76 protein-coding genes, 5 tRNA genes, 1 other RNA gene and 1 pseudogene are annotated in these 92488 nt (G+C 69.3%); 45 read left to right on the top strand and 38 right to left on the bottom strand.

The window, feature by feature from the left end; genetic code table 11:
* A pseudogene (locus ON26_RS34000) lies at positions 1-679 on the bottom strand (hypothetical protein); the annotation flags it as partial.
* A gap of 244 nt (positions 680-923) precedes the next feature.
* Between ON26_RS34000 and ON26_RS00870 the strand changes: the two are divergent.
* Positions 924-2555: a DUF2207 family protein gene (locus tag ON26_RS00870; RefSeq protein ID WP_040793963.1), complete on the top strand. Its 1632-nt coding sequence runs from the start codon at positions 924-926 to the stop codon at positions 2553-2555.
* 212 nt (positions 2556-2767) lie between these two features.
* On the opposite strand, the gene ON26_RS00865 is transcribed toward ON26_RS00870, so the two are convergent.
* The 3 genes from ON26_RS00865 to ON26_RS00855 form a co-directional block, all read right to left on the bottom strand.
* Positions 2768-4036 carry an ROK family transcriptional regulator gene (locus ON26_RS00865; protein ID WP_040793962.1) on the bottom strand — a complete coding sequence of 423 codons (1269 nt, stop codon included), beginning with the start codon at positions 4034-4036 and terminating at the stop codon, positions 2768-2770.
* A gap of 340 nt (positions 4037-4376) precedes the next feature.
* A complete protein-coding gene (locus ON26_RS00860; protein WP_040793961.1) occupies positions 4377-5078 on the bottom strand; it encodes a DUF8020 domain-containing protein in 702 nt (233 codons plus the stop codon).
* Between the two features lie 102 nt (positions 5079-5180).
* Entirely contained in the window at positions 5181-5768 is a 588-nt protein-coding gene (locus ON26_RS00855; protein WP_040793960.1) for an HhH-GPD-type base excision DNA repair protein, read from the bottom strand.
* A gap of 147 nt (positions 5769-5915) precedes the next feature.
* Here ON26_RS00855 and ON26_RS00850 point away from each other — a divergent pair, with 147 nt between their 5' ends.
* Positions 5916-6368, top strand: a complete 453-nt coding sequence (locus tag ON26_RS00850; protein ID WP_040793959.1) for a VOC family protein — start codon at positions 5916-5918, stop codon at positions 6366-6368.
* 65 nt (positions 6369-6433) lie between these two features.
* Complete coding sequence (locus ON26_RS00845; RefSeq protein ID WP_373280913.1) at positions 6434-7276, top strand: class I SAM-dependent methyltransferase; 843 nt, start codon at positions 6434-6436, stop codon at positions 7274-7276.
* 113 nt (positions 7277-7389) lie between these two features.
* Here the strand turns inward: ON26_RS00845 and ON26_RS00840 are convergent, their stop codons facing one another.
* Positions 7390-8676 carry an aspartate aminotransferase type Ic gene (locus tag ON26_RS00840; protein ID WP_040793957.1) on the bottom strand — a complete coding sequence of 429 codons (1287 nt, stop codon included), beginning with the start codon at positions 8674-8676 and terminating at the stop codon, positions 7390-7392.
* Positions 8677-8930: 254 nt separating this feature from the next.
* Positions 8931-9025: signal recognition particle sRNA small type (ffs, locus tag ON26_RS32005), an RNA gene on the bottom strand.
* 105 nt (positions 9026-9130) lie between these two features.
* On the opposite strand from ffs, the gene ON26_RS00835 reads away from it, so the two are divergent.
* Both ON26_RS00835 and ON26_RS00830 read left to right on the top strand, forming a co-directional pair.
* Positions 9131-9218, top strand: a tRNA-Ser gene (locus tag ON26_RS00835).
* Positions 9219-9396: 178 nt separating this feature from the next.
* A complete protein-coding gene (locus tag ON26_RS00830) occupies positions 9397-10266 on the top strand; it encodes an aldo/keto reductase (RefSeq protein ID WP_040793995.1) in 870 nt (289 codons plus the stop codon).
* A gap of 36 nt (positions 10267-10302) precedes the next feature.
* On the opposite strand, the gene ON26_RS00825 is transcribed toward ON26_RS00830, so the two are convergent.
* Complete coding sequence (locus tag ON26_RS00825) at positions 10303-11274, bottom strand: alpha/beta hydrolase (RefSeq protein WP_040793956.1); 972 nt, start codon at positions 11272-11274, stop codon at positions 10303-10305.
* A gap of 181 nt (positions 11275-11455) precedes the next feature.
* On the opposite strand from ON26_RS00825, the gene ON26_RS00820 reads away from it, so the two are divergent.
* The 3 genes from ON26_RS00820 (at position 11456) to ON26_RS00810 (ending at position 14768) form a co-directional block, all read left to right on the top strand.
* Positions 11456-11947 (top strand): MarR family winged helix-turn-helix transcriptional regulator, encoded by a 492-nt coding sequence (locus ON26_RS00820; protein ID WP_040793955.1) that lies wholly within the window; start codon positions 11456-11458, stop codon positions 11945-11947.
* Between the two features lie 352 nt (positions 11948-12299).
* A complete protein-coding gene (locus tag ON26_RS00815; RefSeq protein WP_040793954.1) occupies positions 12300-13904 on the top strand; it encodes a TROVE domain-containing protein in 1605 nt (534 codons plus the stop codon).
* Between the two features lie 216 nt (positions 13905-14120).
* Positions 14121-14768: a hypothetical protein gene (locus tag ON26_RS00810; RefSeq protein WP_157171738.1), complete on the top strand. Its 648-nt coding sequence runs from the start codon at positions 14121-14123 to the stop codon at positions 14766-14768.
* 54 nt (positions 14769-14822) lie between these two features.
* On the opposite strand, the gene ON26_RS00805 is transcribed toward ON26_RS00810, so the two are convergent.
* Together ON26_RS00805 and ON26_RS00800 are read right to left on the bottom strand one after the other, a co-directional pair.
* Entirely contained in the window at positions 14823-16205 is a 1383-nt protein-coding gene (locus ON26_RS00805) for a condensation domain-containing protein (protein ID WP_157171737.1), read from the bottom strand.
* 143 nt (positions 16206-16348) lie between these two features.
* Positions 16349-16558, bottom strand: coding sequence for a DUF397 domain-containing protein (locus ON26_RS00800; RefSeq protein ID WP_040793951.1), 210 nt, complete (start codon positions 16556-16558; stop codon positions 16349-16351).
* A 423-nt stretch (positions 16559-16981) separates the two neighbouring features.
* Here ON26_RS00800 and ON26_RS00795 point away from each other — a divergent pair, with 423 nt between their 5' ends.
* From ON26_RS00795 to ON26_RS00785, 3 genes are read left to right on the top strand one after another with little or no spacing between them, the layout of a single operon-like run.
* Entirely contained in the window at positions 16982-17488 is a 507-nt protein-coding gene (locus ON26_RS00795) for a DUF309 domain-containing protein (RefSeq protein ID WP_040793950.1), read from the top strand.
* The gene (gene gluQRS, locus ON26_RS00790; RefSeq protein WP_040793949.1) at positions 17485-18420 is read left to right on the top strand and encodes a tRNA glutamyl-Q(34) synthetase GluQRS; all 936 of its coding nucleotides are present in this window, start codon (positions 17485-17487) and stop codon (positions 18418-18420) included. Before ON26_RS00795 ends, gluQRS begins: the two co-directional genes overlap by 4 nt.
* A 52-nt stretch (positions 18421-18472) precedes the next feature.
* Entirely contained in the window at positions 18473-19144 is a 672-nt protein-coding gene (locus tag ON26_RS00785; protein ID WP_040793948.1) for an RDD family protein, read from the top strand.
* Between the two features lie 93 nt (positions 19145-19237).
* On the opposite strand, the gene ON26_RS00780 is transcribed toward ON26_RS00785, so the two are convergent.
* The gene (locus ON26_RS00780; protein WP_040793947.1) at positions 19238-19897 is read right to left on the bottom strand and encodes a DUF4190 domain-containing protein; all 660 of its coding nucleotides are present in this window, start codon (positions 19895-19897) and stop codon (positions 19238-19240) included.
* A 145-nt stretch (positions 19898-20042) separates the two neighbouring features.
* Here ON26_RS00780 and ON26_RS00775 point away from each other — a divergent pair, with 145 nt between their 5' ends.
* Complete coding sequence (locus ON26_RS00775) at positions 20043-20708, top strand: queuosine precursor transporter (RefSeq protein ID WP_373280914.1); 666 nt, start codon at positions 20043-20045, stop codon at positions 20706-20708.
* 18 nt (positions 20709-20726) lie between these two features.
* Here ON26_RS00775 and tgt read toward each other — a convergent pair whose 3' ends face one another.
* From tgt to ON26_RS00750, 5 genes are all read right to left on the bottom strand, one after another.
* Positions 20727-21983: a tRNA guanosine(34) transglycosylase Tgt gene (gene tgt, locus ON26_RS00770; RefSeq protein WP_040793946.1), complete on the bottom strand. Its 1257-nt coding sequence runs from the start codon at positions 21981-21983 to the stop codon at positions 20727-20729.
* 155 nt (positions 21984-22138) lie between these two features.
* Positions 22139-24058: an ABC transporter ATP-binding protein gene (locus tag ON26_RS00765; protein ID WP_040793945.1), complete on the bottom strand. Its 1920-nt coding sequence runs from the start codon at positions 24056-24058 to the stop codon at positions 22139-22141.
* Entirely contained in the window at positions 24055-25791 is a 1737-nt protein-coding gene (locus tag ON26_RS00760; RefSeq protein ID WP_040793944.1) for an ABC transporter ATP-binding protein, read from the bottom strand. Before ON26_RS00760 ends, ON26_RS00765 begins: the two co-directional genes overlap by 4 nt.
* A 66-nt stretch (positions 25792-25857) precedes the next feature.
* A complete protein-coding gene (locus ON26_RS00755) occupies positions 25858-26322 on the bottom strand; it encodes an RrF2 family transcriptional regulator (protein WP_040793943.1) in 465 nt (154 codons plus the stop codon).
* 58 nt (positions 26323-26380) lie between these two features.
* Positions 26381-26974: a TetR/AcrR family transcriptional regulator gene (locus tag ON26_RS00750; protein WP_040793942.1), complete on the bottom strand. Its 594-nt coding sequence runs from the start codon at positions 26972-26974 to the stop codon at positions 26381-26383.
* A gap of 203 nt (positions 26975-27177) precedes the next feature.
* On the opposite strand from ON26_RS00750, the gene ON26_RS00745 reads away from it, so the two are divergent.
* Entirely contained in the window at positions 27178-29469 is a 2292-nt protein-coding gene (locus ON26_RS00745) for an MMPL family transporter (protein ID WP_040793941.1), read from the top strand.
* Positions 29470-29558: 89 nt separating this feature from the next.
* Here ON26_RS00745 and ON26_RS00740 read toward each other — a convergent pair whose 3' ends face one another.
* The 5 genes from ON26_RS00740 to ON26_RS00720 all read right to left on the bottom strand — a co-directional run bounded on the left by ON26_RS00740 (position 29559) and on the right by ON26_RS00720 (position 32497).
* Complete coding sequence (locus tag ON26_RS00740; protein ID WP_040793940.1) at positions 29559-29768, bottom strand: hypothetical protein; 210 nt, start codon at positions 29766-29768, stop codon at positions 29559-29561.
* Between the two features lie 153 nt (positions 29769-29921).
* On the bottom strand, positions 29922-31163 hold the full coding sequence (locus ON26_RS00735; RefSeq protein WP_040793939.1) for an amidohydrolase: 1242 nt from the start codon (positions 31161-31163) through the stop codon (positions 29922-29924).
* Between the two features lie 156 nt (positions 31164-31319).
* Positions 31320-31407 (bottom strand) — tRNA-Ser (locus ON26_RS00730).
* 71 nt (positions 31408-31478) lie between these two features.
* Positions 31479-31955 carry a nucleoside deaminase gene (locus tag ON26_RS00725; protein WP_040793993.1) on the bottom strand — a complete coding sequence of 159 codons (477 nt, stop codon included), beginning with the start codon at positions 31953-31955 and terminating at the stop codon, positions 31479-31481.
* A gap of 2 nt (positions 31956-31957) precedes the next feature.
* A complete protein-coding gene (locus ON26_RS00720) occupies positions 31958-32497 on the bottom strand; it encodes a tRNA adenosine deaminase-associated protein (RefSeq protein ID WP_040793938.1) in 540 nt (179 codons plus the stop codon).
* Positions 32498-32555: 58 nt separating this feature from the next.
* On the opposite strand from ON26_RS00720, the gene ON26_RS00715 reads away from it, so the two are divergent.
* Positions 32556-33533 carry a prephenate dehydrogenase gene (locus ON26_RS00715; protein WP_040793937.1) on the top strand — a complete coding sequence of 326 codons (978 nt, stop codon included), beginning with the start codon at positions 32556-32558 and terminating at the stop codon, positions 33531-33533.
* Between the two features lie 52 nt (positions 33534-33585).
* Here ON26_RS00715 and ON26_RS00710 read toward each other — a convergent pair whose 3' ends face one another.
* Positions 33586-34155 carry a putative glycolipid-binding domain-containing protein gene (locus tag ON26_RS00710; RefSeq protein WP_083883637.1) on the bottom strand — a complete coding sequence of 190 codons (570 nt, stop codon included), beginning with the start codon at positions 34153-34155 and terminating at the stop codon, positions 33586-33588.
* Positions 34156-34356: 201 nt separating this feature from the next.
* Here ON26_RS00710 and ON26_RS00705 point away from each other — a divergent pair, with 201 nt between their 5' ends.
* From ON26_RS00705 to ON26_RS00690, 3 genes are all read left to right on the top strand, one after another.
* A complete protein-coding gene (locus tag ON26_RS00705; RefSeq protein WP_174375350.1) occupies positions 34357-35490 on the top strand; it encodes a DNA cytosine methyltransferase in 1134 nt (377 codons plus the stop codon).
* The gene (locus ON26_RS00700) at positions 35487-35978 is read left to right on the top strand and encodes a very short patch repair endonuclease (protein WP_281032339.1); all 492 of its coding nucleotides are present in this window, start codon (positions 35487-35489) and stop codon (positions 35976-35978) included. Before ON26_RS00705 ends, ON26_RS00700 begins: the two co-directional genes overlap by 4 nt.
* A gap of 309 nt (positions 35979-36287) precedes the next feature.
* The gene (locus tag ON26_RS00690; protein WP_040793934.1) at positions 36288-37016 is read left to right on the top strand and encodes a maleylpyruvate isomerase family mycothiol-dependent enzyme; all 729 of its coding nucleotides are present in this window, start codon (positions 36288-36290) and stop codon (positions 37014-37016) included.
* 69 nt (positions 37017-37085) lie between these two features.
* Here the strand turns inward: ON26_RS00690 and hisC are convergent, their stop codons facing one another.
* Positions 37086-38177, bottom strand: coding sequence for a histidinol-phosphate transaminase (gene hisC, locus ON26_RS00685; protein WP_040793933.1), 1092 nt, complete (start codon positions 38175-38177; stop codon positions 37086-37088).
* A 169-nt stretch (positions 38178-38346) separates the two neighbouring features.
* On the opposite strand from hisC, the gene ON26_RS00680 reads away from it, so the two are divergent.
* From ON26_RS00680 to ON26_RS00665, 4 genes are all read left to right on the top strand, one after another.
* Positions 38347-39066 (top strand): dienelactone hydrolase family protein, encoded by a 720-nt coding sequence (locus ON26_RS00680; RefSeq protein WP_040793932.1) that lies wholly within the window; start codon positions 38347-38349, stop codon positions 39064-39066.
* Between the two features lie 91 nt (positions 39067-39157).
* A tRNA-Ser gene (locus ON26_RS00675) sits at positions 39158-39247 on the top strand.
* Positions 39248-39282: 35 nt separating this feature from the next.
* Positions 39283-39355: transfer RNA gene (locus ON26_RS00670), tRNA-Arg, on the top strand.
* A 151-nt stretch (positions 39356-39506) separates the two neighbouring features.
* Positions 39507-40412 carry an alpha/beta fold hydrolase gene (locus ON26_RS00665; RefSeq protein ID WP_083883636.1) on the top strand — a complete coding sequence of 302 codons (906 nt, stop codon included), beginning with the start codon at positions 39507-39509 and terminating at the stop codon, positions 40410-40412.
* Between the two features lie 81 nt (positions 40413-40493).
* On the opposite strand, the gene ON26_RS00660 is transcribed toward ON26_RS00665, so the two are convergent.
* Positions 40494-42983, bottom strand: a complete 2490-nt coding sequence (locus ON26_RS00660) for an ATP-dependent Clp protease ATP-binding subunit (RefSeq protein WP_040793931.1) — start codon at positions 42981-42983, stop codon at positions 40494-40496.
* Between the two features lie 152 nt (positions 42984-43135).
* Here ON26_RS00660 and ON26_RS32000 point away from each other — a divergent pair, with 152 nt between their 5' ends.
* Positions 43136-43606, top strand: a complete 471-nt coding sequence (locus ON26_RS32000) for a gamma-glutamylcyclotransferase family protein (RefSeq protein ID WP_218000523.1) — start codon at positions 43136-43138, stop codon at positions 43604-43606.
* On the opposite strand, the gene ON26_RS00655 is transcribed toward ON26_RS32000, so the two are convergent.
* The 3 genes from ON26_RS00655 to ON26_RS00645 form a co-directional block, all read right to left on the bottom strand.
* Positions 43585-43672 (bottom strand) — tRNA-Ser (locus ON26_RS00655). The genes ON26_RS32000 and ON26_RS00655 overlap by 22 nt on opposite strands.
* A 20-nt stretch (positions 43673-43692) precedes the next feature.
* A complete protein-coding gene (locus ON26_RS00650) occupies positions 43693-44181 on the bottom strand; it encodes a MarR family winged helix-turn-helix transcriptional regulator (protein WP_040793930.1) in 489 nt (162 codons plus the stop codon).
* A gap of 47 nt (positions 44182-44228) precedes the next feature.
* Positions 44229-45404 carry an alpha-hydroxy-acid oxidizing protein gene (locus ON26_RS00645; RefSeq protein WP_040793929.1) on the bottom strand — a complete coding sequence of 392 codons (1176 nt, stop codon included), beginning with the start codon at positions 45402-45404 and terminating at the stop codon, positions 44229-44231.
* 276 nt (positions 45405-45680) lie between these two features.
* On the opposite strand from ON26_RS00645, the gene ON26_RS00640 reads away from it, so the two are divergent.
* Entirely contained in the window at positions 45681-46673 is a 993-nt protein-coding gene (locus ON26_RS00640; protein WP_040793989.1) for an NAD(P)H-quinone oxidoreductase, read from the top strand.
* A 5-nt stretch (positions 46674-46678) separates the two neighbouring features.
* Here the strand turns inward: ON26_RS00640 and ON26_RS00635 are convergent, their stop codons facing one another.
* Positions 46679-47881 carry a cysteine desulfurase-like protein gene (locus ON26_RS00635; RefSeq protein WP_040793928.1) on the bottom strand — a complete coding sequence of 401 codons (1203 nt, stop codon included), beginning with the start codon at positions 47879-47881 and terminating at the stop codon, positions 46679-46681.
* Positions 47882-47998: 117 nt separating this feature from the next.
* On the opposite strand from ON26_RS00635, the gene ON26_RS00630 reads away from it, so the two are divergent.
* From ON26_RS00630 to ON26_RS00605, 6 genes are all read left to right on the top strand, one after another.
* Positions 47999-48598 (top strand): bacterial proteasome activator family protein, encoded by a 600-nt coding sequence (locus ON26_RS00630; protein WP_040793927.1) that lies wholly within the window; start codon positions 47999-48001, stop codon positions 48596-48598.
* Between the two features lie 272 nt (positions 48599-48870).
* Entirely contained in the window at positions 48871-49704 is an 834-nt protein-coding gene (wzm, locus tag ON26_RS00625) for a galactan export ABC transporter permease subunit Wzm/RfbD (RefSeq protein WP_051026458.1), read from the top strand.
* 9 nt (positions 49705-49713) lie between these two features.
* Positions 49714-50571, top strand: coding sequence for a galactan export ABC transporter ATP-binding subunit Wzt/RfbE (wzt, locus tag ON26_RS00620; protein WP_040793926.1), 858 nt, complete (start codon positions 49714-49716; stop codon positions 50569-50571).
* A gap of 305 nt (positions 50572-50876) precedes the next feature.
* Complete coding sequence (gene glfT1, locus ON26_RS00615) at positions 50877-51788, top strand: galactofuranosyltransferase GlfT1 (protein ID WP_040793987.1); 912 nt, start codon at positions 50877-50879, stop codon at positions 51786-51788.
* A 260-nt stretch (positions 51789-52048) separates the two neighbouring features.
* Positions 52049-53095: a ribosome small subunit-dependent GTPase A gene (gene rsgA, locus ON26_RS00610; RefSeq protein ID WP_040793925.1), complete on the top strand. Its 1047-nt coding sequence runs from the start codon at positions 52049-52051 to the stop codon at positions 53093-53095.
* A 187-nt stretch (positions 53096-53282) separates the two neighbouring features.
* A complete protein-coding gene (locus ON26_RS00605) occupies positions 53283-54128 on the top strand; it encodes an SDR family oxidoreductase (RefSeq protein ID WP_040793986.1) in 846 nt (281 codons plus the stop codon).
* Positions 54129-54324: 196 nt separating this feature from the next.
* Here ON26_RS00605 and ON26_RS00600 read toward each other — a convergent pair whose 3' ends face one another.
* The gene (locus ON26_RS00600) at positions 54325-56229 is read right to left on the bottom strand and encodes a glycosyltransferase (protein WP_040793985.1); all 1905 of its coding nucleotides are present in this window, start codon (positions 56227-56229) and stop codon (positions 54325-54327) included.
* A 102-nt stretch (positions 56230-56331) separates the two neighbouring features.
* Positions 56332-56877, bottom strand: a complete 546-nt coding sequence (locus ON26_RS00595) for a GtrA family protein (protein WP_245545674.1) — start codon at positions 56875-56877, stop codon at positions 56332-56334.
* 55 nt (positions 56878-56932) lie between these two features.
* Between ON26_RS00595 and ON26_RS00590 the strand changes: the two genes are divergently transcribed.
* Both ON26_RS00590 and ON26_RS00585 read left to right on the top strand, forming a co-directional pair.
* Entirely contained in the window at positions 56933-57946 is a 1014-nt protein-coding gene (locus tag ON26_RS00590; protein WP_245545673.1) for a glycosyltransferase family 2 protein, read from the top strand.
* Complete coding sequence (locus ON26_RS00585; protein WP_083883634.1) at positions 57943-59601, top strand: DUF2142 domain-containing protein; 1659 nt, start codon at positions 57943-57945, stop codon at positions 59599-59601. Before ON26_RS00590 ends, ON26_RS00585 begins: the two co-directional genes overlap by 4 nt.
* Positions 59602-59606: 5 nt before the next feature.
* Here ON26_RS00585 and rfbB read toward each other — a convergent pair whose 3' ends face one another.
* A complete protein-coding gene (rfbB, locus tag ON26_RS00580) occupies positions 59607-60623 on the bottom strand; it encodes a dTDP-glucose 4,6-dehydratase (protein WP_040793924.1) in 1017 nt (338 codons plus the stop codon).
* A gap of 206 nt (positions 60624-60829) precedes the next feature.
* Here rfbB and ON26_RS00575 point away from each other — a divergent pair, with 206 nt between their 5' ends.
* Together ON26_RS00575 and ON26_RS00570 are read left to right on the top strand one after the other, a co-directional pair.
* The gene (locus tag ON26_RS00575) at positions 60830-61540 is read left to right on the top strand and encodes a DUF8020 domain-containing protein (RefSeq protein WP_040793923.1); all 711 of its coding nucleotides are present in this window, start codon (positions 60830-60832) and stop codon (positions 61538-61540) included.
* A gap of 374 nt (positions 61541-61914) precedes the next feature.
* Positions 61915-62619: a DUF8020 domain-containing protein gene (locus ON26_RS00570; protein ID WP_040793922.1), complete on the top strand. Its 705-nt coding sequence runs from the start codon at positions 61915-61917 to the stop codon at positions 62617-62619.
* 275 nt (positions 62620-62894) lie between these two features.
* Here the strand turns inward: ON26_RS00570 and ON26_RS00565 are convergent, their stop codons facing one another.
* On the bottom strand, positions 62895-63860 hold the full coding sequence (locus tag ON26_RS00565; RefSeq protein ID WP_040793921.1) for an alpha/beta hydrolase: 966 nt from the start codon (positions 63858-63860) through the stop codon (positions 62895-62897).
* 227 nt (positions 63861-64087) lie between these two features.
* Between ON26_RS00565 and rfbA the strand changes: the two genes are divergently transcribed.
* The gene (gene rfbA / locus ON26_RS00560) at positions 64088-64960 is read left to right on the top strand and encodes a glucose-1-phosphate thymidylyltransferase RfbA (protein ID WP_040793920.1); all 873 of its coding nucleotides are present in this window, start codon (positions 64088-64090) and stop codon (positions 64958-64960) included.
* Position 64961: 1 nt separating this feature from the next.
* On the top strand, positions 64962-65510 hold the full coding sequence (locus tag ON26_RS00555; protein WP_040793919.1) for a dTDP-4-dehydrorhamnose 3,5-epimerase family protein: 549 nt from the start codon (positions 64962-64964) through the stop codon (positions 65508-65510).
* A 25-nt stretch (positions 65511-65535) separates the two neighbouring features.
* Here the strand turns inward: ON26_RS00555 and ON26_RS00550 are convergent, their stop codons facing one another.
* Entirely contained in the window at positions 65536-66378 is an 843-nt protein-coding gene (locus ON26_RS00550; protein WP_281032341.1) for a helix-turn-helix domain-containing protein, read from the bottom strand.
* A gap of 178 nt (positions 66379-66556) precedes the next feature.
* Positions 66557-67138, bottom strand: a complete 582-nt coding sequence (locus ON26_RS00545; protein ID WP_040793918.1) for a DUF4282 domain-containing protein — start codon at positions 67136-67138, stop codon at positions 66557-66559.
* 245 nt (positions 67139-67383) lie between these two features.
* Here ON26_RS00545 and ON26_RS00540 point away from each other — a divergent pair, with 245 nt between their 5' ends.
* The 3 genes from ON26_RS00540 to ON26_RS00530 all read left to right on the top strand — a co-directional run bounded on the left by ON26_RS00540 (position 67384) and on the right by ON26_RS00530 (position 71169).
* Complete coding sequence (locus ON26_RS00540) at positions 67384-67866, top strand: hypothetical protein (protein WP_040793980.1); 483 nt, start codon at positions 67384-67386, stop codon at positions 67864-67866.
* Positions 67867-68077: 211 nt separating this feature from the next.
* On the top strand, positions 68078-70258 hold the full coding sequence (locus ON26_RS00535) for a molybdopterin oxidoreductase family protein (RefSeq protein ID WP_040793917.1): 2181 nt from the start codon (positions 68078-68080) through the stop codon (positions 70256-70258).
* A 290-nt stretch (positions 70259-70548) separates the two neighbouring features.
* Positions 70549-71169, top strand: coding sequence for a pyridoxamine 5'-phosphate oxidase family protein (locus tag ON26_RS00530; RefSeq protein WP_040793916.1), 621 nt, complete (start codon positions 70549-70551; stop codon positions 71167-71169).
* A gap of 18 nt (positions 71170-71187) precedes the next feature.
* Here the strand turns inward: ON26_RS00530 and ON26_RS00525 are convergent, their stop codons facing one another.
* Positions 71188-71667, bottom strand: a complete 480-nt coding sequence (locus ON26_RS00525; protein WP_083883633.1) for a GtrA family protein — start codon at positions 71665-71667, stop codon at positions 71188-71190.
* 119 nt (positions 71668-71786) lie between these two features.
* Between ON26_RS00525 and dprE1 the strand changes: the two genes are divergently transcribed.
* The 5 genes from dprE1 (at position 71787) to ON26_RS33800 (ending at position 80424) form a co-directional block, all read left to right on the top strand.
* On the top strand, positions 71787-73268 hold the full coding sequence (gene dprE1, locus ON26_RS00520; protein WP_040793915.1) for a decaprenylphosphoryl-beta-D-ribose oxidase: 1482 nt from the start codon (positions 71787-71789) through the stop codon (positions 73266-73268).
* Positions 73265-74044 (top strand): decaprenylphospho-beta-D-erythro-pentofuranosid-2-ulose 2-reductase, encoded by a 780-nt coding sequence (dprE2, locus tag ON26_RS00515; protein ID WP_040793914.1) that lies wholly within the window; start codon positions 73265-73267, stop codon positions 74042-74044. The genes dprE1 and dprE2 overlap by 4 nt, the downstream gene beginning before the upstream one ends.
* A 308-nt stretch (positions 74045-74352) precedes the next feature.
* Positions 74353-76638 carry an arabinofuranosyltransferase gene (locus ON26_RS00510; protein ID WP_051026448.1) on the top strand — a complete coding sequence of 762 codons (2286 nt, stop codon included), beginning with the start codon at positions 74353-74355 and terminating at the stop codon, positions 76636-76638.
* A gap of 241 nt (positions 76639-76879) precedes the next feature.
* On the top strand, positions 76880-80116 hold the full coding sequence (locus ON26_RS00505) for an arabinosyltransferase domain-containing protein (protein ID WP_040793913.1): 3237 nt from the start codon (positions 76880-76882) through the stop codon (positions 80114-80116).
* 146 nt (positions 80117-80262) lie between these two features.
* A complete protein-coding gene (locus tag ON26_RS33800) occupies positions 80263-80424 on the top strand; it encodes a hypothetical protein (protein ID WP_169333667.1) in 162 nt (53 codons plus the stop codon).
* A gap of 105 nt (positions 80425-80529) precedes the next feature.
* Here the strand turns inward: ON26_RS33800 and ON26_RS00500 are convergent, their stop codons facing one another.
* Complete coding sequence (locus tag ON26_RS00500) at positions 80530-83859, bottom strand: arabinosyltransferase domain-containing protein (RefSeq protein ID WP_040793912.1); 3330 nt, start codon at positions 83857-83859, stop codon at positions 80530-80532.
* Positions 83860-84018: 159 nt separating this feature from the next.
* Between ON26_RS00500 and ON26_RS00495 the strand changes: the two genes are divergently transcribed.
* Positions 84019-84516, top strand: a complete 498-nt coding sequence (locus ON26_RS00495) for a peptidylprolyl isomerase (protein WP_040793911.1) — start codon at positions 84019-84021, stop codon at positions 84514-84516.
* Between the two features lie 90 nt (positions 84517-84606).
* Here the strand turns inward: ON26_RS00495 and ON26_RS00490 are convergent, their stop codons facing one another.
* Positions 84607-85005 carry a winged helix-turn-helix transcriptional regulator gene (locus ON26_RS00490; RefSeq protein WP_040793910.1) on the bottom strand — a complete coding sequence of 133 codons (399 nt, stop codon included), beginning with the start codon at positions 85003-85005 and terminating at the stop codon, positions 84607-84609.
* Between the two features lie 79 nt (positions 85006-85084).
* Between ON26_RS00490 and ON26_RS00485 the strand changes: the two genes are divergently transcribed.
* Positions 85085-85495 (top strand): Rid family hydrolase, encoded by a 411-nt coding sequence (locus tag ON26_RS00485; RefSeq protein WP_040793909.1) that lies wholly within the window; start codon positions 85085-85087, stop codon positions 85493-85495.
* A 109-nt stretch (positions 85496-85604) separates the two neighbouring features.
* Here the strand turns inward: ON26_RS00485 and ON26_RS00480 are convergent, their stop codons facing one another.
* Together ON26_RS00480 and pks13 are read right to left on the bottom strand one after the other, a co-directional pair.
* Positions 85605-87149, bottom strand: coding sequence for an acyl-CoA carboxylase subunit beta (locus ON26_RS00480; RefSeq protein WP_040793908.1), 1545 nt, complete (start codon positions 87147-87149; stop codon positions 85605-85607).
* Complete coding sequence (gene pks13, locus ON26_RS00475) at positions 87146-92434, bottom strand: polyketide synthase Pks13 (RefSeq protein WP_083883632.1); 5289 nt, start codon at positions 92432-92434, stop codon at positions 87146-87148. Before pks13 ends, ON26_RS00480 begins: the two co-directional genes overlap by 4 nt.
* Between the last annotated feature and the right edge of the window lie 54 nt (positions 92435-92488).

Here is a 92488-nt window from a genome sequence, read left to right as displayed (position 1 = left end):
CGAACGACAGATCCGCCTCGGCGAGTACCGGCTTCCAAGCAGCCTCCAGGCAGCTCGCGGCGCTCTCGAAGAACGCCCGGGCGAGGGCGACCTGGGTGCCCCACGGTGAGTAATCGCAGTTCGCCGGAATGAGAGTGAGGTCGGCATCGGTGAGCAAGGGGTTGCTCGCCGATTCGGAGGCGGCCGTCCCGTTCGGGTCGTAGGTGAAACTCGGCGCGGCACCGGTGGCGCGATGGTCGGTGAGATCGAGCCGGACCGCCGCACGCACCAAACCGCCGACGACCACCACCGCGATCACCAGCAGCACCGCCAGCCACCGGCCACCGCCGCCGCGCCTGCGCGGCGGCCGCTGCGAACCACGACCGGGCGGACCGTAGGGCATCGGCGGCGGCATCGGCGGACGGTAGGCCCGCTGCGGGCCGTAGCCGGGCGGGTAGGCGGGCCGCTGCGGCGCGGAGTACGCACCCGGCTGCGAATAAGCCTGCGGTGGAGCGTATCCGGGCTGCTGTGCGTATCCGGGACGCTGACCGTAGCCGGGCTGCCGCGCGTGACCGGGATGATGCGCGGGCCGGTGTCCCGGCTGCTGACCGTGGCCGGGATACCCGACCCGGCCGGGGTTCGGCGGGACCGGGCGGCCACCGGAGGGATCGGATCCGTAGCCGTGCGGTGGTTGGGTCACTCCCCCTACCCCTCCATACTCGTATCGCCGCCGGCCGTCGCGCGAGAACAGCCACTGACTGAAAAGCGTAGCCGGTGAACCTGGTCGCGCAGGGCCGGGTCAGCGCATCCCGAACCTTTCCCGACCGAGCGCGCGGCGGCGCCGGCGCCGACGAACCGATCAGCTCACCCCCGGCTCTTGCCGCGAACAGCCATCCGTGAACAGCCGCCGGCGGGCGATACCAACCTGACTAAAGTAGGCGACCATGTTGAGTTTTCGGGGGGCCGCTGCGGGCGCGCTGTTACTGGCCGCCGCAGCGACATCGGCCGTCGCGCCCCTTGCGCACGGTCAGCCTGCGCCGGAGCAGGCCGACGGCATCGCCATCATCGCCGACCTGGTGCTCGATCGCGAGGGTGTGCTGCAGGTCGAGGAGAAGGTGACCGTCCCCGAGGGCGACGAGTTCCGTATGTCGCTGCCGCTGCGGCTGCAGGTCGAACCCGATGTCGAGCGCCGCTTCCGGGTCACCGATGTGGAGACGACCGGCGTCGGCTCCACCACGACGGCCGACGATCGCTTCACCGTCATCGCCCCGCCCGGCGAATCCACTTTCCGCTATTCGGTGCACAACACCGTCGGCGACGCCCCGAGCAGCCAGGTGTTCCACTGGCTCGGCGTGGTCGACACCGACATCGCCTCGATCAGCGCGGCCCTGGTGGCGCCGAGCTACGAATTGGCCATCGTGGACTGCAAACTCGGCCCGCCCGGCAACACCCGCCCCTGCGCCGATGTGCGCACCGAGGCCATCGGCGTGCTGCACCTCGAGCAGACCGACCTCCGCAAGGGCGACGCCATCGACCTCACCGTGCAGATTCCGCCCGGCACGGTGCCCGCCAACGCCGACGTGGTCGACCACAACGCGCCGGGCCCGTTCTCCATCAGCACCCCGGTGCTGATCGCGTTCGGCGTCCTGGCGGCCGTGCTCGCCGCCCTGGCCGCGCTGGTCTGGCGGGCCAGGCGCGAGAACGAGACGGCGAACACCGGTTCGGATGTGCTCGACCCACTGGACCGCGCGGACGGACACGTCCGCTTCGTCTCCCCCGAGGGCATCCTGCCCGGCGAGGCCGGACTGCTGCTCGACGAACACGTCGACCCGATCGACATCGCCGCCACCGTGGTCGATCTCGCGGTGCGCCGCTACCTGTGGATCACCCGGATCGCCCAGAGTGACTGGCGCATCACCCGCATCAACGAGCCCGACGACCAGCTGCGCGCCTACGAGCGGGCCGTCTACCGCGCACTGCTGCCCGACGGCGTCGATGCGGTGACCCTGCGCGAGGTGCGCGATTCCGGTCGCGCCCAGCACGATTCGGTTCGCACCGCGATGATCGCCGACTCGGTGGACCGCGGCACCTTCGTCGACCGCAAGCGCCCCGGGCCCTACCTCTGGTTCGGCGGCGCCCTCGCCGTGGTGGGCCTGCTCGCCACCGTCGGGCTCGCGGTGACCTCCGGATACGCCCTGGTCGGCGTCGCCATCCTGCTCGCGGGCGTCGCCGTCGCGCTGCTGCCGAAGCATCTGCCTGCCAGGACCGCGCTCGGCAGCGACATCGCCCGCCGAGTCCGTGCCCTGCAACGCGGCCTCGACACCATCCGCATCGACGACATCCCCGCCGCCGATCAGGAGACGGTCTTCTCCCGCGCCCTGCCCTACACCGTGGCCTCCGGCCGCGTCGACAGCTGGGTCCGCACCTTCCGCGCCATCGACCCCAGCGACGACTCCCAGCCCGGGCTCTACTGGTTCGGCGGCTACGAACGCGACCGCGACCTGCAACGCTTCGCCGGCGACTTCCCGTTCTTCATCACCGCGGTCGAGGGGTTGTTCAACACTCCCAAGGTCTGAGCCCGGAAGTGCGAGAACCCCGAGTCCCGCACGCCCGGCGAGGTTTCGGCCCGCCGGGCCCCGGCCCGGAACCTCCGGAGGATCCGCCCGGAGATGTCGCGCGCCTCGTGTTGCCCGGGTGTACCGACAGCAACGAGGCCCGGTGAGAGTTTCTCACCGGGCCTCGAGCAGGTAGGGAGACCGCAGTCAGCGCACCTCGGCGGCGCGCGGGTTCACTCCGAGGCGGCGAGCCGGCGCACGGCCGCGAGCGGATCCGCGTACAGGCTGCTCAGCGACGCCACGACGGCGGCGAATTCCTGCACCTTGCCACCGAATCCGCTGATCCGGATGTCGGTGGGCGGCAGGGCCGACGCGCTGCGGAAGGCCTTGGCGACGTGCGCGACGCCGGGGCGATAGCCGGTGAAGGCCTGGCCGCCCAGGATGACCCGGTCGGGATTGAGCATGTCGCTCACCAGCGCGACCGCGTTGCCCAGGATCGTGGCCCGCTCGACCAGCAGGTCGTGCGCCGGGCCGGAACCCTGCGCCGCGGCGTTGTAGAGGTCGGTGATGGTCGAGCCCGCGGTGCCGTTGTGCGCCGGGATGATTCCCTTGCCGACCGCCCGCGCCACCAGGGCGCGATCGCCGACAGTGGCCTCCAAGCAGCCACGCCTGCCGCAGGAGCAGGTCACATCCGAGCCGGTGGGCAGATGCGCGATGGAACCGGGGCCGCTGCTCGGGGTGTGCACCCGGCCGTCGAGAGTGACCGCCACACCGGCGGTTTCACGAACGTAGAAGAACAGTCCGGCGCCGCGCTCGGGCGCGCGATCCGCCTGCGGGACCGGCAGCAGCAGCTCGGAGGCGGCCATCGCCTCGACGTGCGGGGCCACCGAGATCGGCAGTTCGAGCACCTCGGCGAGGACCGCGCCCAGATGCGCGCCCTGCCAGCCGAGTGCGGGATGGTCCACGGTGCCGCCGACCGGGTCGACGCGGCCGCCGATGGCCACGCCCGCCCACAGGGCGCGGCGCCGATGCCAGCGGCGCAGGAAGGCCTTCGCGCTGCGGGCGATGGTGGTGGTGGCGAAATCCTGACCCGTCTGCGGGGTCGCGATGGCGAGGCCGCCGATGATGCGTCCGCGCAGGTCGGCGGCCACGATCTTGGTGGAGACGGCGCCGATGTGGATGCCGAGGGTCAGGTAGCTGTCGTGGTCGACCTCGAAGGGCACCCGCGGCCTGCCCACCGCACCGGGGGTGGTGAGGTCGGGACGCTCCCGCAGCAGACCGGCGGTGAGCAGCGCCGAGACCTGGCGGTTGACCGTCGCGATGCTCAAACCCGTTGTCCGCGCGGCGTTGTCACGCGAGACCGGACCGCCGGTGGCGGCACGCAGCACAGCGGCGGCCGGGTTGTCGCTGATGCGGAGTTCGGGGGCGACGACCGGACGCGGGGCGCGAGCGCGTGCGGCGGTGGTCCGGGAATTGGAGCGTTCCAGGATGGGAAGAGACATCTGTTTTTCCTTGCTGAAGCCCGGCCGAGGACGGGATGTGCCTACACGTACGGCGACGGTGGCGCGTGAGCGAGGAAGACAGCTCAGCGCCGACGGCAGGAACAACACAGTTCCCGCGTCGGCGGCAGCCGCAGGCCCAGCGCGGCGGTCACGTAGGTGACCCGCGTGGCGGTCGGGCGGCTGGCAGACATAAAGAAAAGGTAACACCCCTGTCGCATCCGCACCAAGCTTTCCGCCACCTTCGGTGAGGCAATCCACAGCAAACCTTTTCCTCCCCACCCACAACAAAGGCCCCGCCCGGCGCGAGTCGCGCTGGGCGGGGCCGGTATTGCGCCAGTTGCTACTTGGCGGGCGCGTTGAACGGCTGGTTGATCGTGGTGAAGTACTGGATCGCGGCGCCGATCGCGACAGGCGCGGTCACGAAGATCTGACCGGCGAGGGTGCCGATCGCGCCGACGGCCAGGATGCCGCCGATGCAGCCGACCGCGGCCGCGGGCACGAAGGGGCCGAACAGCCCGACGATGGTGGCCGAGGCGACGGTCGCGCCGGCGATACCGCCCAGGACGCAGCCGAGCGCGCCGCCACCGAGGCCACCGACGAGCGTGCCGACGGCGGCGCCCATGCTGATGGTGCTGGTCAGGCGGTTCCAGGCGGCGACCTCACGGTCGTACTCGTTCTTCCACGGGGCCTTGTCCTCGTAGGGCAGGGCGACCGGCTTGTAGACGGCCTTGTCCAGCGAGATCTGCGGAGTCAGGGTCGCGGTCCGCTCGGACACCTCGGCGGCGATCGGGAACTCGAACTCGTCGATACGGAAGTTCAGCGGGGTCCCGGCCAGGGTGTCGCCGTTGGCGGCCTTGATCTTCAGTGCGTTGTCCTCGACGACCAGCGAGCCGGAATCGATCGAGATGATCGACTGCGTGTCGGTGGCGTGGGCGGTGAAGTTCACCGCTTCGTCCGCCGGCGCGGCGTTGGCGGTGCCACCGGCGACGCCGGCCACGATGGACACCAGTGCCGTGAGCACGGCAAGCTTGCTCTTCTTCATCTGCGCTGCAATCTCTCATCCGGTGGAGCTGTTCGGACGCAAGCATCCGGCAACCGGCTCCCTATCGGGAGGAAAAAACGCAGCGAGATTTCAACACTCGAATTACTTGCCCGGGGCCGCTTCGGCCTGGGCTTTCATCTGTTTCTTGAACGCGCGCACCTCGAGCAGCGATTGCCCGTCGGTGATGTCGGCGGCCGAGCGCCGGGAATTCGGCTCGGCGTAGTCACCGGCCGCTTTCTCCCAGCCGTCCGGGCGCACCCCGAGTTGCTTGCCCAGCAGGGCCAGGAAGATCCGCGCCTTCTGCTTGCCGTAGCCGGGCAGATCCTCGAGTCTGCGCAGGACAGTCGCGCCGTCGGGGGCGCCGTCGGTCCAGATGCGCTCGGTCTCGCCGTCGTAGTGTTCGATCACGTACCTGGCCAGATCCTGGGTCCGCCTGGCCATCGAACGGCCGTAGCGGTGAATTGCCGGTGGCGTGGCGCACAGCTCCTCGAATTCCGCCTGATCGGCCTCGGCGATCCGGCGTATATCGAATCCGCCCATCCGCTCGGCGATTTTGCGTGGCCCGCGAAATGCGTGCTCGAGCGGATACTGCTGATCCAGCAGCATGCCGGTGAGCAGGGCGAACGAATTCGTCGACAGCAATTCGTCGGCCGCGGGCTCCTGCGCCAGACACAAAGTAACGCTCACCATCGTTCCCCTCGTTGTCGCCGGCATTTCCTCGGTCGATCATCCCACTTCCGCCGCGCCGGGGGCCACGGCCCCGGCGGGCGGAGGCCGTGGCCCGATCCGGTGCGCGTGCGGCCGCCGGGTGTCGGTGCCGCGGTGTAGTTTCCGCCCATGGCATTGAGTTGGAAGCTCGTCGTCGATACCCGTGACGCGCCCGTGCTGGCCGACTTCTGGGCCGCGGCCCTCGGCTACGAAGTCGAGGACCCCGACCCGCTCATCGAGCGTTTACTGGCGGTGGGCCAGATCCACGAGAACATGGTCACCGAGCACAACGGCCGCCGCATCTTCCGCGGCTACGCCGCCATCCGCCACCCCGAGGATCCGTTCGAACCGGTGAGCGGCGTGGGCCAGGGCCGCCGCATCCTCTTCCAGGACGTCCCCGAGCCCAAGTCGATCAAGAACCGCCTGCACATCGACATCCACGCCGATACCGACGGCCTGGACGCCCTTGTGACACGGCTGGAATCGCTCGGCGCCACCCGGGTGAACGAGGTCGACCGCGGCCCCGCCGGACACTGGTGGGTGATGCTCGATCCGGAGGGCAACGAGTTCTGCGCGGCGTGACCACACGGTGACTCGAGTCACAGCCTGGCGCTGCGACCGGGTGTGCCCCCGCGTACGCTCGGCGCATGACGACGGTGATCCCGACGGACGGAAAAGCGCGCATGGACACTCCCGGTTTGCGCCCGGACCGCTTCGACAGCGCGGGCCAGAATCAGCTGGTCGACGTTCGCGATCTGCAGGCAGCCCTTCCCGGCATCCAACGACTACGCACCTGGGCCCACGACGCCCTGGCCCTGCACCCCGGTGAACGCGCGGTCGACATCGGATCCGGCACCGGCTCGGAGGTGTTCGTCTTCGCCGACGTGGTCGGCCCGACCGGCGAGGCCATCGGCGTGGAACCCGACCCGAACCTGCTGGCGTCGGCGCAGCGCCGCGCCGCCGAGAAGAGTTCCACCGCCAAGTTCCATTCCGGCGACGCCTACGGAATCCCCTTCGGCGCGGACTATTTCGACGCCGTCCTGTCCGAGCGCGTCTTCCAGCACCTGACCGCCCCGGCTCGGGCCGCCAACGAGATCGCCCGCGTGCTGCGCCCCGGCGGTCGCACCGTGGTGATGGACGTCGACTGGGACACCGCCATCGTGCATCCCGGCGACCGCCGGGTGGCGCGCGAGGTGATCGAGACGTTGATCTCGGCCACCACCAATCCGCTGTCCGGCCGCAGGCTGCCCGGCCTGCTCACCCAGGCCGGGCTGGTCATCGACGAGGTCGGCTCGCACGCCCTGGTACAGACCCGCGCCGCCGGGCCCGGCTCGCTGGTCGACCGCATCTCCGCCATGGCGGTGGCCCGCGGCTCCATCACCGAGGCCGAGCGCGACCAGCTGCTCGCCGACCTGGAGCGCGGCGCCCGCACCGGCGACATCCACCTCTCGGTGACCATGTTCGCGGTACTCGCCCACAAGCCGGCCTGATCGATTCGAAAACGAACAACGGCCCCCGGATCTCTCGTGGATCCGGGGGCCGTGTCGTGCAGCGGGCCTGTGCCGAGCGCCTGCTCGGCTGTCCGGCCGAGGCTTTCCCGCGACTACTTGCCGAGCGCCTTCTCGGTGGCCGCGAGCAGCACGCAGGTGGCCAGCCCGTCCATCGCGACCTCCAGCTCGGACAGCTTCGGGAAGCTCGGCGCGATGCGAATGTTCTTGTCCTCCGGATCCTTCCGGTACGGGAAGGCCGATCCGGCGGCGGTCAGCGCGATGCCCGCGTCCTTGGCCAGCGCGATCACCCGGCTCGCGGTGCCCTCCGGCACGTCGAGGCTGATGAAGTAGCCGCCCTTGGGCTCGGTCCAGGAGGCCACCTTCGACGCGCCGAGCCGGTCTTCCAGGATCCGGAGAACCAGCGCGAACTTGGGCTCCAGGATCGCCCGGTGCTTCTGCATGTGCGCCCGCACGCCCTCGGCATCGCCGAAGAACCGCAGGTGGCGCAGCTGATTGATCTTGTCCGGGCCGATGCTCTTCTTGCCCGCGTGTCCCAGATACCAGTCCAGGTTCGCCGTGGACGCGCCAAGGAAGCTCACACCCGAGCCCGCGAAGGTGATCTTCGAGGTCGAGGCGAAGACGATCGGCCGGTTCGGGTTGCCCGCCTCGGCCGCCATCCCCAGCACGTCGAGCACCGGCGCGGCGGTATCGGTCAGCGGATGCACCGCATAGGCGTTGTCCCAGAACAGCCGGAAGTCCGGAGCCGCGGCCGGCAGCGAAACCAGCTCCCGCACAACCTTTTCCGAGAAAACCACACCGGTCGGGTTCGAGTAGTTCGGCACCGCCCACAGACCCTTGACCGCCGGATCGGCGAGCAGTTCGGCGACCTTGGCGGTATCCGGGCCGTCGGCCAGCATCGGCACCGCGATCATCTCGATGCCGAGCGATTCGGTGATGGCGAAGTGCCGGTCGTAGCCGGGCGCCGGGCAGAGGAACTTGACGGTGGGCTCGTCGGCCCAGCGACGCTCGGAGTCGTTGGTGCCGTAGAGCATCGCGTACACGATCGTGTCGTGCATCAGCTCCAGACTGGCGTTGTTGCCCGCGATCAGATTGTCGACCGGGATGCCGAGCAGTTCGCCGAAGATGGCGCGCAGTTCGGGAAGCCCGTGCAGGCCACCGTAGTTGCGGCAGTCGGTACCGGTGCCGTCGCGGAAGTCGCCGTCGCCGGGCAGGGTCAGCAGGTCGTTGGACAGATCCAGCTGCTCGGGCGCGGGCTTGCCGCGGGTCAGATCCAGCGTGAGCTTCTCGGCCTGGAGCTTCGCGTAATTCGCGGACTGGGTCTCGTGTTCGGACACGAGCTCGTCATGGCTCATCAAACCGATCTGCGTTTGCCGGGGCATGCTGGCAGCCTTTCAAGCAGCGAGGGGAAATATGTGACTTCCGCCGCGGCCGTGCGGCCGGCGCCGGAGACGGTGTTCACGTTACCCGCAGCCGCCCCGTCACGGGGGTCGTTGCCCGAGGGCGTCGGAGCCGCCGGCAACCGTCTCGCCATCGTCCTGCGGTTATAGCCGCCGCACTGCGGAAACAGCCGCTGAAGTGTGGAAGCAGGGCTCGATCGATCTCGGGAAAAGCACCGAGCCGGACCGGCCGGGGATTGAGGGGACCCCGCGCACCCGGCAGAGCCCGTTGACCCTTGCTGCCTTCCGGCCCTGGGGGAGTTCACAGGATGCGCGCCGCGCGGGATCCGCCGCCCACTATAGCCGGTCCACGCGCGCCCCGCTGCCACCCCTCCCCGGCTCCCCCGCCGGACCCCGGTTTGGCATCCACCGGCCACCACCCGCTATGCTGCTCCACGGAGGATTCGCCTAGTGGCCTATGGCGCTCGCCTGGAACGCGGGTTGGGTTAACGCCCTCAGGGGTTCAAATCCCCTATCCTCCGCCACAGATGGCCGGGTCGGTCGAGGTTTTCCCTCACCGACCCGGCCATCTGCATTCCGGCGGTAGCCGCGTGCCCCGGCCCGGGATCCCGTTCACCCGCGTCGCGACGCCCGCATCGGGTAGGCCTGGAACGACCCTCGGTTCGAAAGGAGGCCCCCGTGGCCGATACGAACGTCCCGGACATGGTGCTGAACAACGGCGTGACGATCCCCGCCCTCGGTTTCGGCGTCTACCAGACCCCGCCCGACCGGACCATCGAGGCCGTGGAGACGGCCTTGTCGGTCGGCTACCGCCACGTCGACACCGCCGCCGCCTACGGCAACGAACGCGAGGTCGGCGAGGCCATCCGCCGCTCCGGCCTGCCCCGCGACCAGGTGTTCGTCGAGACGAAGGTCTGGATCAGCGACTTCGGCTACGACGCCACCCTGCACGCCTTCTCCAAGAGCGCGGGCAAGCTCGGCCTGGAACAGCTCGACCTGCTGATCCTGCACCAGCCCCTGCCCGACGAGTTCGACCTGACGATCCAGGCCTACAAGGCGCTGGAAACCCTGCTCGCCGACGGCAAGGTCCGCGCCATCGGCGTCTCCAACTTCATGCCCGACCACCTCACCCGCCTGCTGGCGGCCACCTCCGTCGTGCCCGCCGTCAACCAGATCGAGGTGCACCCCTACTTCCGCCAGTCCGAACTGCTCGCCGTCGACACCGCGCACGGCATCCTCGATCAGGCGTGGTCCCCCATCGGCGGCATCACCTTCTACCGCGACGGCAAGCACGGCTCCACCCTCGCCGACCCCGTGATCAACGAGATCGCCACCGCCGTCGGCAAGAGCCCCGCACAGGTCATGCTCCGCTGGCACCTGCAACAGCACCGCCAGGTGATCCCCAAGTCCGTCACCCCCTCCCGCATCGCCGAGAACATCGACGTCTTCGACTTCACCCTCACCGACGATCAGCTCGCCGCCATCGACGCCCTCGACACCGGTGTCCGCGGCGGCCCCGAGCCGGAAGTGCTCACCCGCGAGAAGTTCGGCATGCCGATCCCCGAAGCCTGACCCGATCGGCCGGCGCGCCGACACGGGGGCTCCTCGTCAGTTCGCGTGCAACGCCTTGCGCAGGGTGGTGACGGCCTGGGCGATGGCGGCCTCGGCGGCGTTGGTCCCGCGCAAGGCGTTGAGCATCACGAAGTCGTGGATGATGCCCTGGTAGCGGGTGGCGACCACTGGCACGCCCGCCGCGCGCAGCTTGGCGGCATATGCCTCGCCCTCGTCGCGCAGCACGTCGGCCTCGGCGGTGATCACCAGGGCGGGCGGCAGGCCGGCCAGCTGCTCGGTGGTGGCGCGCAGCGGCGAGGCGGTGATCTGCGCGCGCTCGGCCCGGTCGGTGGTGTACTGATCCCAGAACCACTGCATGCCGTCGCGGCGCAGGAAGTAGCCGGTGGCGAACTGGTGGTAGGAGCCGGTGTCGAAGTTCGCGTCGGTGACGGGGTAGAACAGCACCTGCTGAACCAGCGGCACGTCGCCGCGCTCCTTGGCCATCAGTGTCAGCGCGACAGCCATATTGCCGCCGACCGAGTCGCCCGCCACCGCCAGGCGGGCCGGATCCAGGCCGTTGGCCGCGCCTTCGATGACCACCCAGCGGGCGACGACGTAGTTCTGCTCGATGGCGACGGGATAGCGGGCCTCGGGCGAGAGATCGTATTCGGGGAACACCACCGCGGCGCCCGCCCCGACGGCCAGTTCGCGAACCAGCCGGTCGTGGGTACGGGCGTTGCCGAACACCCAGCCCGCGCCGTGGATGTAGAGGATCACCGGCAGGGTTCCGGTGGCGCCTGCCGGGCGGACGATCCGCACCGGCACCTGCCCGGTCGGGCCGCCCTGCACGGTCACCCACTGCTCATCGACCTCGGGCTTGCGGATCTCCTCGGACTGGACCTCGTCCACCGTCTTGCGGCCCTCGATCGGGCCGAGGTCGAACAGGTACGGCGGGTTGGCGGTCGCCGTGACGAACTCCTGGGCGGCGGGCTCCAGCACGGGGACGACGGGCGCGTTCTCGATGGACATTGTCGTGCTCCTTCTCGGTGAAGTGGTGGGGCCGGGGTCTCAGCGACCGCCTCCCTCTGACACGAGACGCTATTACACGATTACCTCGTGCACAAGTTACTTTTTCGAAAGTAACTTGCGAGGTACGATAACCGGGGAGAACAACGACGCGACGACGCGGAACGAACCAGGAGCAGAGCCCATGACAGCCACCCCCACCCCCGAAGCCCCGGCCCGGGAGGAAGAACCGGAGTTCCTGAGCCTGGACGAGTTCACCTGCTTCGTGCTCTACGCGGCACAACGCGCGATGACCAGCGCCTACCGTCCGCTGATCGACCACCTCGGCCTGACCTACCCGCAGTACCTGGTGCTGGTCGCGCTGTACGAGAGCGGCCCGTGCTCGGTCAAGGGCCTGGGCGCCAAGCTGCACCTCGACTACGGCACATTGACGCCACTGCTCAAGCGCCTGGAGGCGAACGGGCTGGTGACGCGACAGCGCCGCGCCGACGACGAGCGGCAGGTCGACGTCTCGCTCACCGAGGAAGGCGTGGCCCTGCGCCGCAACGCCCGCACCGTCATTCCCTCGCTCAACGCCACCATGGGTTTGACCGACGAGGAGAGCAAGCAGCTCAAGACGCTGCTGCGCAAGCTCACCCACAACCTCACCGCCGCCCAGGACACCGCGAAGGCCTGATCGGCCGGCAGGTCCGCGCGGGAAAACGCGTTGCCCCGGTGACTTCCGAGCGCATACATTTCTCCCTGACGCACTCGGAGTGGACGGGCCGGAGCCGGTCGGTTACCACTTCTCCTGGGGATGTCGCGGGTTCGAGTCCCGCCGGGAGCTTTCGAGCTCCCGTAGCTCAGCCGGCAGAGCACCTTGCCGGGCGGCATACACATGTCCGTCCGCTCCGAGCGTCGCAGGACGGGCCGGAGATCGATCGGTTATCTGGCGATACGGGTTCGATTCCCCTCGAGGGCCTCGGCTCTCGAATCACCCGGTCGGCACCCACACGCCCGTCCTGCCCATTTCTTTCCGGGGGCGAATCATGGACATTCTGGCAAGCATCAACCGTCGCATCACCGCGCAGTCGGCCCGTGCCGACGCGCGGCAGGTGCGAAACAACGCCGGGGGCTTCACTTTTCCGGTGACGCCCGAGGTGCGGCTGCGCCGGTTCCTCACCCTCGGTACCGACGGCGGCACGTATTACGTGAACGCGACGGAGCTGACCAGGGACAACGCCGAGGTGGTCGTGCATTTCGCGCAGGAGCGGTGCGCGGAGCTGGTCGCCGAGATCGTCGCGATCTCGACCGCGGGGCGGGCGCCGAAGCAGAATCCGGCGCTGTTCGCGCTGGCCGCGGCGACCGCGCTCGGTGACGAGGAGGGCAGGCGGCTCGCGCTCGACGCGTTGCCCGCGGTGGCACGTACGGGCACCCATCTGTTCCTGTTCGCCCGCTACGTCGAGCAGTTCCGTGGCTGGGGTCGCGGACTGCGGCGGGCGGTCGCGGGCTGGTACACCGCCAAGTCGGTCGACGACCTGGCGTTCCAGGCGGTCAAGTACCGGCAGCGGGAGGGCTGGACGCATCGTGACCTGCTGCGACTCTCGCACCCGGTGACCGGGGAGGACGACCGCAAGCGGCTGTTCGACTGGATCTGCGGGCGTGCGGCCGACCTCGACGGCTTGCGGCTGATCGAGGGGTTCCAGCGGGCGAGCGCGGCGGCGCCGGAGGACGTCGCGGAGCTCGTGCGCGAGTACGGGCTGTCGTGGGAGATGCTGCCCGATGCCGCGCTGGCCGAGCCCGCGGTGTGGGAAGCGCTGCTGGACAACGGTTTGCCGCAGACGGCGCTGCTGCGGCAACTGCCCAGGCTGACGCGGCTGGGGCTGCTCGCGCCGCTCGGCGAGCGCACGGCCGCGGTCGCGGCTCGGCTGAGCGACCCGGTGCGGTTGCGCAAGGCGCGGGTGCATCCGATCCAGGTGCTCGTCGCGCTGCGCACCTACGCGGGCGGTCACGGGGCGCGCGGGTCGGGCAAGTGGGCGCCGTCGACGCCGATCCTCGACGCGCTCGACGCGGCCTTCTACGCGGCGTTCGAGTCGGTGGAGCCGACGGGTAAGCGGCATCTGCTCGCCCTCGACGTGTCGGGATCGATGACACGGGCGGTTTCCGGGCTGCCGATCTCGGCGCGCGAGGCATCCGCGGCGCTGGCGCTGGTCACCGCCGCCACCGAGCCGGCGCACACGATGCTCGGGTTCACCGGCGGCGGGAACGATCCGTGGAAGCCGGATCACCGGGCGCTGTCGCCGCTGCCGATCGGTCCGCGGATGCGACTCGACGACGCGGTCCGGGCGGTGTCGAACCTGCCCTTCGGCGCCACCGACTGCGCGCTGCCGATGCGGTGGGCGCTCGAGCACGAGGTCGAGATCGACGTGTTCACGGTGTACACCGACAACGAGACCTGGGCCGGGACGATGCACCCGCATCAGGCGCTGCGACGCTACCGGGAGCGGATCAATCCGCACGCGAAGCTCGTCGTGGTCGGCATGACCGCCACGAACTTCTCGATCGCCGATCCGTCCGACGCCGGGATGCTCGATGTCGCCGGATTCGATGCGGCGGTGCCGGCGCTGCTCGCGGATTTCGCCCGGGGCGCATGAGATCACGGCCGCGCGGGAGGATCGCCCTCCTCCCGCGCGACCGGCTCCGGACCCGTTCCGGATAGCGATCGGGTATCGATCGGATATCGAAGACTGTTGTGGCTGTTCCGTTTTCACTGCATACGGCCTCGTCCCATGGCGCCGGCCCGTCGCGGGAGGCCGGCGAATGGGCGGACCGGGGAGACGACCGGCACAGATCGGTGCGATGATGCCCAGGTGACTCAGTGGCTACCCGTGCTCGGTTCGCTGATCGTCGCCGGTGCGGCGCTCGTCGGATTCCTGATGAACAACACGACGAACCGGCGGGCGATCGACGCGGCCGGCGAGCGGCATCAGCAGACGCTCGAGGAAGCCAGGCGCGCAACCGAACTCGCGCTCGACGCGGGCGAGCGGCGCGAGCACGACCGATGGCGGCACGAAGCCGTGGTGGCCGCGGTGTCCTCGGTGCTGGAGACCTCGAATTCGGTGCGCCAGCAGCTGTGGTCGTGCCATCGCTGGGAGGTCGACGACGACTTCGAACTGGAGCGGGCCGGTCACGATATCCACGAGGCGCTGTGGGGCTGCAACGGCACCATCAACCGGCTCCGCCTGCTGTCCACCCCGAAGATCCCCAACCAGTGCGAAGACCTGGTTAGCACGCTCGGGGCGGCGCGCAACATCACGCTGCAATACCTCAAGCTGCAGCTCGACGACGAGGCGACCAGCGAAGAGTTCACCGAGATCAACTCGCTGTGGGAGAAGGCCATCCGCAAAGCGATCGAGCAGGAGCGGGCGCTGGTCAACTCCACCCGCGCCGAACTGGGCATCGAGCCGTTGAAGGACGCGGTGAAGCCCGAGCGCGAGCAGGTACTCGACAACGCCTGAGCGCTGGGAGCACCGCCGCACGGCCGACGGCGCGATTTCCGCACCGCGCAGCGCTCACCGCAGCGACGCGACGACCTCCGCGACCGCCTTCCGTAGTTCTCGCGCGTAGCCGTCGAGGTCGGTGACGACCACCGGGTCGGCGTGCAGGGAGATGGTGACCGTCTCGCCGAGTCCGTGTACACCGTGGGTGAGGCGCATGACCGAGCCGATGGCGGGGAACCCGGCGGTGAAGCGGGCGGGGCCGCCGAACTCCAGGTCGGCGGGGCCGCGATCGACACTGGAGACGACGGTGTTGCCCGCGATGGAATCCGGGACCAGGTCCAGGGGCCAGCCGTCGGCGTCGCGCCGCAGGAACAAGGCAGGGGTGACGGCGGTGACCTGGTCCTGGCCGGACAGCAGCGGGTGGCGGGCGCGTTCGGTTCGGGCGCGCAGCGCAGCGGCGATCTTGTCCGCGCGCGCGGACAGATCGGGTTCGCCGAGGAAAAGGTCGACCGACAGATTGCGATAGTTGTTGCGGGACCGACCTTTTCCGCCGCCCGGTAGCGCCATCGGCACCTGGGCGCCGAGTTCGGGCACCGCCGCGCCGGTCGCGGCGAGGTATTTTGACAGTGCGATCGACACCGCGGCGAGGACGACGACGGTGACCGTGTAGCCCGGCACGCGCAGCTCGGCGCTGTCGAGGACCAGCATGTCGACCGCGTGGCCGGAGACCGGCGGCGCACTGCCGTCGTTCACCGCGGTCGGGGCGAAGCCGGGGCCGGGTGGCGGGATCGCGCCCGAAGCGGTCAGCGCGGCCAGTTCTGCACGTGCGCGGTTGGCTCGGATGCCACGGTGGACGGTGCGCGCGACGGCCACCGGCAGCAACAGCGCGCCGACGGCCGCGGCGATGCGATCCGGCCGGGCAGCCGGACGCGGAGCCGGACACACACGCGACGGACGCCTCGATCCGCCGCCGGAATCGATTGCGCCGCCGAACAACTCCCTGGCCACGGCGGTGGCCCGCCGCCCGTCGACCAGCACATGCGATATCTGCAGGACGGCGATGGTGGTGACCTCATCGGGCGAGCGCCGCATCGGCGCGTCGGCCACCCCACGGAAGACGTGCAGCCGCCACGGCCGATGGGTCGCGTCCACTCCCGTGCCGAGCAGATCCCCCACCGCCGACCGCAACCCCGCCCAATCGGCGACGACGGGATGCTCGACGAACTGCTCGTCGGAGATCTCGCACGGCACCCACGCCGGGTAGGCCAGATCCCCCGGCACCTCGCGTAGCCGCACGCACAGGTCGGGGATCCGGGCGCTACGGGCGAGGACCGCCGCGCGGAGTTCGGCGGTCGGGCAGCCCAGGTCGGCGAAGGCGTAGAGCAGGAACAGGTCGTTGCGGCTGCGCCTGGACAACCAGAACATCGTCGCGTCCTGCGCGGCCATCCGATCCACGTCACGACCTTATCGGCCGCGACCGCCCCGGGCACGGCCCGACCACCCGGATCGAGGGCCTGACCGGCTCGCAGCGGAGACGCACAGGCCCCGAGCCGTATCGATGGCTCGGGGCCGGCTGCCGCAGTTCCGGCGGGCTCCGCTCAGCCGCGCTGGAACTCCCCCGCGGAGACACCGTTCACAAAGGCATCCCATTCGCCCGGTGTGAATGCCAGCACCGGGCCGATTCCGTTGTCCTTGGTGTCGCGAACCGCTACGTTGCCGTCGCCGAGAAATGCCACTTCCACGCAGTTCCCGTCGGGACCACTGTATGAGCTCTTACGCCACACAGCGCCCGTCACATCAACTTCCACGGCACTAGCTCCTTTGCTGCGTCGAAAACGAGACATTGATTCCCGGATCGTGCTGACTAGCACCGGAATGCGGTGACCAACTTCCGATTCCCGCGGTGCGCCTGGTGGTAGCGCGCAACTCTCCCGTGCGTTGTCATCGCCATCGGGCTCGAGGTGAGAACACCTGGCGAGGGCGACCCCCGCGCTCCCGACAGTAGCAGCTTGACCGGGAGTTTGCCCGGCTCTTGCCAATTGGGCTCTACGAGTTTGCCAAGCTTGCGAAGAATGTCGGTTGCCAGATCATTGCCGACGGTGAGCGCCCCCGAGAATGGCGTCGGCGATCCACCCGGGCGACATCGTGATTGTCCCGTGATGGCACTCGTCGGCGTTCCACATGCCCCACCCGGGTGCCATTCCGCGCGCGCACCGTGGATCATGAAGGTTATGGTCGAACGCCCACGCGACGAGGCAGGTCGCGCACGAAATCCACGTCCGCGGGATCGCCTCGGCAGGCCTCTTCCGATCGGAAGCATTGGTGTGCCGCGAATTCCGGACGACCTGGATCTGCCACCCCAGCAAACCCTCACCTTCGCGCAGCAACTTTTAGATGATGGTCTTGCATTCAATGCGCATGAAGTTTTGGAAGCGGCATGGAAGAACGGGCCGTTCGCTGAGAAGATGCTGTGGCAGGGACTCGCGCAATACGCGGTGGGTATCACGCACCTGCAGCGGGGCAATCCGAAGGGCGCGCGGACGCTGCTCACCCGGGCGATCGGCAGGCTCGAGGCCCATCAGCGAGGAGATAGCTCGTCCGCCGGATTGCCTTACCGCATCGACGGACCGGGCATCATCGCGCACGCGCGGCGACTGCTCGACACGCTCGATCGCGGTGTGCCGCTCGCCGACGCCGACCTCGTCACCACGCTGTGCCTGCCGCCCGACCTACCATGACTGTCGTGCCGCCACCCGAATCCGCAGGCGCGGGCCGCTACGCGCCGAGCCCGTCCGGTGATCTGCACCTGGGCAACCTGCGCACCGCGCTGCTCGCCTGGCTGTTCGCACGCTCGACCGGGCGGCGCTTCCTGCTGCGAGTGGAGGATCTGGACCGGGTCCGGCCCGGCGCACGGGAGCGTCAGCTCGCCGACCTCGCGGCGCTCGGGCTGGATTGGGACGGGCCGGTGGTGTGCCAGTCGGAGCGGCTTCCCCTCTACGACGCCGCGATCGAGCGGCTGACCGAGGCGGGCCGCACCTATGAATGCTTCTGCACGCGGCGCGAGATCCAGCAGGCGGCGAGCGCGCCGCACGGGCCGATGGGCGCCTACCCCGGCACCTGCCGCGATCTCACCGACGCCGAGCGGGCGGCCAAGCGCGCCGAGGGCCGCTCCCCCGCGCTCCGGTTGCGTTCGACGGTGCGCGATTTCGCGATCGACGACGAACTGCACGGCCGCTATATCGGCCGGGTGGACGACGTGGTGTTGCGCCGCGTCGACGACGTGCCCGCCTACAACCTGGCCGTGGTGGTCGACGACGCCGAACAGGGCATCGATCAGGTGGTGCGCGGCGACGACCTGCTGCCGTCCACACCCCGCCAGGCGTATCTGGCCTCGCTGCTCGGCCTTCCGGCACCGCGGTACGCCCATGTCCCCTTGGTGCTCAACGAACACGGGCAGCGGCTGGCCAAACGCGACGGCTCGGTCACGCTGGCCGACCAGCGGCGCGCGGGAGTCGGGGCGGAGGAGGTCACCGCGCGACTGATCGCCTCGCTCGGCTTTCCGCCGGGCAGCGCGGCGGATACCCTGCGCCGCTTCGATCCGGCTATTCTTCCCCGCGAGCCCTCGATCTTCGCCGACGATGGGTTGTTACGGCCCTGCCATAGTCCGTAACGTACGAAATGACCGATCTACGGTTCACCCGATCGACGACTAGGACGTAGCGATGACGAGCGGTGGGTACGACCCCAATCAGAATCCCCAGGGCGGACAGCCTTACGGCCAGCAGCCCTACGGTCAGCAGCCCTATGGTCAGGACCCGTACGGTCAGCAGCCCCAGTACGGGCAGCAGCCAGGATATGGACAGCAGCCCCAGTACGGCCAGCAGCAGCCCTACGGCCAGCCCGACTACGGGCAGCAGCAGCAGCAGTACGGCCAGCAGCAGCCCTACGGCCAGCAGTACGGCGGCGTCACTCCGGGTGAACTGCTGCCGCGCCTGGGCGCTCGCATCATCGACTCCCTCATCGTGGGCATCCCGGTATCCCTCGTGCTGTCGTTCATCCTGCCCAACAGCCTGTTCGGTTCGATCCTGCAGAACATCCTCGTCGTCGCCGCGATCACCGGTTACTTCGTGGGCATGGAGGTCACCCAGGGCGGTCAGACGCTCGGCAAGAAGATCCTGGGGCTGCGCGTGATCGCTCCCGGCGGCGCGCCTGCCCTCGATCCGGCCACCTCGCTCAAGCGCAATCTGTTCTACGTGGTCAGCCTGGTGCCCTGCATCGGCGGTCTGATCACCATCGGCCTGTCGATCTACATCGCGATCACCATCGAGCAGGACCCGAACAAGCAGGGCTGGCACGACAAGTTCGCCGGCGGTACCCAGGTCGTCAAGGGCTGATCGGCTTCCGGTCGACAGCAGAAAGGGGCGCTCCCGACCGGGAGCGCCCCTTTCGTCTGCGGACGCAGGTCCGCAGGCGGTGAATCCGCGGGTCTAGTACGAGGTCATGGAGCCTGAAATGGCGCCGGCGAAAACGAGAACCCAGTAGAGCAGGTTCAATACGACGCCCGCCACGCCGATCCAGAGGCCGGCCTGCGCCATGCCCTTGCCGGTCTCGTCGCCCGAGGTCTTGATCTGGTTCAGTGCCACCAGGCCGAGCACCAGGCCGACCGCGGGGAGGATGACGGTGCAGCAGGAGACCAGGCCCAGGATCGAGACGATCATGGAGGCCAGTGCCATGCCGTTGAGCCCGCCCGAGGGCGGCCCGCCGTAGGGCTGGTAACCGCCTGCCGCGGGATAGCCCTGCTGCGGGTAGCCGGGCTGACCGTATCCGGGCTGCTGACCGTATCCCGGCTGCTGCGGATATCCGGGCTGCTGGGGATAGCTCGGCTGCGACTGCTGCGGATATCCCGGCTGCTGGGCGTATCCCGGGTTCGACTGCTGGGCAGAGGCCGGGCCGGAATCACCCGACTTGTACAGCGACGGCCCCGACGGCGGGTACTGCCCCTGCGCCGGCTGGGGGGTGGACTGAGCTCCGTACGCGGGTGGCTGCTGCGGGTACTGCGGCGCAGAACTCTGCCCGCCGGCCTCGGGCGAAACGCCTTCACCGCCGTACTGTTTCCACCATTCGTCGGAATCGCCGGGATTCGTCATGGATACAGCGTATTGCACACCTGCGAGGATGGTCGGCGTGAGTCTTTCAGAGCAGTCCCGACAGCCCGAGGGGTCTGGACACCCCGCGCCCGTTCACGCGGCGTACGCCCAGGTGGCGCGGGGGTACTACCCACAGATCGTCGCGATGTTCACCGCGACGCTGATCATCTCCAATATCTGCGCGACCAAGGGCGTCGAATTCTTCGGCGACCGATCCGTCACGCTCGGCCCGCTCCAGATCCTGCCGATCGTCACCGACGGCGCGTTCTTCCTCTTCCCGCTCGCCTACATCCTCGGCGACGTGCTCAGCGAGGTCTACGGCTTCCGCGCCACCCGCCGCGCCATCTACAGCGGGTTCGCCGCGCTGGTGCTGACCGTGCTGTGTTTCGCCGTCGTGCTGAATCTGCCCGCCGCCGGCTTCTACGAGAACCAGGAAGAGTTGCGCAGCGTCATCGCCCCGGTGCCGCGACTGGTGCTGGCCGGTCTGGCCGGATATCTCGTGGGCCAGCTGCTCAATTCCGTAGTGCTGGTGCTCATCAAGGAGCGCACCAAGGAACGTTACCTGTGGGCGCGGCTGATCGGCTCCACCGTGGTCGGCGAACTCGCCGACACCCTGATCTTCTGTTCGATCGCGGCGGGCGCCATCGGCATCGACACCGCCGGGCAGTTCGTGAACTTCGTGATCGTCGGCTTCCTGTGGAAGACATTGTGCGAGATCGTGGTCATGCCGATCACCTATCGCGTCATCGCGATACTGAAGCAACGTGAGCCGCATTACGCACCGGTCACCGCGGATCCCCTGCACAGCTGAACGAAGTGGCGTGGCGGGTCAGCGCCCGCCACGCCACTTCGCCATCGCCTCGTGCTTGAAGTCGTCGAAGTACCCGCCGTCGATGCTCTCCCGGATCCGGTCGACCAGCCGGATCGTGAAGCGCTCGTTGTGAATCGTGCACAGCGTCGCGGCCAGCATCTCCTTGGCCTTGAACAGGTGATGGAGGTAGGCGCGGGTGTAGTTCGCGCAGGTGTAGCAGTCGCAGTCCTCGTCGATGGGCGTGAAGTCGCGGCGGAAGCGGCTGGTGTTGATGTTGAAGCGGCCGTCCTCGCGGTAGATCGCGGCATTGCGCGCCACCCGGGAGGGATTCACGCAGTCGAAGGTGTCCGCGCCGTTCTCGATAGCGGCGAACAGATCCTCCGGCTCGCTGATGCCGAGCATGTGGCGCGGCTTGTGCTCGGGCAACTCCGCGCAGCACCAGCCGACGATGGCGCCGAGATTGCGCTTCTCCAGGGCGCCGCCGATGCCGTAGCCGTCGAATTCGGTACCCGCCGCGCCGCGAATGGACTCCAGATCGCGGCAGGCCTTGCGGCGCAGGTCCTCGTACTGCGCGCCCTGGATCACCGCGAACAGCGCCTGATAGGGGCGGTGGCTGCGGGCCACGGTGAGCCGCTCGTGCTCGTCGATGCAGCGCTGCGCCCACTCGTGCGTGCGTTGCAGCGACTTCTCCTGGTAGCCACGGGTATTGAGCAGCGTGGTCAGCTCGTCGAAGGCGAACATGATGTCGGCGCCCAGCTGATGCTGGATGCCCATCGACACCTCGGGGGTGAATCGGTGCTTGGAGCCGTCGAGGTGGCTGCGGAAGGTCACCCCGTCGTCGTCGACGGTGGCCAGGCGCTCCTTGCCTTCGGCGATCACGTCGTCGTTCGCGACGCCGACCGCCTCCATCGCCAGAACCTTCTTGAACCCGACGCCCAGCGACATCACCTGGAAGCCGCCACTGTCGGTGAAGGTGGGCCCCGGCCAGTTCATGAACTTCCCCAGCCCGCCCGCCTCGTCGACGATCTCGGACCCGGGCTGCAGATACAGGTGGTAGGCATTGGCCAGCAGCGCCTGCGCGCCGTGCTCGCGCATGGTCTCCGGCAGTACGGCTTTCACCGTCGCCTTGGTGCCGACAGGCACGAAGGCGGGCGTGGCGATCTGCCCGTGCGGGGTGTCGATGACACCGGTGCGCCCGGATCGCTCACCGCCCAGACGGGTCTTGACGGTGAAGGAGAAGGTCTCGCGTGTTCGGCCGGCTTCCACGCCGACCATCCTCTCCCACGCGCCGGGCCCAGGGCGCGCCGGGCAGGTCATCGGGTGCGCAGATCCCGGCGGGCGCGATCCGGGAGCGGTGGCGGCGCCGTGGGCGGCGAGCCACTTCCTCCTCACGAACCTCCGGCGGCGCCCGGTGCGAGCGCCGCCCGGCCTCAGACGTCCGCGGCGGCCGCGGCGAACTGGGCGTTGTAGAGGCGGTAGTAGGCCCCGCGCTCCTCCAGCAGGCGCTGGTGGTCGCCGTGCTCGACGATCCGGCCCGCCTCCATGACGACGATGAGATCGGCGTCACGAATGGTCGAGAGCCGGTGCGCGATCACGAAACTGGTGCGGTCCCGGCGCAGCGCGGCGGTGGCCTGCTGCACCAGCAGTTCGGTGCGGGTGTCGACCGAGCTGGTGGCCTCGTCCAGGATCAGGATCGACGGCTTGGCCAGGAAGGCGCGGGCGATGGTGATCAGCTGCTTCTCACCGGCGCTGACCCCGCCGCCCTCCTCGTCGATCATGGTGTCGTAGCCGTCGGGCAGCGCATGCACGAAGCGGTCCACGTAGGCGGCGCGAGCGGCATCGAGGATCTCTTCCTCGGTGGCCTCGGGGTTGCCGTAGGCGATGTTCTCCCGGATGGTGCCGCGGAACAGCCAGGTGTCCTGCAGCACCATGCCGATGCGCGAGCGCAGGTTGTCGCGGGTCATCTCGGTGATGTCCACGCCGTCGATGGTGATGGTGCCCGCGTCCAACTCGTAGAAGCGCATGAGCAGATTGACCAGGGTGGTCTTGCCCGCGCCGGTCGGTCCGACGATGGCGACCACATGGCCGGGCTCGGCGACCAGCGAGAGCCGCTCGATCACCGGCTTGTCCGGCTCGTAGCCGAAGGACACCGCCTCGAACTCCACCCGGCCGCGATCGACCGGCCGCACGGCCGCCATCTCCGGGTCCGGCGACTGCTCCTCGGCGTCGAGGATCTCGAAGATCCGCTCGGCGGAGGCGACGCCGGACTGCAGCAGGTTGATCATCGAACCGATCTGGGTGAGCGGCTGACTGAACTGACGCGAGTACTGGATGAAGGCCTGCACCTCGCCGAGCGAGAGCTGGCCCGTCGCGACCCGCAGCCCGCCGACCAGCGCGACCAGCACGAAGTTCACGTTCCCCAGGAACATGATCGAGGGCATGATCAGCCCGGAGATGAACTGCGCGCGGAAGCTCGACTCGTAGAGTTTGTCGTTGCGCTTGTCGAACTCGATGCCGACCTCGCGGTTGCGGCCGAACGCGGTGATCACCTCGTGGCCGGTGTAGGCCTCCTCGACCTGGGCGTTGACCAGGCCGGTGTACTTCCACTGGTTCACGAAGTGCGGCTTGGAGCGCTTGGCGATCATGGCGGTGACGATCACCGCGCCCGGCACGGTGAGCAGGGCGATCAGCGCCAGCAGCGGCGAGATCCAGAACATCATGATCAGGATGCCGATCACGGTGAACACCGAGGTCAGCAGCTGGCTCATGGTCTGCTGCAAGCTCTGCGAGACATTGTCGACATCGTTGGTCACCCGGCTGAGCACGTCGCCGCGGGGCTGGGAATCGAAGTAGCGCAACGGAAGCCGGTGGATCTTGGCCTCGATGTCGGCGCGCAGCCGCTTGACCGTGCGGTTGATGACGATATTGAGCAGGTAGGCCTGCCCCCAGCTGAACAGCGCGGCGACCAGGTACAACGTCAGCACGATCAGCAGGATCCCGCCCACCGCGCCGAAGTCCACGCCGACGCCGGGCACCACGTTCATCGCCGAGAGCATGTCGGCGAGGGTGTCGTTGCCCGCGGCGCGCAGTCGCTGGACCGCTTCGTCCTTGGTCAGCCCGCTCATGTCGGCGAGGTTGCGGCCGACCACGCCGTCGAAGACCACATTCGTGGCCTTGCCCAGCAGGTACGGGCCGAGCGTGTTGAGCACCACCGAGACGATCACCATGCCGGTGATGCACCAGACGTAGAAGCGTTCCGGTGCGAGCCTGGCCAGCAGGCGTTTCAGCGAAGGCTTGAACGATTTGGGTTTGGTGTCCGGTGCGCCCGGCTGCGGTCCACCCGGTCTCATCGGGCCTCCTCCTGCGCGCCGAGCTGCGACGCCACGATCTCCTGGTATTCGGGGCAGTCGCGCAACAGCTCTTCGTGGGTGCCGATGCCCGCCATCCGCCCGTCCTCGAGCACCACGATCTGATCGGCCTCGCGGATGGTCGACACCCGCTGGGCGACGATGATCACCGAGGCGTCCCTGGTCACCGGCCGCAGCGCCGCGCGCAACCGGGCGTCGGTGGCGACATCGAGCGCGGAGAACGAATCGTCGAACACGTAGATCCTGGGCCTGCGCACGAGGGCCCGGGCGATGGCGAGGCGCTGGCGCTGACCGCCGGAGACGGTGGTGCCGCCCTGGGCGACCGGGGTGTTCAGCCCCTCGGGCATCGCCCGGACGAAATCGGCGGCCTGGGCGATCTCGAGCGCCTCCCACAGCTGCTCGTCGGTGGCATCGGGGTCGCCGTAGCGCAGATTGCTCGCCACCGTGCCGGAGAACAGATAGGCCTTCTGCGGGACCAGGCCGATCTGCTCGCGCAGGATCTCCAGATCGAGTTCGCGTACGTCGGTGCCGCCGATGCGGACCGCGCCCGCGGTGACGTCGATCAGCCTGGGCACCAAGCCGACCAGAGTGGTCTTGCCCGCGCCGGTGGAACCGACGATCGCCGTGGTGGTGCCCGGCTCGACGTCGAAGCTGATGCCGCTGAGCACCGCCTTCTCCGCGCCCGGGTAGGCGAACTCGGCGCCGGCGAATTCGACGATGCCCGGGTCGCCGTCGAAGGGCTTCGGGAATTCCGGTTCCAGCACCGAGGATTCGGTGTTCAGCACCGCGCCGATGCGGTCGGCCGAGACCGCCGCACGCGGGGCCATGACCGCCATGAAGGAGGCCATCATGACCGCCATCAGGATCTGCATGATGTAGGACAGCATCGCCGTGAGCGAGCCGATCTCCAGCTCACCCTGATCGATCAGGTGCCCGCCGAACCAGATCACGCCGACCGTGGTGAGGTTGCTGATCAGCAGCACCGCCGGGAACATCAGCGCCATCAGCCTGCCGACCCGCAGCGAGGCCTCGGTCAGATCGCTGTTGGCCAGGCTGAAGCGCCAGATCTCCTGGCGTTCGCGCACGAACGCGCGCACCACCCGGATACCGGTGATCTGTTCGCGCAGCACCCGATTGACCACGTCGATGCGTTCCTGCACCTGCCGGAAGCCGGGAACCAGCTTCACCACCACGAATCCCATGGCGAGCGCGAGCGCCGGCACCGCGATCAGCAGCAGCCAGGACAGCTTCATGTCCTCGCGCACGGCCATGAAGATGCCGCCGACGCACATGATCGGAGCCATCACCAGCACCGTCACCGACATCACGACCAGCAGCTGCACCTGCTGCACATCGTTGGTGTTGCGGGTGATCAACGAGGGCGCGCCGAACACGCCGACCTCACGGGCGGAGAAGGTGCCCACCCGGTGCACGAGCGCGGCGCGCAGATCGCGGCCGGCGCGCATGGCCGCCTGCGCGCCCAGGAACACCGACGAGGCCGAGGCCACGATCTGCACCACGGTCACCGCGAGCATCCACAGGCCGGTGTTCCAGATGTAGCCGATATCGCCCTTGGTCACGCCGTTGTCGATGAGATCGGCGTTGAGACTGGGCAGGTAGAGCATGGCGATGACCGAGACCAGCTGGAGCGCGACGACCCCCGCCAGCTGAGCGCGGTACGGGGACAGAAACGTCCTGAGCAGTCTGATCAACATGATGGGAGGCAGGCTACCGCCAAATCGACGCCACCGCCCCCAGGTTTCGCCCAGAGCGTCGCGGGCTCATCGCCGCGACCAGGCCCCTGGATCGGCGGTGAGCGCGTCGACGAATTCGGGCAGCCCGTCGGTGGCGATCTGCTCGATCGAGACATTCTCCAGTACCGCGCGGATATTCACCCGCAGCGCGATCCACACCCGCTGCAGGGGCGCGGCCGAGCCGGCATAGCGCACGTCCTCGGGCCGCTCGCCGCGCACCGAGGCCAGCGGGCCCTCGATCGCGCGGATCACGTCGGCGACGGAGATCTCGGCGGCGGGCCTGGCCAGCCGGTAGCCGCCGTCCGGGCCGCGCCTGCTGGTCACGAGTTCGGCGCGGCGCAGTTCCGCCAGCACCGTCTCGAGCACCTTGGGCGGGATCCGCTGCGCCGAGGCGATCGTCTCGGCCTTCACCTTGGTCAGCGGCCCGGCGGGCACGTGCGCGATCTCGACCAGGGTGCGCACCGCGTAGTCGACCTTCGCGGTGATATGCACGACGAACTCCCTGGCTGATAGCTCATTCGACTACGGACGGCCTTGCGACAGGTCGAATCTACGCGGTCGCGTGAATGTTCAGCACCGAGGTCGCCGCGTCGAGCAGGGTCGTCTCGAGCACGTCGTCGGGAACGCCGGGAACGTATTCGTCCGATGTGAGGGCCGAGCTGATCACCGAAAGGGCGGCGGCCGCGCGTACCCGCGCCTCGTAACCCGCGTCCGGCCCGGCGAGCCAATCGGTGAGCACCTTGCCCGATTCGAGCACGTCCGGATATCGCTCGGACAGCGCGTTGTAGATCGCGACGGCATCGCGCACGCACATGGAACCGGCATCGCGATGCCGGACCATGCCGCGCAGGTAGTCGCGCAGCACCCGACGCACGGTATCGGCGTCGTGGCGCAGTCCGTCGACCTCGGCGACGACCCGGCGGATGTTCTCCACGACCGGATCGATGATCGCCAGCAACAGGTCGAGCTTGGATGGATAGTGATAGTAGAGAGACGCCTTTGTGATCCCTACCGCATCCGCGACCTCACGCAGGCTCGTCTGTTCGAAGCCCTTGCTTCCGAAAAGCCGCACAGCGGCGTCCCGGATCGCCATTTTGGTGCCGCCACCTGCGATGATGCTCTGGGCTGCATACGGTTGAGCCATGGGATGATCCTCTCACCCCGGCTGTTATATGTAGGCCGGGTCACGAAAGCTGAGGTTGTTCCTCCGCTTATTCGCTGGGTAGTCTACCTACCGCACGGTAGGCAGGAGCGATTGTGGAGGCGGGGCGCCCGAACAGCCCCGCGAGTGCTGTCTACGCAAGCCATGAACGAGCACGTCCCTGTCATCGCTAGGAGAAACCACTCGTGTCCGTCTATCTGTACCGATTCGGAAAGTTCGCTTTCCGCCGTAAATGGATAGTGCTGCCCGTCTGGCTCGTCCTGCTCGGAGTTCTGGCCGCGCTGGGCGCGCAGCTGGGCAAGCCGATGAGCAACGACTTCAGCATGCCCGCGCTCCCCTCCGAACGCGCCACCGAAATCCTCGACAAACACTTCCCCGGCGCCTCGTCGGCCTTCCAGCTCGACGCGGTCACCGGCACCTACGTCGTCGCCGCGCCCGAGGGCCAGAAGCTCACCGACCCGGCCAATCGCGCCGCGGTCGACGCCTTCGTCGCCGCGCTCGACCGGCTCGACATCGTCGACCACAGCAAGCCGGTGACCAATCCGATCCTGGCCGCCGAGGCGATGGGCTGCCTGGCCGCGCCCGATCCCGCCACCTGCAGCGGCGCGCCGCTGAACGTGCTCAACACCGAGGCGCCGGACTCGGTGGCCGTGATCGCGGTCCCCTTCACCATCCCCACGTTCGCCGACATCACCGCCGACAACCGCGAGGCCGCCTACGACGTGGCCGACGCCGCCAGGGCGGCCGGGCTGACCGTCGAGATGAGCGGCAGCATCGCGCAGGAGGAAGTGCAGCCGAGCGGTCAGGCCGAGATGATCGGCATGGCCGTGGCACTGGTCGTCATGATCGTCGGCTTCGGCGCGATCGTGGCCGCCTTCGTGCCGATCATCACCGCCATCGCGGGCCTCGGCGCGGCCATCTCGATGGTCACCCTCGGCACCTCGTTCATGGAGATCCCCAGCTTCACCACCTTCCTGGCCTCCATGATCGGCATCGCGCTGTCCATCGACTACGCGCTGTTCATCGTCTCCCGCTACAAACACGAACTGACGGTGCAGGATTCGCCCGAGGAAGCCGCCGGCGTCGCCCTGGGCACCGCGGGCTCGGCGGTCGTGTTCGCCGGACTGACCGTCATCATCGCGCTGGCCGGGCTGAGCATCGTCGGCGTGCAGTTCCTGACCTTCATGGGTCTGGGCGGCGCCATCGCCGCCGCCTTCGCCGTGATCACCGCCATCACCCTGATGCCCGCCCTGCTCGGCGCGTTCGGCCGCTTCCTGTTCACCCCGAAGCTGCCCTTCGTCGCCAAGCACGACCCCGAGGACGACTCGGCGGTCACCAACGGCATGCGTTTCGGGCGGCTGATCGGCAAGGCCCCCTGGGTCGCGGTGGTGCTCAGCGTGATCGTGCTCGGCGCCCTGGCCGCGCCCGCCGTGAACCTGAACCTCGGTCTGCCCGGCGAGGACGCCATGCCGTCGGACTCCACCGTCCGCAAGGCCTACGAGCTGCGCACCGAAGGCTTCGGCGAGGGCAGCAACGGCGTGCTCAATGTCGTCGTCGACCTGGAGAACGTGCCGGGCGACCGGCGTGAGGAAGCCGTGAACGCGCTGCGCGACCGGCTGGCCGGCTATCCGGACATGGACTACGTGACCATGCCGATGATCAGCCAGAACGGCGCGGGCGCCATGCTCGACGCCGTGCCGAAGGCGGGCCCGAACAATCAGGCGACCAAGGATCTGGTCGCCGAAGCCCGCGACGCCGAGAGCGAGCTGAAGGCGCAGTACGGCATGGAGTACGGCATCACCGGCTCCACCGCCATCTACGCCGACATCGACCACGTGCTGCTCAGCAAGATCGTCCCCTACCTGGCCATCGTGGCCGGCGCGGCCTTCGTGCTGCTGATCCTGGTGTTCCGCTCCGTTCTGGTCCCGCTGACCGCCGCGCTCGGCTTCCTGCTGTCGATGGCGGCCACCTTCGGCGCGACGGTGCTGATCTTCCAGGAGGGCGCGTTCGGCCTGGTGTCCGAGCCGCATCCGATCGTCAGCTTCCTGCCGATCATGTTGATCGGCCTGGTGTTCGGCCTCGCGATGGACTACCAGGTGTTCCTGGTGACCCGCATGCGCGAGGAGTACGTGCACGGCAAGTCGCCGACCGAGGCCGTGGTCTCCGGCTACCACCACGGCGCCCGGGTGGTGACCGCTGCGGCGATCATCATGATCTCGGTGTTCGCCTCGTTCATCCTCGAACCCGATGTCACCGTGAAGTCCTTCGGCTTCGCGCTCGCCGCGGGCGTGCTGTTCGACGCCTTCGTGGTGCGCATGGTGCTGATCCCGGCGCTGCTGGTGATCATGGGCAAGTGGTCGTGGTGGATGCCCGCGTGGCTGGACCGCATCCTGCCCGAGATCGACGTGGAGGGTACGAAACTGCGCGAGCGCCAAGAGCTCTCGGCCGCTCCGGCCAAGGAGCCGGTCGGCGTCTGACCGATCCCGACGATTCCACCGCACACGGCAACGGCCCCGCACCACTGGTGCGGGGCCGTTGCCGTCACTGCGTCGTCCCCGGCCGCCCGCTACGGACTCGGCTGCGGCACATCGACATCGCAGTTCGCGATCTTCGGATTCACGCCCATGTAGTTGAGCGGTCCGGCGATCACGGTGACCGCGACGGTCCCGATACCGGCGCAGTCGACGGGGCCGCTGTTGTCGAAGTAGTCACGCTGCACGCAGGCCACCACACCGATCAACAACCAGATCAGAACAATTGCACTTCCAATTCTCATGTCACTCTCGCGCATCGTTCTTGCGGACGGTTCGGCGGCGCACCCGGCACCCGTCCCCTTCCCGCTGCCAACGTCAGCGGAATACCCGCTCACGCCCGATTCACGCGGGAAGTGCGGTTCGCGAGGATTTCGTTTACCGGACGGACGGCGCCGCTATCGGCCGGAGGGCAGCCACTCGCACGCCGCGCTCACCAGAGCGCGCACGCCGATCCCGAGGGTGGGGTCGATGACGGGGGCGTAGTGCGGCGAGTGATTCGACGGGACCTTCAGCAGCGCGGGGTCGCTCATGTCGCCGGTGGTGAACAGGGACGGGTCCGCGCCGCCGAGCAGCCAATACGACAGCGGTGCACCGGAACTGGTGGCGAAGATGCCGACGTCCTCGCTGCCCGCCCCCGCGCCCGGGTCGAGAACGTTGTCCTCGCCGAGCCAGGACGCGATGGCGTCGAGGCTCCTGCGCAGCGCCCGAGAGTCGTTGACGACGACGGGAAAACGCTCGATCTCGGTGATGGTCGGCTCCTGCGGCGCACCCGCCGTCGCCGCTTCGCCGCGCACGATCCGTTCGACGCTGTCGAGAATCCGGCGGCGCACCGCCGCGTCGTAGCTGCGGATGTTGAGCTGGATCTCGGCGGATCCCGGAATCACATTGGCCGCTTCGCCCGCGTGGACGGAGCCGACGGTGAGCACGGCGGTCGCGGTGCTCGGGATCTCGCGGGAAATGACGGTCTGCAACCGCAGCACCGTCGCGGCGACCAGCACGACCGGATCGACGGAGGCCTCCGGCATCGATCCGTGCGCGCCCCGGCCGACCAGCCGCACCCGCAACGAATCCGAACCGGCGTAGGACGGGCCGGGATGTCCGGCGATCCGGCCCGCGGGCAGCGGCGCGACATGCTGGCCGAGCACGACGTCCGGCTTCGGGAACCGGTCGAAGATGCCGTCGTCCACCATGGCCTGCGCGCCCGCGCCGAGTTCCTCCGCGGGCTGGAACACCAGCAGCAGGGTGCCCGACCAGGCCGACCGGTCGGCGGCCATGATCCCGGCCGCGCCGAGCAGACAGGTGGTGTGCAGGTCATGACCGCACGCGTGGGCGACCGGCACGGTGGCGCCGTGCCGGTCGGTGGCCGTGACGGTGCTGGCGTACGGCAATCCGGTGTCCTCCCGGACCGGAAGCGCGTCCATGTCGGCGCGCAGCAGCGCGGTCGGGCCCGCGCCGTTGTGCAGAACGCCGACCACGCCGGTCTTCCCCACACCGGTGGTGACCTCGAACCCCGCCGTGCGCAGCCGCTCGGCCACCAACCCGGCGGTGCGATGCTCCTGGAACCCCAGTTCCGGATGACGGTGGAGATCTTCGTACAGGTCGACGAGCGTCGGATCGATCGTGGCGGGCGCGGTCATCGGTGCCTCCTTCGACAACGTCCGAGCCCCGGGCTTCGACCCGGCGGTCCGGGGCCGAGAAAACCGGCTCGTTCGCCGTCTACCCACGGTGGCGGAAGATCAACGCTTCCCCATGAAAAAGCCCCTCACCTGGCGATTCAGGTGAGGGGCTCTCAGCGGTGGCGGAGGGATTTGAACCCTCGGAGGGGGGTTACCCCTCACACGCTTTCGAGGCGTGCTCCTTAGGCCGCTCGGACACGCCACCGCCGAAAACAATACAGCCACCTCGGCCCTATCACTAAATCCGCTGGTCAGAGCATTGCCAGGCGGGGCAGGTCAGCGGTGTGAGCGAAAGAAGGCGTCGAGCAGCGCGGCGCATTCGGGTTCCAGGACGCCGCCGCGGACTTCGGGGCGGTGGTTGAGGCGGCGGTCGCGGACCACGTCCCACAGCGAGCCGACGGCGCCGGTCTTGGGTTCCCAGGCGCCGAAGACCAGGCGGCCGACGCGGGCCAGGACCAGCGCGCCCGCGCACATCGTGCACGGTTCCAGGGTGACCGCCAGGGTGGCGTTCTCCAGCCGCCAGCCGTCGCCGTTGACCGCGGCGGCGCGGCGCAGGGCCAGCACCTCGGCGTGGGCGGTGGGGTCGCCGAGCGCTTCCCTGGCATTGGCGGCGCGGGCCAGTTCCCGGCCGTCGGCGTCGAAGACGACCGCGCCCACCGGCACGTCGCGTGGGTCGGCGGCCGCGGCGGCCTCGATGGCGACGCGCATCATCGCCGCATCGGCGCGCAACGGGTTCGAGCCGAGCGCGCTCATCGTCACCGGGGCAGCTTGTCCAGCACCGCGGACAGTTCGTCGGCGAAGCCGAGGCGCTGGGCGATCATGCCGAGTTGTTCGTCGGGGTAGAGATCGGTCTCGGCGAGGATGACCGACAGGACCGGTTCGGGCAGGCCGAGATCGGCGAGCACGCCGAGGTCGCCCTCCTCCCACGGCTCGATGTCGTCGAGTTCGTCCGGGTCGATGTCGGGGACTTCGATGTTCAGGGCCTCGAGCACGTCGGCGGCGATGTCGTAGTCGATCGCGGCGGTGGCATCGGAGACGAGCAGGCGGGTGCCGCTCGGTCCGGGACGCAGCACGACGAAGAATTCGTCGTCGACGTCCAGCAACCCGAACACCGCGCCCGAACTGCGCAAAGCCTTCAGTTCGGTCTCCGCGATCGACAGATCGGTCAGTGCCGCACTGCTCAACGGACTACACCGCCACTTGCCTTCCTCGCGGACCACGGCCACTGCGAACCCCTCCACGTCGTCGTAATCTTCCGACGTCGCGCTGTTCGTGCCCGAGCGCTGTGCTGCCATGCGCGCAACGGTAGTCGGCTCGAGGTCAAATGTTGAACTCGTATGCCAATCTGTTCGGGTGACTGGCGACCAGAAAGTACCGGTGTGCGTGCTCGGGACGGGTTTGATCGGCGGTTCTGTGCTGCGCGCCGCCCACAACGCCGGATATGAGGCTTTCGCCTACAACCGGTCGGAGGCAGGCGCGCAGGCCGCGCGGGCCGACGGATTCGACGTGCTCGCAGACCTGCCCGGCGTGCTGCGCCGGGCCGCCGCGACCGGCGCGCTGGTCGTGCTCGCCGTGCCGATGCCCGCGGTCGACCACATCCTGTCCATGGTCGCCACGTACGCGCCGGGCTGCCTGCTGACCGATGTCGTCAGCGTGAAAACGCCGGTCGCCCAAGCCGTCTCGAAACACGGGCTGGCCGAACACTATGTGGGCGGGCATCCGATGGCGGGCACCGCGGAATCAGGCTGGGCCGCAACCGATCCCGAGCTGTTCCGCGGTGCGGTGTGGGCCGTCGGGGTGGACGAGGGCACGAAGGCCGAAGCATGGACGCAGGTGGTGCGGCTGGCACTGGCCTGCGGGTCGGTGGTGGTGCCGGTCGTGGCCGCCGAACACGATCGTGCGGTCGCGCGGATCTCGCATCTGCCGCATGTGCTCGCCGAGGCGCTGGCGGTGTCCGGCGCGGCGGGCGGGCCGCTCGCGCTCGGCCTGGCGGCGGGGTCGTTCCGCGACGGCACCCGGGTCGCGGGCACCGCGCCGGATCTGGTGCGGGCCATCTGCGAACCGAACGCGGACGCGCTGCTCGACGTGCTGGAGGAGACGCTGGCAGTGCTCGGGGCGGCCCGTGACAGCCTGCGCGCCGACGGGACACTGACCGAGCTGGTCGCGGCCGGACACGACGGGCACAGTGCCTACCGCACCGCCGAGCGCTGGGAGATCACCGATGTTCGGCCGGGCGACCACGACTGGCTCGCCCGGCTGCGCGAGGCCGGGGCGCGCGGCGGGGTCATCACCGCGCTGGACCGACGCCCCGATCGCAGCTCACCGGCGTGAGCCACTCGCCGCGCTGTGCGTCCGTCGACCGCATCGCCGATCGCGCTTGCTCTCAGATGCGTTCGGCCAGCCCCGGATAGTCGAGGAGGAACCCGTCGGTGTCGACGGTGACGGTAGCGCTCGAGACCGGCGAGAGCACGCCGATGCCGTCGGCCCCGCTGCTGTAGGTCAGCGACGCTTCCTGTACCAGCAGTTCGGGCAGCCGCACGTAGACGACCGGAACCACCACCTCGTCGACCGCGTGCTGCAAGCCGTACCGGCGGATCGGCAGGGTGTTGAAGAACGGGCTGAGCACCACGTCCACATCGAGCGCGCCGCCGAAGGTCGAGCGCACATGGGTGCCGCCCGCGTCGACGAGCCAGTAGTTCTCCTCGTCACGTGCGATGGAGGCCTGGCGCTCGCCCGAGGCGGTCGTGGAGCGCAGCGACAGCCGCTTGGTGCGGCCGTTCTCGTCGGTGACCAGGTCGTAGGAGGCGCTGAAGGCCGGGTGATCGGCGCACTCGCCGCCGATCATCCGCCCCGCGGCGCGGATGCGGTTGCCGTTCAGCGTCACGCGTACCGACTCGATCCGTCGCGCGTCGTGCGAGCGCCACGTGAGAATCGCCGGCCACCGGGGTGCCACCGGTTCGCTGTCGGGGCCAGAGGCTGAGTTGGTCACTCATCTACCGTAAGCGACGATCGGCCGGGGGCCACGTCTCACATGACGCGAACCGCTACCGTGGTCGGCCCGTGACTCGAGTAACGTTGTCGTGCAGCACCGGGTGCGAACGTGTCGGCGCCCGTCGTGGGAGCGCAGAAAGGGTGACCGGTGACGGGCGGGCGAATGGTGGGATTGTTCGCCGGTATCGGCGGGCTCGAACTCGGCCTGTCGGCGCACGGCTGGACCTCCGAACTGTTGTGTGAGATCGAACCTGGCGCGCTGGCCGTGCTCGCCGCGCGCTTTCCCGGCACCGAACTGCACACCGATGTCACCGCCCTGCGCGCCATCCCGGCGGGCACCGAGCTCGTCGCCGCGGGCTTCCCCTGCCAGGACCTCTCCCAGGCCGGTCGCACCGCGGGCATCACCGGTCAGCGCTCGGGTCTGGTCGACGAGGTGTTCCGGCTGGTCCGCCGCAAACGCGGCCCGCGCTGGCTGTTGATCGAGAACGTGCCGTTCATGCTGCAGCTCGGGCGCGGCGCGGCCATGCGCCATATCACCACCGCCCTCGACGAACTGGGCTACACCTGGGCCTACCGGGTGGTGGACGCGCGCGCGTTCGGCCTGCCGCAGCGGCGCAGGCGGGTGCTCATGCTGGCCTCCCGCACCGAGGACCCGCGTCCGGTGCTGTTCGGCGAGGACGCGGGCGAGGCGGTCGTCGGCGACCCGGAACGCGACCCCTGCGGGTTCTACTGGACCGAGGGGGTGCGCGGCCTGGGCTGGGCGGTCAATGCGGTGCCGACGTTGAAGGGCGGGTCCGCGCTCGGCATCGCCAGCCCGCCCGCCGTTCGCCTGCCTTCGGGCGAGATCGTCACGCCCGGCATCGTGGACGGCGAGCGATTACAGGGCTTCGACCCCGACTGGACGGCGCCCGCGCTCGACGCACCGGGCATCCGGCCCGGCCATCGCTGGAAGCTGGTCGGCAATGCGGTCAGCGTGCGGATGGCCGAGTGGGTGGGGCAGCGGCTGGCCTGCCCGAGCGATCCCGTCGCGCACGCCGAGCCGCTTGGCCCGGGCAAGCCGTGGCCGATCGCGGCGTGGGGGCACGCGGGCCGGGCCTACCGTGTTCCGGTGTCGACCTGGCCGGTGCAGGAGCCGTACGAGGATCTGAAGAACTTCCTCACCGACTCGCGGCTGCTGTCCGCGCGCGCCACCGCGGGCTTCCTGCGCCGGGCGAGCATGGGTAGTCTGCGCTTCCCCGACGGCTTCCTCGACGACGTCTCGGGGCATCTCGACCGGATGGGCGGCTGGGCGGCGTGAGCGGGCCGCGTCCGCTCACCGACGCCGCGACCAGCGCGCGGATGTCGCGGCAGCGGCGTACCGGCACCGGGCCGGAACTGGCCTTGCGCCGCGAACTGCACCGTCGCGGGCTGCGCTATTTCGTCGACCGTGCCCCGATCCGCGGGCAACGCCGACGCGCCGACGTGGTCTTCCCGCGCCGCAAAGTCGCCGTCTACGTGGACGGATGCTTCTGGCATCGCTGCCCGCAGCACGCGACCGACCCGAAGAACAACGCGCGGTGGTGGGCGGAGAAGCTGGCCGGCAATGTGGCCCGCGACCGCGCGACCGACGATTCCCTGCGCGCCGCGGGCTGGCAGGTCGTGCGGATCTGGGAACACGAGGACGCCGCCGCCGCGGCCGACCGCGTGCAGGCCGCGCTGGACGCCCTCAGCGCCGCGCGCGCACCCGCACCAGGGAACGCGGCGCACTCTGCGCGAGTTGACCCGACGCGACCATCGCCGCGATGACCACGGAGCCCGCCAGGGCCGACATCAATCCGAACATCGAGAACATCCTCCTCCATCGGTTCATCGACCAGCCTGGCCGCAGAACCTGACAGGAGGCTGTGCACCGGTTGGCAGGGCACTGGGAACCGGATATCGCCCGGAAGTTCGGGCGCGGCGAGCCGGCGGGTTCGCACACGATCGACATCGGCTCGGCAGCCGACGGCTCGGAAGCGGATGTGTGGGCCACGGCACGCACGAACATCTCGTCGGAGATCGAAGCCGACGCCGTCGTTGGCCGGATGAATCCCGCGCGGCGATAAGCTCTCGGAGGTGACCACCGACGCACCGGACTACACCCCGCACGCCCTGCTCGACCAAGTCGCCACAGGCACCACCCGTCTGCTCGACACCGTGCGCGGCCTCACCGACGAGGATCTGCGCGCGCCCTCCCTGTTGCCCGGGTGGACCAGGGGGCACGTGGTCACCCACCTCGCCCGCAATGCCGACAGCCTGGTCAATCTGCTGATCTGGGCCCGCACCGGCGTCGAGATCGCCCAGTACGCCAGCGCATACCTGCGCGACTTCGATATCGAGGCAGGCGCGCCGCGGCCCGCCGAACAGCAACTTCTCGACCTGTCCGCAGCCGTCACCCGCCTGTCCGCGCTCACCGGGACGGCGCCTGCGCAGAGCTGGTCGGCGACTGTGCGCACCCGCCAGGGCAATCCCGTCCATGCCTCCGGGATCGCCCGGATGCGCCTGCTCGAAGTGGAGATCCACCACGTCGACCTGGCGGCGGGCTACACCATCGACGATTGGCCCGCGCGCTTCGTCACCGACGAACTGCCCCGCGCCGCGGCCGAGATCGCCACCGCCTTGCCCGCGGGCGCCCCGGCATTCGCGCTCGAAGCCACCGACACCGACTTCCGCGCGACCGTCGGCGCCGGCGAGCCCGGGCACACCGTCACCGGCCCGTCGGCGCGGCTGCTCGCCTGGCTGATCGGCCGTTCCTCCGGAAGCGACCTCGCAGGTCCGCTGCCGGAGCTTCCCGCCTGGCGCTGAGCCATACCGACGGCTCCCATGCGGTGGGGCCGGACCTTCTCCGGGGGCACCGGAGGCGCACGCGGCCGGTCAGCTGAAGCGCGCGACCACGCCCGCATCGGTGGCGAAGCCGAGGAACAGCTCGTTCTCGTGCGGATCGCCGATGGTGACGCGCACACCGTCGGTCCCGTAGGGCCGCACCAGCACCCCCGCGTGCGCGGCGGCCTCGCCGAAGTCCAGGCTGCGCTCGCCCAGCGGCAGCCAGACGAAGTTGGTCTCGCTCGGCGGCACCTCGTACCCGGCCGCCAGCAGCGCCGCCCGCATCTTCTCGCGCTCGGCGATCACCCCGTCGGTGCGCTCGAGCAGCTCGTGCCGCGCCTCGAGCGAGGCGACGGCCGCCGCCTGCGCCACCCGGTTCACGCTGAACGGGATGTGCACCTTCAGCAGCGCGGTGATCACCTCCGGATCGCCCACCGCGTAGCCGACGCGCAGGCCCGCCAGCCCGTAGGCCTTCGAGAAAGTGCGCAGCACAACCACATTGGGGCGGTCGCGGCCGATCTCCACGCCGTCGGGATGGGTCTGCGGGGTGAGCCGCATGTACTCGTAGTAGGCCTCGTCCAGCACCACCAGCACGCTCGCGGGCACCGCGTCGAGGAAGCGCTCCAGCTCGGCGCGCCCGACCGCGGTCCCGGTGGGATTGTTGGGGTTGCAGACGAAGATCAGCCGGGTCCGCTCGGTCACCGCCGCCGCCAGGGCGTCGAGATCGTGCACGTAGGCCGCGGGAGCGTCGGGGCCGGTCAGCGGCACCTGCACCGCGGTCGCATTGCCCACCTGCGTGACGATCGGATAGGCCTCGAACGAGCGCCACGCGAACAGCACCTCGTCCTGCGGCGAGGAGCAGGTGATCTGCACCAGCTCCTGGCACAGCGCCACGCTGCCGCAACCGATCGCGACATTCGCCACGTCGACGCCGAGGAACTCGGCCAGCGCTGCCCGGAGTTCGCCCGACTGGTTGTCCGGGTAACGATGGGAGAGTTCCGCCGCCTCCACGATCGCCTTCGCCGCCGAGGGCAGCGGCGGCAGCGTGGTCTCGTTGCTCGCCAGTTTCACCGCGCCCGGGTTGCTGCGACCGGGGGTGTAGGCGGGGATCGAGGAGAGATCGGGACGGATGTGGGCGCTCACGTCCCCCAGCCTAGCCAGCCCCGCGATCGCGGTCTTCGCGCGGTGGAACAGCGCGGGTACACGATGTAAGCAACGACCCGAGGCCGGTCCGATACCGGAAAAGTTACGGTCTGAGCGGGCCAGGGAGCAATTTCTCGCCAATATTCGTCAATCGCCCTACCCTGGTTTCATGTCGGGCATGTTCAGCGACGTCGCCCAGCTTCGTGGCGGCGCGGACTGTGAAGAGCGCTCCGGCGCGAAGACTCGAGTACCTCTGACGGTGGTCGAACCGGAGGGCCATTCGCGAGGCGGGATCGTGCTGCTGCACGAGTCCAGGGAGTTCACCGGTTCGTTGCTGGAGTTCATGCACGCGCTGTCCAACGAGGGCTGGACCGTCGTGGCGCCCGACCTGTTCCACCGCACCGACACCGCCGACCGGGAAGTGTTCGGGCAGGATCTCTTCGACGATTTCGACGCCAGCTTCGACTGGCTCACCACCCGCGGCGTCTTCCCCGACTGCATCGGCGTCCTCGGCTTCGACCACGCGGGCACCGCCGCATTCCTGGTCGCGACCAACCGGCCCGTCGGCGCCGCCGTCACCGTCGCCGCCCCCGGCATCGCCGAACCACTTACCGACGAGGCCGCCGCCCTCATCCAGGCCGCCCCCGACCTGCAGGCGCCCTGGCTCGGCCTCTACGGCGACGACGACCCCGAGACCATGCCCGACGAGGTCGAGAAACTCCGCGACGCCGCCGCCCGCGCCGCCGTCGCCAGTCTCGTGATCACCTACCCCGGCCTCCGCCACCGCGCCGACACCCCGGCCGCTACGTCCGACGGGGCCGACGACGACAACTTCACCACCGATTCCCAAACCAGGATCTTCGACTGGTTCGACAGCAATTTACGCTGACTACCAGGCGTTTTGTTATCCAGCGGGAAGGTACTGTAACCTTCTTGCTCGGCGGCCCGAAAGGGTCGGCGCCCTCGAAGAGGGGCTACCAGGAGGCGTGCCAGAGCGGCCGAATGGGACTCACTGCTAATGAGTTGTCCCTTCACGGGGACCGGAGGTTCAAATCCTCTCGCCTCCGCCAAGCCCGGTTCGCCGGGTGAACAACTGAATACCCATGCGCCCGTAGCTCAACGGATAGAGCATCTGACTACGGATCAGAAGGTTAGGGGTTCGAATCCCTTCGGGCGCACAACGATCTGCCCCTGAACTGCTCGAACAGTTCAGGGGCAGATTTTCGTTCAGCGCCACTCGCCTCGAAGCCGCGCACTGCTTTCATCGTGGTGGGATCGGTGCATCGGTGAACCGGACAGCGGGAGGCCGGAGGAGCGAAGGAGTGCAGCGTGGGATGGACGGGCCGGTCGGGTGTTCGGCAGTCGCGGCGGCCGAGGGCGGAGTTCGTCACGACCGGGTACGGGCCGGTGCATCTGCGGCGCGGCGGCGACCCGGACGCACGATCGCTGCTGCTGGTCCACGGGTTCGCCGGGTCGCTGCACTGGTACGACCGGCTCGCGGAGTTGCTCGCCGACCGCTACCACCTCGTCCGCGTCGACCTGCGCGGTCACGGTCTCACCGGGGGCGACACTCATCTGGACAGCCCGGATCAGGGGCGGATGCTGGCCGAAGTGCTCGACTTCCTGGAACTGACGGAAGTGACCGCTGTCGGGCACTCCTTCGGCGCCGACGTGGTCCTGGCCACGGCGGAGAGCACCGATCGGATCACCGGCCTCGTGCTGATCGACCAGGCTCCCGATCTGGACGGCGCGCACTATCCGATCGGCAACCAACTGCTCGGGCACGACATGCTCGGTCCGATCCTGCATCGGCTCGCGATCGCACCCTTCATCGAACTCGGCATGCGCTACGGCGTGGGGCCCGGCTTCGATATCGAGACGGGGTTTCCCGAACGCGGCCAGGCCGTGCGGGACCATCGGGCGATGAGCCCTGTCATGGCGCGCACGGTACTGGTCGATCGCCGGGCCAGGCTGGCCGCCCGGCCGCTCGATCAGCAGGTCCGCGATCTCGCGCTGCCGACCCTGGTGCTCCACGGCCGCGACGATCGGTTCTACGACTGGGAGCCCACCAGCGCGCGATACCGCCGAGCCGGAGCGCATGTCGAGATCATCGACGGCGCCGGGCATTCGCCCAATATCGAGCAGCCGGCGCGGGTTGCCGAATCCATCCACAGCTTTCAACAGCGTCTCCGAGCCACCGGCAGGGGTGCCGCGGCAGAGATCCATCCGGAATGACGCACTCTTCCCGGTGACCTGGTCAGCGGCACGCGGGCGGTCGCTCAGGGGCCGGCTCCCGTGTGGTTCGCGGCTCGATGATCAGGCGCCCGACGACGCCTTCTCCGACTCGCTGCCCGTGGTCGGCAACGAACCTTCGCCCTTGCCCGGGTGCACCACGCCGAGTTCGAGGTTTCCGTTCGCCGACACCCGGACCGTGTCGTCGGGTTCGAGCTCGCCCGACAGCAGCAGCCCGGCCAGTCGGTTCTCCAGTTCCTTCTGAACGGTGCGGCGCAGCGGGCGCGCGCCGAACTCCGGCTGGTAGCCGCGATCGGCGAGCCAGTCGATCGCGCGGTCGGTGATGTCGAGCTCCACGTGCTGGGCGTGCAGCTGGCGCCGGGTGCCGTCGAGGATGAGTTCGATGATCTGCCGCAACTCGGTCTGGTCGAGGCGGTGGAAGACGATCGTCTCGTCGAGGCGGTTGAGGAACTCGGGCCGGAAGTGCGCGCGCATCCGCTCCATCAGCGTCGGCACCAGATCGTCGACCTGCTCGCTCGTCGCGCCCAGGATCAGGTCCGAGCCGATATTGCTGGTGAGGATGACAATCGTGTTCTTGAAGTCCACGGTGCGCCCCTGCGCGTCGGTGACGCGTCCGTCGTCGAGCAGCTGCAGCAGGACGTTGAAGACGTCCGGGTGCGCCTTCTCCACCTCGTCGAACAGCACCACCGAATACGGCTGCCTGCGCACCTTGTCGGTGAGCTGGCCCGCCTCCTCGTAGCCGACGTATCCGGGCGGGGCGCCGACCAGGCGCGAGACCGTGTGTTTCTCCTGGAACTCGCTCATGTCGAAGCGGATCATCCGGTCTTCGTCGCCGAACACGGCCTCCGCCAACGCCTTCGCGGTCTCGGTCTTCCCGACCCCGGTGGGCCCGAGGAACATGAACGAGCCGATCGGCCGGTTCGGGTCCGACAGCCCCGCCCGGGAACGCCGCACCGCCTCCGCGACCGCGGTGACCGCCTCCCGCTGTCCGATCACCCGCTGATGCAGTACGTCCTCGAGGCGCATGAGCCGTTCGCGCTCCTCGGCGGTGAGATCGGCGACCGGGATGCCGGTCTGCCGCGAGACGACATGCGCGATGTCGAGGACGGTCACCTCGGGCGTGCTCTCCTCGGCGGTCTCGCCGAGCCGTTCCTCGGCCTCGATGATCCGGGCCTTGAGCTCCTTGGCGCGTTCGTAGTCCTCCTGCCCGACGGCGGACTCCTTCTCGCGCTCGAGCCGGGCGATCTCCTCCTCCAACGACCGGGTGTCCACGTCCGGTGTCCGAGTGCGCAGCCGGACCCTGGCGCCTGCCTGATCGACCAGGTCGATCGCCTTGTCCGGCATGAAGCGGTCGGTGATGTACCGGTCGGACAATTCGGCGGCGGCGACGAGGGCCTCGTCGGTGTAGTGGACCTGGTGGTGCGCCTCGTAGTTGTCCACGAGGCCGCGCAGGATCTCGATGGTGTCGTCCACCGACGGTTCGGCCACCAGCACGGGCTGGAAACGGCGTTCGAGAGCGGCGTCCTTCTCGATGTGCTTGCGGTATTCGTCGATCGTGGTGGCGCCGATCGCGTGCAGTTCGCCGCGGGCCAGCGCCGGCTTGAGCATATTGCCCGCGTCCATGGCCCCCTCCCCGCCGGCGCCCGCGCCGACGATGGTGTGCAACTCGTCGATGAACAGCACGAGCTCATCGGAATGAGTCTTGACCTCGTCGAGGATCTTGGTCAGCCGTTCCTCGAACTCGCCGCGGTACTTGGTGCCCGCCACGAGCGAGCCGACGTCCAGCGCCACCACACGCCGATCGGCGAGGGTGGAGGGCACATCGCCGTTGACGATGCGCTGCGCGAGTCCCTCGACGATTGCGGTCTTGCCGACGCCGGGGTCCCCGATGAGGACGGGATTGTTCTTGCGGCGGCGGGACAGGATCTCGATGGTCTGCTCGACCTCCTCGGCCCGGCCGACGACGGGATCGATGTTGCCCGCCCGCGCCTCGGCGGTGAGATCGCGCCCGTACTCGTCGAGGGTGGGGGTCGGGCTGGGCGAGGATGCCGCCTTGTCGCCCTCGATCGTCGCGCCGAGCAAGGCCTTGCCCGCCGGGCTCTCGGAGTTCGCGGCGATGCCGATGAGGATGTGCTCCGGGCCGATGTAACCGCGGCCCGCCTCCCCCGCCTGCTGCTGCGCGGTCCGCATCGCGAGTTTCGCGGACGGGCTGAGGCCGGGGGCGCCCGGCACGACGCCCGCGGCCGCCTGCTTCTCGGCGTGTGCCGCCATCTTGGCCGCGAGCGCGTCCGGATCGAGATTGATGCTGCTCAGAATGCCGCGGGTGGGATCGTTCTGCGCCGCCGCGTACAACAGGTGTTCCGGGGTGATCTCGGTATTGCCCCATTCGCGCGCGGCGTCGCGGGCGATCGCGATCAGGCGTCTGGCGTCGTCGGTGAGCAGTCGTCCGAGATCGACGCGCTGGACCGGGGGCCGGGACGACAACCCTGATCCGAAGAACCTGGCGAAAATGTCGTCGAAGGGATCGCCCATGCCGCTACGGCCCTCGGCCATGTCCTATCCTCCAAATCTCTGAATACAGCAATCTGGCTCGGACTGATCGGTACTTCCGGGTGGACCTCACTCAACCTTGCGACCACGGCGGGGCAATGTAAAGAGCAGCCGGAATCGCCGCCGAAACCGTGATGAGGAAAGGGCCAGCGCGGGTGCACGACAGACGCGACGCACGGACGACACCGCTGTTCGCCTACGGCACGCTGCGAGTGGACGCGGTTCTGCGCACACTGCTGGGCCGCATACCCGATTCGACGCCCGACGTGTTGACCGGCTGGCGCATCGCGCGCCTGCCGGATCGCGTCTACCCCGGCCTGGTTCCAGCCCCGGCCGGATCGGCCACCGGACGGCTTCTCACGGGACTCGCCGCCGCCGAATGGACGCTGCTCGACCGGTACGAGGGCGACGAGTACGACCTCGTACCGGTGACCCTGGCGAGCGGCACGGCGGCGATGGTCTACGTATGGAACGAATCCGCCGAAGGCACGGAGTGGCTGCTCGACGATTTCATCGCCACCGAGCTGAGCCCCTACGTCGAACGGTGCGCGTCCTGGCTGCGGCACGATCGAGCCGGAAGACGACGGGCCGACCAGGGTGTTCGTGGCGGAGACGGAGGGATTTGAACCCCCGGTCGCTCTCGCGACGCTCGCTTTCAAGGCGAGTGCATTCGGCCGCTCTGCCACGTCTCCAGTGCAGCGATCTTAACCGGTCAGGCGGAGGGGGCGGCGGTGGTGCCGTCGACCCGGGTGAACACCTGGTGGATGGTGGCGAGTTCTTCGGGGTGGAGCAGGTCGACGAAGTGGCGGCGGACGGCTGCCACGTGGCCGGGGGCGGCGGTGCGCAGGGTGCGCAGGCCGGTGTCGGTGAGCTGGGCGAGCACGCCGCGGCCGTCGCGTGGGCAGGAGGATCGGCGGACCAGGCCGCGGGATTCCATACCGCGGATCTGGTGGGTGAGGCGGCTGCGGGAGGACAGGACGCCGTCGGCGAGTTCGCTCATTCGCAGGGCGTGACCGGAGGCTTCGGAGAGCAGAACCAGGATGCGGTACTCGGCGAAGCTGAGGTCGCTCTCGCGCAGGAGCTGGCGGTTGAGAGTGGCCATGAGGCGCTGGTGGCCGTCCATGTAGGCCCGCCAGGCCTGCTGTTCGTCCGGGGACAGCCAGCGCGGTTCCGTGGCGGCGGGCGTCGATGGTTCGGGCACCGCGAGATTCTAAAACGGATATGAGTCGCACAGTGCGACCCGCCCGGTCAGTGCGGCGCGGTGAGCACGGAGCGGTCCAGGGCTGCGGCGCTGGACCAGCCCGCCAGGCCGAGGGAGGAATCGAGGTCGGCGAGCAACAGGCGCAGGGCGTGGCGGGCGCCCTCGCGGCCGGCGAGGGCCAGACCGTAGGCATAGGGGCGCCCGTACAGGACCGCCTTGGCGCCGAGGGCGAGGGCGATCAGGACATCGGAGCCGGTGCGGACGCCGGAGTCGAACAGCACGTCGGCGCGGTCGCCGATGGTGGAGGCGATGGCGGGCAGGGCGTCGAGGGCGGCGATGGCACCGTCGAGCTGGCGGCCGCCGTGGTTGCTGACGATCACACCGTCGGCGCCCGCGTCGACCACGAGGCGCGCGTCGTCGGGGTGCAGGATGCCCTTCACCGCGATGGGCAGATCGGTCCATTCCCGCAGACGGGTGATGTCGGCGGGGCGAAGGGCATGGTTGCCGAACAGGCTCACCCAGGTCAGGATGGCGATCCGCATGGCGTCCTCGGACTCCTCCGGCGGCATGGGGAGCTTGGCGCGGAAGACCGGGTCGGACAGGTAGTTCGCGATGCCCTTGCCCGCGAGGAACGGCAGGTGGCCGAGTGCGAGGTCCTGGGGACGCCAGCCGAGCGACGGGGTGTCGACGGTGACGACGACGGCCTTGGCGCCCGCGCGCTCGGCGCGTTCGACGAAGGATCGGGCCAGATCGTCGTCGGCGGGCCAGTAGAGCTGATACCACCAGTCGCCCGCGGCGGCGCCGACGTCCTCGATGGTGCTGGACGCGGCGGTCGAGAGCACCGAACCGATGCCGAATTCCTTGGTGACCTCGGCGACGATCACCTCGCCGCGCTCGTGCACGAGTTCCAGGACGCCGATCGGGGCGGTCAGCACGGGGGCGGCCAGCTGGGTGCCGAGCACTTCCACCGACAGGTCGCGGGCGCCGGGCGCGGTGGTGCCGCGCAGCATCCGGGGCACGATGCGGTGCTTGTCGAAGGCGGCGCGGTTGGCGGCGGCGGTGCGGCCCGAGGAGGCGCTGCCCGCGACATAGGCGTATTCGGCGGCGCCGAGGACTTCGCGGGCCCGCTGCTCGAGACCGTCGGCCGTCATCGGGAGTTCGGGCAGTTCACCGCCCAGTCCGCGCAGGTAGATCTCGTTCTGGAAGTCGATGAAGCTGCTCACGGCTGGAACGCTAGCCCGAGGGCGGCGATCGCGCTGGACGGATCAGGCAAATCGTCGTCATCGCGAAATCCGGCGCGCGGGCTGTCGCCGCTTCTGGGCACCGCGGCCCGCACCGGTGGACCGTTGCCGCACGGAGCGGGTCGCACGTCGGGTTCGGGGTTCGCGGACGGCGTGCCGGGCGAAGCGAGCACATCGGGCCGAAGAGCAGCGCCGGGCCGACAGAACCGGGCCGGGCGAACAGAGCGTCGGGCGGGCGGACAGAGCAGTATGGAGAACATGCGCGCGATCGAACTGAACGGATTCGGCGGACCGGAAGTGCTGGTGTGGGGAAAGGCGCCCGATCCAGCACCCGGGCACGGTGAGGTGCTGATCGACGTGGTCGCCGCCGGGGTGAACCGCGCCGACCTGCTGCAGCGGCAGGGGAAGTACCCGCCGCCCGCAGGCGCCAGCGAGGTGCCGGGCCTGGAGTGCGCGGGCGTGATCGCCGAAGTCGGTGCGGGCGTGCGCGACTGGCGGGTCGGGGACCGGGTGTGCGCGCTGCTGTCCGGCGGCGGGTACGCCGAGCGGGTCGCGGTGCCCGCCACCCAGCTGCTCCCCGTGCCCGACGACATGGACCTCGGCGCGGCGGCCGGGTTGCCCGAGGTCGCGGCGACCGTGTGGTCGAACCTGGTGATGACCGCGGGCCTGCGCGCCGGGCAGACGGTGCTCGTCCACGGCGGCGGGGGCGGGATCGGCACGCATGCCATCCAGGTCGCCAAGCAGCGCGGGGCGCAGGTGGCGGTGACCGCCGGTTCGCCCGAGAAGCTCGAGCGCTGCCGGGAACTCGGCGCGGACGTGCTGATCAATTATCGCGACGAGGATTTCGTCGAGGTGGTGCGCGGGCTGAACGGGCGCGGAGCGAACGTCATCCTCGACAACATGGGCGCGTCCTATCTCTCGCGCAATGTGGCCGCGCTGGCGCCGCACGGGCACCTGGTGATCATCGGCATGCAGGGCGGGGTCAAGGGCGAGCTGAACATCGGTGCGCTGCTGGGCAAGTGGGGCAGCGTGCACGCCACCAATGTGCGCAACCGGCCCGCCACGGGCACCGGCAGCAAAGCCGAGATCATCGCCGCGGTGCGTGCCGAGCTGTGGCCGCTGATCGAGGGCGGATCGGTGGTGCCGGTCATCCACGCCGAAGTCGACATCGCCGAGGCGGGCCGGGCGCACGAACTGCTGGACTCCTCGCAGGTGGTCGGCAAGGTGGTGCTGCGCGTCCGCGAGGAGTGAAGCCGCTACTCCAACGCGCTCAGCGCGCGGCCGAGCTGGTCGATCTCGAACTTCGTGGTGTAGGGCGCGAGCCCGACGGTGACCGCGCCGCCCTCGTCGTTCACGCCCAGCGCGTCGAGCAGCCTGCTGCCGCCGTGCACGCCGCTGAGCGTGCCGATGCGGGCGTCGGCCAGCTTGGCGGCGACCTTCTCCGCCTGCATCCCGGCCACCGTGAAGCTGACGGTCGGGATGCGGGTGGAGGCGCGGCCGATGATGGTCAGATCGTCGATCTTGTCGAGGGTGTCCATCAGGTGCTCGAACAGCGAATCGTGATAGTCCTGCAGCGAGGTGATGGAGATCTCCAGGCGCTCGCGGCGGGTGCCCTTCGCGCGCTCGTCGAGCCCGGCCAGGAAGTCGATCGAGGTGGTCAGCCCGGCCAGCAGGCCGTACTGGTGACCACCCACCTCCAGCCGTTCGGCACCCTTGGCGTAGGGGTTGAGCGACATCGAGGGAATGCGGTCGAGGAAGGCCGGATCGCGGAACACCAGCGCGCCGATCTGCGGACCGCCCCAGGCCGGGGCGCTGAGCGCGACCACGTCGGCATTGAGCTCGTCGATGTCGATCAACGCGTACGGCGCGGCGCCGAACGCGTCGGCGACCAGCAGACCGCCCACCTCGTGCACCCGATCGGCGGCCACCCGCACCGCGGGCGCCGAGCCCACGATCGGCGAGGCCGCGGTGAGCGCGACGAGCCGGGCGGTGGGGCCGATCAGCTCCTCGAACTGCCAGGACGGCATCTCGCAGGTCTCGATCTCCACCTCGGCCCAGCGCACGTGCGCGCCGTAGCGGTTGGCGATGCGCAGCCAGGGCGCGACATTCGCCTCGTCGTCCAAGCGCGACAGCACGATCCCGGTGCCCAGACCCAGGCGCGAACTCAGCGATTCCGCGAGCCAGGCCAACAGCACCGCTCGATCCGGGCCGAGCACGACACCCGCCGGGTCGCCGCCGACCAGATCGGCGACCGCCTCGCGGGCGGCGTCCAGCACAGCCGCGCTTCGCCGCGCCGCCCCATGGCGTCCGACATGGGAGAACGACGTCGTACGGAAACCCGTTGATACGGCACGAGATACCGAATCCGGGACAAGCATGCCGGCTTGCGGATCGAGATGAATCCAGCCGTCGCCCAGGGACGGTATAAGGCCCCGAACCCTCGCGACGTCGTAAGTCATATCGGCCACTCTAATCGGCGTCCACGCGGCTCGGTACGGACCCGGCGAACGCCCGGCGTCCGGCCCCGCACGCCGGAGGTTTAGCGCGTCCGGCGACAAAGCGACATGATAGGGGTCATGACGCATTCGGACGAGACACCCGATTCCATCGTCGTGGTCGGTCCCGACGGGCAGCCCCTGGTGCTCCCGGCCGGCGCGAGCGAGCGCGCCGGCGCGGTGCCGGTCGACGGCGAAGTGACCGCCGAGGACTCCGACGAGCGCGCCGAGCAGGGCGAATCGCTGGCCGACATGGTCGAGCAGCCCGCCAAGGTGATGCGCATCGGCACCATGATCAAGCAGCTGCTCGAGGAGGTGCGGGCCGCTCCGCTCGACGACGCCAGCCGCAGCAGGCTCAAGGAGATCCACCGCTCCTCGGTGCGCGAGCTGGAGCAGGGTCTCGCCCCGGAACTACGCGCCGAACTCGAGCGGCTGACCTTGCCGTTCAGCGAGGACGCGGTGCCATCGGATGCCGAGTTGCGCATCGCCCAGGCCCAGCTCGTCGGCTGGCTCGAGGGCCTGTTCCACGGCATCCAGACCGCGCTGTTCGCCCAGCAGATGGCCGCCCGGGCCCAGCTGGAACAGATGCGCCAGGGTGCGCTGCCGCCCGGTCTCCAGACGGTCGATCCGCGCGCGGGTCGCGCCGATCACGTCACCGGCGGTTCCGGCCAGTACTTGTAAACCCGGCGAGCGCGGGTGGCCCGCCCATCCGGGCTGGACCATCCCGACCGCGGACGCCTGCTCGGAGGGTAGTGTCGAGCACCGTGCCCGCCGCTGCCGCTCGCCCCGACTCCGAAGTGAGTGCGGTGCCTCCTGAACAGAGCTCGGTGACTTCGACCGAGAAGAACCCGGCGACCCCCGACCATTCCGAGGCGAATCCGGAGCACGCCGAGACCGCGCAGGTCCCGGCGGATCGGGCGTCCGGCGAGGATTCCGAGAGCGAGAACGGAGCGGTGGCGTTCGTGTCGGATTCGCAGACCTTCCGCCGCGCGTTCCGGGACATGCGCGACGGCTTCGGGCAACGCGAGCTCTGGCTCTCCCTGGGCTGGCAGGACATCAAGCAGCGCTACCGCCGTTCGGTGCTCGGCCCGTTCTGGATCACCATCGCCACCGGCGTGCAGGCCGCGGCGATGGGCATCCTCTACGCGACGCTGCTGGGGCAGCCGCTGCGCGAGTACCTGCCCTACGTGACGGTCGGCCTGATCGTGTGGAACGTCATCCAAGCCAGCATTCTCGAGGGCTCGGATGTGTTCATCGCCAACGAGGGGCTGATCAAGCAGCTGCCCTCGGCGCTGAGCGTGCACATCTACCGGCTGGTGTGGCGGCAGCTGCTCTTCTTCGCCCACAACCTGGTGATCTACCTGCTGTTGCTGGTCGGCTTCGGGGTGTGGGAGAACCTCGGCTGGACGAGCCTGCTGGCGATTCCGGCCATCGGGTTGATCTTCCTGAACTCGATGTGGGTGTCGATCCTGTTCGGCATCTTCAGCACCCGCTATCGCGATATCGCCCCGATCCTGGGCTCGATGACGCTGATGCTGTTCGTGCTGACGCCGGTCATGTGGACCACCAAGACCCTCGAAGACCAGATCGGCGGCGCGAGCGAGCGGGCGCGGCTGGTCGAGATCATTCCGACCTTCCACTACCTCGAGATCGTGCGCGCTCCCCTGCTGGGCGAACCGCAGGAGCTGCGTCACTGGGTGATCGTGGGCGCGATCACCGTGATCGGCTGGATCGGCGCGGTATTGGCCATGAAGCAGTACCGGGCACGCGTGCCGTACTGGGTGTAGGAGCCGCACATGAGCAGTGTGAGTATCGATACCCACCACGCGTGGGTGGAGTTCCCGATCTTCGACGCGAAGTCGCGGTCGCTGAAGAAGGCGTTCCTCGGCAAGGCGGGCGGCGCGATCGGGCGCAACCAGTCCGATGTGGTCGTGGTCGAGGCGCTGCGCGACATCAATCTGAAGCTGCGCGAAGGCGACCGGGTGGGCCTGGTCGGGCACAACGGCGCGGGCAAGTCCACGCTGCTGCGGCTGCTGTCGGGCATCTACGAACCCTCGCGCGGCAGCGCCCGCATCCGCGGCCGGGTGGCGCCGGTGTTCGATCTCGGCGTCGGCATGGACCCGGAGATCTCCGGCTACGAGAACATCATCATCCGTGGCCTGTTCCTCGGTCAGACCCGCAAACAGATGCTGGCGAAGATCGACGAGATCGCCGATTTCACCGAACTCGGCGAATACCTGCACATGCCGCTGCGCACCTACTCCACCGGTATGCGGGTGCGCCTGGCGATGGGTGTGGTGACCTCCATCGACCCGGAGATCCTGCTGCTCGACGAGGGCATCGGCGCGGTCGACGCGGAGTTCATGAAGAAGGCCCGCCTGCGGCTGCAGGAATTGGTGGCGCGGTCTGGCATCCTGGTGTTCGCGAGCCATTCCAACGAATTCCTCGCCCAGCTCTGCGATTCCGCGCTGTGGATCGACCACGGCCAGATCCGCGAGCGCGGCGGTATCGAGCACGTGGTGCGCGCTTACGAAGGCCCCGACGCCGGAAACCACGTGGCGACCGTGCTGCGGGAGATGGAGGCCGAACGGGCCGGCCGCGCGAAGAGCTCCGCGGACGACAGCACGAAAGAACTGGAGCAGAAACCAGCATGAGCGGTCAGCGCCCGGAAGCTCTCCCCAACCCGGAGCCCGGCTCCGGTGCCGCGTCGGAGGTGAGAGCGACGAGCGAAACCGCTGCTGCGGAGAACGTTTCGCAGGAGCCGACGGCCGTCCCCGGCAGCGCTGATCCTTCCGAGGGCTCCTCGGGCAACGAGCCGGCGAGCGACCCCCGCGACAGCGGCACACCCGAAGCGCCCGCAGCCCGCGACTCGCGCGGCGGCGAGCGCGACGGCAGCGAGCGGGAGTCGGCGTTCGACGGGTTCGCGGTTGCGCCGGTCAGCGGCGAGGCATCGTCCTTCCTGCCCGAAGCGGGCACCGGACCCGATGCGCGGATCGTGGCGATCGTGGTCACCCACAAGCGCCGTGAGCTGCTGGCCGAGTCACTGAAGGTGCTCACCTCGCAGACCCGTCCGGTGGACCACCTGATCGTGGTGGACAACGCCAACGAGGCCGAGGTCGCCGAGCTGGTCGAGCAGCAGCCGATCGAGACCACCTACCTGGGTTCGGCCCACAATCTGGGCGGTGCGGGCGGGTTCGCGCTGGGCATGCTGCACGCGCTGACCCTCGGCGCGGACTGGGTGTGGCTGGCCGACGACGACGGGCGCCCGGACGGGCCGGAAGTGCTCGCGACCCTGCTGGACTGCGCCGGACGGCACGGTCTGGTCGAGGTCTCGCCGGTGGTCTGCGATATCGACGAGCCCGATCGGCTGGCCTTCCCGCTGCGCCGGGGCGTGGTGTGGCGGCGGTTGCGCTCCGAGCTCGGCGACGACGATTTCCTGCCGGGCATCGCCTCGCTGTTCAACGGCGCGCTCATCTCCGCCAAGGCCGTCGACGTGATCGGCGTGCCGGACCTGCGGCTGTTCGTGCGCGGCGACGAGGTGGAGGTGCACCGGCGGCTGGTCCGCTCCGGGCTGCCCTTCGGCACCTGCCTGCAGACCGCCTACCTGCATCCCAACGGCGCGGCCGAGTTCAAGCCGATCCTGGGCGGGCGCATGCACACCCAGTACCCCGACGACCCGGTCAAGCGCTACTTCACCTACCGCAATCGCGGCTACCTGATGTCGCAGCCGGGCATGCGCAAGCTGCTGCCGCAGGAGTGGATCCGGTTCTCCTGGTTCTTCCTGGTGACCCGCCGCGATCCGGCCGGGCTGCGCGAGTGGTTCCATTTGCGCTCGCTGGGCCGCCACGAGCAGTTCGGCAAGCCGGACTAGAGGCGTTCGCCCAGGTAGAAAATCCATTGCCGGGTGCGCGCGAGTCGTGCGAGAGTATCCGGCGTCGGTATCGGAACGAGAGAGACGAGGAGGTGGAACACATGAAGGAAGCGCGGATTGTCGTGCGCCGGGCCGTCGGCGCCCGAACAGCGTTGTTCCCCTCCCCCGTGTTCCTCTCCGCTGTGTTCTTCTCCCGGAGGGGAATCCACATCTCCTAGCCGAGCCCACGTCGGGCTCGGCCCGACAAAGGATGCTCCGGAATGGTCGACCACGACCTGCTCGTTCCCTACGGTTGGAACGAGACCGTCGCCGCGCGGTACGCGGCATATCTGGACGAGGACTGCGTGCCCGCGCGCGTCCTGCGCATGGACCGCAGCGAATGCGATGTCATCACCCCGACCGGACCGGCGCGGGCGCGGTGCCCGCGCGCGGACTCCCCGGTCAGCGGGCTGTGCACCGGCGACTGGGTGAGCCTGAACGCCGGCGGCGAGGTGCGCGCGCTGCTGCCGCGGCACACCGCGATCGTGCGTTCGTCGGCTTCCGGCCGCTCGACCGGCCAGGTGCTCGCCGCCAATGTCGACACCGTGCTCATCTGCGCGGCCGCCGACGGCGACGTGGATCCCGGCCGGATCGAGCGGATGCTCGCCCTGGTGTGGGAGAGCGGCGCGCAGCCGGTCGTCGTGCTCACCAAAGCCGATGCGGCGGAGGATATTCCGATCGACGAGGTGCGCGCGGTCGCGCCGGGGGCCACGGTGCTCGCGGTCAGCGCGAATGCCGGATCCGGTCTCGACGTCCTCGGCGCGGTGCTGGACGGGACCGTCGCCCTGCTCGGTCCGTCCGGTGCGGGCAAGTCCACGCTGGCCAATGCCCTGCTGGGCCGGGAGGTGTTCGCGACGAACGAGGTTCGCACCGCGGACAAGAAGGGCAGGCACACCACCGTGCACCGGGAACTGCGTCCGCTGCCCGGCGGCGGCACGCTCATCGACACCCCCGGACTGCGCGGGGTAGGCCTGTGGGACGCGGCCGAGGGCATCGGGCGCACCTTCAGCGATATCCAGGGGCTGGCGGCGCGCTGCCGGTTCACCGATTGCGCCCACGAGTCCGAACCGGGCTGCGCTGTCCGCGAGGCCATCGAGGCCGGGGCGATCACCGCGCGCAGGCTGTCCAGCTATCGCAAGCTGGCCAGGGAGAACGCCTGGATGGCGGCGCGCACCGACAAGCGCTTGCGGGCCGAGCGGGAACGCGAGTGGCGCGGCATCGTCAAACAGCAGCGGCGGAACTATCGCGAGCGCGACAACCGCCGCTAGCGCTCGCCGCGGCCGAGGGCACCGGTTCGTCCGGTGCCCTTTTCCGGATCCCTCTATGCAACTGGTTGCATATCTGGCCGGCCGCGCTTACCGTGAGAGACGAGGCGTCGCGGGGCACCGCACCGCGACACGAAGCGCGTCCGGGTGGGCAAGACCACGCGGGCGCTCGCGACGAAGGAGCATGTCGATGACGGAAAACAAGCCGCTCGCGGGCAAGACGCTGATCATGTCCGGCGGCAGCAGGGGCATCGGCCTGGAGATCGCCAAGCGCGCCGCGGCCGACGGCGCCAACATCACCCTGATCGCCAAGACCGATCAGCCGCATCCGAAACTGCCCGGCACCATCCACACCGCGGCCGCCGAGGTCGAGGAAGCGGGCGGGCAGGTCCTGCCGTTCGTCGGCGACATCCGCATCGACGAGTCGGTGGCCGAGGCGGTGCGGCAGACCGTCGAGCGCTTCGGCGGCATCGACCTGGTGGTCAACAACGCCTCGGCGATCGACCTGTCGCCCACCGACGCGCTGTCGATGAAGAAGTACGACCTCATGCAGGACATCAACTGCCGGGGCAGCTTCCTGCTGTCCAAGCTGAGCCTGCCGCACCTGCGCGAGTCGGCCCGCGCGGGCCGCAACCCGCACATCCTGACCCTCTCCCCGCCGCTCAACCTGGACCCGAAGTGGGCGGGCGCGGCCCTGGGCTACACCATCGCCAAGTACGGGATGTCGCTCACCACACTGGGTTTGGCCGAGGAGCTGAAGAACGACGGTGTCGGCGTGAACTCGCTGTGGCCGCGCACCACCATCGCCACCGCCGCGGTGCGCAACCTGCTCGGCGGCGAGGAGATGATCGCCACCTCCCGCACCCCCGACATCTACGCCGACGCCGCCTACCTGGTGCTCACCTCGCCCGCGGAGAAGACCACCGGCAACTTCTTCATCGACGACGACGTGCTCGCCGCGCACGGCATCACCGACCTCGACAAGTACCGCGTGGTTCCCGGGGACGGCCCGCTGAGCACCGACCTGTTCCTCTGATCTGCCGTTCACCGGTCCGGGGTCAGCCATTCGGGACCCGACAAGTTGCCCCCGGCCCAGGCGTCACATCCCGGCCCGAGGTCATCGGCAGCCGGACCACAAGCGCTCGCCGACAGCACCGGTGGGTTCCGGGGACGCCGAAGGCCGCATCCGTGCCGGTCGGCGCGGATGCGGCCTTCGCCGCGAGGCAGGAAAGTCAGTCGGCCTCGAGGCCGTAGAGCCGTTCCCAGTTGGCGCGACTGGTCAGCTCCGGCATGGCGGCCCGGTACTGCGACTGCAGGGCGGGCAGCTCCCGGCGCAGGCGGCGCAACACCCGGATGGTGCGCAGCAGCAGGGCACGGGCGCGGGCCTTGTCGCGGCGGCGGATCCGGACGCCGGACTGGGAGGCGTCGGTGACCACCACGTGATCGAACAGCGAGACGTGCCACCAGTGGGCGTCCTCGCGGGTGACGCCGATCAGGCCGTGCTGGGTGCGGCCGAACCACTGGTCGACCGCACGCTTGATCAGCACGAGCAGGGCCCGGCTCGGCTCGCCGCCCGCCCGGCGGATGGAGATGTCGGCCGCGTTCACCGGCGGGGTCGCGGCCGGGTGCTTGATGGTCTCCGGGTAGTCGGCACGCTCGGCCCGCGCGGCGGCCAGCGCGGCGATACCGCCGTCACGCAGGGTCTTCGGGCCGTCGAGGAAGTCCTCGATGCCCTGCAGGGTGGTGTGCACCAGGCCGTACTGCATGGCGACCAGCTGCTCGGCGATATTGCGGAACAGCTGCTTGGTGATCTTCTTGCCGTCGAGATCGGTGTGCATCGCGCCGACGATCAGCGAGTTGCGGGTGGAGAAGTAGCGCGCCCAGTCGTCGTAGTCCTTCCAGTAGAAGTCCGCGTGCCAGACCGCCGCGTTCGGCAGAGTCACCGTGACGAACCCGTGCTCGCGGGCCCGTACGCCGTACTCGACGTCGTCCCACTGGAAGAAGATCGGGATCGGCAGGCCGATCCTGGCGACCACCTCGGCCGGGATCAGGCAGGTCCACCAGGCGTTGTAGCCGGCGTCCACGCGACGTTCCTGGTTCCTCTTGAGCATGGAGGTGTTGCGCAGCGCCTTGGGCACCCGCTGGCCGTGCCGCAGGTCGCCCAGGTGCACCTCCTCGGCGCCGACATTGAGGTAGTCGGGGTTGAGCAGGAACAGCATCTGCGCGCCGACCAGGGTCGGTTCCACGGTCATGTTGGCGAAGGCGTTCAACCGCAGCACGGTCTCGGGCTCGCACAGGATGTCGTCGTCCATGAGGATGACGTCGGCGTGCTCGTTGACCGCGGAGACCTCGTACAGGCCGCGGGTGAAGCCGCCCGCGCCGCCGAGGTTGGGCTGGCGGATGTAGCGCAGCTTGTCGCCGAAGGCCGGTTCGACCTCCTGGTAGCGGGGGCGGTCGGCGACCGGATCGGTGCCCTGATCGACGACGTAGACGGCGTCGATGGCGGACAGCACGGTGGGATCGCCGGCCAGTGCGGCGACGGTCTCGGCGCAGTCCGCGGCGCGGTTGAAGGTGCAGATGGCGATGGCGACCGGGCGGATCCGCTCGGGCGCGGCGGCGGTCCAGACCAATTCCTCGATGCCGAGCTCGCCGCCGTCGGCGTCGAACTCCAGCCACAGCGCGCCGCCGTCGACGAACTGGTCGAGCGGGGCGCTGAGGGTGGCGACGCCGCTGGCGGTGGTGGTCAGGCTGTCGATGATGCGGCGGTGGCCGGCGATGTCGGAGGCGACCAGGCGCACCCGGGCGCGGCGGCCGACCTCGAGCGCCATGGTGACGGTCACCTCGGTGACCGTGGTCCAGCGCTGCCAGTAGCTGGCCGCGAACCGGCCGAAGTAGGTGTTGGTGTGGACGGTGACGCCCTTGTCCAGGCGCAACGACAGCCGCTCGCGGGTGACCTTGCCGCCCTTGGCGACGGCGTAGAGCTCGTCGCTGACCTTGGCCGACGGCCCGGTGAAGACACCACGCTGCAGCACGAGCCGGTCGGGCGCGCGATGGTCGACGCGCAGCGCGGCCGGAGCGGCTGCGGCGGTTCGGCGGTCATCGGATTCGGAAACGGCCTGAGTAGCCGACTGGTCCATGAAGTCCTCGAGATTCAACTTGGTGCCGACGGGGACGAACCACACGCCCCGGATGCCGAGCGCGGCGTGGCGAGAATATCAACCGTCGGAGGGGCGTGCGGGTCAGCGACCGGTGTGCTCGGCGGGTCGGTCGCCACTGTCGGTGAAAACGAACTTGTCATATGCCCAGTAACGGAACACCACCGCGACCGCCTGTCCGACGAATGTCCCGGCGATATTGTCCGCCAGCGGTGAGGACAGGCCGAGCACATACCGGGAAAAGGCGAGACAGCCCAGTTGCAGGGCGATCGCGGCCACATTGAACAACGCGTAGAGCAGATATTGGCGGACCGGATTGTCCGATTTCTTGTCTCCGTAGGTCCACCACTTGTTGCCGAAATAGGTGACCACCGTGGCCACCGCGATGGCGATGATCTTGGCGGGCAACGGAGAGTGATACATCACACCTTCGCCACCCCAGAACACGAGCAGGTTGTACACGCCCGCATCGGCGAGAAAACCGATTCCGCCCACCACCAGGAACGCACTGCCCTTACGCAGCGCGGCGGTATCGATGGCACGCGAAGAGACCCGGTCTTCCCCCGGTACGGGTACAGAAGCGGCCGCCGAGAGCTCGGCCGGTGGGACAGCGGGGTCGGGGTAGGACACCTCGGCGACGGTACCCCAGACGTGTACCCTCCCCGGTGTCCCCTTCGCCCCCGAGATGAGGATCGTGACCCGGGTGGACTCCACCGACCTTCGCATCGCCGCAGTGGTCCCGTGCCACAACGAAGAGGCATCCGTCGCCAAGGTCGTCGCCGACCTGCGTGCCGCCGTGCCGGGCATCGTCGTCTACGTCTACGACAATCTGAGCACCGACCGCACCGCCGAGAAGGCGCGCGAGGCAGGCGCCATCGTGCGCCACGAGCACACCAAGGGCAAGGGCAATGTGGTCCGCCGCGCCTTCGCCGACATCGAGGCCGATGTCTACCTGATGATCGACGGCGACGACACCTACGAGGCGTCGGCCGCACCGCAGATGATCGAGACGCTGCTGTCGGGCCCCTACGATCACATCCTCGGCGTGCGCAGGCAGGACGAGGGCGCCTCCGCCTACCGGACCGGCCATGAGACCGGCAACAAGGTGCTCAACGGCGTCGTCGGCAAGGTCTTCGGCGAGAACGTCGAGGACATGCTCAGCGGGTTCCGCGTCTTCTCGCGCCGTTTCGTCAAGAGCTTCCCGGCCGTCTCCCGCGAGTTCGAGATCGAGACCGAGCTGACCGTGCACTCGCTGCATCTGCGCGTGCCGCAGACCTCGGTGCCGGTGGGATTCCGCGACCGGCCGGCGGGCAGCGAATCCAAGCTGCGCACCTACCACGACGGCTTCAAGATCCTGTCGCTGATCATCGGCCTGGCCAGGCACGAACGCCCGGTCGCCTTCTACGGCCTGGCGGGCACCCTCGCCTGGCTGATCTCGATCATCCTGACGGTCCCGATCGTCGTCGAGTTCACCCGCACCGGTGAGGTACCGCGCTTCCCCACCCTCTTCCTCGGCTTCACGCTGTTGCTGCTCGGCAGCCTGGCCTGGACCGCCGGCCTCATCCTGGACGGCATCCGGCGTTCCCGGCACGAGGCCTCGCGCCTGGTCTACCTGCGTTATTCGGCGGTCGGAGCGGACGAATCGTTCCAGGCCGCCGGGGCGGGACGGGCCCTGCGCGAGGACGAGGCCACGCTGTGACCAGCTCCACCGAACCCGGTACCGCTGAACCCGCGCCTACGACCGGTGATTCCGCCGCCGGGAATCCCGCGGTCGCGGACACCACGAGGCCGGACCCGACCGCCTCCGACGACGAAGTGCCGCCGCGGGCGCAGGCGCAGCGAGACCGGGTAGCGAGCCGCGAGCCGAGCGGCCTGCGCGCTTTCGCCGGTCGCGCACATCGCCGATTCGGCGGCGCGACCATCGCTTTCGTGGTGCTCGCCGCGATCTTCGGCGCGGTGTTCAGCGTCATCACCCCGCCGTTCTGGGGTCACGACGAGATCACCCAGTTCGGCCGCGCCTATCAGGTGGCGCACGGCGGATTCCTGCCGACCGAGATCGACGACGATCGCGGTGTCGCCTACGGGAATGTCGTTCCGGCGACGATCGACGACCTGATGAGCTACGCGATGAGCGACTATCAGGAGAACCCGGAAGAGCCGGGCAGGATGGTCGCCGATCCGATGGTCTACGAGCGCATGCGCGCGGCCGAGGTCGGCGGCGAAATGCGGACGATCTGGTTCACCAATACCGCGGCCTACTCGCCCGTCGCATATGTGCCCGCCGCCGTCGGCATCCGGACCGCGGAAGCGCTGGGACTCGATGTCGGCGGCATGGTGCTGCTGACCAGGCTGGCCGGTCTGCTCGGCTACCTGCTGGTGGTGGGCTTCGCGCTCTACGCACTGCGCGCGTATCGGATCCAGTGGCTGGCGTTCACCATCGCCGTGCTGCCCATCGCGATCTTCCAGGCGGGCACCGTCACCGCCGACACCATGACCAACGCGCTGGCGCTGCTGGTCTCGGCGCTGCTGGTCAAGGGCCTGTTCCTCGGCCGCGAGTACAGCAGAGCCGAGACACTGGCCTACCTGGCCGCCACGCTGCTGCTGCCGTTGAGCAAGCCGACCTACATCCTGCTGGCGATGCTGATCGTGCTGGTCCCGGTGCGCCGCTTCGCGTTCTTCGGCAAGGTCGCCGACAGCGGCTTCGACTGGCGGCGGCTGGTGCCGTGGGCGTTCGCCGGCGTGGGCGGGGCGTCCTTCCTGGCGTGGACCGCGATCGCCGCGCCCACCGGCGACGGCATGGGCCTGATGCGGCCGCAGCACCAGTGGTACACGGTGAAGCCGGGCGAACAGCTCGGCGAAATCCTCGGCGACCCGATCGGCTTCCTCGAGGTGTTCCGCGACAGCCTGATCTATCGCGATCAGCTCTGGTTCACCCAGTTCTTCGGCGAGCTCGGCTTCGCCTACATCGAAGTTCCCGCGATGGCCGTGCTCGGCTGCCTGCTCGCGCTCGCGGTCGGCGTCGGCATCGGCGACCGGATGGATCCCGCCTCGGCCACCCGGTGGCGCACGGCGCTGATCGCACTGGCCGTCGCCGCCGGTGTCGCGATGATCTATGTGACGTTGTACATGTCGTTCACGCCGGTCGGCTACTACATCATCGACGGCGTGCAGGGCCGCTACTTCGTCCCGCTGGCACTGCTCGCGCTGACAGCGCTGCTGCGCTGGATGCCGCTGCGGCTCACCGACGCACGGGGACACACACCGGTCTTCGGCCCGAGCATCGTGGTGGTCTCGGCGACGACGATCGCGCTGATCGCCACCGTGATCAAGTACCACACGATCATCTGGGGCTGACCGGTTCAGTCGCCCGGATCGGTGAGCGTCCGCTCCCCCGCGGCCGCGTACGCCTTCTCGGTGGCATCCTTGTACGGCCGCCACCAGGATTCGTTCTCGCGATACCAGGCGATGGTGGCGGCCAGCCCGGCACGGAAGTCGGCGTAGCGCGGCTGCCAGCCGAGTTCGGTGCGCAGCAGGGTCGAGTCGATGGCGTAGCGCTGGTCGTGCCCGGGACGGTCGGTGACGTGGTCGAAATCGCCCGGGTCGCGACCGAATTCCTCGAGCAGCATGCCGACCACGGTCCTGTTGTCGAGTTCGCCGTTCGCGCCGATCAGGTAGGTCCGCCCGATGCGGCCGCGCTCGAGGACGTCCCACACCGCGCGGTTGTGGTCCTGCACGTGGATCCAGTCCCGGATCTGGTGACCCGCGCCGTAGAGGCGGGGGCGCACGCCGTCGATCAGGTTGGTGATCTGGCGCGGGATGAACTTCTCCACGTGCTGATACGGGCCGTAGTTGTTCGAGCAGTTCGACAGCGTGGCGCGGATACCGAACGAGCGGGTCCACGCGCGCACCAGCATGTCGCTGGCCGCTTTGGTCGCCGAATACGGGCTCGACGGGTTGTAGGCGGTGGACTCGGTGAACGCCGGTTCGTCCGCGGTGAGATCGCCGTAGACCTCGTCGGTGGAGACGTGGTGATAGCGCACATCGTGGCGGCGCACGGCCTGCAGCAGCGAATAGGTGCCGACGATATTGGTCTGCACGAACGGCCACGGTTCGGCGAGGGAATTGTCGTTGTGCGATTCGGCGGCGAAATGCACCACCGCGTCCACACCGCTGACCAGATCGTCGACCAGGTCGAGGTCGGCGATGTCGCCGTGCACGAAGTCGATGTGTTGCTCGACCGACGCGAGTGAAGCCCGATTACCCGCGTAGGTGAGGGCATCGAGAACCGTGACCGTGACCTCGGGTCGTTCGGTGACGGTCTGCTGGACGAAGTTGGCACCGATGAAACCGGCCCCGCCGGTGACGAGCAAGCGCACTCGCGCGATCTTACGTCGCACGGCGCGGCGTCGATACCTCCGGCGGCCCGGGAAAATCGCGTGCGCCCGTTTCCGATCGTCCGGCGAGCGCACCGAAATGGTGCACGGAAATTGCAGCAGCCGTCATGAATGGTTCACCGGCCGTTGGCCGATCTCGATTTCGATCGACCAGTCCCTCCTGCTTCTTCAGATCGAGGAAACCGAGAATGCTGTTCAAGAAGTTCGCCGCCACATCGGCTCTGCTGATCGCCGCTATCGGCGTCACCGCGGGCACCGTCCACGCCGAGCCCGCGCCTGCCGACAACGGCGCGATCAACTTCACCGCGCAGGCCACCGACACCCAGTCGATCATCTCGATCGACTCCGGCTCGCTGGTCGTCGAAGACAACGCGCTGAAGATCAAGGCCGTCAACGGCGACACCATCGCGGGCACCCCGCTGACCTTCCGCGTCGACGAGTTCGAGTTCCCGATCGCCGCCGAGATCTCCGATCGCACGGCCACGCTGACCCCGCAGCTGGACATGGAGAAGGCCGTCTACAAGCCGGTCGCCCTGCCCTACGAGGACAAGGCCCCCTGGAAGAGCGAGTACGACCGTGAGCTGGCCGCCTTCAACCGCATGAAGGACACCATCGGCATGGGCGCCACCATCGGCACCCTCGTCGGCGGCCTCGGCGGCGGCGCGCTCGGCTGCGTCCTCGGCGGCATCGCCGGCGCCACCGTCGCCTCGGCCACCATCGTCGGCCTCTTCGGTCCCTTCATCCCCGCCGCCGCGGTGGGCTGCATCGGCGGCATCCTCGCCGTCGGCGCGATCGGCACCCTGGCCGGTCAGATCCTGGTGACCGCGCCCGTCGCGATCGGCGCCGCGATCCAGTACTTCGCCACCATCAACCAGCCGTTCAACGCCCCGGCCAAGTAATCACCCCGGCCGAGAGTTCGACGAACCCCGTTCCGCTGCGCCGGAGCGGGGTTCGCCTGTTTCGTCCCGAGGGGCTCGGCGCTCCGGCAGCCGGGGTGGTTGCGGCTCGGGGCTCCAGCCCGCCGCCGAGATCACCACGTATCCGCGGCTGTGATCATTCTCTCATCATGCCGAGAAACACATTCCTGGCCCGCTTCCCGGGTTTGTCCGGAATGCGTTCGGGCGGAAGGGTTTTCCGCAGCCGTCCCGATCGGTTTGCCAGCCGGTGACTCAAATGTGATCTGAAACTCCCGATTCGTTCACCAGCTGTTGTCCGGATAGGTTTTCGATCTGTTTGCCACAACTCCATTCGAGCCAGATCCAGGAATCCCAGAATGATCTTGAAGAAATTCGCCGCAACCTCCGCACTGCTGATCGCCGCTCTCGGTGTCGCCGCGGGAACCGCCAATGCCGCACCGGCCGAGCCCAGCGCGGTGAATTTCACCGCTGAGGCCACCGACACCCAGTCGATCATCTCGATCGACTCCGGCTCGCTGGTCGTCGAAGACAACGCACTGAAGATCAAGGCCGCCAACGGCGACACCCTGGCCGGCACCCCGCTGACCTTCCGCGTCGACGAGTTCGAGTTCCCGATCGCCGCCGAGGTGTCCGAGCGGACCGCGACCCTGACTCCGCAGTTCGACCTCGACAAGGCCGTCTACAAGCCGGTCGCCCTGCCCTACGAGGACAAGGCCCCCTGGAAGAGCGAGTACGACCGTGAGCAGGCCGCCTGGAGCCGCCTGACCAGCACCATCTCCATGGGCGCCACCATCGGCACCCTCGTCGGCGGCCTCGGCGGCGGCGCGCTCGGCTGCGTCCTCGGCGGCATCGCCGGCGCCACCGTCGCCTCGGCCACCATCGTCGGCCTGTTCGGTCCCTTCATCCCCGCCGCCGCCATCGGCTGCATCGGCGGCATCCTCGCCGTCGGCGCGATCGGCACCCTCGCCGGTCAGATCCTGGTGACCGCGCCCGTCGCGATCGGCGCCGCGATCCAGTACTTCGCCACCATCAACCAGCCGTTCAGCGCGCCGGCCAAGTAATCGCCGGTCATCGCATTCTTCGAAGTCCCCGCCCGAATCAGGGCGGGGACTTCGTTTTTTCCACAACAGATCCGTCCGGCAGTGGATGCCCACCGGCATCGGCAGTTGCGATTCAATTGCCGCACAGCTCTTTTTGACCATGCGGGCCGCCGCTGTCCGAAGGGGAATCGGGTGGCAGCCGATCCGATCGGGTTGCGGGCGTGATGGGGAATCGGGAATCGAACCCCGCTCCGGCGTCCCGGAGCGGGGTTCATCGACTCGTCCGGCCGAGCGAATCAGGCCGTCCGAGCCTGCTCACCGGCGGCCACGCAGGTGCGCACGAAGCGGGCCGCCCGGCCGAGCGCGGCCCGGCTCTCCGGCAGACCGGGCCAGATGGTGGTGAAGGCGTGGACCTGACCGCGCCACAGTTCCAGCGCGTGCGGGACGCCGGCCGCACTGAGCCGCTCGGCCATCAGTTCGGCGTCGTAGCGCAGCACCTCGTCCTCGGCGGCGATGAGCAGCACCGGCGGCAAGCCGGCCAGGATGCCGTTGACCGGGGAGAGCAGCGGGTCGAGGACGCCGTCGATCTCCGCGCCGAGGCGCACCACCGCCTCCAGGGCCGAGAGCGGGATGTAGGGGTCGAGCGCGACGTTCATGTAGTCGCGCTTGGCGGCGTAGTCGAGATCGAGGAGCGGGCTCAGGCCGATCAGACCCGCGGGGGTCGGCAGGCCCCGTTCGATGGTGCGCAGCGCGGTGGCGAAGCTCAGGTAGCCGCCCGCCGAGTCGCCCGCGAAGACGATGCGCGACGCGGACGCGCCGTGGCGCAGCAGCCAGCGATAGGCGGTGACGCAGTCGTCGACGGACTGGGTGATGCTGCGGCCGGGCAGCTGGCGGTATTCGACATTGACCACGGCCATGCCGGTGCGCCGCGCCAGGCTGGCCGCGACCGGCCGGTGCGTCTCCAGGCCGCAGAGCGCGAAGCCGCCGCCGTGCATGTACAGCAAGGCGCCGTGGCGCAGGGCCCGGGCAGCGCCCGCCGGACGAATGATCTCCATGCGGAAACCGGGCATGGTGACCTGCTCGCGTTCGATGCCGCGCGGGTGCGGGCGCAACCGGGCCAGGCCTTCGACGGCCAGGGCCCCGACCGGAATGGTGGTCCGGTTGATCGGTGTGACGCGCAGGGCGGGCCGCACCACACCCCGGCAGGTCGCCATCAGCAGCCGCGCGGGAGCGCTCGGCCCTTCCGGATTGAGCACAACCATCACGCACCGCCTCGCCGCCGACACGACGGCGACCGGATCGCGTGCGCGACCGGGGCGAGCGTCGGCGTCGACATCTCACACATTGTCATTTCAGAAGACCACAGTAATGTGATCCACGCAACATTTTTCGGCCTGTGCGCCCGATTCCGGAACCCCCGTGACGCAATCGTGCGCTACCCGGAACCTCACCGAAGCCGAGCGGCGGCGGGACTGGCAGACTTCAGGACATGCGTGGAATCATCCTGGCGGGCGGTACCGGTTCGCGGCTGCACCCCATCACGCGCGGGGTGAGCAAGCAACTCGTGCCGGTCTACGACAAGCCGATGGTGTACTACCCGCTGTCCACCCTGATGCTCGCGGGCATCACCGAGGTGCTGGTCATCACGACTCCCGAGGACGCGCGGGCCTTCCGCCGCCTGCTCGGCGACGGCAGCCGGTTCGGCATCTCGATCGACTACGTGGTGCAGCCGGAGCCCGACGGGCTGGCGCGCGCCTTCGTCCTCGGCGCCGAGCACATCGGCGATGGTCCGGTCGCGCTCGTGCTGGGCGACAACATCTTCCACGGACCGGGGCTCGGCACCAGCCTGGACCGCTTCACCGATCTCGACGGCGGCGCCATCTTCGCCTACCGGGTCTTCGACCCCACCGCCTACGGCGTCATCGAATTCGCCGACGGCAAGGCGGTCTCGATCGAGGAGAAGCCGAAGAAGCCGCGCTCGAACTACGCCATTCCCGGCCTGTACTTCTACGACAACGACGTGGTGGAGATCGCCCGCGGGCTACGACCCTCCGATCGCGGGGAATACGAGATCACCGATATCAACCGGGCGTATCTGGAACAGGGACGGTTGCGGGTGGACGTGCTGGCCCGCGGCACCGCGTGGCTGGACACCGGCACCTTCGACTCGCTGCTGGACGCGGCCAACTACGTGCGCACCATCGAACAGCGGCAGGGACTCAAGATCGGGGTACCCGAAGAGGTGGCCTGGCGGCGCGGGTACATCGACGACGAACAACTCCGGGCGCTGGCCGAACCACTGGTGCGCTCCGGCTACGGCAGTTATCTGCTCGACCTGCTCGAGCGCGGACGGGATTGGTGAGATGGACATCCGGGAATTGACGGTCCCCGGCGCCTGGGTGATCACCCCGCGGGTGCTGACCGACGAGCGCGGGGCGTTCGCCGAATCGTTCAAGGCCTCGGAGTTCGAGAAGGCGACCGGCCGCCCGATGGATCTGCGCCAGGTGAACACGTCGGTGTCGGCGGCGGGTGTGCTGCGCGGCATCCACTACACCGAGGACCCGCCCGGCCAGGCCAAGTACGTGACCTGCGTGCGCGGCGCGTTCCTCGACGTGGTGGTCGACCTGCGGCCGGGCTCGCCCACCTACGGGCACTGGGACAGCGTGCTGATCGACGACGTGGACCGGCGCTCGGTGTTCCTGTCCGAAGGCCTCGGGCACGCGATCCTCTCGCTGGAGGACGAATCGACCGTCACCTACCTGTGCTCGCTCGAGTACACGCCCGAGGCCGATCACGACATCGACGCCTTCGATCCCACGCTGGCCATCGACTGGCCGAAGGTGGGGCGCGACGGTACTCCGCTGACCTACCTGCGCTCGCCCAAGGACCTGGCGGCGCCGCGCCTGCGCTGATACGGCCCGGGCACGCCGAGCCGGGTCAGGCCAGGGCGGCGACGGCGTCGTCGAGCAATTCGCGGGCGTCCACCGCGGCGGCGGCGATATTCGCGAATGCCGACCGGTAACGGGCGAAGTCGGCTTCCTTGTCGAGGTAGACCGGCCCGGTGAACGCCTCGACGTAGACCACGGGCGGCTCGGGTTCGACCGTGCCGTCGGCCGGGAACTCGAGAATGCCGAAACTGCCGGTCTCCATGCCCGCGTGGAAGTCCGATCCGTCGGGGATCACGCGCAGGCGCACCGTCGGGAGGTCACAGATCCGGCGCAGGTGGTCGAGCTGTTCGGCCACGACCGCGGGACCGCCGATGCGATGGCGCAGGACGGCCTCCGGGATCACCATGTCCACGCGCAGCGGTGCGCCGGGACGGGTGAGCAGCAGTTGCCTGGTGCGGCGCAGCTCCACCCGGCGCTCGAGTTCGGTGGCGGTGGCCTGGGGCCTGGCGGCACGCAGCAGGGCGCGGGTGTAGGCCTCGGTCTGCAGCAGGCCGGGGATCAGGTCGGTCTCGTAGCCGGCCAGCTGACGGGCGGCTTCCTCGAGACCGATGTAGATGTCGAAGCCCTCGGCGACCACATCGGTATAGGCGGTCCACCAGCCCCTGGCCTTGGTCTCCTTGGCCAATGCGGCCAGCGGGCCGACCATCTCGGCGGGCGCGCCGTAGACCTTGCACATCGCTTCCACATCGAGACTGCGCAGCGAGGTCTGACCGGTTTCGATCCGCCAGATCTTCGCTTCGGACCATTCCAGATGTCGGGCGGCGGTCCGCGTCGTCATTCTCGCTCGCGTGCGCAGATCACGAAGATTCCGGCCCAGCCGTCTTCGCGGCATCGTCGATCCGGTGGTCAGCTGCGACAGAACCATACGTCCCCCTAGAGCCCCTGAGATACGTCCGGTGGCTCCGCAATCGATGCGTGTCACCCGAACGGCATTGTTTCACAACAGATCCCGCGCGGCGCAACACCAGATATCAAGGGGCACAGCGAGAGCTCGCCGAGCTACGCACTCGCTATTTCCGCGAATTTCCGCGCCGGAATCGCCAGAACTGGACCGCGCGCACATCCTCGGAGAGCTGGTTGACCGGTTCGGCGACATCCGAGAGCGCCTGGAAAAGATCGTCGGCCAGCTCGCTGATGTGCTCCACCCTGGTCGCCAACCGGGAGGCATTGACGAGGAATTCGAGCATCAGGCGCACGACGGCGGCGATGGTCAGGCCCAGCGGTATCGCCACCAGCGCGGCCAGGATGCCCAGGACGAAGGTGACCTCCCACATCAGCACCACCACCGCGATCGGCACCGCGAAGGCGAAGATCAGGCCGAGCAGATAGGCCAGCGGCAACAGGGTCCGGGTGGCGGAGCGCTGGAACTGCACGTCCAGCAAGGCGCCGACGGCATCACCCACCCAACGGCGGAAGTCGCGGCGGCTGCGGAACGGCCGGGCGGGCTCGTCGTCCGGCTCGGCCTCGGCCTGGCCGGCCGGCCTGCGCAAAGCCGAAGCCTTCCAGGTGGTCCACCGGGATTCGGTCTCGAATTCGCCCGGAACGGATTCCCTGCCTTCGATCGGGTCACCGTGCGCGCCGGAGTCGCTCATGCACGCATACTGCCCCTCTGCACCGTGGCGAAACCACCGCTGACGCAAGAGGTCACTACGGTGCATACCGTGACATAGGTGCCCGGTTGTGAGAAGACCGAGATCGAAGCGATACACTTCCTCGCCGAATGAGACGTACTGCACACTCGAGAAATTTTTCCGAGAAGGCGTAACGCGCGGCCCCTCGCCTGTCGATACGCCCCATGAACGCAGGACCCCAGAGCTATCCGGGAATGGAGAAAACAGTGCGCACCACGTTTCCGACTTCCGTCTCCGCGGCCGACATGGACGCCGCGGCGCAGGACTACATCCAGCGTGGGTGGACGGTCGCAGAAACGGCCAACGGGCTGTGCCTGATCACCGACGACGAGATCTCGGCCATCGAGATCAGCGGCGAACTGGCAGGCGAGGTCCGGCGCTTCATGCGCGCGAACAACCTCAGCGGCCCGGTGATCGAGGTACCCGGCACCGAGCGTCGTGAGATTCACCTGGTGACCGGTCTGCGCAAGGCCGCGATGGCGCTCGACGCGCTGCGCGAAGCCGGCGCGATCGTCTACACCGACGGCGCGGGCGTGCCGCTGCCGCCCAGCAAGCTGTCGGCCGGTTCGGCCAGCTGGGGCGTCGCGCCGCACGAGGCCCGCTGGGTCCCGCCGGTGGTCGCCGTGGCCGCCGCCGTCCGTTCGGCCTCGAGCCGTCGCCGCGCGCAGCTGACCAGCGTCGCCTGCTGAAGCCGCACGCCCACCAGCCGAAAGTTCTCCGCCGATAGGCGGACTCCTTCCTCTGCGCAGCGGCGGCCCGCACTACCCCGCTGCTCGACCGGCATCCGCGTGGCGGATGCCGGTCTTTCTCGTTGCCCGGCACGCGCTCGCGGGAGAAATTCTCGGGCGAATGTCGCCGAGATGGCTGTGCCCGCTCCCCGGCGCGACGAAGATTGCGGACATGACCTCCGGCCGGAACATGTTGCGCACCTGCCCGCTCTGTGAGGCGGTCTGCGGCCTCGAGATCACTCTCGACGCCGAGGACCGCGTGCTCGCGGTGCGCGGCGACAAGAACGATCCGTTCAGCAAGGGATTCCTCTGTCCCAAGGGCGCCAGCCTCGGTCGCCTCGACGAGGACCCGGACCGCCTCGTCGAACCGCTGATCCGTGACCGCGCCACCGGCCGCCATCGCGAGGCGAGCTGGGACGAAGCCTTCGACTACATCGCCGAACGGTTTCCGGCGCTGGTCGCCGAGCACGGCGCGCAGGCGGCCGCGCTGTACGTCGGAAACCCGAACGCGCACACCGTCTCGGGTGCGCTGTACCTGCCGATGCTGATCAGGGCCGTCGGCACCAAGAATCTGTTCTCCGCCAGCACCGCCGACCAGATGCCCAAGCAGGTGTCCTCGGGGCTGATGTTCGGCGACCCGCTGACCGTCGCGGTACCCGATCTGGATCGCACCGACTACCTGTTGATGCTCGGCGCCAATCCGCTGGAGTCCAACGGGTCGCTGTGCACCGCGCCGGATTTCCCTGGCAGGCTCTCGGCGCTGCGCAAGCGCGGCGGCCGGCTGGTCGTGGTCGATCCGCGGGTGACCAGGACCGCGAGGCTGGCCGACGAGCATCTGTTCATCCGCCCCGGCTCCGACGCCTATCTGCTGTTCGGGCTGGTCCATACGCTTTTCGCCGAGGAACTGACCGATCTGCGGCTGCCGGTCGATGGTCTGGACGAGGTGCGTGCGGCGGCGGCGGATTTCACCCCGCAGGCCGTGACAGCGCGCACGGGCGTGCCCGCCGAGACCGTGGTCCGCATCGCCCGGGAACTCGCCGCCGCGCCGACCGCGGCGGTCTACGCCAGGATCGGCACCTGCACCGCGGAGTTCGGCACGCTCACCCAGTGGCTGGTCGATGTGCTCAATGTCCTCACCGGCAATCTGGATCGCCCGGGCGGCGCCATGTTCGCGAACGCCGCCGCGCTGGGAATCGTGCGCAGCAAGCCGTTCCGGACCGGCCGCTGGTCGAGCCGGGTGCGCGGGCTGCCGGAGGCGATGGGTGAACTCCCGATCGCCACCCTCGCCGACGAGATCCGCACGCCCGGCGAAGGACAGGTCAGGGCGCTGGTGACGGTGGCGGGCAATCCGGTGCTCTCGGCTCCGGGCGGCGCGCGTCTGGCCGAGGCGTTCGCCGGCCTCGACTTCATGGTCAGCGTCGACCGCTACCTGAACGAGACGACTCGGCACGCCGACGTGATCCTGCCGCCGCCACGCATCGTGCAGGCGCCGCATTACGACTTCGCGCTGTTGCAGTTCGCGGTGCGCAACTACGCGCGGTATTCGCGCCCGCTCGTGCCGCCGGCGGCGGGACAGCCTTCCGAGATCGAGATCCTGGTACGGCTGGCGGCCGCGCTCACCGGCCGGGAGCACCGCGACAACGGGCCGCGGGGCCAGGTGGCGGCCGTCGACGAACTGGTGATCGCCGGCATGCTGCACAAGGCGGGCATGCCGCAACGGCGGGAAGAACTGATCGGCGAGAACAGCACCGAGCAGCGCATCGACCTCATGCTGCGCCTCGGCCCGTACGGCGAGTGGAACGGCGGCACGCTGAATCTGGGGACGCTGCTCGACAATCCGCACGGCATCGACCTCGGCCCGCTGACCCCGCGCCTGCCGGGCGCGTTGCGCACGGCTACGGGCCGGGTGGACCTGGCTCCCCCGCAACTGATCAGCGATGTCGCCCGGCTGCGGGCGGACATCGCGGCGCAGCCCCCGGAATTCGTGCTGATCGGCAGACGGCACCTACGTTCCAACAACAGCTGGCTGCACAATGTGGCGAGGCTGGTGAGCGGTACGAACACCTGCACACTGCAGATCAATCCGGCCGATGTGGACCGGCTCGGGCTCGGCGAGCAGGCGGTGGTCAGCTCGGCGGCGGGCACGGTGACGGTGCCGTTGGAGCCCACCGAGACGATCATGCCGGGCGTGGTGAGCCTGCCGCACGGGTGGGGCCACGACGGGAGTTCGCAGACCGTCGCCCGGGCCCACGCCGGGGTGAATGCCAATGCGCTGACCGATGATTCGGTGGTGGACGTGCCTTCCGGAAATGCGATCTTCAACGGTGTTCCGGTGACGGTCCGACCGCTCTGACGGTCCTGTGAATCCCGCACGGCGGGTATTTCGACGCGCGCGGGAAAGAGCCGTCCGGTCCGCATTGTCACTGCAGGTCAACGGGTTACCCAGGAGGGCGATTCGGGTGACCGAAATGACCGTTGTCAGCCGCGGCCGCTGATCGTCGCCTAGGATCGGACCCGTTTTCCGGTTTATTCGCAGTTTCAGCTTTTCGAGGTTCGGGCATGTGATCGACGCGGAGCAACAACGACGTTCGACGCGGAGCAGACGACGATCCCCGGACCCCCGACCACCGCCAGGGGGCAGAAATGACGGGCAGCCAGATCGGTAGCGACGGCGAACACGCGCTCCAGGAGCGCTACGGCACCACCGCGCGCGCCGAGCGCTTCTACAGCGATCAGGTTCTGGATCGGCTCAACGAGCAGATGATCGATTTCGTGGGCCGGATGGAAATGGCCTTCATCGCCACCGCCGACAAGAACGGCGAATGCGACAACACCTTCCGCGCGGGACCGCCCGGTTTCCTGCACGTCGTCGACGAACGCACGATCGTCTACCCGGAGTACCGGGGCAACGGGGTGATGGCGAGTCTCGGCAACATCGTGGAGAACCCGCACGTCGGCATCCTGATGATCGATTTCGTGCAGGACCTGATCGGCCTGCACATCAACGGCTCGGCGCGCATCGTGGAGGACGCCACGCTGCGGCGCAGCCTGCCCGATCTGCCCGAGGCCACGGCGGGCAAGATCGCCGAGCGCTGGGTGGTGGTGGAGGTCGAGGAGGCCTACATCCACTGCCGCAAGCACATCCCGCATCTGGTTCCGGCCGAACGCGAGCAGCGCGAGTGGGGTACCGACAACACCCGCGCCAAGGGCGGCGACTACTTCGGCGCCAAGGCCGGCAAGCAGGCGGTGCTCGCGGGGTCCTAGCGGACGCGCCGCGCGGGCTCAGTGGATCTTGAAGATCACCAGGCGCTGCACGACGAAATTGATCACCGTCGCGGTGCCCTGGGCGACCACGAAGGCCGCGGTCACCGCCAGGAATTCCCTGCCGAGCAGGTGCACCATCAGCTGGTTGATGCCCACCTGCACCGCGAAGGTCGTCGCGTAGAGGGCGACCACCGCGAGGAAACGGGCCCGGCTCGGCGGGGCCTGGAAGGTCCACCGGCGGTTGATCAGGTAGGCCGTCGTCGTGCCCGCGATGAAGCCGATCGCCTTGGCGAGTGCGACCGGCAGGCCGACGAGCTCGAGCAGGATCAGGTACAGGCCGAAATCGACGATCGCCGACAGGCCGCCGGTGACGGTGAATCGGATGATCTGGGTCTTCAGATCGACACCGCCCGCATCGACGCCGCCTTCCGGATCCGCGAGGTATTCGTCGACCACGGGCAACTCGGCCGTGGGCGGTAACTGCTGTTCGGCGTGCACGGCGACGAGCCTAACGCCGCGCGCGGACGAGTTCTTGCCGTACCGGTGAGACCGACGCCGTACCGGCGAGTACGGCGAGAACGAACCCGCGCCCGCGCGGGCATGTAGCCTGTGAGCCGATGTCCACGAAAGCTCCGACCACCACTCCGACGACCGGCGACGACGAGTCCCCGAGCAGCACCGACGGCGCCGCCGAGCGCGCCGAGGCGTACACGCTGCCGACCCGGACCCGCTCGCTGTCCGGGTGGGGTCGCACCGCACCCACCTCCGCCGAAGTCCTCTCGACCAGCGATCCGGAAGTGATCGCCAAGGCCGTCGCGATGGTCGCCGAGGACAACGACGCCAAGCCCGCCCACCTGCGCCGCGGCATCGTCGCGCGCGGTCTCGGCCGCTCCTACGGCGACAACGCCCAGAACGCGGGCGGCCTGGTCGTCGACATGACCGCGCTGAACAAGATCCACCGCATCGACGCCGACACCCGGCTCGTCGACGTGGACGCGGGCGTGACGCTGGACCAGCTGATGCGCGCCGCGCTGCCGTTCGGCCTGTGGGTTCCGGTGCTGCCGGGCACCCGCCAGGTCACCGTCGGCGGCGCCATCGGCTCCGACATCCACGGTAAGAACCATCACAGCGCGGGCAGCTTCGGCAACCACGTGCGCTCGATCGATCTGCTCACCGCGGACGGCACCGTCCAGCACCTCACCCCGCGCAAGAACGCCAAGCTGTTCTGGGCGACGATCGGCGGCTGCGGCCTGACCGGCATCATCCTGCGCGTCACCATCGAGATGACCCCGACCGAGACGGCGTACTTCATCGCCGACGGCGACGTCACCGCGAGCCTGGACGAGACCATCGCCTTCCACAGCGACGGCACCGAGGACAACTACACCTACAGCTCGGCCTGGTTCGACGCGATCAGCCCGCTGCCCAAGCTGGGCCGCGCGGTGATCTCGCGCGGGTCGCTGGCCAAGCTCGACCAGCTGCCCAAGAAGCTGCGCAAGAACCCGCTCGGCTTCACCGGCAAGACCTTCCTGACCTTCCCCGACCTGTTCCCGAACGGCCTGCTCAACAAGCAGACCTTCACGCTGGCCACCGAGGTCTGGTACCGCAAGGGCGCCACCTACCGGCAGAAGCCGCAGAACCTGACCGCCTTCTACCACCCGCTGGACATGCTCGGCGAGTGGAACCGCGCCTACGGTTCACAGGGCTTCCTGCAGTACCAGTTCGTGGTGCCGCCGGAGGCCGTCGAGGAGTTCAAGCAGATCCTGATCGACGTCCAGCGCAGCGGGCACTACTCGTTCCTGAACGTGTTCAAGTACTTCGGCGAGGGCAACCAGGCCCCGCTGAGCTTCCCGATGCCCGGCTGGAACGTCTGCCTGGACTTCCCCATCCGGCCCGGCCTCAACGAGTTCGTCACCGAATTGGACGCCCGCGTCCTGGAATTCGGCGGCAGGCTCTACACCGGCAAGGACTCGCGCACCACCGCCGAGACCTTCCACAAGATGTATCCCCGGATCGACGAGTGGATCAAGACCCGCCGCAGCGTCGACCCCACAGGCGTTTTCATGTCCGATATGGCCAGGAGGCTGGAACTCCAGTGATCAATGCCGTAGGCAACCCGCAAGCCATCCTGCTGCTCGGCGGCACGTCGGAGATCGGCCTCGCGATCTGCGCGGAGTACCTGAAGAAGGGCCCCGCCCGCATCATCCTCGCGACGCTGCCCGGCGACCGGCTCACCGAGAGCGCGGTCGAGCAGATGAAGGCGGCCGGGGCGAGCGAGGTCGAGGTGATCGACTTCGACGCGCTCGACCCCGACAGCCACCCCAAGGTGATCGACACGGCCTGGGCGCGCGGTGACGTCGATGTCGCGATCGTGGCGTTCGGCCTGCTCGGCGAGGCCGAGGAATTGTGGCGCGACCAGCGCAAGGCGGTCCAGATCGCCGGCGTGAACTACACCGCCGCGGTGTCGGTCGGCGTGCTGGTGGGCGAGAAGATGAAGGCGCAGGGCTACGGGCGCATCATCGCCATGTCCTCGGCGGCCGGCGAGCGGGTCAAGCGCTCCAACTTCGTCTACGGCTCCACCAAGGCCGGACTGGACGGGTTCTACCTCGGCCTGGGCGAGGCGTTGCGCCCGTTCGGCCCGCGCGTGCTCGTGGTGCGGCCCGGCCAGGTGCGCACCTCCACGACGCTGGCGCACTGGAAGTCGACCGGCACCAAGGAGGCGCCGCTCACCGTCGACAAGGAAGACGTTGCCGCGCTGGCGGTTTCGGCCTCCGACAAGGGCAAGGAGCTGGTCTGGGCGCCGGGCGCCTTCCGCTACGTGATGATCGTGCTGCGCCACATTCCGCGCGCGATCTTCCGCAAGCTGCCGCTCTGAGCCAGGGTTTCGCGCCCAGGGCGTGAACAGGTCTCGATCCGAGGGCCGCGCATCCACCGGGTGCGCGGCCCTCGGTGGTTGCGGCCCGGCGATCGCCGCGGCCTCGGCGATCCGTGCGGCTACGTGATCCCGCCCGCCGGCGAGCGGTCGCCCGCGACCGCGGAGTCGGTCGTGCCGTGCTGGGCCCGCTGCCACCGTGGGCGGCCGGCCGAGCTCACCGATGAGCGGCGGGGTGGTGTGGGCGCGTGCCTCCACTAGGCTTGCCCCGACGTGAAGGCGGATGGACGAAGCCGGAGGTTGGCGCGCCGATGACGACGAGCGACGGAGGACGGCTGCGGCCGCTGGTGCGTCAGGCGGGCGGTGCGGCCGGCGAGGCCGCGATCGCCGTGCTGGTGGCGGCGGTGGTGGCCGCGATCGGGCTGGTCGCGTTCTCGCTGGTGCAGTGGCCCGCGTTCAACGCCTCGAATGTGACCAGGGCACTGACGACGGTCGGCCAAGTGGCGGCCGCGGCCATGCTGGTGGCGGCCATCGTGCTGGTGCGGATGCGCAGAGCCCGGTGGATCGCGAAACTGCTGTCCTGGGCGGGCATCTCCGCGTTCGTGACGGTGACGATCGGCATGCCGCTGGCCGCGACCAAGCTCTACCTCTTCGGCGTCTCGGTCGATCAGGAGTTCCGCACCGAATACCTCACCCGGCTCACCGACAGCCCGGCCCTGCGCGACATGACCTATGCCGACATCCCGCCGTTCTACCCGGCGGGCTGGTTCTGGATCGGCGGCCGGTTCGGCGACGCGCTCGGCCTGGCCGGCTGGGAGAGCTTCAAGCCCTACGCCATCGTCTCGCTCGCGGTCGCCGCCGCGCTGGCTCTGGTTCTGTGGACCTGGCTGGTGCGCGCCGACTGGGCCATCGCGGTCGCCGCCGCCACCACCGCGGTCACCCTGGCCTACGCCTCGCCGGAGGCCTACAGCGCCGTCATCGTGCTGCTGCTCGGGCCGACCCTGCTGCTGGCCTGGGGAGCGTTGCACCGGCCCGCACCGGAGCTGCTGCCCGGCAGCGCGGCCGTCGGCCGCACCGCGACCGCAGGCACCGGCGGCGGTACCGCTGTCGCCACCCCGGCACGCGCCGGCGGCCCTGGCAGCGCTGCACCGGTCACCGGTGGCGACAGCGCCGCACCAGCCGACACCGACACAGGCAACGCCGCACCAGCCGACACCGACACAGGCAACGCCGCACCAGCCGACACCGACACAGGCAACGCCGCACCAGCCGACACCGACACAGGCAACGCCGCACCAGCCGACACCGGCGCAGGCAGCGCCGGAGCGGCCGAGTCACCGGCACGACGCGGCAATCGCGGCGACGGCACGGCGGGCGGCTGGGGAGCGGTGATCGGCACGGGCCTGCTGCTCGGCCTCGCCGCGACCTTCTACACGCTCTACCTGGGCGTCGCCGCCTTCGCGGTGGCGTTGATGGGGCTGCTCGCCGCCGGTCTCGCGGTATGGGCGCGCAGGCAGGCCTCGCGGCCGGGTCGCGGGAGGACTCCGGTCGCCACCGGCCCCGCGTGGCGCGCCGCCGTCCCGCCGCTGCTGCGGTTGCTCGTGATAGCCGTGATTGCGGGACTCGTGGCGGCGACCGTGTGGCTGCCGGTGCTGATCGAGATGCTCACCACGACCACCCCGAGCTCGGGCACAGCGCTGCACTACCTGCCGCGCGCGGGCGCCGAACTGCCGCTGCCCATGTTCGAGTTCACGCTGCTGGGCGGGTTGTGCCTGATCGGCACGATCTGGCTGGTGGTGCGGGCGTCCTCGTCACGACGTGCGCAGGCGCTCGGCGTCGGCGTGCTGGCGATCTACCTGTGGTGCCTGCTGTCGATGCTGGCGACCGCGGCGGGAACCACGCTGCTCTCGTTCCGGCTGGAGGCGCCGCTGCTGGCGCTGCTGGCCGCAGCGGGGACGTTCGGTTTCGCGGAGGGTGCGCGGGCGGCGTATCAGGCGTTCAACGAGCCGGAGCGGTTCCGGCTCGCGGTCGCGGCGATCGCGATCATCGGCGCGCTGGCGTTCGCACAGGACATTCCGCACGTGCTGACACCCGAGATCAACACCGCCTACACCGACACCGACGGCAACGGCGAGCGCGCCGACAAGCGTCCGCCCGGCGCGGCCTCCTATTACCGCGAGATCGACGAGGCGCTGCGCGCGCAGACCGGCAAGAAGCGCGACGAGACGGTGGTCCTCACCGCCGACACCACCTTCCTCGCGTTCTATCCGTACTTCGGGTTCCAGGGCCTGACATCGCACTACGCCAACCCGCTGGCCGACTTCCCCGCCCGTGCCGCGCTCATCGCCGACTGGAGCGAGCTGGAATCACCGGCCGAACTGCTCGGTGCCCTCGAGCAGAGCCCGTGGCGCGCGCCCGACGCCTTCCTCTTCCGCCGCAGCGGCGACGACTACACCCTGCGGCTGGCCGAGGACGTCTACCCCAACGACCCCAACGTCCGTCGCTACACCGTCACCTTCCCCGGAGGCCTGTTCGACGATCCGGCCTTCACCGTCACCGACATCGGCCCGTTCACCCTGGTCACCCTGCGGCGCTGAGCACAGCGCGAATGCATGCTCAGCGCAGGATTCCCAGGGACGCCTGGCAGGCCGGCGATCGCGACCGGCACAGCCCATCTGCTGCGCGCAAGCAGCAGGACGGCCGCGCACAGTCCGCCCCGGACACCGATGGACCAGCAGATCGCCGATCTGCAGGGCTCGTTCGATTTACGGGTGGCGGCGGTGGTGGCGCGCCTTCGTGAGGTGGACCGCAGCGGGCCGGTGGCTAGCATGACTGATCGTGCGACCGGACCGAGCTACTCGAGCGTTCTCCCGTTACCGCCTGATCGCCCTGGTCTCCGGGCTCCTCGGCTTCCTGCTGGCGTTGCTGACGCCGCTGCTGCCGGTGCGCCAGGAGCAGGCGGTGCTGGACTGGCCCCAGGCGGACGCGTCGAGTGTCAGCGCACCACTGGTCTCGTATGTGCCGCTGCGGGTGGAGGCCTCGCTACCGTGCGCCACGCTGACCTCAGGAGCGGGAACGCTGCTGTCGACCGTCCCGGCGGCGTCCGGGAAGGCCACCGCCGAGGGCTTGGTCGTCTCGATCGCCGACGACACCCTGTCGGTGATCCAGCGTGACGTGCCGCTGCTGTCGGCTCCGGTCGCCGAGATCGCCGGGTGCGGCGCGATCGAGATCACGGCGACCGACGCGGCGACGACGGTCGAGTTCACCGATGTGCGGCGCGAGGACGGAACAGCCTTCGCCAACACCGTGACGCGCGACATCCGGCCCCAGATGGTCGGCGTGTTCACCGATCTCGACGCCGGCCGGCTCGACGGCGCACGGCTGCACGCCGATATCGACTCCCGGTTCAGCTCCTCGCCGAGCCCGCTCAAGCTGGCGGTGATGATCGCCGCGGCCGTGTTCACGATCGTCGCGCTGATCGCGCTGCACCTGCTCGACACCGCCGACGGGCGCCGTGCCAGGCGCTTCCTGCCCGCGCACTGGTGGAAGTTCACCCTTGCCGACGGCGCGATCCTGGGCACGCTGCTGGTGTGGCACGTGATCGGTGCCAACACCTCCGACGACGGCTACATCCTGACCATGGCCCGCGCCTCCGAGCACTCGGGCTACATGGCCAACTACTACCGCTGGTTCGCGGTGCCGGAGGCCCCGTTCGGCTGGTCCTACGAGGTGCTGGCCTGGATGGCGAAGGTCTCCACGGCGAGCATGTGGATGCGCCTGCCGACGCTGCTGGCCGGCATCGTCTGCTGGCTGGTGATCAGCCGCGAGGTGCTGCCCCGCCTGGGTGCGCGGGTGCGCCGGAACAGGATCGCGCTGTGGACGGCGGGCCTGGTGTTCCTGGCGTTCTGGCTGCCCTACGACAACGGCCTGCGTCCGGAACCGCTGATCGCCGCGGGCGCGCTGCTGACCTGGTGCTCGATCGAGCGCGCCGTGGCCACCGGACGCCTGCTGCCCGCGGCGCTGGCCATCCTCATCGCGGCGTTCTCGCTGGCCGCCGGACCCACCGGCTTGATCTGTGTGGCCGCGCTGATCGCCGGATCGGGGCCGGTGCTGCGGATCATCGTCAAGCGCGGGCGTGGCACCGGGGTGTTGGGCTACTCGTCGCTGCTGCTGCCCGGTCTGGCGGCGGGCACGCTGGTGCTGATCGTGGTTTTCGCCGATCAGACGCTGGCCACGGTCATGGAGGCCACCCGGGTCCGCACGCTGGTCGGCCCGAACGTGGCGTGGTTCGACGAGCGGACCCGCTGGGATTCGCTGCTCATGCTGGCGCCGGACGGCTCGCTGGCCAGGCGTTTCGGTGTGCTGCTGATGCTGCTGTGCCTGCTGGTGTGTGTGCTGCAGGTGCTGCGCAAGGGCCGCATTCCCGGCACCTCGCGCGGGCCCTCGGTGCGCATCCTCGGCATCGTCTTCGCCTCACTGCTGCTGATGATGTTCACCCCCACGAAGTGGACCCATCACTTCGGCGTCTACGCGGGCTTGGCCGGGTCGCTGGCCGCGCTGGCCGCGGTCGCGGTGGGCACGGCGGCGATCCGCTCGCCGCGCAACCGGGCACTGTTCGCGGCGGCGGTGCTGTTCGTGCTGGCGATCACCTTCACCGGCTCCAACGGCTGGTGGTATGTCTCCAGCTACGGCATCCCGTGGTGGGACAAGGCGCCGATGATCGCGGGCAAGGGCATCTCGACGCTCTTCCTCGGACTGACCGCCATGGCGCTGCTGTTCGCGCTCTGGCACCACTACCGGCTGTCCTTCCGCGCCCGGCCGCGCGGCTCCGGCAACGGGTTCGATCGCCTCGCGGGCGCGCCCATCACCATCGCCGCCGCGCTCATGGTGCTGTTCGAGGTGGCCTCACTGGCCAAGGGCGCGATCGGCCAGAGTCCGGCCTACTCCATCGCCAAATCCAATATCGCGTCGCTGGCGGGCAATCCGTGCGCGCTGGCCGACGAGGTGCTGGTGGAGACGAACACCGCCGATTCGCTGCTCGAGCCCTACGATGTGGCCCCGGCCGACGGACCGGCCGCCGATGTCGAGGGCTTCACCCCGGACGGCGTGGCGCGCGACCTCACCGCCGACGCCGAGGAGACCGCCACCGGCGGCGCCAACTCCGTCGACGGCGGCGGGGAGAACAAGACCACCGACACCACCGGCGCGGGCACCGGCGGCGGCGTCACCGAACAGACCGGTATCAACGGCAGCTCGGTGGCACTGCCCTTCGGCCTCGACCCGGCCCGCACCCCCGTACTCGGCTCCTACCAGCAGGGCGAGCAGCGTCAGGCCTCGCTGACCACACACTGGTACCGCCTGGACCAGACCGCCGACAGCTTCCGCAACGACCCCGCCAACCGGGTGCTGGTCGTGACCGCAGCAGGCCGCATCCGTTCCATCGATGCCGACGGCGTGGTCACCTACGGCCAGGACCTGAGGCTGGAGTACGGCGTCCGGGGCGCCGACGGCGAGGTGGAGGTGCTCGGTTCGGTGCTGCCGCTGGACATCGGCCCCGCGCCGTCCTGGCGCAACCTGCGGGTGCCGCTGGACGAGCTGCCCGCCGAGGTGAACGCGGTGCGCCTGGTGGCCGTGGACAACGACATCACCGAACGGCAGTGGCTCGCGATCACCCCGCCGCGGCTGCCGCAGCTGTCGACGTTGCAGTCGGTGGTCGGCGAGACCGCGCCGGTGCTGCTCGACTGGCATGTCGGCCTGGCCTTCCCCTGCCAGCGGCCCTTCGACCACCACGCCGGCGTCGCCGAGGCGCCGCAGTGGCGCATCCTGCCCGACCGGGTCGGCTCGGACGCCTCCAACGCCTGGCAGGACCACATCGGCGGCGGCCCGCTCGGCTGGACCGAACTGCTGCTGAAGGCCGAGACGGTGCCCAGCTACCTGCGCGACGACTGGCGCCGGGACTGGGGCTCGCTGGAACGGTTCACCCCCTACGACCCGGCCGCCGAGCCCGCGGATATCGGAACCAGCACGGTCACCCGGTCCGGTGCCGCCTCCGACGCGCCGATCCGCGCGCGCTGACCGGCCGGTCCGCCGAATACCGGACAAGCGTCCGGTATTCGGCGGCGAAATCCGCTGCGCTACGCGGAGTTTCGAGACAATGACACCTTCGTAACCGAAGCTGCGAAAACGAGACATCCAATGTTTCGGAACGTACCCTGTGGGGTATGACAGGAGCCTTCGATGACATGGATCTCCGCGATCTGGTCGACCTGCTCACCGACGAGGAGAAGCACGAGCTACGTCCCTCGGTACTGCGGGTGCTGAATCGCCTCCCGGCGCAGGAGGTGCTGCGCCGTGAATTAGGGCGGCGCTTACTCGAGGTCTGAGACCTTCCCCGCAGAGCGGAAGCTCTGCGGCTCCCCACGAACGACCAAGGGCCGTGGCCGCGGAAATCCGCTGCCACGGCCCTCTCTCTTCGGCCGGTCGGTCTTCTAGAACACCCGCATCTCCCCCGGCGACCACAGGCCGTTCCTGGTCTCGGTCGAGGTGGTCAGCTCGGCGGGCACCGCGTCGCGGTCGTACTGGTCGTAGCGCTCCAGCGAACCCCAGTCCCTGGCCCAGTCGTCACGCAGGTAGGTCGGCAGCGTGGTGGAGCGCGCCAGCATCTGCGCGAAGCCGAGCGGGCCGCCGAACTCCTGGGCCTGCCAGGTGTTGGTGGAGCTGACGGCCAGCGGGCGATCCGGCAGCACCCGGTACCGCGGCACCTCGGCCACGCCGTTCTCGTGGAAGAACGGCCGCTGGCACGGGAACTGCAGGCCGACGGCCCAGTCCAGCAGCACCGGCTGCTCGGAGCCGAGGTAGCTGTTCAGCGACTCCAGCACCGGTACCCGCGGCGGGGTGAACGCCAGCCACTGGTCGCCGATCAGGATGGGGTCGTTGGCCACGATGCGCACCGCGTCGGCATCGGGGGGCAGCGCGTCCAGCGGCACCCGTAGATTGCGCCAGGACGGGAACGGGCCGATATCGCGCGGCAGGTACCGGCCCTGCTCGAGCACGGTGCCGTCGGGCTGGCGCTTGCCGTAGACGAGCTCGAGCTCCTGGCCGTAGCTCATCTTGCCGGTGTCGTCGAAGGACAGCACCCGCCCCGCCGCCGAGATGACGATCAGCGGCCGGTCCGCGGAGCGCTCCGGCAGCTCGTACCAGCTCGACACCAGCCGCGCGGGCTGCTGCACGCCGCGCTGGTAGCTACCCATCACCGGCGTGCTGGCCGGATCGAGCCCGAAGGGCAGGGCCACGGTGGAGCCGTTGACGCCGAGCGCGCCCTGACCGCCGCCGGTGCCCGCGCTCTCGCCCTCGGCGAAGTTCGCGCCGACCGACTGGCTGGAGGTGTTGCCGGTACCCGGCTTGACCTCCACGGCGTCGGCGGACAGATCGTCGGGCACGCCGTTGGGGTCGAAGCCCACCGGGTTCGCCCCGGCCAGCGGATCCGACTCGGGCGGCAGGGCGGGATCGACGATGGGGTTCAGCCTGCCCTGGTTCGGGTCGGCCTCGACCAGCACGTCGTTGGCCAGGCCGCAGGAGTCGCCGGTGAGCGCGTCGAAGTTCGAGCGGGCGAGCGAGTAGGCCGGATACTGCGAGACCGCGCCCTTGGCCAGCGAAGCCACCTCGAGCAACACCATCAGCGCCGCCACCACGGTCAGCGGAATCGCGGCGAACCGGCGGATGCGCCTGCCGCGCACGGTCCTCGCCGAGGGCTGCGGCGGGGTGTAGTCCTCGCGCAGGGTGAACCAGGCGACCAGCGCCAGCGCCAGGCCGAACAGGATCAGGGCGAAGGTGTTGGACTGGTAGCCGCTCAGCGAGATCGGCTTGTCGAACCACGGCACGCCGAAGCTGGAGACGTACCAGTAGCCGTTGATGCCGGAGAACGAGATGGCGAGCACGAACAGCAGGCCGGCCAGGAAGATGGCCCGGTTCTTGCGCGCCCGCAGGGCCGACGCCGAGACCGCGACGGCGGTCACGGCCGCCAACGAACCGGCGATGCCCGCGTACGCGCCGAAGTGGTGGGTCCACTTCGTCGGGTTGAACATCATGAAGAAGATCGTGCCGAAGACGATCCCCATCAGACGCCAGGTCGGCGCGCTCGCGATGCCGGGCACCCGCCTGCGGCGCAGCAGCACCAGCATGGTGGTGAACAGGCACAGCAGCATCACCAGGAACGCGAAACGCCGCGACAGCGAGCCGTCGACGGTCTCCACGAACAGGTAGTAGTAGCGCAGGTAGTCCTCGTACCAGGCCAGGTTCGGGCCGGTGGCCTGCCGGACCCGGTTGGCCTCCATGATCCCGGCGAAGGTCTGGTCGCCGAAGACCACGACCAACACCAGGAACCCGGCCGCGGCGATCGGGGCGAGCAGCGCGACGGTCCCGTGCTCGCGGTGACGGCGCACCACGATGCGCACCAGCGGGCGGATGCCCGCCAGCAGCGCGGCGATACACATCAGACCGGTCGGCGCGGCGGCGAGGGTGAAGGCCGCGATGAGCACCGCCGTACCGGCGGGCAGCAGGCGGCCGGTCGCGATGGCCCGCTCGATGGAAACCCAGGTCAGCAGCGCGCCGAGCGCCACGATGGGCTCCGAGCGCAGGCCGTTGTCGAAGGGCAGCCAGAACGCCAGGAACACCAGGCCGCCGGTCCACAGCGCCACCCTGCTGGTGCGCACGCCGCGCCCGAGCCGGGGCACCACCTCGCGGCTGATGACCATCCAGCACAGGATCGCGCAGAACAGCGCGGGCAGGCGCACCCACGGGCTGGCCGTGGAGATCTCGGCGAACACCTGGATGACGTAGTAGTACCAGCCGAACGGCGCCTCGGGGACGCCGAACCAGCGGAAGTAGTTGGCCATGTAGCCGGACTCGGGCGCGACCCGGACCATGCTCAGGATGTAGCCGTCGTCGGAGGTGTTGGCGCCGATGAAGTGCCAGAGCACCAGCGTGCCGATCACCGCGCCGTCCACGCCGGTCGGCCTGAACCAGTTGGCCGGCAGGAACCGGCGGTGGCCGCGGCCGTCGCTACCGTCGAGGCGGGCCAGCGCGCCGAGCGCCAGCAGCGTGCACAGCACCGCGGCGATGATCGCGGTCAGCTTGATCCAGGTGGGGCTGGAGCTGAAGCGGGTGTCGACGGTCATGTCGAAGGACAGACCGGCCGGGACCGCGCCCTCGAGATCGGAGAACACGCCGACCACCTGCGGGCGGAAATCGCCCGCCATCCGGCCCTCGACGGGCACCTGGACGATCTCGGTCCGCCCGGGCTCACCCTCGACGGCACGCTCGACATCCCGGAACATGCCGGTGAACGCGGCGGTCGTGCTCTCGTTGTCGGAGGCGATGTCGATCGAGGAGCATTCGCCGATCCGGGCGCGCTCGGCCGAAGCCACCACCGCGTTGCGGTTGACCACGTCCACCGAGGACTCCGAGACCCGCACGAACATGGCCTCCAGCGCCGCGCGGTCGCCCTGCGGCGGCGCGGTCGCCAGCAGCATGCCGCCCTGCGGGGGCAGCGCGTCCACCGCCGCGCACGGGATGCTCGCGGTCAGGTCGATCGGCACCTGCGCCATCAGCGGCGCCTGCACGTTTCGCAGCGAATCGCCCTGCGGCCAGTTCAGCACCGCGGTGGTCTGGCTGACCGGGAGGAACGGCACCGCGAGCGCCAGCAGCGTGCCCAGCACGCCGGCCACCACGGCGACGATTCGCGCGGTGCGGAAATCTCGCGGGCGAACCTCGGGAGTGGCGGGCGGCTTCGTCAAGACAGCTGTAGCGACGTCGGACACGGAACGCAATGCTAGCCGTTACCCGGATTCGAAGTACCCCCGCCGCGACCGGCCCGGCAAGCCGTTGTCCGCGGCCTTCGGCAACCCCGCCGCGACCCGTCGCGGCGAAACCGGACCCGACTTGCTGACCCCTGCCCACCGGGATGGAAAGGTGGGGGTATGACCAAGGTGAATCTCGAGACGAATTTCGGACCCATCGTTCTGGAACTGGACGAGGCCAAGGCGCCCGCGACCGTCGCCAACTTCCTGGAGTACGTCAACTCGGGCCACTACAACGGCACCATCTTCCACCGCGTGATCCCCGACTTCATGGTTCAGGGCGGCGGCTTCGAGCCCGGCTTGCGCCAGAAGGGCACCAAGGCCCCCATCAAGAACGAGGCCACCAACGGCCTCAAGAACGACAAGTACACCGTCGCGATGGCCCGCACCAACGACCCGCACTCGGCCACCGCTCAGTTCTTCATCAATGTCGCCGACAACGCCTTCCTCAACCACACCTCCCCCAGCCCGTCCGGCTGGGGCTACGCGGTCTTCGGCAAGGTCGTCGAGGGCTCCGCGGTCGTCGACAAGATCGCCGGCGTCAAGACCGGCTCGGCCGGCATGCACCAGGACGTCCCCACCGAGGACGTGGTGATCAACTCGGCCACCGTGGCCTGATCAGCCCCTCTTCAGGAGGGTTCCGTCACCGGCTCCCGGTGGCGGAACCCTCTCGTCCGGATCTCGCCGAGCCTTCCGGCCCGGCCGCACTCACAGACGCCGCGAGTCCGCCGCGTCCATCTCCTCGTCGAATCGCGCACGAGCCCGTTCCACCTCGGGCAGAGTGACAGTCGTCCAGCGCAGCAGCGCGTCGATGAGATCCTGCAACGTCTTCCCCGTGGCCGTGATGCGGTATTCGACCGCGACCGGGCGGGTGTTCGTGACGATGCGTTCCACCATCCCGTTGCGCTCCAGCCGGCGCAGCGCCGTGGTGAGCGGCTTCTGCGTCACCATCGGAATCGCGCGCCGCAGCTCGTTGAAGCGCAACGGGCGCCCGCACAGGGCGTCGAGGATCTGCAGGGACCACTTGTCCAGGACCTGATCGAGCAGCTCACGGTGCTGCTCGGTGAGCTGGGGACTGTCCTGGCCGGGCACGGCGGTTTCCTTCACGACACCTAGTCTCGTTGAAGTTCCCTTCGGGCACCAGGTACTAATCGGATACCTACTCGGCCTCGAAAGGAACATCCCCATGACCGTGCAGCTGCTCACCCCCGCAGGCATGTTCGAACCTGTCCCCTACCACCATGTTTCGGTCGCGACCGGCACCCGGCATGTGCACGTGGCCGGGCAGATCGCCCGCGACGCCGCGGGAAATCCGGTCGCACCGGGCGATCTCGCGGGCCAGCTCGCGCACGCGCTGCGCAATACCGCGCGCGGCTTGGCCGGTGCGGGCGCGAGCTTCGCCGACGTCGTGCGGCTGCGGTTCTTCGTCACCAACTGGACCCCGGACAAGTACGAGGATTTCGTGGCGGGCATCGAGAGCGTGGCCGACGAACTGGATCTGCCGCGGCCGTTGCCGCCGCTGTCGGCGATCGGCGTGGACTACCTGTTCGAGCCGGACGTGCTCGTCGAAGTCGAGGCCTACGCCGTGCTCGACTGACCCCACCGCCCCACCGGCCCAGCGCTTCTGTCGTCGCCGCGCGAGAAAGACTTACCGAATGCGGTGCGGGCGGAATACTGACGCCCGCACCGCATTCGGGCAGGCGGGCTCAGAGCGGCAGTAAGTGATGTTTGCGTGGACTGCGCGGAAGTTGCTTGTCGCGCAGTAGGTGCAGGGCGCGGCGGATCTCCAGGCGGGTGGTGTGGGGTTCGATCACGGCGTCGATGTAGCCGCGTTCGGCCGCCACCCAGGGGGTCGCCACGGTCGCGTTGTAGAAGTCGACCATCTGCTTGCGGAGCGCGGCGCGCTGGTCCTCCGGGGCGGCTTCGATCTGCTTGCCGCCGATGAGACTGACGGCGCTCTCGGCGCCCATCACCGCGATACGTGCGGTCGGCCAGGCCAGGTTGACGTCCGCGCCGAGCTGCTTGGAGCCCATGACGGCATAGCCGCCGCCGTAGGACTTGCGGATCACCACGGTCACTTTGGGCACGCTGGCCTCGACGAAGGAGAACAGGAAGCGGCCGCCCCGCTTGATGACGCCGATCTTCTCCTGCTCCACGCCGGGTAGGAAGCCCGGCGTGTCGACCACGAACACCAGCGGTAGTTCGAAGGCGTCACACAGGCGCACGAAGTGGGCGGCCTTGTCGGACGCGCGCGCGTCCAGCGCGCCCGCGTAGACCAGCGGCTGGTTGGCGACCACGCCGACACTGCGGCCGTCGACGCGGGCGAAGCCGGTGATGATGTTGCGGCCCGCGGACGCGCCGATCTCGTGGAAATCGCCGTCGTCGAAGATGCGCAGCAGGATCTCGTGCATGTCGTAGCCGGCGTTGTCGGAGTCCGGCACGATCGAGTCGAGTTCGCGGTCGGTCTCGGTGATCTCCGGTTCCAGGCCGGGATTGACGATCGGCGCGACTTCCTGACAGCTGGTCGGCAGGAAGCTCAGGTAGTCGCGCACCCACTGGAAGGCGGCGGTCTCGTCCGGCGCCACATGGTGGATGTTGCCGTACTCGGCCTGGCTCCGCGCGCCGCCGAGTTCCTCGAGGCTCACGTCCTCGCCGGTGACCTCGCGGATCACCTTCGGACCGGTGACGAACATGTACGCCTCTTCGGTCGCCACCACCACATCGGTGTTGATCGGGGCGTACACCGCGCCGCCCGCGCACTTGCCGAGGATCATCGAGATCTGCGGCACCAGGCCCGAGAGCGGTTCCTGGCGGCGGCCGAGTTCGGCGTACCAGGCCAGCGAGGTCACCGCTTCCTGTACGCGCGCGCCGCCGGAGTCGTTGATGCCGACCACGGGACAGCCCACCCGCGCCGCGTACTCCAGGATGTAGGCGACCTTGCGGCCGAACATCTCGCCCACCGACCCGCCGTAGACGGTCTGGTCGTGGGAGAACACCGCGACCGGCCGCCCGTCGACCAGGCCGTGCCCGGTGACCACGCCGTCGCCGTAGAGCGCCGTCGGATCACCGGGCTTGCGCACCAGTGCGCCGATTTCCACGAAGGTGCCCGGATCGAGCAGCATATTGATCCGGTCGCGGGCGCTGGGAATACCCTTCTTCGCCCGCTTCGCGACCCCCGCTTCACCCGCCGGCTCCTGCGCCTGCTCGAGGCGCTTGCGTAGGTCCGCGAGTTTCTCGGCCGTAGTGCTCACTGGTCCCCTTTCGCCTCCATCGCCACGAGCTTCGCGGCCAGGTCGGCACCGATCTTCCCGATCCGCGGTTCGTCGACGATCTGCAGATGATCCCCCGGAATATGCACGACCTGGAGGTTGGGGAGATATTCGTCCCACCCGCCGTTGGGCTTGCGCTCGGCGAAGCGGGGCTCCAGTTCGATCATGCCGTCGTGGTAGCGATCGGCGAGATAGAGCACCACGTCGCCGTCGTAGCGCGACGGTGTGGTGCGGGCCAGATGACGGCTCTCCACCCAGGAGGTGCGCTGGTGTTCCAGCACGCCGCCGGGGATCTTCGCACCGCTGATCTTGATCAGATCGCTGATCATCTGGAACTGCTCTTCGTCGGACGCGGCGGCCAGCTCTTCGAGCTGCTCGCGGTCGAGTTCGCCGTCGAAGCCGTAGGTCTTCTTCGCGAAGGCCTGGTACCGCTCGATACGGCGCACCCGCTCCTCGGGGCTGTTGTCCTCGTTCTGCGTCGGGATGGCCAGGTCGATCAGGCCGACCACCCGCACATCGGCACCCTCGGCGCGCAGCAACTGCGCGACCTGCAGCGCGAAGACCGCGCCGAGCGACCAGCCGTAGAGCACGAACGGACCGTCGCCCTGGATGCGGCGCAGCTCGGGGATGTACTGCTTGGCGCGCTGCTCGATATCGCCCTCGACGCGCTCGAAACCGTACATCGGCGTGCCCGCGGGCAGGCGCTTGAGCAGCGGCTCGTAGACGAGGGTGTTGCCGCCGGAGGGGTGGAAGACGAACACCGGCACGGCGTTCGAACCCTCCGGGCGCGGACGCAGCGGGCGGATGAAGCCCTCCACGTCGTTGCTGTTGTCCTGCTGCTCGCGCACGATATCGGCCAGCTGCTCGATGGTCTCGCAGTCGAGCACGTCGTCGACGGTGATCTCGGCCTTGATCCGCTCGGACAGCCGCGCCGCCAGCTTCTCGGCGACCTCCTCCGCGAGGATCGGCAGGGTGTTGAACACACCGCCCGCCGACTTGCCGGTGACGATCGCCCAGGTGGCGTAGGTGAGGCGTTCGGCGGCGTCGCGCGGTGGCACGTCGTCCTCGGAGACGTCGGCCAGGGCCTCGCCGAAGGCGGCGGTCTCGGGATCGACCGGCTCCTCCTCGACCACCGGCTCGGCGGCGGCGGGCTCTGCCGCAACGGATTCGGCCGCAACGGATTCGGTGGCAGCAGGTTCGGCGGTCACGCCGGCCGCCTTGGCCACGGCATCCGGACTCTCGCCCGATTCGATTGCCGCGCGGGCGTTTTCGACGAAGTCGGCGTCGATGACCACGTCCTCGCCCGCGGCCTGCCGCTCGGCGATGGCGGCGACCTCGTCGCGATGCTCGATCGCGTAGCGCAGCACCTTGCCGACCTCGTTGAGGTTGGCGTCGCGCACCGCCTGCAACTGCAGCTGCGGGATGTCGAACTCGTACTCGACGCGGTTCTTGATCCGCATGGCCATCAGCGAGTCCAGACCCAGCTCCATGAGCGGGATCTCCATCGGCAGGTCCTCGACCGCGTAGCCCATGGACTCCGCGACGATCAGCGCCAGGCGGTCCTCCAGGGTCTGGGAACCGTTCGGATCCCAGCGCTCACCGTGGTTCTCGACGACCTCGGGTTCGGCCGCCTGCGCGACCGCGGTCTCGGCGGCCGCGGCGACCGGCGCCGGGGTCGGCAGCGGAGCGCCGGAGGTGACGACCGCGTCGAACAGCAGCCGGAACTGCCCGCCCTCATTGGCGTGCACCTGCACCGACGCGCCGCCGGGATGCGGGGTCAGCGTGGTGGTCAGCGTGCCCGCGGCGGGCACCGTGCCGTGGGCGAGGCAGGCACCGAGGCTCACCTCGGCGAGCACCTGCGCGGCGGCGGCCTGCACCAGGGCGGCGGGATCGGTGACCGCGGCGGCCTGCACTTGCCATACGTGCCTGCCGTCGGGCAGCGCGACGTGCGCGCCCGGCGCCCGGCCCTCGCCGCTGCCGCTCGCCAGCCGGCTCTTGGGCCAGAACTCCTTGCGCACGAACGTGGTTCGCGGGATGTCGGCGTAGTCGCCCGGAGGCAACAGCGAGGGCAGGTCGACCGCGTGACCGTGCGTGTAGAGCTGGGCCAGCGCGGAGATCACACCGGCCGACTCGTCTTCCTTGCGCTTGAGCGTCGGAATCAGCTGGGCGTCGTGCAGTCCGGCGGCGAAGGTGGTGCCGAGCACCTGCATCAGCGCGACCGAATTCGGGGCCAGCTCCAGGAAGGTGGTGTGGCCGCGATCCACCGCGAGCTTCACCGCATTGGTGAAGTACACGCTGTGGCGCATGTTCGTGACCCAGTAGTCCTCGTCGTGCAGCGGATCGCTGCCCGGACGGAAGAACTGCTCCTTCAACACCGTCGAGTACAGACCGTGGCGCAGCCGGGTCGGCTCGATGCCCGCCAGCTCGGCGGCCAGTTCGCCCAGCAGCGGATCCATCTGCGAGGTGTGGCCGGCGCCGCGAGTGGCCAGGACACGGGCGAACTTGCCCGCCTCCTCCACCTTCGCGACGATCGCCATCACCTGTTCGGAGGGACCGCCGATGACGGTGTTGGTCGGCGCGGCGTAGACGGCCACCTCGACATCGGGGTAGTCGGCGAGCATGGCCTCGACATCGGTGGCGCTCAGCTCGACCAGCGCCATATTGCGCACGTCGGCGTCGGTGATCATGGCTTCGCCCTCGCCCATCAGGCGCGAACGGGCGCAGATCACCCGCACCGCGTCCTCGAGGGCGAGGCCGCCTGCGATGTAGGCGCCCGCCACCTCGCCCATCGAGTGGCCCACCACCGCGTCCGGCTCGGCGCCGTGCGCGCGCAGCAGCGCGGCCAGGCCGACCTGGATGGTGAAGATGCCGACCTGCGAGGTGCCCACGTCGTAGTCCTGGGCGTCGTCGAGGATCATCTCGCGCACGGAGTAGCCGGCCTCGTCCAGCACGAGTTCGTCGACCTCGTCGACGGCCCGGCGGAAGATCGCGTTCTCCTGGTAGAGCTGCTTGCCCATCTTGCGGTGCTGGGCGCCGAAGCCCGCGAGCACCCAGATCGGGGCCTGCGCGGCGGGAGCGTCGGCGGTGAACACACCGGTGCCCGGCTTGCCCGCCGCGACGGCGCGCAGGCCGGCGACGGCCTCTTCGTGGGTGGTGGCCAGCACCACGCCGCGCGAGCGCCAGTGGCTGCGCTTGGCCAGCGACCGGGCCACATCGGCCAGCGGCACGTCCCGGCCCGCCTCGGACTCCAGCCAGTCGGCGAGTTCGGCGGCGGCGCGGCGACGACGCGACGGGAGGTAACCGGACACGGCGAGGACGACCGGCAGCGGCTCGGCCCGGGTGGGCGACCACTCGGTGTCCTGGGCGGCCTCGGCCGTGATCTCGGTGGCCTCGGCGACGACCTCGGCCACTTCGGCATCGACCTCGGCGGCGTCCGCTTCGGTGATCTCGGTGGCCGCCGCGATCACATCGGTGCTCTCGGCATCCAGATCATCGGCCGGGCGGGCGGCGACGGACTCGGCAGCAGCGGGCTCGGTCGCCGCGGGCCGGGCGCCGGCGGGCACATACTCCTGGAGCACCAGGTGGGCGTTGGTGCCGCCGAAGCCGAAGCCGGAGATGCCGACCGTCGCCACGCCGCTGTAGCGCGGGTACTCGGTCGGGGTGTCGACGACCTTCAGGCGGGCCTGCTCGAACGGGATGTAGGGGCTGGGACCCGCGTAGTTGATGTTCGGCGGGATGACGTTGTGCTGGAACGACATCACCACCTTCGTCAGGGCGGGCACACCGGCGCCGGACTCCAGATGGCCGAAGTTGGTCTTGGCCGAACCGAGCAGCGCGGGCTTGTCGGCGTCGCGGCCCCGGCCGATCACCCGGCCCAGCGCGTCGGCCTCGATGGGATCGCCGATCGGGGTACCGGTGCCGTGCGCCTCGATGTAGTCGACGGTGGCGGGGTTGATGCCGGCGTCGCGGTAGGCGCGGCGCAGCACCTCGGCCTGGGCGTCGGGGTTGGGCGCGAACAGGCCGTTGGAGCGGCCGTCGTTGTTGACCGCCGAGCCCTTGATCACCGCGAGCACGCGATCGCCGTCGCGTTCGGCGTCGGCCAGGCGCTTGAGCACCACCAGACCGGCGCCCTCGGAACGGACCATGCCGTCGGCATCGGCGGAGAACGCCTTGATGTGGCCGTCCTTGGCGACCGCGCCGTTCTTCTCGAATCCGAGCGTGGCCACCGGGGACAGGATCATGTTCACGCCGCCGGCCAGCGCCAGATCGGCATCGCCGTCGCGCAGCGCGCGCACGGCCTGGTGCACCGCGACCAGCGTCGAGGAGCAGGCGGTGTCGACGGTCACCGACGGACCGCGGAAGTCGAAGAAGTAGGAGACGCGATTGGCGATGATGCCGGTCGAAGCGCCGAGCAGGGCGTAGGCCTCGGCCGAGATCGGCAGGCTCGGGTCGCGATCGCCCAGGCCGAGCGCGGCGATGAGCTGGAAATCCTGGGTGGAGGAACCGACGAAAATGCCGACCTGCTCGCCCTTGAGCTCGCTGGCGGGGATGCGCGCGTGCTCGAGCGCCTCCCAGGTCAGCTCCATCATCAGGCGCTGCTGCGGGTCGACCCGCTCCACCTCGATCGGCGACATCGCGAAGAACTCCGCGTCGAAGCCCTTGACCACGTCCTGGTCCAGATAGCCGCCGCGGGTGTTGCTCTCGGCGACCAACCGCGCGGTGTTCGGATCGGACAGGAATTCCGACCAGCGGCCTTCGGGCAGCTCGCGGATCGCGTCACCGCCGTTGATGAGGAATTCCCAGGTCGACTCGGGGGTGTCACCCGCGCCCGGCAGGCGGGTGGACAGGCCGACGATGGCGATGTCGTGCGCCTCGCCGGGGGTGTAGCCGGCGGTGTAGTAGGCGTCCTCGCCCGAACCCTCGGGAGCCTCCGGCTCGCCGTATACGATCACCTCGGCCAGCGAGGCGATGGTCGGGTGCTGATAGACGACCGTGGCGCTCAACGTGACGCCGGTGAGTTCCTCGATATCGCCGCCAAGGGCGAGGGCGTCGCGCGAGGCCAGGCCGAATTCCTCCATCGGCCGGTCCACGGTGATGTTGTCCACCGGCTGCCCGGTGGCCTCGGCGACCCAGTTGCGCAGCCACTCGCGCAGCTCGGCCACCGACAACTCGGTGCGCGCGGTTCCCTCGTCCGAGGCCTGCACAGCGGCTTCGGTGATCGCGGCGTCGCGGTCCGTCTGGTCGGGCGTGCCCTCGTTGTCAGCCATCAATTCCTCAAGCTACTCGTCTGCGTACCGGGCGCGCCGCGAATCGGCGCCCGC

It is taken from the genome of Nocardia higoensis NBRC 100133 (assembly GCF_000308595.1).
GTDB lineage: Bacteria > Actinomycetota > Actinomycetes > Mycobacteriales > Mycobacteriaceae > Nocardia > Nocardia higoensis.
The sequence above is the reverse complement of the archived record's forward strand: the minus strand, read 5'-3'. Positions and strand labels throughout refer to the sequence as shown.

Coding starts and splice junctions, on each gene's coding strand:
- ON26_RS00640 (WP_040793989.1), top strand. CDS start 45,681: ATGCGCGCGATCGAACTGAACGGATTCGGCGGACCGGAAGTGCTGGTG.
- ON26_RS00785 (WP_040793948.1), top strand. CDS start 18,473: ATGACGAGCGGTGGGTACGACCCCAATCAGAATCCCCAGGGCGGACAG.
- ON26_RS00635 (WP_040793928.1), bottom strand. CDS start 47,881: ATGACTTACGACGTCGCGAGGGTTCGGGGCCTTATACCGTCCCTGGGC.
- ON26_RS00720 (WP_040793938.1), bottom strand. CDS start 32,497: ATGGCAGCACAGCGCTCGGGCACGAACAGCGCGACGTCGGAAGATTAC.
- ON26_RS00780 (WP_040793947.1), bottom strand. CDS start 19,897: ATGACGAATCCCGGCGATTCCGACGAATGGTGGAAACAGTACGGCGGT.
- tgt (WP_040793946.1), bottom strand. CDS start 21,983: ATGGTCGGCGTGGAAGCCGGCCGAACACGCGAGACCTTCTCCTTCACC.
- ON26_RS00820 (WP_040793955.1), top strand. CDS start 11,456: ATGACAGCCACCCCCACCCCCGAAGCCCCGGCCCGGGAGGAAGAACCG.
- rsgA (WP_040793925.1), top strand. CDS start 52,049: ATGGTCGACCACGACCTGCTCGTTCCCTACGGTTGGAACGAGACCGTC.
- ON26_RS00760 (WP_040793944.1), bottom strand. CDS start 25,791: ATGTTGATCAGACTGCTCAGGACGTTTCTGTCCCCGTACCGCGCTCAG.
- ON26_RS00570 (WP_040793922.1), top strand. CDS start 61,915: ATGATCTTGAAGAAATTCGCCGCAACCTCCGCACTGCTGATCGCCGCT.
- ON26_RS00765 (WP_040793945.1), bottom strand. CDS start 24,058: ATGAGACCGGGTGGACCGCAGCCGGGCGCACCGGACACCAAACCCAAA.
- ON26_RS00750 (WP_040793942.1), bottom strand. CDS start 26,974: ATGGCTCAACCGTATGCAGCCCAGAGCATCATCGCAGGTGGCGGCACC.
- ON26_RS00845 (WP_373280913.1), top strand. CDS start 6,434: ATGACGACGGTGATCCCGACGGACGGAAAAGCGCGCATGGACACTCCC.
- ON26_RS00680 (WP_040793932.1), top strand. CDS start 38,347: ATGTCGGGCATGTTCAGCGACGTCGCCCAGCTTCGTGGCGGCGCGGAC.
- ON26_RS00575 (WP_040793923.1), top strand. CDS start 60,830: ATGCTGTTCAAGAAGTTCGCCGCCACATCGGCTCTGCTGATCGCCGCT.
- wzt (WP_040793926.1), top strand. CDS start 49,714: ATGAGCAGTGTGAGTATCGATACCCACCACGCGTGGGTGGAGTTCCCG.
- dprE1 (WP_040793915.1), top strand. CDS start 71,787: ATGTCCACGAAAGCTCCGACCACCACTCCGACGACCGGCGACGACGAG.
- ON26_RS00545 (WP_040793918.1), bottom strand. CDS start 67,138: ATGAGCGACTCCGGCGCGCACGGTGACCCGATCGAAGGCAGGGAATCC.
- rfbA (WP_040793920.1), top strand. CDS start 64,088: ATGCGTGGAATCATCCTGGCGGGCGGTACCGGTTCGCGGCTGCACCCC.
- ON26_RS00855 (WP_040793960.1), bottom strand. CDS start 5,768: ATGGTGAGCGTTACTTTGTGTCTGGCGCAGGAGCCCGCGGCCGACGAA.
- ON26_RS00865 (WP_040793962.1), bottom strand. CDS start 4,036: ATGTCTCTTCCCATCCTGGAACGCTCCAATTCCCGGACCACCGCCGCA.
- ON26_RS00550 (WP_281032341.1), bottom strand. CDS start 66,378: ATGCCGCGAAGACGGCTGGGCCGGAATCTTCGTGATCTGCGCACGCGA.
- ON26_RS33800 (WP_169333667.1), top strand. CDS start 80,263: ATGACAGGAGCCTTCGATGACATGGATCTCCGCGATCTGGTCGACCTG.
- ON26_RS00850 (WP_040793959.1), top strand. CDS start 5,916: ATGGCATTGAGTTGGAAGCTCGTCGTCGATACCCGTGACGCGCCCGTG.
- gluQRS (WP_040793949.1), top strand. CDS start 17,485: ATGACTGTCGTGCCGCCACCCGAATCCGCAGGCGCGGGCCGCTACGCG.
- ON26_RS00535 (WP_040793917.1), top strand. CDS start 68,078: ATGACCTCCGGCCGGAACATGTTGCGCACCTGCCCGCTCTGTGAGGCG.
- ON26_RS00660 (WP_040793931.1), bottom strand. CDS start 42,983: ATGGCCGAGGGCCGTAGCGGCATGGGCGATCCCTTCGACGACATTTTC.
- ON26_RS00485 (WP_040793909.1), top strand. CDS start 85,085: ATGACCGTGCAGCTGCTCACCCCCGCAGGCATGTTCGAACCTGTCCCC.
- ON26_RS00590 (WP_245545673.1), top strand. CDS start 56,933: ATGAGGATCGTGACCCGGGTGGACTCCACCGACCTTCGCATCGCCGCA.
- ON26_RS00565 (WP_040793921.1), bottom strand. CDS start 63,860: ATGGTTGTGCTCAATCCGGAAGGGCCGAGCGCTCCCGCGCGGCTGCTG.
- ON26_RS00825 (WP_040793956.1), bottom strand. CDS start 11,274: ATGTCCATCGAGAACGCGCCCGTCGTCCCCGTGCTGGAGCCCGCCGCC.
- ON26_RS00605 (WP_040793986.1), top strand. CDS start 53,283: ATGACGGAAAACAAGCCGCTCGCGGGCAAGACGCTGATCATGTCCGGC.
- pks13 (WP_083883632.1), bottom strand. CDS start 92,434: ATGGCTGACAACGAGGGCACGCCCGACCAGACGGACCGCGACGCCGCG.
- ON26_RS00795 (WP_040793950.1), top strand. CDS start 16,982: ATGGTCGAACGCCCACGCGACGAGGCAGGTCGCGCACGAAATCCACGT.
- ON26_RS00530 (WP_040793916.1), top strand. CDS start 70,549: ATGACGGGCAGCCAGATCGGTAGCGACGGCGAACACGCGCTCCAGGAG.
- ON26_RS00860 (WP_040793961.1), bottom strand. CDS start 5,078: ATGAAGAAGAGCAAGCTTGCCGTGCTCACGGCACTGGTGTCCATCGTG.
- ON26_RS00840 (WP_040793957.1), bottom strand. CDS start 8,676: ATGCCCCGGCAAACGCAGATCGGTTTGATGAGCCATGACGAGCTCGTG.
- ON26_RS00870 (WP_040793963.1), top strand. CDS start 924: ATGTTGAGTTTTCGGGGGGCCGCTGCGGGCGCGCTGTTACTGGCCGCC.
- ON26_RS00830 (WP_040793995.1), top strand. CDS start 9,397: ATGGTGCTGAACAACGGCGTGACGATCCCCGCCCTCGGTTTCGGCGTC.
- ON26_RS00735 (WP_040793939.1), bottom strand. CDS start 31,163: ATGACCGCGCCCGCCACGATCGATCCGACGCTCGTCGACCTGTACGAA.
- ON26_RS00630 (WP_040793927.1), top strand. CDS start 47,999: ATGACGCATTCGGACGAGACACCCGATTCCATCGTCGTGGTCGGTCCC.
- ON26_RS00600 (WP_040793985.1), bottom strand. CDS start 56,229: ATGGACCAGTCGGCTACTCAGGCCGTTTCCGAATCCGATGACCGCCGA.
- ON26_RS00775 (WP_373280914.1), top strand. CDS start 20,043: ATGTTCACCGCGACGCTGATCATCTCCAATATCTGCGCGACCAAGGGC.
- ON26_RS00815 (WP_040793954.1), top strand. CDS start 12,300: ATGGACATTCTGGCAAGCATCAACCGTCGCATCACCGCGCAGTCGGCC.
- ON26_RS00555 (WP_040793919.1), top strand. CDS start 64,962: ATGGACATCCGGGAATTGACGGTCCCCGGCGCCTGGGTGATCACCCCG.
- ON26_RS00740 (WP_040793940.1), bottom strand. CDS start 29,768: ATGAGAATTGGAAGTGCAATTGTTCTGATCTGGTTGTTGATCGGTGTG.
- ON26_RS00705 (WP_174375350.1), top strand. CDS start 34,357: ATGGTGGGATTGTTCGCCGGTATCGGCGGGCTCGAACTCGGCCTGTCG.
- ON26_RS00725 (WP_040793993.1), bottom strand. CDS start 31,955: ATGAGCGCGCTCGGCTCGAACCCGTTGCGCGCCGATGCGGCGATGATG.
- ON26_RS00510 (WP_051026448.1), top strand. CDS start 74,353: ATGACGACGAGCGACGGAGGACGGCTGCGGCCGCTGGTGCGTCAGGCG.
- ON26_RS00495 (WP_040793911.1), top strand. CDS start 84,019: ATGACCAAGGTGAATCTCGAGACGAATTTCGGACCCATCGTTCTGGAA.